Here is a 115,343-nt window from a genome sequence, read left to right as displayed (position 1 = left end):
TAACTGGCCACGGGTAGAGGCCTTGCTGGCGCAAGGTGTGATCAGCCGGGATGATATTGAAGCAATAGCGGTCGATGAAGACGATACCCAGCTTGGCGTGCGCCAGTTGTGGCAGTTGGGCTATTTAAGTGAGCCGCATGCTGCTGTTGCCTACAAGGCATTGAAACGCAGTCTGGCAGCTGATGAGTTTGGTATTTTCTTTGCTACCGCTCATCCGGCAAAGTTTAAAGAACAGGTCGAGAATATTCTCGGTAGCCCGATTGCGTTGCCACCGGCACTGGCCGCTTGTGCCGCAGAGTCTGGACTTAGCATCGATATTGCGGCAGACTTTGCAGCCCTTGAACAGGTGATCAGGACCTTAAAACGCGCATGACCGACTGGCAACAACTATTAGGTGAGCAAAAGCAGCAGCCGTATTTCAGCAAGTTGCTGGCTGAAGTTACGGCCGCGCGCAGCGCCGGTACGGTAATCTATCCGCCACAGGCCGATGTCTTTAATGCGTTTAAGCTTACCGGGCTATCGGAATTAAAAGTGGTGATATTAGGCCAGGATCCATATCATGGCCCGAACCAGGCTCATGGTCTGGCTTTTTCAGTGCGGGATGGGGTAAAGGTACCGCCGTCGCTGGTGAATATCTACAAAGAGCTGGCGCTGGAATACCCTGATTTTCGCCCACCTGGCCATGGCAATTTACAAAGCTGGGCCGGGCAGGGGGTATTATTGCTTAATACCGTACTGACAGTGATTGCCAATCAGCCCAACTCGCATCGCAAGTTGGGTTGGGAGCAGTTTACCGATCAGGTGATAACGGCAGTAAGCCAGCACTGCGAAGGCATTGTGTTTTTGCTGTGGGGCAGCCATGCCCAGAAGAAGGCTCGGCTGATTGACGGTGATCGCCACCACATTCTGACAGCACCCCACCCGTCGCCATTATCGGCGCATCGGGGCTTTCTAGGCTGCGGCCACTTTTTGCAAACCAATAGCCTGTTACAGGATAGCAACCGTAGCGCCATTAACTGGCACTCGGTTTGCTGCTAGCTTAGCAAAGTAGGCCTGATAAACCGGTAGCTGCAGTTAAAACAACAACGCCCAATCATTGATTGGGCGTTAGCGTTATAACTCTATATCAGCCAGCTCTGGTTCTATGGTCCAGTCTATGTCGCATAGCTCTTTTTTCAGGCGGTGACGCTCTTTTAACTCTTCTATTTCGCGCCATTTACGCTTAACAGCTTTAGGTTTTGCTGCCGGGCGTTCCAACATGTTCAGTAATTCTTCGAAGCTTTCCATAATACGGCCTCTGCTGATGTTGTTGTAATTTTCAACGAAAGTTCTACCACACTTTGTTGTAAAATAAAATAGTTAAGTGACAACAGCGTTACAGCCATGGTAAAAATTTAAAATAAAGCTCATTTGGCTTATGATGCTTGCAGGTGAGTTCAACAGGAGCAGGCATGAAAAAAGTCGCTATTGTGACCGGCGGTAGCCACGGTATTGGTTATGCCATCGTTGAAAAGTTATTAAATGAGCAATATCAGGTATTTAATCTGGATATTGTGCCAGGCGAACTGGGGGAATACCGTGAATGCGATGTCAGCCGGGTCGCGACAGTCAAAAGTGTTATTCAGACTATTTTAAGCACTACCGGTCGCATTGATTTACTGGTGTCTAATGCCGGCCGTCATCTTAGTGCCGATATTGAAGCGACTGATGAAACTACCCTCGATGCCTTGTTTGCCCTTAATGTTAAAGGCGCTTACGCGGCGCTGCAGGCGGTGCTGCCACAGATGCGGGCGCAACATAGCGGTGCCATTGTGTTAGTAGCGTCAGATCAGGCCTTAATCGCCAAGAAAAACTCTTTTGCCTATAACCTGACCAAGCACGCGCTGGCCTCAATGGCTAAAACCACAGCGCTGGATTATGCCCGTTTTACTATCCGGGTTAACGCCGTGTGCCCGGGTACCATTGAAACGCCGTTATTTCATCAGGCGATTGACCGCTACTGTGCCAACAGTGGTGCGGACAAAGCCGCAGTAGTGGCGGATGAAGCAGCAGAGCAGCCGCTGGGTCGCTTAGGCCAGCCGGAGGAAGTGGCGGCACTGGTCGCCTTTTTAGCCAGCGACAATGCCCGCTTTATCACCGGTAGCCTGCAGTTAATTGATGGTGGCTATACGTGTCAATGAGCGCTGCCAAATGACGCGGCCGGAGCTGCTGCAGATTATCGACCCGCATTTACACCTGTGGCAACTCAGTGCCGGCCAGTATCATTGGTTGCAGAGCAAAAATCCGCCTGCCTGGCCGGATAAGGCCTTATTGCAGCAAGATTACTCAGCGGCAAAGCTTGCGCTGACAACACCCTTTAAACTGGCCGCTCTGGTGCACATTGAAGCCGGCTTTGATAACAGCGCACCCGAGTGCGAGCTGGCCTGGCTGGCCGGGCAGCAGCTTAGCTTGCCTCATAAAGCAGTCGCCTTTTTAGATTGCAGCCTGCCGTTTGAGCAGATACTTTCGAATTTGCAGGCGTTGTTGCCTTATCAGCCAGCCGGGGTGCGGCATATTTTTGAAGGTGACGATGAGCGCTGGCTGCATGCGCCGCAACTGGAGCAAATCGCCGGTATGTTGGCACAGCATAAGCTGGTGCTGGAACTGCAGTGCAGCCTGGCCAACCCAAAAAACCTGGCCAGAATTCAGCAGCTGGCACAGCAGTTTCCGGATTTAACGCTGGTGCTGAATCATGCCGGTTTGGTGCAGCCGGAGCATTTTCAACCGTGGCAGCAGGCGATTCAGCTGCTGGCTTCCTCGGCCAATGTAGCAATGAAGTTGTCTGGCTGGGAGCTGATAAATGCCGGCCGTTACAGTAGCGCAGACCCCGCCTGGCAGCAGCAGGTCTTCGCTGCCGTGCTCAGCGAGTGGCCGCTCGAGCGGCTGATGCTGGCCAGTAATTTTCCGTTATGTTTATGGCAGGGCAGTTATCAGCAATTGTGGCAGCGTTATTACCAGTTACTGACCAGTCTGGGGCTTAGCAGCACTGGCTGGCAGCAATTAAGTGCCGGCACAGCCAGAGCCTGGTATGGGCTTACAAACGACTAAACAGCTGGTACAGGTTATTTAATCTCAACCCGTTGTGAGCGCATGACTATTTCATCGTTAAGCTCAATACCAATACCGGGTGCTTCTGATACTTCAAAAAAGCCGTTTACCGGTTGTGGATCCTGAATACACAGTTCGCGGTTCCACTTTTTAATGGCGTAGGTATGGTGCTCGTGAATTAAAAAGTTAGGAATAGCCGTTTCCAGATGCAGCGAGGCAGCCGTTGCTACCGGGCCGCCACAAACATGAGCCTGAATACGGACATCAAAAATATCGGCGTAGTCACAGACTTTTTTGGTTTCAGTAAAGCCACCACACAGGCCAATATCCGGCTGCAGCACGTCGATGCTCTGATCTTCCAGATAAGGCCGTACGCCCCAGCGGTTATACAGCCGCTCGCCGCCGGCAATAGGCACGGCCACTTTGTCGGCAACCTTGGCGTGCAAAGAATGGTTCAGGTAATTGACCGGCTCTTCAAAAAACATACAGTCGAATTCTTTGGCTATTTCACCAATCTGAATAGCCGAGGTGGCACCGGGCAGGCTGTGGCATTCAAAAATAATGTCTACTTCGTCACCGACAGCATCACGAATGGCCTGCATCCGGGCGCGGTACAGTTTCATTTCGGTGCGGGAGATAATATTGGTGCGATCGTAATAGGTATTGCCGTCTTTATCGTACTGAATAGGGTCAACCTTTACCGCGTCGTAACCTTCGGCCATAGCTTTTAACGCGGCTTCAGCATACTGCTCGGGGTGCACCAGCGCTTTAAACTCCGGGCCCCAGTCAAACTGCAACTGTGAGGCATAAGTACGCAGCTTGTCGTTCACCTTGCCGCCCAGCAACTGATACACCGGTAAGCCCAGGGCTTTACCTTTAATATCCCACAGCGCCGTATCAATCGCGCTCATTGCTGAGTATATAACCGGGCCGCCGCCCAGGCCCCAGAAGCTTTCACGCAGCATCCGCGACCAGAGCTTTTCGGTTTGAAACGGGTCGTGGCCAATTAAAAAGGCTTCGGCCATTTCTTTAATCATCGCCGCCGCTGCACTATGGCCTAAATCATAGGCCAGGCCGGCTTCACCAACGCCGCTGATGCCTTCATCGGTATGAACTCTGACGAACACCGGAGTCCAGGCCGGACGATCAGGACAGAAAATATCAAACACTTCTACACGGGTAACTTTCATCGTAACTCCTGTTAGGTTTGCAACCTTTACTGAGCAAAACCGGGATCAAGCCGGTAGGCTTTACGCAGCATCGCCGGCCAGGCTAACTGGCCACCGGTACTGCCACTGTGTACAACCTTGGCTTGCTTGCTGATATTATCGACTATCGCCTGCGGTACCGGTATTACCGGCTGGCCGCTGGCCTGCAGTGCCAGCTGAATTTCGCAGGCGCGCTGTAAATCGTAAAAGCGCATAAAGGCATCACCCACCGTCGGGCCTACGGTTAAGCCACCGTGGTTAACCAGCAACATATGGTTATGCTGGCCTAAATCGTTTTGCAAGCGGGCTTTCTCATCCTGGTTAACGGCTAAGCCTTCGTACTGGTGATACGCCAGTGAGCCCAGCGAAAACATCGAGTATTGGCTTAATGGCAATAAGCCCTGTTGCTGGCTGGCCACGGCGATGGTTTCTTTGGTATGCAGGTGAATAACACAATGGGCATCAGGCCGCACTTGATGAATAGCACTGTGAATAGTAAAGCCGGCCGGGTTAATCTGAAACGGCGTGTCATCCAGAATAGTGCCCTGTAAATCAACTTTTACCAGGTTCGAGGCGGTCACTTCATCAAAGGTCAGGCCAAAGGCATTCACTAAATAATGGTCGGTGCCCGGCAGGCGCGCCGATAAGTGGGTATAAATGAGATCACCCCAGCGATGATGCTCGACCAGCCGGTAGCAGGCGGCTAAATCGAGCCGCAACTGCCACTCTTCGGCACTGACTTTGTCACGTAAATTGAGTTTGGCTAAAGGTTGCAACGCGTTACCTCCGGCAAGCGACCAGGTTACTGGCCGGCAAATAGATGTACAGAAGTCTAAGGGACTTAACCAAGGGGATCAATGGCGGCGCTTAAATAAAAAAGCGTAGACATTTACCGGCAACGTCAGACGATTAACCGCGACCAGCGACCATAACTGCTGCTTGCCGGTCCCCGGAAAATGCTGGCAACCATTATCACTGTGGCTGCTGCCAGGGTGGCAATAATACTGAGGGTGCTGGTGGGAATAACGACTGCACAGATCATCAGGGCCAGGGCCAGCAGCAGATTAACAAAGCGCAGCGCCCGGGCTACCTCTGCCAGAGCAATAACTGATAGGGTGATTACCAGCGCCCCCAGCAGGTGATGGGCGTCGGCCATGGCGCCATCCACGCCCAGTAAAACCCGGCTGAACATAAGTAACAGGCCGGTAATGATACACACCATAAGGCCAGGGCAGAAACGGACGCCGCCACTGAATACGTTGCTTATAATTTGCCGTGGCGATTGCTCGAAACTGTTATGGTCGCGGCGGCCATCATCTTCATCGGTATCGCCGGTAAAAAAGACCCGAAGTACTGACTGGCCCTGCTGATGGCGGCGTTTCAGGAACTGGCCGGTGGCAATCAGTTCATCCAGTGAAAACGGGATCTGTAACAGCATAGCCGTTGCTGCTATTAAACAAAGGGTGCACCAGGTACCCAGCACGATCGGCTGAATAATAATAAAGGTAATGGAAACCACGCCCATCGGTACTATCAGAATGCCAAACAGCACCACTAGCCACGGCATGGTCCGCCAGCGCCGGGTTGAGCCGGCAACACCAACCAGAATTTCCAGTAAATATACCAGGGCACCGGCCCCGGCATCTGGCACCGGCCAGGCCTCGGATACTGACGAGGTGATAATTTCGGCGGTACCATTTTTGCCATCGCCGGCAATGGCACCTTGGAAGAATGGCTCCCATATGACATCAATATGGCCCAGCTGATAGGCCGCCATATAGGCTGAAATAAAAAAACCAATAAAAGCCAGCACGATTATTGGTAGGCGTTGCAACCAGGTTGAGGGTGAATACGACCAGCCCACCGGAATGTCAGGGCCTGTCATTACTGCCACCGGTGACACCCCGGGCGCCGGGCGCAATAACACGGAAAAGGCAATCACCAGCGTGCCGATAATCGTACTGTTTAAATAGACTGCTGCTGCTTCGGTCCAGAATAGCAATGGCGCAGTAAGGACCCAGCAGCCGACTGCTGCAGTGGCCCAGCGGACAGCGGGTAGTCGCCACGACAATGCCAGAAATGCCAACAGGACTATTAAAGCACCGGACAGCAGATCACTGTAGATCATGGCCTGCGACTGGTAACCCAGCCGTGGTATTGAGGCCATTAACCAACAGCCAAGGCCGATATTAAACCACGGCCCCCACAAGTTGCGCTGATATTCCTGACGGTACCAGGTTTCATGGCGTTTTCTGAGGGTTTCCGGGTTGCCGCTTAGCTCTTCGGCTTCAACCAGCCAGTCCGGCGGCCGAATACCATTATCCTGATACCAGGCAACCGGGTCTGTTTTCAGCTGGCTCACTATTTGTGGCAACCTGTCGTTTATCTTGTGCTTTGGCTGCCAGTCCAGCAGCTGGCGGGCACGACTGATATCCAGCGCATAATGATCAGATGCCAGCTCAATCAGAAACGGCCGGATAAACGGTTCTTCACCGTGGTCTATCGCATCGGGCACCACAGGCTCAGCTTTCAGCTGCAGCCAGGCCCCTGCTTTAGCGACCGGTTGCGGTAAACTGATGGTGCGCCAGTGGTGTTCGCCGTGAATTAACTTGCCTAATTTATCCTGTAGTTCGCTGTAGCTTAATGTGTCCGGTTCGCCAGCCAGAATAGTGCAGTCCTCTGGCAGGTCATTGCGCCGCTCGATACAACGCTTGAATAACGCCAGCATATCGTCCTGATGAATAAACGACTGACCGGCATCCAGATCACCGGCATATAAGTGAGATTTCAAATCACGCTCGTAAATCCGGGCGATTTGATGGCTTAGCGTGGGCACGGCACTTTGCTCATTGTAAATACCTGCCAGGTGCAGGAAAGTGCAGGGAATACCGTTGCGGTGCTGCCGGATAGTCGCTTCAGTTTCTGCTTTAGACTCGGGATAAGCCCATTTGGGCGATATTGGTGTGGACTCGCTGACCCGCTCGCCGGGCGATACCGGCTGATGGACCAGCATGGTGCCGGAATAAATAAACCGCTCAACCTTAAAATCGGCCAGAGCATTCAACAGTTTCTCTGTACCTTTAACGTTTACTTCGTCATATAACGGCGATTTTTCTCCGGTAAAATCAAAGTAAGCCGCCAAATGAATAACTGTCGCGATATGCCCGCCGTATTGCTGCCGAAAATGATGAAAAGCCAGCGCCAGCGAGTCGGCTGAGGTTAAATCAGCTTGCAGAATACTGTCGGCTTCGTCCTGATCCATGCCCACCACCTGATAATCCTGGCGCAGGCTGTCTGCCAAAGCTGAACCAATATTGCCACCGGCACCGGTTATCAGCACAACTGGTTTAGCGGGTGTCGGTTGGTTTTTTGTATGGTGGTTGTTTTCGTTACTTTCGTTACTTTCGTTACTTTCGTTACTTTCGTTACTTTCGGTATTTCGGCTAGCACGTTGGCTGTTGTTAGCTGGTTGTTGGCTGTTGATAACATGTCCTCCTGTCACTTTGGTGGAGTGGGCATTCGGTGCCGGTTACATCAACATACGGGCAGAGGAAATTTAGTTAATAAAAGGTTAGACGATTTTGCCGGGTTAACCAAACGGTTGGTGCAATAAAAAACACCGCTTTGCCGGAGCAGCAACGGTGCAGTAGAGCGTTGGTTTAGTTAGACGGGTTAGTTCTGCGCAGCCAGAAACTGCTTTATTAACGCGGTGGTAGAGCTATCGAAGCTGTGGCTACTACTACCAGTAAGCGCCTGATAAATCGGGCCGGATAATTGCTTACCAAGCTCTACTCCCCATTGATCAAAGCTGTTGAGTTGCCAGATGGCGCCCTGGCAAAATACTTTGTGCTCATATAGCGCGATTAATGCCCCTAAATAGTAGGGTGATAATTCAGGTAGCAATAAGGTATTGCTGGGTTTATTGCCCGGCGACACTTTATGAGGTGCTAAGGCTTGAGCCTGTTGCTCGCTCATGCCCTGCGCCAGACATTCGGCAGTGGCTTCCTGCAACGTTTTGCCCTGCATCAGTGCCTGAGTCTGGGCAGTGGAGAAAGGGGTCGGAGATAATTAAAGTCGCGCCAGATGAACTCTATGTATTTCAGTGCCTTGCAAAGGTGTGGTGATTATTAGCTCCGCCCCCTTTTTCCCAATAAATCTCAGCTGGAAAATTAGATTTAATGCCCAGGGTTGATGATAAAGGAAAGGGTTAACGGTTTGCAAAGCGGTTAACCCTTTTGTTATAGCCAAAGCGGATCGGCTAGCCAATTGGATTTCAAATTTCGTGTGATGCTTTGATTAAGTGACAGAAATATTTCAAATTAAAATAACAGGATGTCAAAGTCTAGTAAGGCATCCAGGAAGGTGGGTCGATGATGGGGTCTTCAAACTCTTGTCGGTAATATTTATATCCCGTCCACGTACCGAAAATTCTATCCCAAAATGTAATCCACTTCCCACCTGTATCATCATCTTTTTCCCAACGATATTTACAATCAGCGCCTTCGTTTTGGTTAAAGTTTTCGCAAGTACCTTCTGCTTGTTCTTCAGCCCACTCTTCATAATCGGAGTTATCTTCCCATTTAAGGAAGTCTTCATATTCATCGTACCAATCGGATGTTGAGGCTGTTTCAATGCCGGTACTCACGGAGTGAGTTAGCGCTGAAATATATTGCGGTGCTTCGGAAGAAGCTTGCTCATTAACGAGGGAATTATCTGACATTGGAAGAAGGTCTTCAGAATCATTGAGCGAATCGGCTGGTGTGGCTGTTTTAACGCCGGTAATCACAAAGTGAATTAGCGCTGAAATATGTTGCGGTACTTCTGCAGAAGCGCGCTCATTAACGATAAAATTATCCAACTTTGGAAGCAAGGTTTCATGCATGCCTTGAAAAATATTTATGCCAAGGTGATATTGCTTGGTGTTACGTTGTGCCGAAATAGTCAAATCTGAAAAACCTTCGCTCTTTGGCATAACTGTAAGCCAAGCTACCCGGCTAAAGCGTTGGATGAATTCATCTATGAAAATCACTCGTTCCTGATCTGTTTGTAATTTCTCAAACACAAAGCTGTATCGACTTGTAACGTTATTTGCCTGTTCACCGCTGATAAGTTTAGCTGTCTGACCTTTACCTGGACGTTTTGACATAATGCAATAATGTTCCGCATGATAGACGCTATCGCCCCAGCTTGTTTGCGCCGCATGTACTAAAGCGGGTCCGGGAGGACATTTTGTTGACGACTCTGCAGCTTGCACATTGGTAAAAAAACAACCGATGAAAAGAAGACTGGGTATTAGAACGTTATGTTTTTTCAAAGCTAAATGTATCCTTATTCAGTTTCGATTTTATCACCGTGTTAATTGGGGTGATTTACATGATGCTTGCCAGATTATTAAACCTCAAACAGGGAACCTGTTAATTTGACAGAGGGGAAAAAACACCCCCCTGTGAAAAAAGAAGTTGCACCATCAATTTGGCAAGCATCATACGTATGATCTTTAGGAATTGAAGAGGTGCTTCATTCGTGATCTAATTGATTTACCAGAAAAAAAAGATCACCTTTGCAGGCAAAACGAATGAAGCAACAACAAGATATCCGATTTTTGAGCGCTTTTGAACGAATTTTTTCAGTAGCTGAGCTTGATGCACTTGGTAAACAATCAGGTTTTATGAAGCGGCGGTGGCATGTGACGCCACAAAAGTTCTGCATGGCGCTGGTCAGCGAACTTTGGGGTCGCGTCTTGCGTTTTGCTACGTGACCACGTAGGCCGGGCAGAGGTGATTGCTATGTACATTTAGCTGGCAAGTTCAATACTGATTAGGATGTTAAGATCAAAAAAACACCGCTTTTACTGCAGTAAAGCGGTGTTTTTTTATGGTACTTCTAACTAAGTTTTACTTAGCTTTTTACTCAACTTTTTACTTAGCTCTGCGCAGCCAAAAACTGCTGGATTAATGCGGTGGTTGAGCTGTCGAAGCTGTGACTGCTATTGCCAGTAAGGGCCTGATAAATCGGGCCGGATAATTGTTTACCAAGCTCTACTCCCCATTGGTCGAAGCTGTTGAGCTGCCAGATGGCGCCCTGGCAAAATACTTTGTGCTCATATAGCGCGATTAATGCCCCTAAATAGTAGGGTGATAATTCAGGTAGCAATAAGGTATTGCTGGGTTTATTGCCCGGCGACACTTTATGAGGTGCTAAGGCTTGAGCCTGTTGCTCGCTCATGCCCTGGGCCAGACATTCGGCAGTGGCTTCCTGCAACGTTTTACCCTGCATTAATGCCTGAGTCTGGGCAAAGCAATGCGCTGCCAGGCGTCTATGTTGGTCTTTTAACGGGTGCTTGACCTTTAATGGCAGAATAAAGTCGGCCGGCACGGCTAAAGCACTCTGATGCAATAACTGATGGTAAGCATGCTGGCCGTTGGTACCGGCATCACCCCAGATCACTGGTGCGGTAGCGTAAGACAACGTCTTACCATTGCTATCGACACTTTTGCCGTTACTTTCCATATCCAGTTGCTGAACATAAGAAGGCAGTAAGCGTAAATAATGGCTGTACGGTAGCAGCGCCTGCGCCTGACAGTTGTGGCCGTTAATGTACCAGACACCAAGCAATGCCATAATCACCGGCATATTCTCAGCAAAGGGCGCATTGAAAAAATGCTGATCCATGGCCTCAGCGCCGGCTAACAGCTGGTTGAATTGCTGGTTGCCAATCATAAGCGCAATTGGCAGGCCAATAGCGGACCATAACGAGTAGCGACCGCCGACCCAGTCCCACATTGGCAGAATATTTTTCTGTTCAATACCAAACTCGGCGGCAGCGCTGATATTAGACGAGGTCGCCCAGAAGTGATGGGCAATGGCTTTTTTATCAGCACCGTGCTCAGTAAACCACTGGCGGATAGCCAGTGCATTTTGTTTGGTTTCTTCGGTACCAAAGGATTTTGACGCCACTACCACCAGGGTGGTCGCCGGGTTTAACCCGGCCAGAATATCGCTAACCACCGCGCCGTCAATATTCCCGGCAAAATGCAGCTTAACCGGGCTGCAGTGATAAGGCGTTAATGCCTCTACTGCCATTTGCGGCCCCAGTAAAGAGCCGCCGATACCTACCCAAATCAGATCGGTAATGGCATTGCCCTGATATCCGAGATATTGTTGCTGGTGCAGGGTGTCTACCAATGCCGCCATTCTGGCCCGGCACTCGGTTATTTGCTGACCAATGTCTTCACCGTTCAGCATTAAGCCGGTAACGTCTTGCTGGCGCAGCCGGGTATGCCAGACCGCCCGCTGCTCGGTATTATTAATAGCAGCACCCTGCTGCATTTGCTGGCGCAAGCTGCTTATTTTGCTGTCGGCAGCCAGTTGTTGCAATGCCTGCCAGCTGGTGTCATCAATCAGATTCTTGGCGTAATCCAGGGTTATATCGCAGGCAGTTGTGCGGTAGCGCGCTGCCCGGTTAGCATCCTGTTTAAACGCTTCACGCAAATTGCCACTTTGTTTACCAAGTGAGCTCAGCTGATCAATAAAACTGCCCGACATAATGTGCTCCTTTGCTGCTGCCAATCCGTTTATTATCCCGGAGGTTAAAGTTGTCCGGCTATTAACTGCTCCAGCTTACGCTGGTCAACCGCAAACTTGCGGATACCTTCAGCCAGCTTTTCGGTCGCCATTGCGTCTTCATTCAGCTGCCAACGGAACTCACCTTCACTTAATGCTGTGGGTTTAGCGGTTTTAGCGCCACCATCGACCAGTTTTACATCGAGCGTGCCGGTTTGTTTACTTAATTCATCCAGTAAACCCGGGCTGATAGTCAGCCGGTCGCAGCCTGCCAATGCCAGTACTTCGCCGGTATTACGGAAACTGGCGCCCATTACCACAGTGGGATAACCATGCTCTTTGTAAAAATGGTAAATATCCCGTACCGACAACACGCCCGGATCGGTTTCAGCGCTGTAGTCCTGCTTAGTATTGGCTTTATACCAATCAAGAATACGGCCGACAAAAGGCGATATAAGGTAGGCACCCGCTTCAGCACATGCCCGGGCCTGGGCCATATGAAATAACAAGGTAAGGTTACACTGAATGCCTTGCTGCTCTAACTGACGGGCCGCCTGAATACCTTCCCAGGTCGACGCCACTTTAATCAGAATGCGCTCTGTGCCAACACCGTTTTGCTGGTACAGCTCTACCAGTTGCAACGCTTTAGCGACAGTCGCTTCAGTATCAAATGACAGACGGGCATCCACTTCTGTTGATACCCGGCCTGGCACCAGTTTGCTGATAGCCGTGCCAACATCAACCGCGAACTTATCGCAAGCCAGCTCAAGTATGGCCGACTTGCCACTGGCGTGCGCTTTGGCATAGCTAATGGCTGCGCTCAACATAGGCCTGGCAAAATCAAGCTGACTGGCGTTAAGTAATAATGAAGGGTTAGTGGTGGCATCCACGGGCCGGAACTGTTCAATTGCACCCAAATCACCACTGTCTACGACCACGGTGGTGACGGCTTTAAGTTGACTTAATAAATCACTCATATTGTTTAATTACCGTTTTTTTAAAGTATTCTAGGGTTTTTCACGATTTCAGGCAACAAATGTAGGAATATTACTACAAAATGCAAGGGTGTTAGCCAGACTGCTGAAAAAGCATTGCACCATTATCGCTAAATTACTATATTGCCATGGCGTTAAGATGCGCCATTTATGCCCAGCATCGCAGTTTATTGATCACCTTAGCACAGGATGCAAATGATCTTACAAAGCCGGTTCTATAAAACTAAAAAATTGTTGTTGGTTGAAGACTGTGAACCCGTTCGGGCATCCGTTAAAGGCATGTTACAGCAAATAGGTTTCGAACAGATTACCGCTGTCGCTGATGCCAGTGCCGGTTTATTGCAGGCACAAAAGCAACAGTTTGATTTTATTTTAGCGGATTTTCAGCTGGGTGACGGTAAAGATGGTAGTCAGTTTTTTACTGAATTAAAATTACAAGGTTGGCTGAAACCCGGTGCCTGCTATGCCATTATGTCGGCCGAGCCAGTACGCCAACCGGTGCATGGGGTGTTGGCCGGGCAGCCAGATTGCTACTTACTTAAACCCTTTAGTTACGTCGAGCTGGAAAAGAAGCTGGCGAAAGCGTTTCAAACATCTGTTGCTCTACGCAAAATTTACCAGGCCGCCGCAGCCAGTGATTACGAGGCTGCCTTAGCGCATGCTGATGAGGTTGTAAAACAATACCCGGCCCTGACATTACAAACGCTACGTTTAAAAGCAGAAGTAATGCTGGCCGCTGGTGATAGCCCAGCAGCGTTGACATTGTATCAGTATGTCTGCCAGCAACGTGATTTCAGCTGGGCCCGCTTAGGTCAGGCAATTGCGTTGTTGCAGCTGGCACGTTTTGATGAGGCGTTTACTCAGTTGCAAGCGTTGGTTAAGCATGAAGAAGTAAGGCCTGAAGCGCTGGCTTATCTGGTGGAACTGGCTTTGGTGCAGGGGGAGCTGGCTGAGGCGAAAGACTGGGTATTGGAGTTGTTACGCTACAATGCTACTGATAATGTTTATCAGCAATATTACGGCAATTTATTGCATTTAATAGCCGACGATGCGGCTGCAACAGCCTACTGGCAGAAATTGCTGCAACAATACCGGTTTTCTGCTTTTGACCATATTGAACCGTACCTGGCGTTAAGCCGCAGTCAGTTGCGGGCAGCTCAAGGTGCTGATCTGGCCGGGTATAAGCAACTGTTAAAACAATTTTTTGATACCCTGCAATCGGTGCCATTAAAATTACTTAACGCTCAGGGTGCGCAGCAGCAAAATATCTTGCTGGCGCATGGCTATTTACTGCAGGGCGATGGCGCAAAAAGTGAGGCACTGCTGGCTGAAGTGAGTGCGGCAGACACCGGCTTACCGATTAACAGTATGCTGGATTTGGTCTGGTATCACTTTGCTTGTAATGAAACTAAAACCGCCACTGAATTATTGCAGCGGGCGAATACCGTCGCTGATGAACTTAGCCAGAGCGGGCAGGGACTGGCGCGCTTGCTTGTGAAACAGTTTACGAAAATACTTAGTGACAGCAATCAGCAACTGCGGCAATGGCAGCAACAGGGTGAGCAGCAGCTACAGGCGAATAAACCCAAGGCTGCTTTGCAGGCGTTGCGCAGTGCTTTTCTGCTGTGTCCCGGCCACGGTGCAACTGCGCTTAACCTGGTCCAGGTACTGGCTATGTTGCCTGGTCATAAAGCGTTAAAACCGTTAGCCAGTGCGGTATTGCAATTGCTTAACAGCAAGGCATTAACCAGTAAAGAGCGGAGCAGGTTAGCAACCTTAACCGATAGTTTACCTGAGCTATATCTGGACTAAATCCGGCGCGGACAATGAACTAACGCTGGCCCGACAACGTATGGCCTTGCAGCCTATTTACACTTTATTTAAACGAATTCGCAATACAGGTAATGTTTTTATGTTAATGGTGGTATCCCCGGCAAAAGATCTTGATCCAAACCCCGTTTCACTGCAGCTTGACTCTACGATGCCAGCACTGTTGCCGCAGGCCAGCGAGTTGGCAGATATATGTAAAAAACTCAGCCCGGCTGAGCTGGGCTCGTTAATGCATATCAGTGATAAACTGGCCGGTTTAAATGCCGCCCGTTTCTGCCAGTGGCAAGCAGATTACAGTGTCCCTGATGCCAAAGCGGCGCTATTTATGTTTAACGGCGATGTTTATCAGGGGCTGGATGCGGCAAGTCTCAACACAAAACAGCTGCAGTATGCTCAGCAACATCTGCGCATTTTAAGCGGTTTATATGGCGTGCTGCGACCGCTGGATTTAATGCTGCCGTACCGGTTGGAAATGGGTACCAAGTTAGCGAATCAGGCCGGCAAAGATTTATATGCGTTCTGGCAGCAGCAAATTACCGATAATCTGAATAAGCAGCTGGCTGAGCTGAAGTCAGACGTATTACTGAATCTGGCATCACAGGAGTATTTCAAGGCGGTAAAACCCAGAGCGCTGCAGGCCAGAATCATTACCCCGGTATTCAAAGACTTTAAAAACGGCCAGTACAAAATAATCAGTTTTTTTGCCAAAAAAGCCCGCGGCCTAATGGCGCGTTATGTTATTCAGCAGCAAGTTACTGATCCTAAGACTATTAACAAATTTAATTTGGCGGGTTATCAGTACAGCAAGGATGATTCAACCGCCGATAAACCGGTGTTTTTACGCCGGCAACCAGAGTAAATCAGTAATAATTAAGCAAAGGCGCAATAAGGCGCTTAGGCTTTGCTGACATTTTTGCTAAAATAGCTGCTTGTTTGTTGTTGAGCCTTTAGCATGAAATTTCCCGGCCTGCGTAAAATTAAGCATTATTTTCCTGTATCTCAGCCAAAGCCGCAATTGCCCAGCTTTGAAGTTCGACCTGAGCTGGATACTTATATTGTGGGCCTGGACCAAACTATCGTCGATGTAGTGGCAAGCGTAACGGATGATTTTCTGGTTCGTTACGATATTCAGAAAGGCTTATCCAATCTGGTTGAACATGCCAAAGCTAACGCTATTTATCAGGAACTGGTGGCCAAGCAGGCGATATCAGACCATTTTGCCGGTGGCACCATTGGCAACACCATTCACAATTACTCGGTGTTAGCTGATGATAAATCGGTATTGCTAGGCGTGATGTCGGCCAATATTGCGTTGGGCTCTCCGGCCTATCATTATGTCTGCCATACCAGTTCGAAAGTGGATATGAACCATTTGCAGGGCGTGGCGGGCGATATTGGCCGGGGTATTACGATGATTACCCCGGACGGCGAACGGACTTTTGTCATCGACCCGAGCGACATGGATCAGCTGGAGCCCGATTATATTCCAACCGATATTATTGCCGCAGCGTCGGCTTTTGTGGTCAGTGCTTACCCGCTGCGGGCCATTGGCCAGCCGATACAGCGGGCGATGCACAAAGCGCTGGAAGATGCGAAAGCCCATGATGTGCCGGTGGTCATGAGCCTGGGCACCCGCCATCTGGTAGAAGAGAACCGCGAGCAAATCATCAGTACCATCAAAAACTACGTTAACGTGCTGGCGATGAACGAACTGGAAGCCGAAGCGCTGACCGGTTTTGCCGACCCGTTAAAAGCGGCGGAAGCTATTCTGGACCATACTGATATGGTGTTGATAACCGCCGGGCCGGAGGGCTTGTATTTATGTGGCCATACCGATGACAGCGTGAAGCGGGAAAGCAGTAACCCGATTAAATCAGCCAGCCTGGCTGATTTTAACCAGTATGAGTTCAGCCGGCCGATGCTACGCCAGTACTGCGAGCAGCCATTAAAGGTGTATTCGCATATTGACCCGTACCTTGGCGGGCCGGAGCGGATTAAAAATACCAATGGTGCCGGTGATGGTGCCTTGTCGGCTATTTTGCACGATATGGCGGCGAATCATTTCCATAAGCAGGTACAGCCATTGTCGGGTAAGCATGAAATGCCTTACCTGGCGTATTCCAGCTTCGCCCAGATTTGTAAGTACGCGAATCGGGTAAGCTATGAAATTCTGGTACAGAATGCACCGCGCTTATCAAAAGGCCTGCCCGAGCGCGAAGATAGTTTGGAAGAAGCGTACTGGGAACGGTAAATCGCTTCACGGATAAATTTAGCGTACTGAGCTGGTGTCCCGATGCACAGCCACAGAGTGTCTGAGCAAGCCAGGGATGGCTTGCGAGTTGCTGTGGCGAGCACAGCGGGATTTCCAGCTTAGTCGCTTGAACCCGGGAGCGTACCCATTACTCACGACGACACGCCGTAAATACATCCCTGTAGGCTCGTTTCCGCCCGTCCAGGGCTTCAACGGTCGTCTTAGAGTAATCCGCACTCTCCCTCAGAAAGGCTTAGCTCTGAAACACACCTTGTAACATCCTGAACGTGCCGGCGTCAGCATCCATTTCTACAGTGGCGCCGTGCGGCACAATAAACTGTTTGCTTAAATGGCCAATCATCGCGCCGCGATACGCCGGAATATTCAATGGCTTAATATGATCATCAAAAATCTGATCCATCGTTAACCAGCCAAAACCGCCACCTGGCCGGCAGGCTGTGCATTCACCAAAAATAAAGCCGGCAATTTTATCCAGCGCGCCCATCAGCTTTAAGGTGCTGAGCATCCGATCTACCCGGTAGGGGGCTTCTTCGACATCTTCCAGGAATAAAATTTTACCGGTGAAGTCAGGCAAGTAGGGCGAGCCTGCTAATGCCGTTAATACGGTCAGGTTGCCACCCACCAGCTGGCCCTGTACCTTGCCACCAGTAATGGTTTGAATACGGTTTTGCCGCGGCACTAACTCGTCTTTGGCATTTAACTCATTCTGATACTGCATCAACTCACGCTGGAAAAATACCCGCTGAAACTGGTCAGCATTAAAGCTGTTCCAGCTGCCGGTGCCATTGGGGCCATGAAAGGTAACCAGTCCGGTCTGGGCATTAATAGCATTGTGCAGTGCAGTAATATCGGAGTAGCCCAGCAACACTTTCGGGTTACGTTTAATCAGCGGGTAGTCGAGTAGCGGCAATAGCCGGGCAGCACCCGAGCCGCCACGCAGGCAAATAATCGCATTTACCTCTGGATCAGCAAACATGGCATTAATATCGCTGGCCCGTTCAAGATCGGTGCCTGCCAGATGGCCGCGGCGCCCCTGCAGATGCTGGCCTGTTTTCACTTTAAAGCCTAAAGCCTGCATCACTTCAGTGGCAATTTGGATATCCAGCCGCTCGTCGGTAGCTTTAGACGGGCTAACCAGCGCTACAGTATCACCCGGGTTGAGCATTTTAGGCAGAATGGCGTTGCTGTTAGCGGCACCAGGTCGGTTACTAACGGCAGCACAACTACTAAGAGGGAGCAGCCCCAGCGGTAATACACTTAGCGCCAGTGCGCTGGACTGTAAAAATTGGCGTTTATTCATGACTTGATGCCTCTTAGTAATAAATTATTCCTAATTTATCGCTATTGATAGCATGCTTTTATTGAAAATGCAGCAGCACTGGCGCAAAAAAACGCCAGTTTGCTGCAATAGCGCGCTGAGACAGGATTATTTTTTAGGGGCTTTTTTGGCCAGCTTTTTGGCTGCCAGCTTACCGGGTTTTTTCTTCTTCTTGCCTATTTTCGCTTCTTTATGCTTTGGTCGCAGACTGTCAATCACACGCCGTTTCAGCTTTTGCTCGGTGTAGCGATCTATTTTGGCCACCATCGCCATATCGTGCGCTTCTACCAGCGAAATAGCCGTGCCTTTTTTGCCGGCGCGGCCGGTCCGGCCAATCCGGTGGACATAAGTGTCGGCACTGCGTGGCATATCGTAATTGATAACATGGCTGATATCGTCAATATCCAGACCGCGGGCGGCAATGTCAGTGGCAATCAGCACCGGCACCTGGCCCTGGCTGAAACGCTGTACGGCCTGCAAGCGTTTATCCTGCGGCATCTCGCCCTGTAACCAGCAGCATTTGATACCAGCGCTTTCCAGCTGACCGGTTAAGCTGGCCAGCCGCTCCCGGGTTTTCACAAAAACGATGGCTTTGGTGACATCTTCCTGCTTCAGAATGTGAGTGAGCAGCGCCAACTTATGAACATTGTCATCGGCCAGATGCAGCCACTGCAAAATTTTGGCTTTTTCTTTGCGTGACGGTACTGCTTCAATTTGCTCTGGTTCTTTTAACGCCCGCGCGGCAAAACGCTCTAAATTTAAACCTTCCAGGGTGGCTGAGAATAAAAACGTCTGGCGGCGTCGCCTTGCCTCCAGCACTATCCGGTTCATTTCACCAATAAAGCCCATATCGAGCATCCGGTCGGCTTCATCCAGAATAAGCACTTCCACTTCGTCAGCCTGAAAGCTTTCTTCATCCAGATACTCGGTTAAACGCCCCGGGGTGGCAACCAGAATATCGTTGTTTTTTTCGAGGGTATCTTTATGGCTGCCGTAATTAATACCGCCGGTTATTACCCCAACGTTAAGCTTGGTGTATTGCGCCAGTTGCTTGAATTCCTCATAAACCTGAAATGCCAGCTCGCGGGTAGGGGTCATGACCAACACCCGGCAAAAACCAGGGTCGCGCCGCGGGAAATCCAGTAAATACTGAATAGCCGGCAACACAAAGGCCAGGGTTTTACCGGTACCGGTCGGGGCGCTGGCCAGCACATCGCGGCCGTCCAGTGCCGGTGGAATAGCCAACTGCTGAATTAAGGTCGGCTCGGTAAAGCCGGCTTCTTCCAGTGCCTGGTTAATTGAGTCGTCGAATTGGAAATCGGCAAAGCTCATAAAAGGTGTTCCTCAGGGTCGACAGTATTCAGATGACAAACCTGCCTGGCAGCCAGTAAACTATCGGCAGAGGTGAAGATGTCAGCTGGTTTTAAGTGTAAACAATTTTTCGTGGGCCATGATCAGTGCGCGATGAAAGTCGGGACTGATGGTTTATTGCTGGGGGCCTGGGCCAGCTTGCCAACTTATGTCAGCTTAAACGGCTGCGCTGTCACCAAAGATAGCGCGGCTTATTTAGATATTGGCAGCGGCAGTGGCTTAATCAGCCTGATGCTGGCGCAGCGTGCGCCACAAGCCACTATCCGCGCAATTGAACTTGACAGCGATGCCGCCCGCCAGGCTGAGCACAATTTCCGGCAAAGCTCCTTTGCCAGTCGCCTGCAACTGCTAAAGGGCGATATTCTAACCTATCAGCCAGCCGAGCGTTACGCTTTAATTGTCTCTAACCCACCTTTTTTCGACAATGCCCTGTTAGGTAGCAATGGCAAGCGTAACCAGGCCAGGCATACTGCCAGTTTACCGCTGCCATTGTTACTGGCAAAAGCGGCAGAGCTGTTAGCGCCAGGCGGCAGTTTGGCGTTGGTGTTACCAGAGCCAGCCGCCGAGGCATTCAGCCAGCTGGCAGGCGCACAGGGCTGGTTTGCGATGGCCAGCTGCCAGGTGTTTAGCCGGGCAGATAAGGCACCACTTCGCCGACTGATGCAGTGGCAGCGGGTCCCTTGCCAACCCCGGCAGCAACAGTTATTAATCCATAATGACGATGGTAGTTACAGCGAGCAATACCGTCATTTACTCAGGGATTTTTATCTGAAGTTTTAAAGCCGCTCAGCGATTTCAGTCAGAATTTGGCTGACCCAGCTATTTAAACGCTCATCGGTTTGCTCGTACTGGTTTTCATCGTCCAGGGCCAGGCCATAAAACAGCTCGCCGTCAGTGGTCAGGGCTTTGGAGGCAATAAAGTCATAGCCGCTGGTTGGCCAGAAACCTATGCGATCCGGGCTTTGTGGGGCAATGGCATCATGCAGCATGCCAACCGCATCGATAAACCACTCGGCATAACCGAGCTGATCGCCCATGCCATATATAGCAATAGTTTTACCGCGTAAATCAACGCTACTGATCTCGTCCCAATGCGCTTCCCAGTCTTCCTGAATTTCGCCAAAATCCCAGGTTGATAAACCCAGGATCAACAACTGGTAGTCAGCCATTCTCGCCAGAGGCACGGTTTTAATATTGTGTAAGTCGACCACATCGGCACCAATCAATGCCTGAATTTTTTCTGCCACCATTTCGGTATAGCAGGTGGTTGAACCGTAAAATAAGCCTATTTTCATCTGATTTCCGCCAGCAAGTTCTGCCGCGCATTGTAGCAGATTGCCGCTATGTTACCCAACGGATAGCAGGGATCTCAGGCATAGATGTTTGGCAGCAATTGTCTCCTGGCAATCTCACATCAGTCAATTGGTAGCCTTTACTATTAATGACCGGCATAAAACTTTATCTGGTAAGTCTAGTGGTTAAGGCATATGGTGCTGAGGTAACGTTTTATTCTTAAGCATGTAGGTTTTGGTGTTTAAATAATGTTGCCTAAAAAGCGTTTTAAGTCGCTTTGCGACTTAACGCCTTAAAGCTAAAAAACATTCTAGAGTAGGGGGAAAGGAAAATAGGGTAATGGTAATAAGCAGTAAGATTTTTGTCCTTGCCTAACTCTGGCATGGGCTTCGCTAGTTAATAAGCTAGTACCACCGGAGTTCGTCCCATGCCCCTGTTAAATCAATTATTTAAATACCTTAGTCTGGTATGTTTTGTGTTTTTTATGGCGCAAGCGCAAGCCAATTATCTGGTCAGTGATGCCGGCGAGGCCGATGCCAATGGGATTTATCTGGAATACGCTACCCAAGATGGGGTGCCGGCTTATCGTAAAGAAGAAGGTGCGCAGACCTGGTATTTGTATCGTTGTGGCGGGATGTGGGTTATTGAACCTTACGATTTCTGCATGCGTATGTATTATTACAGTTATAATAACCCTGATACCCCACCAGCCACTGGCTGGAATGGCGGGCCTGGACCTGTGCCAACCGTAGGCCCGGCGGGTCCTTTGATCGGCTTTAGCAGCAAAACCCTGTTTGAGAGCCTCAGCAATGATGGCCGTTTCCCGGACACGTTAACCCTAACGCACAACTTGCTGGATGGTGATAGTTTTAGCGGCTCGGTGGGTGAAAACCTGCTGGCAACCGGCAAGGCAGCGCTTAGCAATTTACCGGCCGGCTTAAGCGCCACCCTTAATTTTGTTAGCAGCAGTGAGTTGGAGCTGGTGTTAAGTGGTGCTGCGCTGGACAGCTCCCAGGCGGACAACGTCAGCAACCTTACGCTGCAATTTAGCAACAGCGCCTTTCTCAGCGGTGATGCCAGTGCCAATATCAATGCTGAAACCTCTGACTTAAGGCTGCAATTTCGTGATCTGCACACGGTCGGGACAAGCGGTCTTTATGCCAGCATTGCAGCTGCCGTTGTTGCAGCTTCGCCATACGATATTCTGCAACTGGCAGCAGAAACCTTCACTGAAAAAAATATCAATCTTACTAAAGCCTTGGTAATTGTTGGAGCCGGGGCTGAGCAAACCATCATTCAAGCGATGGCAACGCCACAGTCAGAGCAAGGCCGTATTTTTTATATTGGCACTGGCTTGCCCGAAACCATTATTGAAGGTGTTACGCTTCGTAATGGTTATTTGACGGGACAATGGGGCGGTGCGATTGAAGCGCAATCACCATTGCAAATCAATAACAGTCGTTTAACCAACAACAGAGTTGAGAGCAATTCAATGTTTGCCGGTGGTGCCATATTCATGCGTTCTACGTTGACCATGAAAAATACTCTGGTTGATGGTAATTCCGGTCATCTACCAAGCAGCGATCGCGTTTTTGGTGGTGCCTTAGTCCTTAATTCCAGTGCGACAGCCATTTTGATTAATACCACTTTTACTGGCAACTCGATAACAGCTGGAGTCTCTGGTACTGACACCCTGGGCGGGGCTATTGGTTTATATGTCACTTCGTCACTAACACTCATTAACTCTACCGTTACCGGTAATTCATCGGCCGGTAATGGTGGCGGCATTGGACAGTTTGGGGCAGGTGGCTCGGTTAGCCTGGTAAATAGTATAGTTTCCGGCAATAACGCGGCGTTATCACCTGCGACAGCCGACCTGCATATAGCGGCGCCAACCGCTTTAACGATAAGTCACTCTATTATTGGCTTTCGTACTGAAAGCAATGATGAGAGCATTGATAATCTAATCACCGGTGATCCACTGCTGGCAGCGCTGGCCGACAATGGTGGTGCAAGCCAAACATATGCGCTGTTACCGGGTAGCCCCGCCATCGGTGCAGGCAGTAGTGATGCAGATGTGCCCGCGAATGATCAGCGCGGCTATTGGCGGCTTGGCGCTGTGGATATGGGGGCCTATCAGGCCAATGGCTTTGTATTAACCTTCGATGGCAATGGTGCTGACCTAGGTACGCCGCCCTTGTATCAGGGCGCAGCCATTTATCCAGCCGAAAATACCTTAACCAAAGCAGAGCATAGCTTTAACGGCTGGAACACGGTAGTCGATGGCAGTGGTATCGCTTATGCGGCTGGAGCTGCGATTGCGCCCCAGGCTGGCACTTTTACTTTGTATGCCCAGTGGGTAACAAGTGGCTATACAGTGACCTTTCAGGATTGGAATGGCACTCTTCTTAAAACTGAAACGGTCCCGGATGGCGATAGCGCAACAGCTCCAGCCGAACCTGGTCGTGTCGGGCACAGCTTCACTGGTTGGAGCCCGGCCAATTTTAGCAGTATCACCGCCGATACTGTGGTGACGGCGCAATACAGTATCAAGAGCTATACCGTTTCATTTGTTGATTGGAATAGCACGGTTTTAAAAACCGAAACGGTGAATCATGGTAGTGGTGCCACGCCACCAGCCAATCCAAGTCGCACAGGCCATAGCTTCACTAATTGGGATAGAGACTTTAACACAATCACCGCTAATACCACCGTCACAGCGCAGTACAGTGTAAATAGTTTCACGCTTAGCTTTGATAGCGCTGGTGGTTCTGCCATAGCGGCGATCACGGCCAACTTTGGCACTAACATTACCGCACCGGCTACGCCCACGCGTGAAGGTTATACCTTTGCGGGTTGGACACCAGCGTTGCCAGCAACTATGCCGGCGAGCAATGTTAATGTCACTGCACAGTGGACCGTCAATGTGTATACCGTTAGCTTTGATAGCGCTGGTGGTTCTGCCGTAGCGGCGATCACGGCCAACTTTGGCACTAACATTACCGCACCGGCTACGCCCACGCGTGAAGGTTATACCTTTGCGGGTTGGACACCAGCGTTGCCAGTAACCATGCCGGCGAGCAATGTTAATGTCACTGCACAGTGGAGCCAGAACAATTTCACGGTGACGGCCACCTTAACCGGTGAAGGCAATGTTACTCCGGCCAGCCAGCAGGTCAACTTTGGCAATAATGCCAGCTTTGCACTTAGCGTAGCCGAGGATACCTTTGTGCAGATAGAGAGCAACTGTGCGGCCAGTCGTTCAGGTAATCAGGTTATCACCGCAGTTATCCAGAAAGATTGTGCCATTAGCCTGATGGTATTTGCAGCCGTTGAGCTTGAGATTGAAGACAGCAGTCCTGCAGGCAGCGCAGAAGCACGAAGATTCAGGTTGAGTGAAGGCGCTGGCGAGCAAGTGCTGACAGCCTTGCAGCAAACCCGCAGCGGTACAACCGAGTGGCGCGATATCAGCGATGCTGACACCTTGTTAACTCTGCAGGATGATGGCAGCTATTTGTTTAGCACGGAGCGTACTGGCCGTTATACGTTTGACTTCAAAGATAATATCTCGGGTGAGCAAGTCAGTGTTACCTTCGATGTACTGCCATACATTGCCTTTACCACCAGCAGTCAGCCGGTGCAGCAGGATACGCCAGCCCTGGCTCGTGTCTGGCTGAGCGATGAGCCGATTGACTACCCGGTGCGGGTTGAGATAAAGGGCGAGCAGGTCATACTTGATAACAGCCTCCTTGAATTGAACGCTGAAGATATGCGACGTCAGGCATTTATGTTAACCGCAACGGCTGCCAGCGATAGTGAGCTAACTTTGCTAAACGATGGCCTGGAGCAAGCCTTGCTGGGATCGCCGCATCGTCAGCGCCTGGCAATAAAGACAGAGCAGTTGCCTCTGGTGTTAAAGACAAGTGTTACCCAGGATGCAGCATCAGGTTTCGTCATCGAGCAAAGTGGTGGTCTGGTTGAACTGATTGCAACTGAGCTAAATGGTGTACCAGCTGAGTTTAGCTGGCAAGCTACTGAGCTTGAGCTGAGCGCAAGTGGCGCTTCGGCAAGCTTTAACCCGGAAGGCCTTGCCTCAGGGCGCTACTACGTGAAACTGACGGCAGAAGCCGGAGCGCAGCAAGGCCAGTTGGAGTTGGCCTTGAATGTGGTGGCCGACTGTCCGGTAGCTGATTGCAGCAATAGCGGAGTCAGCGGTATCCCTGCAAGCCAGAATCCACAAGCAGGCGTGCCTAATCGTCTGCCATTGTGTCCGCAAGGCGATGGCAGTAGCCGGGTGGCTCAATGTCTGGGACAATCGGGTCTTTATATTGAAGTGCCTAATCAATATCAGCTGACGCTGGGTTTATTCAGTGAGCAGCAGTCCTGGCAAAGTGGTCAGTTTGGCGTTGCACTAACTGAAGGCAGCCTGCTGGATACCGGATACCAGCATCTGGGCTTCCTGGTGAATATGGACATCATTGGTCTGGAAAGCCCCGGGGAGTCAGTGTCTGTGGCGATTCCATTGCCTGCAGGGCAGAGCACTCCAACTGGAGCCTTATGGCGTAAGCTGGTGAACTTAGTCTGGCAGGATTTTGTTGAAGATGGCAATAACCACATTGAAAGTGCATCACGTAATGCACTTGGCAATTGCCCCGGAGTATCGTCCGATAGCTGGCGCTCAGGTTTGAACGAAGGCGATGCTTGTATTCGTCTCACCATTGAAGATGGTGGTCCGAATGATGACGATGCTAAGGCTAATGGTGTCATTCGTGACCCTGGTGTGTTGGCGGTGCGCAATAGCTATACCTTAACCTTTGACGCTAATGGCGGTAGTACTGTAGCTGCAGTTACACAGTTATATGGTTCTGAGCTTGATATTGCTCCACCTGTGCGGGAAGGCCATAGCTTCTTAGGTTGGTCACCGGCACTGCCAGCAACCATGCCTGAACAAGACATAACATTCGTGGCGCAGTGGCAAATTAATCAGTATCAAATCCGGTTTGATACTGTCGGTGGCCAGGCGCTCGCCCCCCTTTCTCTGAACTTTGGCAGTGGGATAAACGCCCCTACGCCAGTGCGTCAGGGTTATAGCTTTAAAGGTTGGAACCCAATATTACCTCAATCCATGCCAGCGCAGGACCTTCAGGTCACTGCACAGTGGTATAAAAGCACTGTGGTGGTTAAATCCAGCGGAGGCTCAATGCAGCTGCTCTGGTTGTGCGGCTTGCTGATATTAACTGTTAGGCGTTATGTGGCTCGATTGCCAGATTTAACTGGCAGTTGAGTGCTGCGCATGGTTTTGGGGCCTGAGTTCGGGTAACATGGTGCCATGTTTTACTTCGCTGCCCAACATGACTGCTGACCACTACGACGCTCATTTTGCCACGGTTTTTGCTGCCGACGCTGAACTGATTAGCCAGTTTTTAGATCAGCTTTGGCTGGAAAAAGACGTTAGCCCGCATACCCTCAGTGCCTATGGTAGCGATTTAACCCTGTTTGCCCGTTTTCTGGCCACTGAGCAGCAGCAATTATTGAACGCCGATAGCCAGTTGATTAACCAGTTTCTGGCTAAGCGCTATCAGCAGCAAGTCAGCCCCCGCAGCAGTTCGCGCATGTTAAGCAGTTTACGCCGCTTTTACCGGCATTATCATAAAACCGGCCGTTGTGCCACCAACCCGGTAACCGAGCTGGTAAACCCGAAAATCGGCCGTAGTTTGCCTAAAACCCTATCTGAGCAGGATGTAGAAGCGCTGCTGCAGGCGCCTGATTGCAATGAGCTGATCCAGTTCCGGGACAAAGCGATGCTGGAACTGCTGTATGCCTGTGGCTTGCGGGTAACTGAGCTGATTAGCCTGACCCTGCAGCAAGTGAGTATTAACCAGGGCGTGCTTAGAGTGCTGGGTAAAGGCAGTAAAGAGCGACTGGTACCAATGGGGGAAGATGCCCAGGATTGGCTCAGCCGTTATTTGCGTCAGGCCCGGGCAGATATTGTTAAAGGGGACAGTAATTTAGTGTTTGCCAGTAGCCGCGGCAGCCAGATGACCCGGCAAACCTTCTGGCACCGGATTAAGTTTTATGCGAAAGTAGCGGGCATTCAGGCCGAGCTGTCGCCGCACACCCTGCGTCATGCGTTTGCCACTCATTTACTGAACCATGGCGCTGATTTGCGGGTAGTACAAATGTTGCTGGGACACAGTGATTTATCAACAACCCAAATTTATACCCATGTAGCTCAGGCACGTTTGCAACGGCTGCATCAACAACATCATCCGCGTGGCTAATGATTATCAGCTACGCCAATTAGGAAAGTGTATGAAAAACTGGTTATCAGGCGCCCTTACTCTGGGCATTTTAAGCTTTAGTGTTGGTTTTAGTTCCGCTGTGATGGCGCAGCAACAAGGCGACGCGCCAGAGCTGTCAGAAATTTCACAAAGCCTGGCACCGCTTGGTTTGCAGGTCAATGCCGTTGCCAACAGTCCAATGCCCGGTTTATTGCAGGTTTTTACCCAGCGCGGTTTATTTTTCACCAGCACTGATGGCCGGTTTTTTATTGAAGGCAATATTTACGATTTACAGCAGCAAGAGCTGGTCAATGATGTGCAGATGCGCAACTATGTCAGTGAGCAACTGCCTGGGGTAGCCGACAGCTATATTGAATACAAGGCTAAAGACGAAAAGCATATTGTGTACGCTTTTACCGACCCGACCTGTGGCTATTGTCAGAAATTGCATAGTGAAATGAAAGACTACAATAATGCCGGCGTAACAATCCGTTATCTGGCGTTTCCACGGGGTGGCTTAAACAGTAAAACTGCCCTGGAAATGCAGCACCTGTGGTGTTCACGTAATCAGCAAAAAGCGATGGACCTGGCCAAAGACGGCAAACGCAACCCACCGACCATGTGCGACAACCCGGTTAAACAGCACTATGAACTGGGTCAGTCATTTGGCATTAATGGTACGCCAGCGCTAATCCTGGCAAGTGGCCGGATTATTCCTGGTTACCAACCTGTTGCAGGCTTGCTGCAGCAGTTAGAGGCAAAATAATATTGCTGCTTTTGTCATTGCTTCAGCGTAAAACTAAAACAAACGACGTTATATTTAAAATAGAACCATAAAGCAGGTATCAGGTGTGCAGTTAAAACAAATCAGCCGGCGCGAGCCGGTATCCGGTGAGGTTATCGCGCAGAACCTGCATCCGGTGCTGCGCCGGTTATATCAGAATCGCGGGATTAGCAGTAGCTCAGAGCTTGAGCGGGGCGCAGCCGGCTTACTTCCCTTCAGTGCGTTGAAAGGTATTGATGCGGCGGTGCAACTGTTAACCAATGCCTTGCAACAACAGCAACATATCGTGATTGTCGGTGATTTTGATGCCGACGGCGCAACCAGTACTGCCGTGCTGATGGCCGGCTTAAAAGCCTTTGGTTTTAAATACCTGGAATATATGGTGCCTAACCGGTTTGAGTACGGTTATGGCCTTACACCGGAACTGGCTGAATTAGTGGTGGCGCAGGGCGCTGAACTGATTATTACCGTCGATAACGGTATTTCGGCGGTAGAAGGGGTGGCGCTGGCAAAAAAAGCCGGAGTAAAGGTGTTGGTTACCGATCATCACCTTGCTGGTAATACTCTGCCTAATGCCGATGCTATCGTTAACCCGAACCAACCCGGTTGTACTTTCCCCAGTAAAGCGCTGGCCGGGGTAGGGGTAGCGTTTTATCTGTTAATGGCCTTACGGGCAGGCTTACGCGCAAATAAGTACTTTACTGACAAAGGCCTGAACGAGCCCAATATTGCTGAACTGCTTGATCTGGTTGCGCTGGGTACCGTAGCTGATGTGGTGCCGCTGGATACCAATAACCGAATTCTGGTGCATCAGGGGTTAATGCGGATTCGCAATGGCAAATGCCGGCCCGGTATTCAGGCATTAATTGATGTTGCCAATCGCCGCGCTGAAAAACTGACCGCCAGCGACTTTGGCTTCTCGCTGGCACCCAGGTTAAATGCAGCCGGCCGGCTGGACGATATGGCGCTTGGCATAAGCTGTCTGCTGGCACCTGAGCTGGGTTTAGCCCGTCAGTATGCGGCCGAGCTGGATGCGCTGAATGTTGAGCGACGGGCGATAGAGCAAAGTATGCAGCTGGAAGCCCAGGCGTTTTTAAGCAAGCTGTCGTTTGATGGTAGCAGCCTGCCCGAATGTCTGTGTTTGTATCGCAATGATTGGCATCAGGGTGTTATTGGTATTTTAGCCGGCCGGATAAAAGAGCAGTTTCACCGGCCGACTATCGTGTTTGCCGAGGGTGACAACGGCGAGCTGAAAGGCTCGGCTCGTTCTATTCCCGGTTTACATATCCGCGACTTGCTGGAAGAAATTGCCAGTCAGTATCCCGGGCTGATTAAGAAATTTGGCGGCCATGCCATGGCGGCGGGGTTAACCATTGCCGCTGAGCGGCTGGAGACTTTTCAGCTGGCGCTGAGCCTGACCGCTAAAAAGCATTTAACTGCCGAGCAACTGACAGCGGTGATATACAGCGATGGTGAGTTGGAAGCTGATTGTTTTGATATTGGTTTTGCTCAATTGCTGCAAAACGCCGGTCCCTGGGGCCAGGCATTTCCAGAGCCGGTATTTGATGGCGAATTCAGCTTAATCAGCCAGAAGATGCTGGCAGAGCGTCACCTGAAATTGATGTTGCAGGGACCAAATGGCCTGTTAGTGGATGCTATCTGGTTTAATGCCGATAATAAAACCTGGCCTGATGTTAACGTCAAAAAAGTCCGGCTGGCCTATCAGCTGGATATTAATGAATACCGCGAGCAGCAAAATCTGCAACTTATTGTTCGCTATATGACAGCACTAAGTTAACTCTGCCGGTTTTGCTACCAGGCAAGGCCGGCAAGCTGCTTAAGAAAAACATCAATAGATGGCTGCACTGCCAGCCATATCTTTGCTATAATCCGCAACAATTTTTTCGACCGTTTTAAGGCCTGAGATAATCCATGTTTGAAGTGAATCCGGTGAACAATAGCATTAAAGATCTGACTGAGCGCACTAACGTGCTTCGGGGGTATCTTTGACTATGATGGCAGAAAAGAGCGCTTAGAAGAAGTTTCGCGCGAACTGGAAGACTCCGCCGTCTGGAATAACCCGGAAAAAGCCCAGGCACTGGGCAAAGAGCGTTCAGCGCTGGAGCAGGTGGTGGGGACCATCGACCGGCTGGATCAGGGGCTGGAAGATGTGGCTGGCCTGGTCGAACTGGCGGTAGAAGCGGAAGACGAAGAAACCTTCGAAGAAGCAAAAACAGAATTAGCCGGGCTGGAACAACAGCTGGCCTTGCTGGAGTTCCGGCGGATGTTCTCTGGTAAAAATGATCAGAACGACTGCTATCTGGATATCCAGGCGGGCTCAGGCGGTACTGAAGCGCAGGACTGGGCTAGCATGCTGATGCGTATGTACCTACGCTGGGGTGAAGACAAAGGCTTTAAGCCGGAACTGTATGAAGTCACCGATGGTGATGTCGCCGGTATTAAGGGCTGTACTATTAAGTTTTCCGGCGATTACGCCTATGGTTGGTTACGTACCGAAACCGGCGTGCACCGTTTAGTGCGCAAAAGCCCGTTTGACTCAGGTAACCGTCGCCATACCTCTTTTGCCTCGGTATTTGTGGCGCCGGAAATTGACGACGATATTGAAATCGACATTAACCCGGCAGATTTACGTATCGATACATATCGGGCGTCGGGTGCCGGTGGTCAGCACGTTAACCGGACCGACTCTGCGGTACGAATTACCCACTTACCGACCAATATAGTAGTACAGTGCCAGAACGATCGCTCACAGCACAAAAACCGTGACAATGCTTACAAGCAATTGCGTGCCAAGCTGTATGAGTTTGAGCTGCAAAAGCAGAATGCCGAAAAGCAGGCGCTGGAAGATACCAAATCGGACATCGGCTGGGGCAGTCAAATCCGCTCTTATGTGTTGGACGATTCACGGATTAAAGATTTACGCACCGGTATTGAAACTCGCAATACCCAGGCGGTACTGGACGGCAATCTCGACAAATTTATTGAAGCCAGCTTAAAAGCCGGTTTGTAAGTTAAATAACGCTAATACTCACTTGACTCAGGAATCAAAAATGGCTGAACAGCAGAACCCACATGACGAAATTCAGGACGTTAACAAGCTGATTGCTGAGCGAAAACATAAATTAGCCGGGCTGCGCGCCGACGGCTTTATGTTCCCGAACGATTTTCGTCGTGACAGTATCTCTTCTGAGCTGATAGCCAAATACGATCACTTAACCAAGGAAGAGTTGGAAGCGCAGAAGATTACCGTAAGTTTAGGCGGCCGCATTATGACCCGCCGGATTATGGGCAAAGCCAGCTTTACTACCATTGCTGACATGGGCGGGAAAATTCAGCTGTATGTCGCCCGCGACAGCCTGGCTGAAGGCGTATACAACGAGCAATTTAAAAAGTGGGATTTAGGCGATATTATCGGTGCTACCGGCCACTTATTTAAAACCCAGACTGGCGAGTTAACGGTATGGCTTAGCGATATCCGCTTGCTTACTAAAGCGCTGCGGCCCCTGCCTGATAAATTCCACGGTCTATCCGACAACGAAGCGCGTTACCGCCAGCGTTACCTGGATTTAATTTCCAACGAGCAGTCGCGCCATACTTTTCTGGTGCGCAGCAAAACCGTGGCTTATATCCGGCGCTTTTTTAATGATCACGGCTTTTTAGAAGTGGAAACGCCAATGCTGCAGGCTATTCCGGGTGGCGCCTCAGCCCGGCCGTTTGAAACTCACCATAATGCACTGGATATGCAGATGTTTTTGCGTATTGCGCCTGAGTTGTACTTAAAGCGGTTAGTGGTAGGTGGTTTTGAGAAGGTGTTTGAGCTGAACCGTAACTTTCGCAATGAAGGCGTATCGACCCGGCATAACCCGGAGTTCACCATGCTGGAGTTTTACTGGGCCTATGCCGACTACAATGACCTGATGGATTTAACGGAAAAACTGTTCCGTGGTCTGGCACTTGACGTGCTGGGCAGCACTGAAGTGCCTTATCAGGGCGAAGTGTTCGACTTCGGCAAGCCATTTGCCCGGATGTCAGTGACCGAGTCTATTCTTCATTACAACCCAACCGTGACCAAAGAACAGTTGGCCACGCGCGAAGCGGTGGCAGAGCTGGCAAAAAGCCTGAAAATTGAAGTTAAAGCCAACTATGGCCATGGCCGGATTTTAATGGAAGTGTTTGATGAGCTGGTCGAAACCAAGCTGCGCCACCCGACCTTTATTACCGAATACCCGGCAGAAGTTTCACCGCTGGCCCGGCGCAATGACCATAACCCGGAAATCACCGACCGCTTTGAGTTTTTCATTGGTGGCCGTGAACTCGGCAATGGCTTTAGCGAGTTAAATGATGCTGAAGATCAGGCCGAGCGTTTTCGTGAGCAGGTCGCACAAAAAGATGCCGGTGACGATGAAGCAATGTTTTACGATGAAGACTTTGTTACTGCACTGGAACATGGCTTGCCACCAACCGCAGGTCAGGGTATTGGCATTGACCGGTTAGTGATGCTGTTAGCTGACGCAGCCTCTATCCGCGATGTTATTCTGTTTCCTCATATGCGTTTACAGCACGATAAGTAACTCTTTTCAGACGATAAAAGCCAGACTTCAGTCTGGCTTTTTATTTAACTGATGCCTGTAATGTTTACTGTTATCAGGTAACTTCTACACTATACTGAACTGGTGTTCACAGTCTCTGCACTATGCCTTTACTATAAGCTTATGTTTATATTGGCTTAATTTTTTATTTTTGTTCTGGCACAAGCTTTGCAGCATACCTGGGTAACAATTATTGATACAGCTGTGCCTGAAGCAAAGTGCTCTAGTACAGCGAGTGTCTTCGTTAAACAAGCAGGAGGTTTACAATGGCTACAACTCAAGGTCGTACTGCAACAGCAGGCAATTCAACCAGTAATGCGGCGATTAACTCGCCTGTAACAGAAAAAGCATCGGAAGCCGCTCACCACGCGGTGGATGCAATGGCGGAAAAAGCGGCAACGGCCGAAGATTCTTTACGTAAAACCGCTGCCAGCTCAAAAGCGACCATCGATCAGAAACAGGAAGAGCTGAAAATGCAGATGCAAAGCTCATACGAGCGTAGCAAACAGTTTGCCCATGAGAATCCGTTAGCGGCTGCTGGTATTGCCTTTGCCGCAGGTATGTTGGTTAGCGCCCTGCTACGCCGCGGCAATTAATTATGGCTGAATCTCGGGACACGGAGCCGCAACAAGCGGCCTCTGAGCCATTGCCAGAAAAAGTAATGGCTCAGTTAACTGAGATAGCTGCCTTACTCAGCCTGACTGCCGAGCAGTACAAGCAGCAAACGCAAATTACCAAGCAAACAGCCAGCGCCGAAATGGCGTTATCACGCCGTAGTTTAATGCTGGCGGCGGGTTTGCTGGTAGCCCTTGGTGCAGGAGTAGTAATGTTGTGGGGTTCGGTACTGGTGTTTGCTGGCTATCTGTTGTATCAGGGAACAGCGTCAGTGCCGTTGACTGCACTACTACTATTCGTTGTGCAGGTAGCTATGTTGTATTGGTGTTTGCGGAACATGCGGTATTCTCTGAAACAGGTTGGCTTCAGTAATACTATGGCACAGGTTAAAGGCATACTTAGGTTCACTGCTGAACCTACAGGAGGCAATAGTGCTAATCGATCTGCTGATTAAAAAAGATAAATTGAAACTCCAGCATTGCACGGAACAGTTTCAGCATCACCAGCAATTACGACATGCGTTCTTATTTTTGTCGGGTCAGCGTTGTAAGCAGTTTTTAGGGTCGGCTCCGGGCCTGACTCTGAGCTTTAGTGCCGGTATGCTGATGCAACTGCGGCATAACGCAGTTGTTAAAACGATGCGTGGTCTTGGAGCGCTTCAGTGGCTGCGACGTTTAGTATAGGGTGGTTTCTCTGGAGCTTTGCCATTGAATGAGGCGCCGTTACCTGCCAGGCCAAGTCGTTTAAATGCGGAACTGGCGTTAAAGATACTGGCAGTGCTGGCTGTTATCTATACATTTTACTTTTGCCGCAGTTTATTGCTGCCTATTATTCTGGCAGCCTTTATCGCGCTGTTTGCCAGCCCTGCCGTCAGATTTTTAGCTCGTTTGAAATTTCCTAAGCCTTTGGCTTCATTATTAATCCTTACTCTGATCGTAATGGGTGTCGGCTATGGTATCAGTCTGCTCTACAGTCCGGCATCGGCCTGGTTGGAAAGGTTGCCACTGTTAAGTAGTAAACTTGCACTGCAGGTAGATGATATGGCGGGTTCACTTGACTCGTTGAAATCTTCAATGTTACCAGACAATGAAGATGACAAAAGTCCGTTCGACTCAGCATTAGGCTCTGGCTTCCTGCCTTTGATATCGATGCTGGCACAAACGACAGCTATGATGCTGTTTCAACTGGCGACAGTAATCATTCTCACCTACTTATTTCTGGTATTTGGCGGCACGTTGCTGCGAAATATTGTTCGTGGCGCATCAACATTGCATGAAAAGAAAAACCTGGTGAAAATGTATCAGACTATAGAGCACGATATTAGCCGCTATGTGCTGGTAATTGCAGTGATTAACACCATGCTGGGCGTCGCAACATTTGCTGTGCTGAGTATGTTAGGTGTGGCCGATCCGCTGTTATGGGGGGTGTTAGCTACGGTGTTAAATTTTGCCCCTTATCTCGGGCCTTTTATACTAACCGTATTACTGACTGCAGTGGGTTTTGTCGAGTTTCAAAGTCCCGGCCAGGCGTTGTTAGTTCCCACAGCCTTTTTGATATTAAACGTTATAGAGTCGCAGCTGGTGACGCCGATGGCGTTAGGTAAGCGTTTTAATATGAACCCGCTGTTGGTAGTTATCTGGATGTTTGTCTGGGGCTGGATTTGGGGAGCCGTGGGGGTGCTAATCGCGATTCCTTTGCTGGTATGTCTGAAAATTATTGCCTCGCATTTTGAATTATTACCTTACTGGAGAATATTACTCAGCGCAGACAGTGAAGCGCAGCATAATAAATAATTGTCAGGAAAAAGTTACCTGACGGTAAGTAATTATTTCTAACTTTTCATAATACCTTTCGCTCTTGCTCATTTGTAATCGCTATAAATCTTTAAAATCAATGACTTGTTTTTTTATGCGTTGTTGGCACGCCATTCGCATTAAGTAAAGGGAATATTTCAGGCAAAGTGCGAATCATGCACTAAGGAGCAAAGATGTTAGGATGGGCATTAACCTTTTTAGTTATCGCGTTAATTGCAGGCGTACTGGGTTTTGGCGGTGTCGCCGGGGCTGCAGCAGGTATTGCTAAAATTATTTTCTTTATTTTTATTGTGTTGCTGGTTATATCACTATTGGCAGGTGCATTAAGAGGCCGAACGCCTAAGATGTAGTACTAGCTCTAACAGAAAAAAAGCCACTGCAGTACTGCAGTGGCTTTTTTGTTTTTTTATTACGACTAGTGAAGTCTGAACCGCAATATCACCGCTCGAGCTGGTATTTTTCCAGTTTGTTATACAAGGTTTTCACGCTAACGCCCAGTTGCTGAGCAGTGTCGGTTTTATTGCCGCCATTTTTGGCCAGAGTGCGTAATATTGCTGCTTTTTCTAGTTCATCTAAGCGCACCCCGGTTGGGATAGCATCTGCTACCGAGTCATCATTGGCATCAATATGTGGTTCATCCAGCAATAAATGTTCTGGTTCAATAGTGTTGTCAGCCAGAATATAGGCCCGTTCAACCGCATGTTTTAATTCCCTGACATTGCCAGGCCAGCTATGAGTGGCAATCAGGGTTTGCGCTTCTGCTGAAAACTGTTTGCTTTGTTGTTCCTGCACGTTGCGGTAAGCCAGAAAATGTTGAGCAAGGCCAATAATATCTTCATCCCGATCACGCAGTGATGGCACAGCAACAGGGAATTGAGCCAACCGGAAATAGAGATCTTCCCGCAGCATGTCTTCGGCGATAGCGTGCATCGGATCACGGTTAGTTGCGGCGGCTATCCGTACGTTGGCGGTAAAGGTTTTATCACTGCCAACCGGCCGGTATTCACCATTTTCCAGCACCCGCAACAATTTTACCTGTTGCTCAATTGGCATTTCAGTAATTTCGTCCAGAAACAGGGTGCCGCCTTCTGCCTGGGCAAATACACCCTGATGATCACGATGGGCACCGGTAAATGCCCCTTTAATATGACCAAACAACTCACTGTCAATCAGCTCGGGGCTGAGTGCACCACAGTTAATAGCAACAAAAGGTTTATCGGCCCGTAAACTGGCCAGGTGCAGCGTGTTGGCAACCAGTTCTTTGCCGGCACCACTTTCACCGACAATCAACACGTTAGCTTCAGTAATCGCAACTTTTCGGATGGTTCGGTACAGTTTCAGCATCGGTTTAGAAGACCCGACCAGCATGCCAAATTGATCAAGTTCACTGGACGTGGCTTTAACCTGTTTGCGTTCAGTGCTGAGTTGCTGATAGAAATCCTGCAGGGTGTCAATAACTGAGCCGAAATCGAGTGGCGCCCGGAAATGGTAGCCAGCCCCGCGTCGCATTAAGGTATCAAGCAGTTCATTTGGCGTGCCGCTACTGATAAAAATAAAATCAATTTCGGTTAAAATTTTACTTACCAGCAGACGCTGATAATCATCATTGTCGCATTCGTCAGACTCTATAACAGCCAGATCGCATTCTTGTTGCTGAAGTTGCTCAGACCAGGCTGAACTATCGCTGCTTTTAATAATAACAAACTGTCTTACTGCCGGTGATTGCAATAACTTTTCAGCGAGTTCCGGGTCACGCAGATGAATAAATAACCTGGGTTTGCTCATGGCGTCACTCCCTGTAGTGGTGCACTACTCTAATCCAGCAATGTAAAATTAACAATGGCCATCAGTAAAATTTACTGAAATATACTTTGAAGTGAAATGCAGTGTAATAATATCATTTGAAATCATAAGTTTAAACTTGGTATATGAATTGAATATGAACTAATGGGAATTGATGTTTAAGGAGGCGGAATTGTGCTGGCATATGACCCAAAAACAGTAAAGCACAGTACAGGTGATCAGGCCATTTTGAGCTTGGTGCTGGCAGTAAGTGAACAGGCCCGGTTGTTCTATCAACGCACGGCGCCTTTAGTAAGCGACACGAACATTCGTCGTTATTTTATTGAGTTGGAATTATTGCATCAGCAGGCAGCAACATTTACTGCTGCTGACAATGTTAAAGTTACTACTGACCAGAATGTCAATGCAATCTGCCAATGGTACCGCAGCTATTCTGCTGAGCCTGGTAATGAAAAGCAAAGCTGGCTGGCGGAATTGCCACAACAACTTCGCTGGCAACTAGATACTTTTAAGCGGTTGAACCGCGGTCTGACTCAGGCTGGCAATGCCAAAGCACTGGCGAACTTAACGGCGGGTCTGCAAATTGTGACTGATCAACTTTGCCCGTTGCTGTTAAACAGTAAAATATGAAATATTTACCGGTAAGCTGGTTAAAAATACAATCAAAAAATTAACACTAAATGAATGAGAAAGTTACGTATTTTGATAAAACAATAACTTAGAGGTTTCCTGGAAGTTGGCATTAAACTGGCAATGGTATTTATGTCTCACAACAAAGGAGTGAATATATGAAACGTACTACTTTAGCAGTAATGATGACCGTAGCGCTGGCAGGTACGTCAGTTGCAGCAAACGCTAATGATTGGAAAGATGGTGCCAAAGACGCATGGATAGATGGTAAAGCTGAAACAACTTTATTGTTAAACGGCAACCTTAATTCTTTTGACATCAACACTGATGTTAAAAACGGTAAAGTAACATTAACCGGTAAGGTGGACAGAGAAGTTGATAAAGCGCTTGCTGCCGAATTGGTTGAAAATCTGGATGGTGTTTCATCTGTCGACAATAAGCTAACGGTATCAAATGAAAAGCATATGCGGAATAAGAAAGACCACGACGATGACGGTAGTGGTTTAACCGATGCAAAAGTAGCGACGGTTGTTAAAACCCGCTTATTGTTTGAGTCTGAAACCAGTGGTACCGGTATTGATGTTGAAGTCGAAAACGGTGTGGTAATGCTTAAAGGCGAAGTTGATTCAGATGCTGAGAAAGATTTGGCAGAAGCTATCGCCAAAAAGACCAATGATGTAAAACGCGTTGACAATCAACTGACTGTAGCGAAGAAAAACTACTAAGCTGATACCGGGAATGCAAAGAGCATTCTGAATACATCACATTTAACAAAACGGCCTGATAACAGGCCGTTTTTTTTGGTTACAAATTGCTGATCAATATAAGGCCCCGGCGCTGGCACTTCTGGCGGCAGATAGCACAGCTGTCACCAAAAGAGAATAAGGTATTTATGGAGAAGTCGGCCAGGGGTTACTGTGATCCCGATTGGCAATGAACTGCGAGTCAGTCAGACTGTGCAAAAATGCCAGTACGGCGGCGCGTTCGCTGATGGTAAGTGCAAAGCCAGTGACAAACTGACTTTTGGCGGGATGGTGTCTGCCATCACCCGCATCATGGCCGTCAGTGATCTGCCGGCCACCGGCAGCATAGAAATCGATTACCTGCTCCAGCGTAGCCAGGCTGCCATCATGCATGTAAGGTGCGGTCAGCGCGATATTACGTAAAGTAGGCGCCCGAAAGCGACCATCGTCTGCCGGGTTCATGGTTATCTCTGCCAGGCCACGGTCATGTTGCGGGTAGCCCGCTGTGTGGTCATCGTCGGACTGGGTAAAGTACAGGCCGGTATTGTGAAAGGGCCGTAAATCCAGAGGTTGCTTACTGTGGCTGGTAGCCTGAGTGAAATTAAAACCACCATGGCAGTGATGGCACTCCAGCCGTTCAGAAAAAAATAAATTCATTCCTTCGATTTGCAGCGGGTTGAGCGCAGCATCATCGTTATAGTAGGCATAGCGGTCAAAGTCAGACTGAAACGACAGTAAACTTCTGACAAAGCTGGCCAGCGCCAGCACGACGTGCTGCATGTCGGGTTTCGTCTCGCCAAAAGCCTGCTGAAACAATTGTGGATAAGGCGCCCGCGTTAAACGTTGCAATACCTCGGCTTCTTTACCGCTGATGCCAAGTTCAACCGGGTTATCACTGAACATGGGGATCAGAAGCTGTTGTTCAATATCAGTCAGGCCATCGTGGGCCCAGGTCAGGGTATTGTTATAAGCGACATTCACCAACGCCAGAGCATTGCGCCGATGCTGCTGGCCGGTGCTGCCGACCGACTGTGTCCGGGGCTCAGCAAAAGCAAATTGTTGCTGATGACAACTGGCACAACTTTGCTTGCCGTTAACTGATAACTGAGTGTCATAGAATAAATAACGCCCTAATTCTACTTTGGTTGCCGTCATCGGGTTTTCAGTGGGCACCTGTGGCAGCGGCATATCGGGCGGCAACGGCCATTGCCATTGACCGGCAGGCTCAGCGGGTTTACTGCAGCTGCCAAGTATAACGATACCGAGCAAAATACTTATGGCCATCACGACCCGGCAAGGCATATTAGTGTGCATTGGGAGTGTGTTCATCAGGGCTAACCATACGCCACAAATTTGGCTGAGCTAAATTACCAAATAGCATCTGACAACTGGCTTGCTGGCCGTCAGACATGCAGCTGTTGTCAGCTAACAGCGCAACTTTATCCAGTAACATTGCCAGTTCCAACTGCAGGCGCTGGCCGCGCTGGTAATCCAGCGTTACCTTAACCGTATTTGCCGCCCGGCATGGTTGGGTGGGCGGCCGAAGTACACTGGATGACTGACAACCGGTAGAGCCCAGATGAAATGCCCAGCCATGTTCAGGGCCTTGCAAATCAAGACGCAGGAACTTGTAACCAAGCTGCCAGCTCCAGAACAGCTCACTATGATTAAGCGGGGCGTTGGCCGTAAGCGGGTTCTGATGATTAACAGTAAAGGGTAAGCCAAGCGTAAAGCTTAACTGGCCTTCAGGTATCGGTTTGGCAAAGTGTAATTGCCAGTTGCTGTTGCCCTGACAATCAGTGCCGAGTAAGGCCAGCCGCGGTTGCTGCCATTGGTTGGTTGTCAGTGCCAGCGGTTGTTGGTTCAGGCTGAAATCGCTTAAATAAAATCGCAGGTGCTGCAGCTGCCAATGCTGCTCAGCAACAGTGATAAATTGCTGACAACTGGCTGGCTGCTGATACCCGCTAAGCTGCACCGCAAGTTGGCTTGCACTGCTTGACCTGGTATCAGGCTGGCAGCCGCCAAGCATACTAAGGCAGGACACCAGCAAACTGTTAAAAACTATCTTTGAAACTGAATTCATAATCGGGTTGTATTTAGTAAAGCTGCGGTTAACAATACTCTAAACTAAAGTGAAAATCGAATATGACTGCGCCGGCATGTTGTCATTAAATATGTCAGGAGCTGCACTACACAGGCACTGTTTATGAACACTTGTTACTTTTGGCAAATTAAGACAGCAGGTAAGTTAACGACCATGGCATTAATTTGCATTAGCTGGCTTAGTGCCGATGTGCAGGCCCATGCCGAACACGATAAAGCACGCTTTGTCGCCGAGTCCGGCCGCGATAATGGCCGATGTGCCGATGTGTTGCGGCCGTGCCGGACCATAGGTTATGCCTTAACTCAGGCCGGCAAAGGCGATAAGGTGCTGGTGGCATCGGGCCAGTATCAACTTGCTACGGCTGACGATGCCGTGTTGTTGTTAAGCGAAATTGTGCCGGTACTGGGTGGCTACAACCGATTTGATCATTTTCTACAACAAGCGCCACAGCTGAATAAGACGGTGCTAACCGGTGTGCCTGCCGAGTTTGTCGAGCGGCTGCACCAACGTGGTTTTCAGATTATTAATGACGGCCCCGGCCGCTTTGGTACTGAAATCAGCCAGCAACTGGCGGCGCATAGTGCGCTGCAACACAGCCAGCAAGGTGCCGACTGTGTTGCCGGTGAGGCTGGAGTATATCGCTGCGAAAATATCGATTTGGTCGCCCATCTGGCGCTGGCCGACTTTAGCTCCACGCCCTCTTCAGCCAACGATATCTGGGGCCATACTGATCTCAATACGGGTATTGAGTATGGCTTAGTTGGCCTGAACAATGGTACTGCAGTGATAAGCCTGGTCGATCCGGCTAACCCGCTAGAAGTGGGGACCATAGCGGGCAGCAATACCACCTGGCGTGATATTAAAGTGCTGCAGTTTTTCGATGATAGCCTCGGCCGCTGGCAGGCTTATGCATATGTGTCGTCGGAGGCAAATAACGGTATTCAGATAATCGATTTAAATGACTTGCCAAGCAGCGTGCGACTGGCGGCCACTGACCGCTCGGCCAACTCCGCGCATAACTTGTATATCAGCAATGTTGATTACACGACCAATACGGCGTTAACCGGCCAGCAACCGGCGCTGCACCTTGCCGGCCAGCCTGAGCAGGGCGGGGCAGTGGCCAGTTACAGCCTGGCGGATCCGTTGCAGTTAAACGCCAACTGGCTGCAAACAGGTGCCAGTCGCAGCAATTACAGCCATGATGTCGCCTCTATGCTGGTCACTGACCAACGAGCCAGCAATCAGTGTGACCGGTCAGAGTGTCAGGTGTTATTTGATTTTAATGAGCAGAATATCAAGCTGTGGGATATCAGTGGCGCCAGCAATCTGGAGTTGGCCGACTTTACCTATAGCCTGGCCAGCTATGTTCATTCAGGGTGGTGGACTGAAGATCAGCAATATTTACTGGTGCATGATGAACTGGACGAAACGAATCATGGCCTGAACACCACGGTGCGGGTGTTTGAATTAACCGATTTAACGGCGCCGGTATTAGCAGCCACGTATACCGGGCCTACCAAAGCGATTGATCATAACGGCTTTATCCGCGGTAATCGCTACTATATGTCGAATTATCAACGTGGATTAACCATCCTCGATATCACCAACCCGGCAGCGCCGGTGCAGGCTGGTTTTTTTGATACCTTTCCGGCATCTGACAGTGCTGCGTTTAATGGCCTGTGGGGGGTATATCCGTATTTACCGTCGGGATTTATTCTGGGTAGCGATATCAATAGTGGGTTTTATGTCTTTCGGGATAACACCGTTAATACTGAGGCCGGGGCGTTGTCATTCAGCCAGCACGAACTGCGGGTGAGTCCTGGCGACGTCGCAGAGCTACAGGTAGTGCGTGCAGGCGGCAGTGCTGCAGTCAGTGTCGGCTATGAAATTCTGGCCGGCCGGGCTGAACCAGAGCTGGATTACCAGGTAAGTTCCGGCCGGTTAAACTGGGCGGCTGGCGATAACAGCAATAAAACGCTCAGTATCAGCACGCTTGACCGCGGTCTGGACGCCGAACGTGAGCTGTTTGTCCGGTTATTTGACCCGGCAAACGGCGCCAGTTTGAACAGCCCGTCTTATCTGCGGCTGCGTTTTGGCGAGGACCCACCCCGCGCTGGTTTGGTAAGTCTGGTAGAGTCTGCAGTCTCTGTGGTAGAAGCCGATACCTCTGTTAATGTTACCGTGCGCCGGCTGGGTGGCAGTGACGGTGCTATCCGGGCGGGGTACCAGCTGCAAAGCGGCACGGCTGCCGTGGGTGAGGACATTGTGGCAGCCAGTGGCGAGCTAAGCTGGCAAGACGGTGATAGCAGCGAGCGGCTAATTGTGCTGCAAATTATTGACGATGAACTGCTGGAGGAAGATGAAACCGCCATATTAAGGCTATCCGGTATTGCTGGCAGTGAGTTAGGCGAGATAACCGAACTTACCCTGGCAATTCTGGACAACGACTCGAATACTCCACCCACCGTCAGTATTGGCGAAAACCGCCAGGTCAATGCAGGGCAAAGTGTCACCTTAACGGCAGTGGCAACGGATCCGGAAGGCGACTCTATCAGCTACCAATGGCAACAGCAAAGCGGTCCCAGCGTTAGTCTGCAAAGTGCAGCCAGTAGCACGGTCAGCTTTATTGCGCCAGCCAGTGCCAGCCAGTTAGTACTAAGTGTTACCGCTACTGATGGCAGAGGGGCAGCTGCCAGTGCCAGTATTACCATAACGGTGGTGGCCAGCCCACCACCACCACCACCGGCCGCAGTAGCAGAATCCTCTGGTGGCAGCATGCCGGTAAGTTGGCTTCTGTTGGGTTGTGGACTATTGTGCTGGCGCAGAGCGGCAAAACGCTAATACTGCAATTTAAACAATAACTCCGCCAGCTCGGGTTGCCACAAGTCAGCTTTGGCTACCCGATTCTGGCGCAGCATGACACCTTCTGCCAGTAGCAACTGGCGTTGCTCCAGTGCCGTCGCGCTACCTGGTGCAAACGCCAGGCTGCGGTCGCTGCGCAGTACCCGGTACCAGGGCACAGCCAGTTCTGGCGGTGCGTAGCCCAAGGCTTTACCAACTAAACGGGCGCGGCCGGGCAGGCCGGCCAAATCAGCAATCTGGCCATAACTGGCCACCTTGCCGCTGGGGATTAGTAATACCGTTTGCCAGATCCGCTGGTAATTGTCTGCTGCCATTATGAGTTCCTATCCTGCTTTGAGCCTTTCCTTGCTTCTAAAATCATACGCTTAATATTGTTGATACTCATTTAATAATCAGGTGTTTAGCCTTTGGATAGCAATATAGCAAAAGTTTAGCAGGGGTTTAATTCTCAGGTTTTTTAATTTTTAACTTGCACTGTGTATATCTGTATATATACTGTGCATATCAAATATACACGGTTGGTGTGCATGCGGGATCTTCTATGACGGATGGCTTGTTTCTGTCGGCAACAGACAAAAAGCCAATGTATGAACAAATTGTCGAGCAAATTACCAGCAAAGTGTTGCTGGGCGATTGGCCGGCTGATATGCCATTGCCATCTATTCGCGAACTGGCGGCACAGACTCAGGTAAGTGTGATCACTGTAAAACGTGCCTATGCTGAGCTGGAGCTCGCAGGCGTGATTGTAACCCAGCCCGGTCGCGGCTCGTTTGTGTCGGCGCATCCGGATTTGCAGCAGCAGCTAAAGCAACAGCAGCTGGCGCAACAGTTAGATCAGCTGGTGGAATTAGCCCGGCAACTGCAACTGACAGACAAACAACTGTTGGCACAGTTGCAACAGAAACTGGGTTTGCAGCGTTAGCTCGCGGCGACTAAGAGGATAACAGCAATGCAGCAATATGCTTTTGACATGCGCAACATCAGTATCAGGTATCCGCATTTTGCAATGGAAAACCTCAACTTGTCCTTAGCCAAAGGTCAGGTGCTGGGACTGGTAGGGGTAAATGGCGCCGGAAAATCTACTACCATCCGCATTTTAATGGGGCTGGTGAAGGCTGATGCCGGTCAGGTCGACGTGCTGGGTTATCAATTGCCGGCACAGCAGGTAAAGGCCAAATACGATATTGGTTTTGCCTCGGATGATATGCGTTTGTATAAAAATCAGACGTTGCAGTGGCATATGGATTTTATTCACAGTATTTTTCCGAATTTTGACCACGCCTATGCCAAGGACTTATTGCAGCGCTTTGAGCTGATTGCTGATCAGAAAATGAAAGGCCTGTCACATGGCCAGAGAGTCAAAGCCTGTTTATTACTGGTGCTGGCCAGACGGCCGAAGTTACTGGTGCTGGATGAGCCTACTACCGGGCTGGATCCGGTTGCCCGTGACGAGGTAATTACTGAGCTGGCTGATATTTTACGTGATGAGGAACGCAGCGTGTTGTTCTCATCGCACAACACCCATGACATCGAAAAACTGTCTGACCAAATTGCCTTTTTAGATAAAGGCAAACTCTTGGCGCTGCAGGATAAAGAAAGCTTCGTGCAAAGTTGGGGGCGCTTTCGCTGTCAGTTGCAACCGCAGGCGCAGGACAGCGTGCCGGGCGCGGTCAGTATCCGGCGCAGCGGTCAGTTGGCCGAGGTGATCACCGATCAATGCAGTAGCGAGTTTGCGGTCGCGCTGCAGCAGGCCGGGTTTAAGGTGATCGAGCAACATCGGATGTCGCTTGAGGAAATTTTTGTCGCCAATGTCAAACGTAACAGATAGGAGCAGGCAAGATGCTTAATGCGCTGAATAACACCCTGATGATTAAACTTTTGATCGTCAAAGACTGGCAATTGATGAAAAAATCGTTAGCGGCTTATATGGTCGGTGGCGTGGTGATTATTGGCATGATGGGCATGGCAACGCCGCTGATGTTTAATAGTGGCGCCATTATGATGATCACGCTGATGATTGTTATTGGTTCCCGCTCGGCTGTTGAGCTGGTAGTGAACGAGAAGAAAGACCAAACCTTAGCTTTTATGATGAGTTTGCCGGTTACCTCACAGGATTATGCACTGGCCAAGCTTGGCGCTAATCTGGCGTTGTATCTGGTGCCATGGCTGCTGTTGGTATTCGGTATGCTACTGGTGATTGTCAGCACTCCAGTGACTAACGGCGTTATCCCGCTGGTGGTGTTGGTAAGCCTGTTTATTCTGCTGTCTTACTGCTGCTATCTGGCCACGGCGCTGCTGACCTATTCAGAAGGTTACACCATAACTGTAATGATCATTACCAACCTGCTACTGAATGGCTTTATTTTGTGGATTATCCGGATGCCGGCAGTCCATCAAACGCTGGAAGCGCCAACTGCCAGCTGGAATAGCACAACGCTTGGTTTGCTGGCCGTTGGTACCGTTTTAGTTGTTTGTGTGCTCTTGCTAACTGCCTACTTTCAAAAGCGGAAAACCAGCTTTTTATAACCCCAGATTTTTATAAAACCAGCCTGGCAACTGTTGCCAGAAGGAGCCAGCGCTATGTCGGATGGTATGGGATCCGCACGCCTGTTTTACCTGGATAATCTGCGAGCGTTGGCGATGCTGGCCGGGGTGTTTTTTCACGCGGCCCTGGCGTACAGCCCTATGGCACAGCCGTTCTGGCCCAGTGCCGATGTACTTAATCATCCGCTGTTTGATGTCTTTGCCTGGGCCAGTCATCTGTTTCGGATGCCGCTGTTTTTTCTGCTGGCGGGCTTTTTTGCCGCCATGTTACTGCACAAATATGGTGATGGTGGGTTTTGGCAAAACCGGCTGCGCCGCGTCGGCTTACCCTTGTTGCTGTTTTTACCGCTGCTGACGCTGGCTGTTGGTGCTGTAATGCAGTTTGGCCTGGCGCATGTGCAGCAGCAACCACCGTTTTTGGCTTTTATCCAGTCGATGCTGAATCAGGCCGAGCCGCCGGCAATGCCACTGAGCACCATGCACTTATGGTTTTTATATCATTTATTGTTTTTGTATCTGCTGACCTGGTGTGGCCGGATTCTGCTAAACCGTCAGCTAGCGCACTGGGTTAGCGAACGCAAGCCCTATCAGTTAGTGCTGCTGTTAGTCCTGGCCTGTGTGCCAGCGTTGTACAGCGTGTCGGTGCCATTTCAGGCGCCGGAGTGGATTTTTCCGGCCTTGTGGGCATTGTGGTTTTATGGCGTTTTTTTCAGCCTGGGCTATGCCTGTTTCGTGCTACCGACGTTGCTGGCCCGCTTTGATCCGCAGCGGCATTATTATTTGCTGCTGGGCGCTGTCAGCTATGCATTTTACTATACGTTACTGCCCGCGACTTTATTGCCACAAAGCCAGCCGCAAGGCTTGCTGAAACTGGCTGTCACCTTGTTTGAAAGCAGTACTGCTGTGTTATGGACGCTGTGCACAGTGTTGTATGCCAGACGCTGGCTGGACTGGAATAGCAGCTGGTTGGCGTATATGTCAAAGGTCAGCTTTTGGGTGTATATCGTGCATTTGCCACTGCTGTTTTTTATCCAATTTCTATTGATTGATTTGCCGCTGGCGGTGTGGGCCAAATTTATCCTCAGCAGTGGCGCTACCCTGGCTATCAGCCTGCTCGGGTTCCATAGTCTGGTCGCACCGACCTGGCTGGCAAGCATCCTGGCTGGAAACCAAACACGCTAGAACTTACCGGCACAGGTATCATTCTGCGCCACACTATTGGCTGATATGATTGGTTGATATGCAAACATTTTGATTGTTCAGATGGCACTGCGGGCCACCACGGTCTTGCCAATCGGCGCCAGGCTTAGCATCGCCAGTTTTAAATGCTGAATCCCAAATGGTATGCCGATGATGCTGATAAAACAGACTATAGCATGGCCTAAATGGCCCAGCGCCAGCCAGAAGCCGAACAATAAAAACCAGATAATATTACCCAGAGTGCCCAAAGTACCGGTGCCAATATCATCATAACGGTTAATGTAACGCCGGTTTACCGCGTCCTGGCCAAAGGGCCAGAACGCCATTTCGCCAATCACAAAACAACTGCGGCCAAACGGAATGCCGACAATACTGATAAAGCACAGCAAGCCCACCAGCCACCACAGCAAACCCATCACAAAGCCACCCAGCACAAACCACAGGATATTAAATATTATTCTGAATACACTCATCTGCTGCTCTTTCCATGTTGAAAAATATTATTATGCAAAGCAATAAGCAGAAAATAGGCCAATATTATTGTAAATTAAATCAATCTATTACGTCTGGGTGGTCAGTGTTCAGATCGCAAAGATGCCAAGTTTTAGCAAAACTCACTATTCAGCACTTGCTTTTATACTGTGTGGCGCCTAGTATAATTACTATGTGGTGCACAGTATGCGTCGCACAGTATAGTTCGCTCAGTGCACTTCGCTTGGTAAAAGAAGGATAGCTTATGACAACGGCTCAATTAGACAAAATGCGGCTGGAGTTGCGGCGCGGCGTATTAGTGCTGGCAGTACTTGCCGCTTTGCGCGAGCGCCACTATGGCTACTCGCTGCGCCGGCACTTGCAGGACGCGGGCATTGATATTGACGAAGGTACCTTGTACCCGCTGGTGCGACGCCTGGCCGAGCAGGGGTTGCTGGACAGCGAATGGCAACAGGGTGAGGGGCGGGAGCGGCGCTATTACCTGTTATCTGAGCTGGGTGCAGAATTGCTGCAGCAACTTACCCACGAATGGACCACCTTAAACAATGCGCTGGGGCCACTGTTGCAGCCAGAGCAGACAATGTCAGCTAAGCAAGCAGAGGAGCAAGGCTAATGGAATTAGTTAAACGTTATGTCGCCGCAGTGCAGCGCGAACTACCTGAACAAAAACGCCAGGAAATAGGCCGTGAGCTGCAGGCAAATATTATGGACCAGCTCGATGCTCTGGCTGAACAACAGGGCACCGCACTTTCTGAGCAGCAGGTGGCTGATGTATTGAAAAAAATGGGCCCGCCGCAACATGTAGCCCGTCAGTTCTCTCCGATCCAGCCACTTATCCCGGCACACCTGATGCCGCTGTATAAATATACGATGTATATGGTGCTGGGGGTATTGTTCGTGCTGCAGATAGTATTTATGACCAGCCACTGGTTAACCGGCAGCGATTTCGGACCAATCTCGTTCGTGCTGGGAATTGCCTCAGGCTTTATTGAAGATGCGATATTTGGTTTTACCGCTATTACCCTGGGGTTTGCCCTGATGCCGGCGAACACCCGGTCAGGCCAGCGTAAAAGTGCTAACCAGTGGCAACCAGCAGATCTGCCGCCTGTCGGCGCGGGCTGGCAGCATATCAGCTTAAGTGATGTTTTTACCGATTTAGCCACTTATACCTTTTTGTTGCTAATAATCTGGTTTCCGCTGTGGCAGCAATTGTTTGCCGGGGGCGAGCCGGTCAGTTCAGTATTCACTCAGCAGTCATTGCAGTTACTGATATGGTTTAGCCCTTTTATTGTGCTGGGCGTGCTGAGCAGTTTGTGGCAGTTGCAACGCCGACTCTGGAGTCGCCCAATGCTATCGCTTAACCTGATTGTGAATCTTGCTTTTGTGATTATCCTGGTGTTATTGGCAACTCTGGGGCCGGTATTGCAGCTTGATACTGCTAACTGGAGCGGATACTTCAGTCCGGAAGCCGTGCAACAAGCAGTAAAACGCGGCTTACTGATCACCAGTCTTATTCCTGGCTACGAGGTGATTCGCGATATACTACGCCTGCGCAAACTGAATAAGTAACCGCGCAAGTCAGTAAAAAAGTCCTGTCTGGCAAGTACCAGGCAGGGCCTTTTTGTAGCAGCGGTAGCTCTAACAGTTGCTTAGTACTGCTGTGGTTTACGTTTATCCCGCACCAGCCACCAGACCAGCCAGACAAAAATCAGCAGCGGTGCCAGGGTAACAAATGCAGTAAGACCAATAGCAAATACCGCGGCCACCAGGCCAATCAGAACAGCAAACACTGAGCCAATAATAGCCAGAATAGTTGGCAAACAGTAAATACCTAACGCGACAGCTATAATAATGACGATAGTTTTGTTCATGACATATTTCCTTTTTGATGTATTAGTTAAAAGGTATCAAGAGCTATGCCATATTTTAAAAGTGATTATTAACAGTGGTTTACTTGAATATATCAGACGCGGGCTCAAGCAGCTTCAATTTATTTTGGTGGTTTTAACCAAATAGTGGTGAAACTGATATTGCCGATAAGCCAATAAAAAAAGCTGCCAGGAACGGTGGCAGCTTTTAATAACAGCGAGACTGTCGTTACAGTTTGTTGATTTGATCTTTCAGCTGATAAGATTTGTCAGTAACAATGCTTTCCAGGGTGCTTACCCGCTCTTTCAGCCGCTGTAATTCAGCTTGCAATCCTTCCAACTCGCCTTTGCCGGCCTTGCTTTTGGTTTTCATATAAACTTCGTAGCCTGCATAGACAAAACCACCAACAATGGCGATAGCGGCAATTTCAAATGGTCCCATGATATTCTCCCTTTTTATTAGTGTCTGTTGAAAAGCAAGGCTGATGCCATTGTTTTAATTTTTATGTTAATCAATGCTTTGCATTATTGTCGCTGTTACGGCCGTGGTATGAAAGTCAAAAGTTTAGTCAATATCACCAGATAGTAGTGGTAAACTTGGCTGAGGTGTCTGAAAAAATTGTAAGAGTTTATGACCGATCATCAATGGATGGCTAAAGCGCTGCAACTGGCAGCCAAAGCAGAGGAAGCTGGCGAGGTGCCGGTTGGTGCGGTAATTGTTAAAGATAATCTGCTGATTGGCGAAGGTTACAACCAGATGATTAGCTTAAACGATCCTTCCGCTCATGCTGAAATGCAGGCTGTACGTCAGGCCGGGCAACAGTTGCAAAACTACCGTCTGACGGACTGCACCCTTTATGTCACGCTGGAACCGTGCAGTATGTGTGCTGGCATGTTAGTACACAGCAGGCTGGCCCGTCTGGTATTTGGTGCCAGCGACTATAAAACCGGGGCAGCCGGATCGGTAATGAATTTAGTGCAGCACCCGCAGCTTAATCACCAGCTTGAGGTAACCGGCGGCGTGCTGGCGGAAGAGTGTGCAGCCAGACTATCAGCTTTTTTTCAGCGGCGGCGCCAGGAAAAAAAAGCGGCAAAACTTGCTGCCGTTAAGGTTGAACCTGACTTGAAGGGTCCTGCAGACCCGGATGATCCTGCATAATGGTCTGATAATTACGCCGTCTGCGGTGTAATTTTAATAATTCGGTATTTCGTTTTACCCGGCGCCGGCTTGACGTAATGGCAAAGGCACTGAGTTGACGGCGCTTTAAAGCCGGTTTTTTTCGTTTTAGCATAATTTACCTGAGTTTTTTTCTGACACTACCAATGCAATGTTAATACGCGGATACTATAGGGCCAGCCAAGCAGGACAACAAGAGCTGGAGCAATAAAGTCAGCGAATCAGCGTTCAATTTCCTGCGGTGGTTCCGGTTGTGGCTCTGGTTGCGCTTCAGAGCCAGTCGCCGTAGTGTCGGGTACCAGCAGTTCAGTTAACCGTAAGCGTTGCTGCTCGAGCCGCTGTTCCGCCTGTTGCTTTTCATCAGTCCATACCAGCGTGTCGTAATAACGGCGGATATTCTCTACATAGGTGACGGCCTCATCGCCTCTGGCATAACCATAACGGGTATGCTGATAAACCGCTTTTTGCCGCAGCAGTGGCAAGCGCTGTTTTACTTCCAGCCATTTGTCCGGATCGGCGCCTTGTTGCTGAGTCAGGATACGCGCATCTTCAACATGGCCCCAACCGACATTATACGATGCCAGGGCAAACCAGAGCCGGTCAGGCATAGCAATACGCTCCGGGATCCGGCTGACCAGACGATGCAAATAACGGCTACCGCCTCTGATGCTTTGCTCCGGATCCAGCCTGCTACTAACACCCATTTGTTTAGCCGTTGGCAGGGTCAGCATCATCAGGCCCCGCACCCCGGTTGGGCTGCGGGCTTTAGGATCCCAGTGCGACTCCTGATATGACAATGCAGCCAACAAGCGCCAGTCGAGTTCACCGGCGTACTGCATAAACAGGCCTTGGTAATCGGGCAGGGTCTGGCTGATGGCATCAATATATTGCAGGGTGTCGACATAGTCGAACTGACTGACATGGCCAAAATAGCGGTCTTCCAGGGTGATCAGTTCACCACTTTGATAAATGTTGCCAAAAAACTCAATCAGCACCGTCAGCAGCGAGTCGTCATTATTATCTGCCAGCAACCAGGCAACCGGCAGATTATCGTTGACCGTAAAACCAATACTTAAATTGGGATAAAAGCGGCGGTTAATAGCCAGTTGGTTCGAGTCGGTAATGGTATAAGGGATTCTGCCATCAACCACCAGTTGCAGCACATCGTCGGCGTCGAGATCTTTTTGCTCCAGCCATTGCAGGTTAGGGTGGTCGTTGCTTAGCCTGTCCAGGGTCTGAGCATGGCTGCTGTCTTTTATTACGACTATTGGTTCGGTAATATCAGCAAGCGAACGCGGCCAGTCATTACCCTGCCGAAATACCAGTAACTCGCTAATCCAACGATAGGCCGGTGCGGCCCGGTACCGACTGAGCCGCTGGGGCGTAAGGGTTAGGCCACCGGCAATAAAATCAACCTGGCCGGTATCCAGTTTTTGTAATAGTTCATCCAGGTGATAGCTGGGAAATAGCTCTAGTTCAACATCTAACCGATGTGCCAGGGTCTGGGCCAGTTCGTATTCAAAGCCGGCTGGGCCGTCAACCCCAATAAAATAGCTGGTTGGGCCATGCAATAAGCCAACCCGCAAACTGTTGCGCTGATAAATTGTGTCAAGCTGTGATGTCTGTTCTGCCATCGGCGCACATGCGCTAAGCAGGCAAACTACCAGCCAGAAAAGCACCCTTAGTTGCATGCCGAACCTGAAATTTACTACCGTGACGCCTGTTATATCAAACTTAAGCGGGGCAGTCAGTTTTTTCACATACCACTTAGCGCTAAATTTCTTTATAATGGCGCGCTTAAATCAGCTTCCATCGACGCTCAACCAACGGAAACCTAGCCTATGTTGATCCTGCGTGGTGCACCTGCACTGTCCGAATTCCGAATAGCCAAGTTACTTGACCAATTTGCTGAGCGCACTTTGCCGGTAATCACCATTTACGCCGAGTATATGCACTTTGCCGAAAACAGCGCTGCCCTGAGTAGTGACGAGCAAAGCACCCTGGATAAACTGTTAACTTACGGCCCGGCTATTGCCAGTCATGAGCCAGTTGGCAAGCTATTATTGGTTACCCCACGTCCCGGTACTATTTCGCCTTGGTCGTCCAAAGCCAGTGATATTGCCCATAATTGTGGTCTTAGTAAAATCAGGCGGTTAGAGCGTGGTATTGCTTACTATATTGAAAGCAGCCGCAACTTAACTGATAGTGAACTTCATACTGTCAGTGGTTTGCTGCATGACCGGATGATGGAAGTGGTCTTCACCGAGTTCGACCAGGCCGTGGCATTATTTCAGCACGCAGCGCCTGCGGGTTTAAGCTCGGTAGATATCATAAAGGGTGGCCGTCAGGCGCTCTCAGTGGCCAATATGGCAATGGGCCTGGCACTGGCTGATGATGAAATTGACTATCTGGTCAGTAATTTTCAGCAGCTGGGCCGTAACCCGAACGATATCGAGCTCTATATGTTTGCCCAGGCTAACTCTGAACACTGCCGGCATAAAATCTTTAACGCCGACTGGACCATTGACGGCGTTGTTCAGCCTAAATCCTTGTTCAAAATGATTAAAAATACCTTTGAGCAGACCCCGGATTACGTGTTGTCAGCCTATAAAGATAATGCCGCGGTAATGACCGGCTCGGCTGCCGGCCGCTTTTTCCCGGTGCCGGACACTGGCGAATACAATTACCACCATGAAGATATTCATATTCTGATGAAGGTGGAAACCCATAACCATCCAACGGCGATTTCGCCATACCCGGGTGCCGCGACGGGCTCTGGTGGTGAAATTCGCGATGAAGGTGCTACCGGTATTGGCTCTAAGCCAAAAGCCGGCCTGGTTGGTTTTTCGGTATCAAACCTACGGATCCCAGGTTTTCAGCAACCGTGGGAAACAGATTTTGGTAAACCAGAGCGGATTGTCAGCGCACTGGATATTATGCTGGAGGGCCCGTTAGGTGGTGCGGCCTTCAACAATGAATTTGGCCGGCCTGCCATTAACGGTTACTTCCGTACCTATGAAGAAAAGGTAACCAGCCACAATGGTGAAGAAGTACGCGGTTACCATAAACCTATTATGATTGCCGGTGGCCTCGGTAATATCCGTGCTGATCACGTCCAAAAAGGCGTGTTACCGCCGGGTGCTAAGCTGGTGGTGCTGGGTGGCCCTGCCATGAACATTGGTTTAGGCGGTGGTGCGGCTTCGTCAATGGCTTCAGGCCAGTCGGCAGAAGATCTCGACTTCGCCTCAGTACAACGGGAAAACCCGGAAATCGAGCGGCGCTGTCAGGAAGTAATCGACTGCTGCTGGCAGTTGGGGGACGATAACCCCATTTGCTTTATTCACGATGTTGGCGCCGGTGGTTTATCGAATGCCTTCCCTGAGCTGGTGAACGATGGCGGCGTTGGTGGTAAGTTTGAGCTACGCAACGTACCCAATGATGAGCCTGGCATGTCGCCGTTGCAGATATGGTGTAACGAGTCGCAGGAACGCTACGTTATGGCCATTCCACCGGAAAAAATGGCGGTGTTTGAACAAATTTGTCAGCGTGAGCGCGCACCTTATGCGGTAGTGGGCGAGGCAACCAGTGAGCAACACCTTACCTTAACTGATAAACATTTTGGTAATACACCTATAGACTTACCGCTGAGCGTATTGCTGGGCAAAGCACCGAAAATGCACCGTGATGTGCAAAGTGCCAAAGCCGTTGGTAAGCCGTTAAACCGAGACGGTATCACTATTGCCAATGCGGCTGAGCGCTTGTTGCGCCTGCCGGCTATTGCTGAGAAAACCTTTCTGGTGACCATTGGCGATCGCACGGTAACCGGCCTGGTGGCGCGCGATCAGATGGTTGGCCCCTGGCAGGTGCCGGTAGCCAACTGTGGTATCACTGCAGCCAGCTACGATACTTATCATGGTGAAGCCATGGCGATGGGCGAGCGCACGCCGGTGGCGTTGCTGGATTTTGCAGCGTCAGCCCGGCTGGCGGTGGCCGAAGCCATAACTAATATTGCCTGTAGCGATATTGGCGATTTAAAACGAATTAAATTGTCAGCCAACTGGATGTCTGCTGCCGGTCACCCGGGCGAAGACGCTGGCTTATATGCCGCAGTAAAAGCCATTGGCGAAGAGTTATGTCCGGCGCTTGAAGTCACCATTCCGGTGGGTAAAGACTCAATGTCGATGAAAACCAAATGGCAGCAAAATGGCGCAGAGCAGGCGGTTACCTCACCGATGTCATTAGTGATTACCGCCTTTGGCCGGGTAGAAGATATCCGTAAGACGGTAACGCCACAGCTTCGCACCGACAAAGGTGACAGCAGCCTGCTGCTGATTGATTTAGGCCAGGGCGCCAATCGGTTAGGAGGCTCTTGTTTAACGCAGGTTTATAAACAACTGGGCGATACTCCGGCCGACTTAGACAGCCCGGAGTTGTTACTTAATTTCTTTGCTGCGGTGCAGCAATTGTTACGCGAGCAGAAACTGCTGGCCTATCACGACCGTTCAGACGGTGGTTTGCTGGTAACCCTGGCTGAAATGGCTTTTGCCGGTAAAGCCGGTTTTAACGCTGATATTGCCAGCCTGGGCGAAGACGATTTGGCTATTCTGTTCAGCGAGGAGCCGGGAGCGGTGATTCAGGTTGCTGATAGCGATCTGACTTATGTGCAGCAGGTGTTGGCACAACACAAACTGGCGGCATGCAGCCATACCCTTGGTCCGGTCACAGCCAGCGACAGTCTGCGGTTCAGCCGTGGTGACGACGAGCTCTTCAGTGATAGCCGGACCCGCTTACGTTGTATCTGGGCCGAAACCACTTATCGGATGCAGGCGTTACGGGATAACCCGGCAGGTGCCTTGCAGGAGTTCACAAGCAAAGCCGATGACACTGATCCGGGTCTTAATGTCAAACTCAGCTTCGATCTAAATGAAGATGTTGCAGCGCCTGTTATTTTAAAAGGGGCTGCGCCGAGAGTGGCAATATTACGCGAACAAGGCGTTAACTCGCACCTGGAAATGGCTGCCGCCTTTAACCGGGCAGGTTTTAGCGCAGTTGATGTCCATATGAGTGATATTCTCGCTGGCCGGGTAAAACTCAGTGACTTTAACGGCTTAGCTGCCTGTGGTGGTTTCTCCTATGGTGACGTATTGGGTGCCGGTGAAGGCTGGGCGAAATCTGTGTTGTTTAATGACATTGCCCGGGCCCAGTTTGCGGCGTTTTTTGAGCGGCCAACGACCTTCTCGCTGGGGGTGTGTAATGGTTGTCAGATGATGTCGAATTTGAAAAGCCTGATCCCGGGTGCCGAGTTGTGGCCGCACTTTGTGCGTAACAAGTCAGAGCGGTTTGAAGCCCGCTTCAGCCTGGTCGAAATTCAGCAAAGCCCGTCGCTGTTTTTCAGTGGCATGGCGGGCTCACGGATGCCAATTGCGGTCTCCCATGGTGAAGGTCATGCCGAGTTTGCCAGCAGCGAGGCCTTTGCTAAGGCCAACCACAGCGGCACCGTGGCGATGCGTTTTGTCGACAACTTTGGCAAGGTTACCGAACAGTACCCGGCTAACCCGAATGGCTCGCCAGCGGGTATTACCGCACTGACCACCACCGATGGCCGGGTCAGCATTATGATGCCGCACCCGGAGCGGGTATTCCGCACCGTAGCCAACTCCTGGCACCCGGATGAGTGGCAGGAAGACAGCCCGTGGATGCGGATGTTCCGCAACGCCCGGGTCTGGCTGGGGTAATACCTCTTTTACAGTAACGAAAAACCCTGCATTTGCAGGGTTTTTTTATCGCTGAATTTAACTGTCAATACTGCTTCGAGGTGGATTACAGCGTCCAGCGCAGGCCAATCATCGCCACGTAAGGGTCGATATTGATATTAACGCTTTGCACTGTGGTGCCGTTTACCTGCACCCGGCCGGTGGTATCAATGTCCATTTTGCTGACCATCATATGGACACCCAGGGTGTCGCTGAGTTTAATATTTACCCCGGCTTGCAGTGCTAAGCCAAACGAGCTTTTGGCTTTTAAGGTAACACTGTCATCCGCACTGGTAACGTTCAGTGCCTGCAGCGTATCTTTTAACTGGTTATCAATCTGTTCATCAAAGAAGATAGTGTAGTTAAGACCTACGCCGACGAAGGGGTCAAAAGTCTGATGCTCTGGCATAAAGTGATACTGTGCCAGCAGGGTAGGTGGCAGGTGTTTGGTTTTGCCTACCTTCAGGCCGTCGATGGCTGAACCTTTAACGGTGATGTCATGACTGAACGGGGTGGCTGCAATTAACTGCACTGCCCAGTTAGGTTTTATCCGGTAATCAAATGTCAGGCCTAACTGGGTGTTGCTGTCGACAGCCAGCGCAGTTGAGCCATTCGGTAAGCCAGCAACTTGCTCAATGACATTTAAGCTGGTGCTACTGTCATCCGGCGATACATTAATGGCGCCGATATTGACAGAAAAATCAGCAAAAGCAGGGGCGGCAGCTAACAGAGAGATAACAGGAATAGCGAGTAATGAGGTTTTCATAAAGTGCTCCACAGTTGAGTTCTGGAGCAATTGTGCGCGTTGGCCAAAACAGAATATTGGTCTGGATCAATAAAAAACCGGCATTATCGATATTCAGCCGGTAACTTTGTTCTGCATCAATAAAAATCAGGCTAAGCGCCTGGTTTATCAGGCTGGATATTGCTTACATCAGCCCTTTTAAGAAGGCCACAACACTGCGGCCAAGCGCACTTAACGCATAACCGCCTTCCAGCATCGCCACTACCCGGCCCTGGCAGTGTTTATTCGCCAGGCTTTTCAGCTCGGTTGCCAGCCAGTGATAGTCGTCTTCGCGCAACATAAAGTGCGCCATATCATCTTCGGCATGGCCATCAAAACCGGCGGAAACCAGGATAAGCTCCGGGGCAAAGGCATCCAGTGCCGGCAGCCATTCGCTGCTGACTGCTGCCCGCCACTGACTGGCTTTGCAGCCACCCGGTAGCGGCAGGTTAATGATATGGTCTGACACGGTATCTGCGCCGGTATGTGGATACAGCGGATATTCAAAAGACGAGCAAAAAAGTACCCGGGGCTCGTTTTTAAAAATATCTTCGGTACCGTTACCGTGGTGCACGTCAAAATCGACAATAGCCACCCGCTTAAGCGAATACTGGTTCAGCGCATATTCGGCCGCAATGGCGATATTATTAAAAAAGCAAAAGCCCATTGCCTGGTCATGGGTAGCGTGGTGTCCGGGCGGGCGAATGGCACAAAATGCCTGCTTATCGCTGGCCTGCATCACTTCGTCTACGGCATTAATGCCGCTGCCGGCAGCGTACAGCGCCGCCTGCAGGGTTTTGTTCATCATCTGAGTATCAGGATCAAGCCAGATATGGCCATCTGCCGGTGCTTTGGCATACAGTTCGCTGACGTACAGCGTACTATGAGCCCGGCATAAGTCGGTTTTGCTGGCCGGGCTGGCATCTTTTTGCTGCAAAATATAATCGAGACCGGAGCGGATCAGCTGGTCGTTTATCGCATCCAGCCGCGCCGGGCATTCCGGGTGATCGTCGCCAGCAACATGCTGACGGCAAATAGCATGACTAAACACAGTAATGGCCATCAGTTGGCTCCTTTGGCTGGCACAGCTGCTAAATCAAGTTCCAGAAAAACTTCGCTTGGGTCGTCATAACCTTTACGTTTAAAACCGGCTTTGGTAAAAACGCTGAGCATCGGTTTATTTTCAGCCCGGACATAGGCGAACATTTTGCTTAGTTTCCGGCTGCCGGCAATATCAATCATTTCCTGCAACAGCGTTTTTGCCATGCCTTTGCCCTGATGTTTTTCCCGGGTAACAAAGGCGACTTCGCAGCTATTATTGTCTTTAATCAGGTAGTAGCGACCAATGGCCTGAATTTCTACCACCGAGCCTTTTTGCTTCACAATGCACAGGGCTAAGTCTTGCGTTTGATCAACACTGACCAGGGTGCAGGATTTCTCCCGGCTCATCTGGGTAGGTACCGTGTTGTAGCGCATTTGCAGGGTTTCTTTGGTGTGGGAGTAGAAAAACTCCTGCAACCGGCGTTCATCAGAGGGGTTTAAGGGGCGTAAATCAAAGCTTTCACCGTTAATCTGTAGCTCTTTAAAACCAACAGCCCCAAGTTCGGCAACCTCAACCGGGGTCTGGATCTGGTAATGCGGCACCCAGTAAAATTTGCGTACTTCGGCCAGCAACTGGCTGCGAAACTTCGGGTGGGCTACTCTGATCAGCTCCAGTGCCCGCTCACGGACACTTTTACCGCGCAATGACGCCACGCCAAATTCGGTGACCACATAATGAACATGGCCACGACTGGTGACCACCCCGGCGCCTTGCCGGATATGCGGAACTATCCTGGAGATAGTGCCATTTTTGGCGGTAGAGGGCAGGGCAATAATCGGTTTGCCGCCGTTGCTCATCGATGCGCCGCGGCTAAAGTCGACCTGGCCGCCAATACCGCTGTAAAAATGGTGACCAATCGAATCTGATACCACCTGACCGGTCAGGTCGACCTCGATGGCACTGTTAATCGCGACCATTTTATCGTTGCGGGCAATATTGGCCGGAGAGTTGACATATTCGCTGGGGTAAAAGCCGATATGCGGATTCTGATCGACAAACTGATACAACGCCTTACTGCCAATGCAGAAACTGACCACACTTTTACCAGGGTGGAAGGTTTTGCGCCGGTTGTTAATCACGCCTTTTTTAATCAGTTCCAGTACGCCGTCAGTGATCATTTCACTGTGCAGGCCTAAATCTTTATGGTTACTCAGGTAACGTGTGACCGCAGCACAAATGCGACCGACCCCCAGCTGCACGGTGGCGCCATCTTCCACCAGTAGTGACACATACTGGCCAATTCGCTCGGTACGCGCATCCAGCTCCGGCATTGCCGCTTCTGGCAGCGCCTGATCAGCATAGTAAAAGGTGTCGATATCATCCCGATGGATAAACGACTGACCATAGGTAATCGGCATTTGCGGGTTAACCTGAGCAATAACAGTTTTTGCCGCTTTAGCAGCTGCTGCGACCACATCTACCGATACCCCGAGCGAATGATAACCATGTTCGTCTGCCGGGCTTACCATAATAAGTGCGGCGTCTAACGGCAGCACGCCATCGGTAAATAGTGCTGGTATATCGGTCATAAAGCAGGGGGTATAGTCAGCGCGGCCTTCGGCAACAGCCTGACGGATTTTTTCGCCACCAATAAAGAAGGTGTTTACCTTAAATAAATGCTGATATTGCGGCTCGGCCCATTTGTTATCGGCCAGGGTGACCAGCTGGACAATTTCAATATCATGCAGACTATTGGCATGATTGATTAAATCATCGATAAGAGCTGTCGGCACGGCAGCATGTGAGCCAATAAAGATGCGGTTGCCTGACTTAAGCAGCTGCTGCCAGTTGAGCGAAGCGGTGGCCATAGATGCTTTACCTGATTTAGTTGCTTTATTTGCAGATCAACAGTAAGTAATACTGTAAAGCACTGCCGAACACAGTGCCAGCCCCAACTTTAGTCGCAATAAAAAAGCCAGGGTTTATTACCCTGGCTAAATAACCGACTAATGCCAACTACTGAATACTGCGGGCGTCGCGGCTGCTGCGTACTTCACGACTGACGCTGGGAGTCGGTCGTTGCACCTGGCGTTGTGGCTGCACCTGACGTTGCGGTTGCACCTGACGTTGCGGTTGTACCTGGCGTTGTGGTTGCACCTGACGTTGCGGCTGGCTGCGCTGAACCTGTGGCTCCGGCCGGGTTACCGGGGTTGTCCGCTGCTCCGGCCGTGCTTGCGGCTGGCGCACCAACTGCTGCCGTTCAGCATGCTTCGCGGCGCTGCTTTCCATTGGCCGGGTTACCGTCGTCCTTACTTGCTGCTGCCGGTTTGCCTGTTGTTCGCGGCTGTTAAACTGCGGCCGCTCTGCACGCTCACTCCGTTCAGCCCGCTGCTGGTTGTTTAGTTGGCGGCTGGCGGTCGCTGCAGGAGCCTGCCGTAAATTCACCTGTTCAGCGGTACGCCTCTGCATAGCAGGACGCTGCGTACCGGTATGTTCACGACTTTGCTGGTTAGTATTGTACTGGTTGCGATGTTGCTGCTCCCGACGCTTGCCTGTTTCTGCCCGGTATTCTTTGCTGACCTGGCGGGCATAGCCAAAGTTATGCTGCCGGTTTAACACTTCGTGCCGGTAATGCACGCCGCGTCTGTGGTAGCTGTCGTGCTGCCAGCGCCGGGCATCAGTATAATGCTTGTTACGACGCGGGTAATAACGCGGCGGTTTATGATAATAGTGATGATTAACTACGATATGGCGGTGATGCCAGTCAAAAATACTAAAGTAAAACGATGGCCGTACCGTAAAGCTGGGGCCCCAGTAAAAATGGCTACTGACATGAAAGCCCCGGGGCGCATGCCAATATACCGGAGGATACGATGACCACCACCAGTTACCATATACTACCCGGGTGTCATAATAAGGCACGTAAATCACTTCGGGCCGGCGCGGTTCAATAACAATTACCTCGCGCTCGCGCTGCACTGTTAGGTGCTTCATTTTATCTAACGAACCTTGCTGATAAGCACGTTCCCGCAGTTGTTGAATACTGGCCAGTACTGCTGCCTCGTCGGTTAAAAACATTTCACCGAGTTGCTGAGTCCAGTCCAAATCGTCACTGAGTCGCTGCAGCAAATCAGGAAAAGCAACCAGCGCTTTCACACTGGGTTCCCAGTCCTCGGCGGCAACGGCCTGCACAGCAGCATCACCGCTCAGGTCGGGGTTGCGCTCTGACCAGCGGGCAGCCTGTACCACTTCCAACGGGTAGGTGGCCGCGATCAGCACATGGGTCAGGACGGTATCCGGATACAAGGCGACCGGTGCAAGTATCTGGTCCAGTTCTGCCTGCGACAGAGACTCACTGGCTTTAGCATTGAAGCTGAAGGCCAGCAACACACTCAGTAACAGGGCTTTTAAGCTTAAACTGGTGCTATACATAGTGGTTTCCTCCACAGTGGGCGGTATTGGCGCCAATAAAATTGACGACACATTACACAAGTATAGAGGTTATAGGCAGCTGAGACTTAATGCTAACTGAACTTCGTTCGATCTTTACACAGCCTTTACGTTGCGCATTGTTGCCACTAACTCAGATATCTCGCTTGTTTGGCTGGCTTAAGTTGCTGCAGGTCTACCAGTACCAGACCATCTACACAGTCGGCAAAGGCCGGATCGGTACTGAACGATAAGAAGCTGACACCGCCTGGCTGACACAGTTCGCTGTATTGTTTGTATAAGGTTGGCACGTTCAGCCCCATGTTGGCTAACAAGTGCTTTAACTGGCTAAAGTCGGCACTGTAATCATTACCACAAAAGTGTTGCTGCAGGCTTTGTTGTTGCTCCGGAGATAACAGGTAAGGCTGATTAGCCAGAGCCGGCGAGTTCTTTACGCCAAAATACAGGGTGTAAAAATAGACCAGTAAGTCGCGGCCAGTTTGCGGATAACTGGCCGAAATACTCACCGCACCAAACAAATAACGGATTTGTGGGTTGTGTTGTAAATAGGCGCCAATCCCATACCACAGGTAATCGAGGCTGCGTTTTCCCCAATAGCGTGGCTGAATGAAGCTGCGGCCAAGTTCGAGCCCCTGCTCTAAATAAGGTTGCATGGCCTGGTTATAGTGAAACAAGCTGGCAGTGTATAAGCCATCCACCCCTGCGTTAGCAATAACCTCTGCACTGGGTGCCAGCCGGTACGCACCAACCATTTCCAGCTCTGTCGGGTCCCACAGGATCAGGTGGTGATAGTAGCTGTCGTATTTATCAATGTCGCGCTTATTACCGGTACCTTCACCCACTGCCCGGAAGGCCTGTTCACGTAACCGGCCAATTTCCCGCATCAGCGCCGAGCTTTGCTGATGATGGTACAGATAAATTAGTTTACCATCGCTGGTTGTGCCTAATGGCTGGCACTTTGCCAGGTCTGCTTTTAATTCGCTACGTAGTTCCGGGTGGGCAATAGTACTTTGGGTACGTAACAACGGTGCTTTGTCTTTCGCCAGCCGGTACAGGTGTTTCTTAAATAGTTTAAGCTGCTCTTTAGTGGATAGCGGTAGTTGACCATAACTGTCGAACGGGATCTGCTCGCCAATTCGCATGGTGATGTTTTTGCGTTGTTGCTTAAACATCTCCTGCACCAACAGCATCGTTGCCAGAGGTTTATATAGCATCGAGGCGCCATAAAACAGCGCTGAATTTCTGCCATCAATATAAATCGGTAATATCGGGGCTTTAGCACTGCTGGCAAAACGCAGAAAACCGTTGTGCCATTTACCATCGCGCACACCGTTTGGTTTCAGGCGTGACACTTCCCCCGCCGGAAATAACACCAGCGCACCGTCCTGCTGCAAATGCTTCCTGATCTCACTTAAGCGGCCGCGCTCAGTGCCGCCTTCCATGTTATTGACGGGTAACAGCAGGCTGTGCAGGGCAGTTACTGACATTAATAGCTGGTTGGCAATGATCTTGACATCGGGTCTGATATCGCTGATCAGTTTGATCAGCGCCAGGCCATCTAACGAACCAATAGGGTGGTTGGCAATAATCACCACTTTGCCACTGGCGGGGATCCGGGCAATTTCAGTGTCGCGGGCACTGTAACTGAAGTTAAAGTACTCCAGCACCTGCTCGACAAAATCAAGGCCCTGCAGATGAGGATATTGCTGGCTGAACGCCGCAAACTCCTGTTCATGCAGCAAATAACTTAAGGCACCTTTAACCGGTTTATACAGCCAGGGTTTACCAGTGATCCCGGGCATTTGTTGCTGAATAACCTGCTCGACATTAAACATAAAACCTCCCGCATAATACCGATGTAACGGCCAGTGCTTGCAGGCTAACCCTGCAATATGACAACGGCGCGACAGTTTTATGGCAATTTACGGAAGTTTGCTGTTGTCGCTAGCAATGGGGTTTTTGCGCTAGAATCAGCTATGACTTTATTTCAGCGTTAATTAAGTGAAATTGGCTATGAGCATTGCTTTAATCATTCCTGACCGAAAACTGGATGACTTACAACAACGGCTGCAGCAAGCACTGCCGGAGACCCGGATTGAAATCTGGCCTGAACTGGAGGACCCGGCAGAAGTGGAGTTTGCTGTGGTATGGAAACAGCCACCTGGTTGTCTGAACGGTCTGGTGAACTTAAAAGCCATTCAGTGTTTTGGTGCCGGAGTCGATTCAATCCTCGCTGACCCGACCTTACCAGAACTGCCAATCAGCAGAATTGTTGACCCGGCACTAACCGACGCAATGGTCGGGTATCTTGACGGTATTGTCAGCTATTACCGGCTACAGCTTGATGTATTCAGTCGCCAGCAGCAACAATCGGTGTGGCGGCCGAAAAGCCCGCGCAAACTTAACCATATTACCGTGCTGGGTCTGGGCGAACTGGGTGGGGCGGTCGCAGATCATTTTTGCCAGGCAGGGTACCAGGTATCCGGCTGGGCTCGCAGTGGTAAAAGCCTGAAAAATATTCAAAGCTTTGCCGGGGCTGAGCAGCTGCATCATGCTGTCGCAGCGGCAGATGTGGTTATTTGTCTGCTACCACTAACGTCAGTAACAGAGAACCTGCTGAACCAAGCGTTTTTTCAGGCGTTAAAACCCGGTGCCATTTTTATTAATGTCGCCAGGGGAGCTATCGTTGATGAAACGGCGCTACTGGCTGCACTGGATCATGGTCCACTGGTGGCGGCCTGCCTGGATGTATTCCGCCAGGAACCGCTACCGTCGGCCAGCCCACTGTGGCAGCATCCGGCGCTGCTGATAACGCCGCATGTGTCAGCGGTAACAAATGTCAGCACGGTCGTCAGCCAGATTGCCGATAATTATCGCCGCGCTCAGCAAGGTAGCAGCCTACTTAACCCGGTAGATTTGGTCAGAGGCTACTAACTGGTTAAAAACACAGTTATTGTAAATTTGTAACAAGTTAACTACACTCAGCAACGGTTTGGGGTAACTTAAACTGAAATTCCAATAAAAAGAATAAAATGCGTCACTGAGGTATGTTATGAGTAAAGCGTCCAGTCGTGGTTTTGGCTTTACTGCAATCGCCGTTGTTGTGTGTCTTATGGCACTGTCGGCGTTTCTGACCAAAGCCGAAGCGGCCTGGTTGTTAATCTGAACGGTTAATCAGACTTAAGGCTGCAGGAAAAGATTCGGTCAAGTGGAATGACCAAATATCAAGGGGTTAGGGTTGTTGTCAGCGTTGGCTGACAAATAACGCTGGCCCCTTGATGCTTTCAGCCTGTTGCTTTTGAGCAATACCTTAATCTGTTAATTTAATTCTTGGTATGTCGCTCACGGTTCTGGCGTTTTTGCTCCGCATTCTTTTGTAGCAGCACATAGGTGGCGCTATAGCCACCATGTTGGCGTTGTGCGGTATGTGCGGCCAGTACAGCCGGTAACTGGGGTAGCCATTTAAACACATAGCTGCGCAGTATTGCCGGATGAGGTTTGCTGTTGCGGCCCATGCCATGATGGATCAGTAAGGTGCGGATGCCACGTTTATGACAATCGTCAATAAAATGGATTAGCTGGCTGCGGGCTTCTGTCAGGGTTTTACCCAGCAGATTAAGCGTGGCGTCAAGTTGGTATTTGCCGAGCCGTAAGTTTCGATATACACCTTGCTGGACGCCATCTTTACAAAATGCGAATGGATCGTCCGGTTTGACTAAATCAACATATTCCATGCTCAGATAGTTGGGATCGTACTCCATTTCCTGTTCTGCCGCTTTGCGCCGGGCTTGCTGAGCTAGCGTTGGGCTGAATTCAGTTTGCTGGCGCACTTCATCTTGCGACAAAGGTTTAACATCAGTCATTTCCTGCAGAAACAGGTCAAGTTCATTATCTTGCATGTGCCGGCTCCAACTGCTTTAAGCGGCTAAGTATAGCCTGTCACCCGGCCTGAAAAAAGCCCGGGTAAGCTACCATGAGCATTACCTAGTTTTCCGTTGTTAAAGCGGTAGAGGCCGGGACAGCTAATTTACTGGCATTCAATGCTTTTCTGCGGGCACTGGCAAAACGTACTAAATAATAGGCATTAATTAATAGCACCAACAGGTTTGAAATAACGCCCTGAGGGATTGCAATATGGCTGTAGTAGACAAATAACAGGCTGCAACCTATTAATGTGGCTAATCTAAGCCAGAACACATCTTTTATAAAAAATGCCCCGATACAGATGGTTAAACCAACCCAGCTGATAATGTCATACACCATGCTTTCCATACCGTACCGCCGCAATGCCTACCAAAGTGGCGCGCATTATCCATATTGGCTAACTTTTCATCAACTGAGTAATTTTACCTCTTTCGCATTATATTATTTAATGCATTAGAGGTCGTCATGATGGGGGCCGCAGGCTAACAAGATGATTTATAGGGTTTAGTGCTTTAATCGCCTTTAAAAAAGCTAATCTAATAAACAGACTGACTGTACGGTTGTATAAAAAACAAGCAAAACACTGTCAGGCTTCTATACTTATAACGTTGTTATGGTTGATATAGGAGGGTGACGCTGTGCTACCAACTACAATATATGAACCTTTACCTTACAGTTACATGGTTGCTGGTTTAGTCGGTATGATGGTATTGCCATCAGCGCTTGGCGTGGCATCAGGTGCGTTATTATTCCTGGCTGGTGCGTTGGTATGGATTGTACGTTCAGAACACAGGCGGGAAGATGACGTTTTTGCGGATCGGAAAAACGGCCCGGTGCCATTTTGGGGTTATGAATTGCTACCTTTTGCCTGTCTGTTATTAGCGTTGACTATTTTTGTGCTGCCGCTCAGTCAGCTTTTTTATCCGTCGGCAGCCATTCTGCTGATAGTAGGGATGCAGTTGTGGATTACCCGCAATATGCAGCGCCGGCATCGCCCGGCGCTGACAAATTAACTGCGAAATGTGCCGACTGTAGCGTTACTTTCTTAAATCGACATTACTGTTGGCAATGATCCGGGTCATAATCAACCAGGCTTGTAAATTCTGTTGTAGTGCAGCCGGGTCTATTTTATCCAATGTATCGTTTGGTGTGTGGTGGAAATCAAAGTAATCGGTGCCATCCTGTTGTAACGAGGCGACCGGCACTCCCATGGCTTTTAATACTGATACATCTGGCCCGCCTGAAGCGGTATTAGTGCCCGCTTCAATGCCCAGGTACTTAAGTTGCTGCTGAAGGTCTGAACCAAAGGCCAACGCCTGTTCACCAAAGCCGGTATCAAAACGCCAAATCCGGCCAGCGCCAAAGTCTGACTCTGAGGCAAATACATGGTTTTTTAATTCAGCAGCGTGGCGGGCAGCATAAGCACGTGCACCAATCAGACCACCTTCTTCGTTGCCAAATAATACTACCCGGATAGTGCGCTCTGGTTTATGTTGTTTTAACAGGGCTGCGGTTGCCATTACCAGGCCTACACCAGCACCATCATCCAGTGCACCGGTGCCTTCGTCCCAGGAGTCAATATGAGCACTGATTAATACTATCTCTTTCGGGCGTTTGCTGCCGGTAATTTCGGCAATAACATTGTGGCTGGTCACTTCACCCGGCAGGTTGTTTTTCATATTCAGACTTAAACTGGTTTCAGGGTGTATTGCCAGCATTTTACTAAGCTGTTGGGCATCCGGTACTGAAATAGCCGCAGCCGGGATCCTTGGTACATCCTCCGAGTAACGCATAATGCCGGTATGGGCAAAGCGGTTATTACTGGTACCAACCGAACGGATAATTATCGCTTTGGCCCCCAGCTTGGCTGCTTCAACCGCGCCCTGGGCCCGGGCACCAACAACCTGACCGTAAAAGCTGCCACGAATATCTTTGCGTAAAGCCTGGTTGATAAAAACGATTTTATCTTTTACGTTAGCCGGGTCGGCTTGCTGCAGCTGCTGCAGGTTGTCAAACATAACTACCTGACTGCTAATGCCATCAAAAGGGGTACCGATTGAACCACCCAGTGCGGTTAACACCAGCGCCTGGTTAAAGGGGGCTTCAACCCGCAGGCTGGCATTACCCCGCTCCCAGTACTGCATGGTAAAAGGTTCGGTCCAGACTTTGTCAAAACCTAACTGGTTAAACTTTTGCTCTGCCCAGGCGACTGCCCGGGCGTCAGCTTCACTGCCTGCCAGTCGCGGGCCGACTTCAACTGTAAGTGATTCTACCAATTTGTAGGCCAGATCATTATTCAGTTCCAGCTGATTTGCTGTAGCACTGCCGCTGATAGCAAAGCTTGTTGCCGCAATTATTGTTGTTAACCACAATTTCATCTTTTCATTCTGCCTTAGTGTTGTTACATTATCGGGACTTTAGCATGCTTTTTATGCCGGCCCTAGCAGGGGGCGGTGAAATGCATTGTGCTCAGGATAAGGCTTCCGGGCAAAAGTTTTTTTCGGAATTTTGGCAACGAGGCTTCAGGGATGCAAGCTCAACAATCTTATACGTCAGCACTATTGGTAGACGATACCAGTACCGTTCGCGAGTACTTGCGCCAGATCCTGGGGCAGCTTGGTATAACCACAATATATGAAGCGGCGGATGGTGCCAGTGCCGATCAGTTATTTGCTACCTATCACCCTCAGTTAGTTTTTCTTGATATTCAGCTGCCAGACATCAACGGCAAGGTATTATTAAGGCGTTTCAAACAACTGGATAATCAGGCTCAGATATTTATGGTGTCTGCATACTCCAGTGTGGAAAATCTTAAGGATGCGATTGCCGGTGGCGCTAACGCCTTTGTAGTGAAACCGTTCTCGGCTAAACGAATATGCAATTTGGTACAGTCACTTCAGCATTAATGCTGAATACTGCATTTTGCTTAATTAATATTCGTTTAATGTTTAATATTGTTAAACAAGAATGATTATCTTGTCGCATTCTGGTCTAATCGGTAATAATCAGCCAAATTCAGAAAGCCAGAGAAATGAAAATGAACTTGAATGACATGCTGGAAAATTCAGCGCAAGCAGTGAAACTGTTAAAAGCTGTGTCGAATGAGCGACGTTTAATAATCCTATGTCACCTGCTGGAAGGCGAAATGTCAGTTGGTGATATTAATGACAAACTCGATTTAAGCCAGTCTGCGCTGTCCCAGCATCTGGCTTTACTACGTCGGCACAAGTTGGTTAAAACCCGCAAAGTCGCACAGACGGTGTATTATCGGTTGAGCAGTGATGAAGCAGAGCAACTTATTGCGTTAATGCATAAATTGTATTGCAGCTGACATACTGGCAACACCAACAAAAAAGCCAGCTTGCGCTGGCTTTTTTGTTGGTCGCTATCAATTAAGCAGCTTTTAATGCCTTAACATGCGCATTTAAACGAGCTTTATGACGTGCTGCTTTGTTCTTATGGATCAGGCCTTTAGCCGCCATACGATCAATTACAGGTACCATGTTGTTGAACGCTTCAGTTGAAGCGGTTACGTCAGCAGTTAATACCGCTGCGTAGGTTTTCTTGATGAAAGTACGCATCATAGAACGTTGACTGGCGTTTTGCTGACGACGTTTTTCTGATTGAATTGCGCGCTTCTTAGCAGACTTAATGTTAGCCAAGGTAACACTCCTAAAAACTAAAACCGGACTCTTTAAAGGCCGCATAATATGCCTATTTAATGGCCCGTTGTCAAATGCTTTAACGTGAAAGTGCAGGAATTAAATTGTTACAGCTACTGGTAATCGGTAGTGATAACGGGCCAAAATAGCCCAGGCGCGATTAAAGGAGTAGCGGGTGTCGGGAAAACTATTGAAATCTGGCTTAATTGTCAGTGCTATGACACTGATTTCACGGGTTTTAGGCTTAATTCGTGATGTGGTAGTAGCAAATTTTGTCGGCGCAGGTGCGGCGGCCGATGTGTTCTTTTTTGCCAACCGGATCCCTAACTTTTTACGACGTTTATTTGCCGAGGGCGCTTTTTCGCAGGCCTTTGTTCCGGTATTAAGTGAAGTAAAAGCCCAGCATGGCGATGATGCCGTACGGGAGTTAATTGCCAAAGTGGCCGGTACGCTGGGGGTAATAGTTACCCTGGTCACCTTACTTGGGGTAGTGGCCTCGCCCGTTATTGCCTTGTTATTTGGTATGGGCTGGTTTATCGAATGGTTGAATGACGGGCCCGAGGCGCATAAGTTTGAGCTGGCCAGTCTGATGCTGAAAATTACCTTTCCTTATTTGTGGTTTATCAGCCTGGTGGCCCTTAGCGGCGCAGTACTTAATACCTACAACCGCTTTGCCGTGGCGGCGTTTACCCCGGTATTTTTAAATATTGCTATTATTGGCTCGGCTTTGTACCTGGCACCAGAGCTTGATGAACCGGCAATGGCGCTGGCCTGGGGGGTATTTATTGGCGGCCTGGTACAATTGTTATTTCAGCTGCCGTTTCTGGCCAAGGCCGGCTTGCTGGTGATGCCAAAATGGGGCTGGCGCGACCCGAACGTTAAAAAAATTCGAACCCTGATGCTACCCGCCTTGTTCGGGGTTTCGGTTAGCCAGATTAATTTATTGCTCGATACCGTGATTGCTTCATTTTTACTGACCGGCGCTGTTAGCTGGTTGTATTATTCTGACCGGCTTATCGAGTTTCCGTTAGGGTTATTTGGTATTGCCATTGCTACGGTAATATTACCTAATTTGTCCAGACATCACGCTACCGCCAGCGGGGCAAAGTTTAGGCACACCCTGGACTGGGCTATTCGTTTTGTGGCGATGTTTGGCTTACCGGCAATGGCAGCACTTATTGTGCTGGCTAAGCCGATCATCATGTTGCTGTTTATGCGTGGTGAATTCAGCCAGCACGATGTAGAAATGGTGTCATACAGTCTGATGGCCTATGCCACTGGTTTACTGAGTTTTATGTTGATTAAAGTGTTAGCCCCTGGTTTTTATGCCCGCCAGGATATAAAAACCCCGGTGCGGATTGGTATTATTGCCATGGTGGCTAATATGGTGTTTAACCTGATGCTGGCGCCCTGGCTCAGTTATGTCGGCCTGGCGTTAGCCACGGCCATGTCAGCCAGTTTAAATGCTTTTTTACTGTACCGTGGCCTGGCGCTGGCAGGGGTATTTAATTTCAGTAAAAGCAGCTGGCTCTTCCTGGCAAAAATAGCTGTGGCCAGTTGTTTGATGGCGGGCGGATTATATTGGTTAAGCCCGGCTTTTACGGTGTGGCTGGCGCTGGACTTCTGGGCACAGGCGGGCCGCCTGGCTTTATTATGCGTGCTGGGTATTGTCGGCTATTTTGCCATGTTATGGTTACTGGGGGTGCGGTTATCCCATTTCCGAGTGCAAACTATTGCTGAAAGCAATTAAGTTAGTGGTTATAATGCCGCGTTTATAAGCAGTAGCGGCAACCTTAAGGCAGGCATGGAGTTAATTCGCGGCTTACATAATATTCAACCTCAGCATCATGGCTGCGTGTTGACCATAGGTAATTTTGATGGTGTTCATCTGGGGCATCAGGCTGTGCTGCAAAAAGTGCAGGCTATTGCCGCCCGGTTAAATTTACCGTCTTGTGTGATGGTGTTTGAGCCGCAACCACTGGAGCTTTTTGCCGGTAGTGCTGCGCCAGCCCGCTTAAGTCGTTTTAGGGAAAAATATACCCAGTTGGCGCAGCTGGGTATTGACCGTTTAATCTGTGTTGATTTTAATCCGCGGTTTGCTGCCATTCAGCCTGAGGCGTTTATCGAGCAGCTGTTGCTAAAACAACTCGGCGCTCAGCAACTGATCGTTGGAGATGATTTCAGGTTTGGTAATAACCGCGCCGGTGACTTTGCCATGCTGGCACTGGCTGCTGAACGTTATCAGTTCGGTTTAACCAGTACATCCAGCTTAAAGCTTGGCCAGCAACGGGTCAGTAGTACCCTGATCCGCCAGGCACTGCAACATGACGATTTAGCAGCAGCTGAGGCAATGCTCGGCCGGCCATTCAGTTTAACCGGCAGGGTGCGCCATGGCCGTAAGCTGGGGCGGGATTTAGGGTTTCCAACGGCCAACGTCTGGTTATACCGGCGCAAGCTGCCGGTTCGCGGGGTTTACGCCATTACTGCTGACACTAAATATGGCAGTTTTCAAGGCGTGGCAAATATTGGCAACCGGCCAACTGTACAGGGCCAGCGTGAGCAACTTGAAGCGCACCTTTTTGATTTTAAAGCCGATTTATACGGCAGCCAGATAGCAGTAACCCTGCGCCATAAACTGCGAAGCGAACAGCGCTTTGCCGATTTAGCCGCGTTACAGCAACAAATTACGGCAGATATGCATGCTGCTAAAACTTATTTTAGTCGCCTGGCCACAACTGCCAGCAGCGTAAGCTAACTTTTAAAACGGAATAAAACGGATGAGCGATTATAAGCATACCCTTAACCTGCCTGAAACAGCCTTTGCCATGCGTGGTAATCTGGCTCAGCGCGAGCCGCAAATGCTGGCAGAGTGGACGGCAGATGGCCTGTATCAGCAGATCCGTGCGGCTAAAAAAGGTAAGAAAAACTTTATTCTGCATGACGGCCCTCCCTATGCCAACGGCAATATTCATATTGGTCATGCTGTTAACAAAATTCTGAAAGACATCATCGTTAAGGCGAAAACACTGTCTGATTTTGACGCGCCTTACGTGCCGGGTTGGGATTGTCATGGCCTGCCGATTGAACTGGTAGTGGAAAAGAAACACGGCAAGCCCGGGGTTAAATTATCGGTTGCGGAGTTCCGTCAGCACTGTCGTGACTATGCACAGAGCCAGATTGAAGCGCAGAAAACTGACTTTGTCCGCCTGGGCGTGTTAGGTGACTGGGATAATCCGTACCGGACCATGGATTTCAGCTCTGAAGCTAACATCATCCGGGTACTGGGAAAGATTATCGACAATGGCCACTTGCAACAAGGCTTTAAGCCGGTGCATTGGTGTACCGACTGCGGCTCAGCGTTGGCGGAAGCGGAAGTAGAATATCAGGACAAAGTATCGCCGGCGATTGATGTACGGTTTGCGCTGGTGGATGAGCAGCTGGTGGATAAATTTGACCACCCGGAGCAACATCGTGGCCAGGGCCCGGTATCGGTCGTGATCTGGACCACCACACCCTGGACTATTCCGGCTAACCGGGCGGTAGCCGTGCATGCCAAGCTGGATTATAGTTTGGTGCAGGTTGAACAGGGCCCGAATGGCCCGGAGCGGTTAATTATCGCCACCGATCTGGTTACTGACGTGATGGCCAGAGCTAATATTGAGCACTACCATGCCCTCGGCTTCTGTAAAGGTGAGGCGTTGGAGCTGGCTCAGCTGCGCCACCCGCTTTATGACTTTAATGTGCCGGTTATTCTGGGTGAGCATGTTACTACTGAATCAGGTACCGGCTGTGTCCATACCGCACCTGGCCATGGTCAGGAAGATTTTGTCGTCGGCAAGCAATATGGTCTGGAAGTGGCGAACCCGGTGGGGGCTAATGGTGTTTACCTGCCAGATACCCCGTTATTTGCCGGCCAGCATGTGTTTAAAGCCAACGACAGCGTAGTTGAGGCGTTAAAAGCCGCCGGTGCCTTACTGGTCCATAAAGCCTACAAACACAGCTACCCGCATTGCTGGCGCCATAAGACGCCGATTATTTTCCGGGCGACGCCACAGTGGTTTATCAGTATGGATAAACAAGGTTTACGGCAGAAATCGCTGGCTGAAATCAGCAACACCCGCTGGATCCCGGACTGGGGTCAGCAACGAATTGAAAAAATGGTGGCCGGCCGACCTGACTGGTGTATTTCGCGCCAGCGTACCTGGGGCGTGCCTATCGCGCTGTTTGTTGATAAAGATACCGGTGCCTTACACCCGGATACCCAGGCATTACTGGAGCAAGTCGCTAAAAAAGTAGAGCAGGGCGGTATTCAGGCCTGGTTTGACTTAGAAGCCAGCGAGTTGTTGGGTGACGGCGCAGCACAGTACGTTAAAGTAAGTGATACCCTGGATGTCTGGTTTGATTCCGGTGTAACCCATGCTTTTGTGGTGGACCAGCGCCCGGAATTTAATCATGCCAAGCAGGCCGATTTATATCTGGAAGGGTCGGATCAACACCGGGGCTGGTTTATGTCATCGTTAATGACCGGCGTGGCCAGTAAAGCGCATGCACCGTACCGTCAGGTACTGACGCATGGTTTTACCGTAGACGGTGAAGGCCGCAAGATGTCTAAGTCGCTAGGTAATGTGGTATCGCCGCAGGACGTCATGAACAAACTGGGCGCGGATATTTTGCGGTTATGGGTGGCTACGGCCGACTATACCTCTGAGATGACAGTATCAGATGAAATTCTGAACCGGGCGGCGGACAAGTACCGGCGTATTCGCAATACCGCACGCTTTTTGCTGGCAAACCTGAATGGCTTTAACCCGGCAACCGATCTGGTGCCGTTTAATGAAATGGTTGAGCTGGATTTGTGGATGGTCAGCCGCGCTGCCAAATTGCAGCAGGAAATTGTTGAGGCTTATGACAATTACCAGTTTCACCAGGTCAGCCAGAAACTGATGAACTTCTGTACTATTGAGCTGGGTAGCTTTTACCTGGATGTGATTAAAGACCGCCAGTACACCGCGCACCAGACCGGCCTGGCCCGTAAGTCATGTCAAACTGCTTTGTATCATATTGCTGAGGCGATGGTGCGCTGGATGGCACCGATTATGAGCTTTACCGCCCAGGAAATCTGGCAGGCCTTGCCAGGCGAGCGCAGTAAATATGTGTTTACAGATGTCTGGTATGACGTGCTTGCTACTGTTCCGGCTGGTCAGTTTGACGATAAATACTGGCAGCAGGTACTGCAGGTACGGGATGAAGTAAATAAAGTGCTGGAAGCGGCGCGGCGCGAGGACAAAATCGGTGCCTCATTGCAGGCTGAAGTAACATTGTATGCTGGCGCTGAACTGGCTGCTGCTTTAGGCAAACTGGGTGATGAATTACGCTTTGCGTTAATTACCTCAACGGCACAGGTCAGCAGCGAACCGGCACCGGAGCAAGCTGTTGCCACTGATATCGCGGGCTTAAAAGTACTGGTAACCGCGTCAGCTGCCGCTAAATGCGAGCGTTGCTGGCATCACCGGCATGATGTCGGTGCTGATCCGGCGCATCCGGGTATCTGTTTACGTTGTGTCAGTAATGTCGCCGGTAGCGGCGAGCAAAGGAAGTTTGCCTGATGCGGTTGCTGCGGTTGCTCAAAGAAACCGGCTGGCGCTGGTGGTGGCTTATTCTGCTATTTATTGTGTTGGATCAGGCCTCAAAGCAGTGGGTATTACATGCCATTCCGTATCAGGGAAGCATTCCATTGTTACCCGTTTTTGAGCTGGCACACGTTTACAACAGAGGCGCGGCTTTCTCTTTTTTAAGTGATGCCGGCGGCTGGCAACGCTGGTTCTTTACCGGTATCGCGGTGGTGATTAGCATTGTTATCGCCGTCTGGCTGAGCCGGGTAGGACGGGCGCAGTTGAAGCTGAGCCTGGCGCTGTCGCTGGTATTGGCTGGCGCTATCGGCAATTTAATTGACCGGGCCATATACGGTTATGTCATTGATATGCTCCATGTCTTTTATAAGAGTTGGAGTTATCCGGTATTTAATCTGGCCGACTCTGTTATTTTTATTGGCGCAGTATTGTTAATTTGGGATAGTTTTAGCAGTAAACCCGAGGTTAAAGCATGACGCAGGCACAAATTGGTGCGAACAGTACCGTTATATTCCATTTTGACATTACCTTAACCGATGGCAGTGCGGCAGAAAGTACCCGGGTCCATAATAAACCGGCTAAGCTACAAATGGGCGATCATAGTATTTCGCCAGCTTTTGAAGCCCATCTGATGGGTATGGTGGAGGGTGACAAGAAAACCTTTACCCTGGACCCGCAGGATGCCTATGGTATGCCTAACCCGGATAACATTTATTACGTTGATCGCAGTAAGTTTTCCAGCGATGCGCCAGCAAAAGTAGGCAGTATTATTGGCTTTGCTATGCCTGATGGCTCAGAACTGCCTGGTTTAGTGCGCGATGTGGTAGGGGATTCCGTCACGGTAGATTTCAATCATCCATTGGCCGGACAAACCCTGACGTTTAATATTGAAATTGTAAAAGTGAGCTGAACAGATGGACATTTTGTTAGCCAACCCACGTGGTTTCTGTGCCGGAGTCGACCGCGCTATCAGTATTGTTGAACGGGCACTGGAATTATACGAGCATCCTATTTATGTACGGCATGAAGTTGTCCACAATAAGTTTGTGGTAGATGGCTTGCGTCGCAGTGGGGCGGTATTTGTTGATGAGCTGAATGAAGTGCCTGATGGCAATATTGTGATCTTCAGCGCACACGGGGTGTCGCAAGCCGTGCGGGAGAATGCGAAGCAACGCGGATTAAAAGTCTTTGATGCGACTTGCCCATTAGTAACCAAAGTGCATATGGAAGTGACCCGGGCCAGCCGTAAAGGGATTGAATGTATTTTAATTGGTCATGCCGGCCATCCGGAAGTTGAAGGCACCATGGGCCAGTATGATAACCCGGCTGGGGGCATTTATCTGGTCGAGTCGGTGGAAGACGTGACAAGGTTACAGGTTAAAAACCCGGCACAGTTATGCTATTCCAGCCAGACTACCTTATCAGTAGATGATACTGCGGATGTGATTGCAGCGCTGCGTGAGCGTTTTCCGGATATTGACGGACCCCGCAAAGACGACATTTGCTATGCCACCCAAAACCGGCAGGACGCCGTGCGTGATTTAGCATCAAAAGCCGATTTATTATTGGTAGTTGGCGCTAAAAACAGCAGTAACTCAAACCGCTTACGCGAGCTGGCAGAGAAAATGGGCTGTACAGCCTATTTAATTGATACTGCCAATGATATTCAGCAAAGTTGGCTTGAAAATATTAAAGCAGTAGGTGTTACTGCCGGGGCATCAGCGCCGGAGGTGTTAGTGCAGCAAGTTGTGGCCCAGCTGAAAATGTGGGGCGGCCATACGGTGAATGAAAACCCGGGCCGGCCAGAGAATGTGGTGTTCGCCATTCCGGCAGAGCTGCGCTAGACAGGATACAGGAGCTAAGGTGAATAAAGCAGCAACTGCAACACCTTACCCAATTTTCCCACTACCCGATTTATGTCATGGCCGGATGGTGCTCAGAGTGCTGGTATTGGCACAGGCAGTCGCCATTATGCTGGCTTTTGCGCCCGGCACACTGGAAAGCCCGTGGCAGCGTTTAGGCCTGATCAGCTTGTTCGTATACTGGATAGCCCTGTTATCCGGCTATGCCTATTGCAAACTTCGGCCAGCCCTTAGCCGGCAGCGGCCTCTGACCATTGCAGCGAGTTGCCTGCTGCTGCTTTTTTTAACCACGGCGCTTATCAGCGGTCTGGCCTGGCTCTGGCTGCACGATGCCGGGGTTTTGCTGTCTCAGAGCTTTCTGCATTTTATTCTGGCTAATCTGATGATTGCGCTGGTTGTCGGGCTGATGGCGATTCAACTGGGCCTGATGCATGCCGAGCGCAACCAGCAACTTGCTGCGCAAAGCCGGGCGGAATTAGGCGCATTGCAAGCACGGATCCAGCCTCATTTTCTGTTCAATAGTTTAAACACTGCAGCGGAGCTAACGCAGCAAGACAGTCAGGCTGCCGAGCAGGCATTGCTTGATCTGGCAGATTTGTTCCGGGCCGCGATGCATGCCGGTGAGCAAATCAGTCTGGCAGACGAATTGACGCTGGCCCGGCAATATTTATCATTAGAGCAATGGCGAGTTGGCGGGCGGATGCAGCAACACTGGCAACTGCCGGCCAGTATTCCCAAGTTGCAGGTGCCGGCGCTGACCATTCAACCGCTACTGGAAAATGCGGTCCGTCATGGCATTGAAAGTTGCCAGCAGGGCGGCAGCATTGATATTGAACTGATTAACAGTAGCCAGTCGGTAACCATTCTTATCAGTAATCCGTTCGTGCCGGCCCTGGATAAAAGTCGCAGTAATGGCGTGGCACTTGCCAATATAAGACAGCGATTGCAGCTATATTTTGGCGACAGTGCCAGCTTAAACCACAGTATTGTCGATGATAAGTTTCGGGTTAAACTGGTGTTACCTAAAAATCAGTCTGGCGCCAACAGATGAAAGTATTAATCGTAGATGATGAGCCGCTGGCCCGCGCCCGGTTGCAACGTTTACTGGGTTCTGTAGCGGGTTTTAGTTGTGTCGGTGAGGCGCAAAACAGCCAGCAGGCGTTGCAACTGTGCCAGCAGCTGCAGCCTGATGTATTGTTACTGGACATAGCAATGCCCGGCGGCGATGGTTTGCAACTTGCCGCAACGCTGGCCAGCCAGCCATTGCCACCGGCGATAATTTTCGTGACCGCCCACCCGCAACACGCGCTGGATGCCTACCAGGTATGTCCGGCAGATTACATTTTAAAGCCGGTTTCAGCTGAGCGGTTAAGTGCCGCGCTGGCCCGGCTTGGTAATCGCACCAGGGCCCATCTGGAACGAACTCCGGCAAAAGATGAGCTAATCAGCTATCAGCTAGGTTCAGCGACACGGCAAATTAATCTGAGTAAAGTGCTGTATTTCAGTGCGGACAGTAAGTACGTCCGGATGGTATTTGCTGAGGGCGAGGCATTGCTGGAGCAAACCTTAAGTCAGTTGCAGCAACGTTATCCGCAGCAACTGGTGCGCATTCATCGAAGTACGCTAATCAACAGAGATTATTTTAGTGCACTGCGCGCTGCGCCGGACGGTAAACACTATATTGAATTAGCAGGGCTGGACGACAGGCTGGAAGTCAGCCGCAGAGCGCTTAGTCAGGTTAAGCAGGCACTAAAGCTTAATCTGAGTTAGCATCGATTGCTAATTTTATGGCTATGCCGTTTATCGGCTGAAAAAGCCTTTAGTCGGTGTTCGCGTAGGAATAGTCATGTTGTTTTGCTAGGGTAACGCTAACAAAAAAGTTTTTACTTATTTAATAAAACTAAAAATGGAAATCACTATGGCATTAGTGCTTGCAGATAACAGGCAAAAACCACGTCCAGCGGTCCGCTGGATACGTGGTTTTACCGTAATTGAGCTAATGGTGACAGTCGCCGTGTTAGCTATTGTCCTGACGGTGGCAGTACCGAGTTTCGCTAATCTGGTAAATGGTAATCGCTTAAATGCTCAGGCAAATCTGCTGTTGGCTGCAATTGAATACGCTAAAACTGAAGCAGTGAAAAGCAATGCAACGGTAGCGTTCTGTCACTCTGCAGATAACAGCAGTTGCAGCGCTGCGCCAGCCGCTGGCTGGCAAGGCTGGATAGTCGGGCTGGCAGCCGATCCAGCTGGAATTGAACCGGGTAGCGTACTGCGGGCAGGTACTATGGAATCATCTCAGTTAGTCGTTCTGGCCAGTGAGTCGTTATCAGACGCTAGCGACCAGATTAGAATAACGCCGCAAGGATTACTCAGAACAGGTAATCGTTTGCCACTGCAGGCAACCTTAAGGGTTTGTCATCCAACGGCGTCAATCAACCCGAATAGTCGAAATGTAAGAATCCGTTCAGGCGGCCAATTAGCGGTGATCAGCGAGCAAAATGCTGGCTGTCCAGCTCCGTAGGAAGATGAAAATGAATAAAGTCAGTGGATTTAACAAACAGCAAGGTACAAGTTTACTTGAAGTGTTAATTGCCGTTCTGGTTTTGGCGATTGGTATTTTAGGGGTGGTGGGCTTGCAGTCAGTTAGTCTTAGAAGCACTAATACCGCGCACGAGCGGGCGATGGCTGTAATCTTAACAGAAACATTATTTGAAGTAATGCGCACCACCGGTCCGGTTTCGAGAACTAATGCCTTTGAAATGAGTACTTGTGATGGTGTCGGCGGAATTCCGGTAACCAGAGACTGGCAGGAAGATGTAAAACAAGTAACTGCTGAATGCGCCTTGGTTGAATGGGCTGATGGCGTTTATACCGTCACTATTGACTGGTCTGATCAACGCCTGAATGCTAATTCTGTGGTAGTGATGGAGGTAAGGCCATGAGGCAGTGCAGAGCGAGTCAGGGCTTTACACTGGTCGAGCTGATGATTGCTTTGGTACTGGGATTAGTGCTGTTGGGCGGTGTTATTGGCGTGTTTTTGTCAAATCAGACCACGAACCGCGTCAATAATGAGCTGGCATCGTTGCAAAGCAGTGCCCGCTTAGCGTTTCAGCTAATGTCACAGGATATTCGCAGTGCTGGTTTTGCCGGTTGCAACAACTCAACTCGTTTTGTCAGCGTTATTGGCGGTGCGCCGCCGTGGTCGCAATGGCAAGGTGGCCTGCAAGGTTTTGGGGCAGGTACCAACGGCGTGAGTCAGTCAATACGGTTAATGTATGGGGCCGGCGCTAGTGCATCCGTTAGCAGCCATGTACCACCGGTGTTAAATCTTAATGAAGCGACTCCGCTGCAGGCTGGTGAAATTGCCATGTTATGCGACGATACCCTGGCGGCAATTTTTCAGGTATCAGCTACAGCAGCAAATACGGTTAGCCATGCTGTTGGAGCGCCACTGAATTGTTCTGAAGATTTAGGTTATCAATCGCCATTTGTCTGCGCTGATGCACGGCCGCGCGTCTTTCTGGGGGGAGCCATGTTAATGCGCTTTGAGTCTGCCTTATGGTTAGTCGCCCCCAGTACCGACGATCCGGCGATTAATTCGTTGTATCGGGAAATTATTATTGGCGGCAATCTGGTACGTGAGGAAGTATTGTTTGGTGTGACCAGTCTGAATCTGGCATATCAGGACGGCAACCAGCCATTCGGGCCAGCCCCATTCTCGGCAGCTGTTGATATGGGGAACGTAACTGGGGTTCAGGTTTCTTTAGTAATGGACCCGGATGCGTTTACAAACGCCGATCTGCCTATAGAAATGCGGACTATTGAATTTTTTGCTGCTGTACGCAACAGGTTATGAGGTAATAAAATGAGAACCTATTATCGTCAAAATGGTGCTGTTCTGGTCGTAGCCTTGTTATTGCTGTTGGTAATAACACTGGTATCAGTAGCCAGTATGCAACGTTCGGTAATGCAGGAGCGGATGACCGCAAATTTATACGAAAGACAACTGGCGGTGCAGCAAGTTGAAGCGGCATTACGTTCAGCTGAAGACTGGATTGCGGGGCAAATGCCAGATCCCAGGACTCAGATTGCAGCCAATGGTTGGTTTTATAACGTGCCTGTGTTAACCGACCTTGACCGTTGGCAGGACCCGTTAACAGAATGGCGTGCTGCCCCGGTTATAAATGCTGATATGGCCAGTTCAGCCCAGTACTTTATCGAATATCTCGGAGAATGGCCTTCACCGCTCAGACCTGATTGCGCAAGTAACACAACTATTAGCAATGATTGTTTGTCGCCTACCTTCCGGGTTACGGCCAGAAATATAGTTACACCCGGTACGCCGGAAGTGTTAATGCAAACCATTTGGCGTTTGTAAGGTTATGAGGAACTCTAAAATGAGTAAATTTAGTACCATCTCAAAAAATGCCTGGATTATGTTTAGCATGGGTATGCTAGTAGGTGTATCAAGCGCTCATGCGGCAACAACACTTGCTATTCCTCAGGTACCATTACAAACAGGTAGTGACGTACCGCCCAATATCCTGTTTATGCTGGATGACTCTGGCTCTATGGCCTGGTCATATATGCCAGATAGTATCAGTGGTCTTTGCAGGAATGATACAAGTGTGACTAACAGAGCACGAGGCAGATCACCTAATATCAATAAAGCCTATTTTGATCCGGAAATAACCTATAATCCGCCACTCCAGGCAAATGGTACTCCTTTCCCTGATGCATCTTTCACGGCTGCTAAATTTAATGGATATAGCAGCAGCTCCGCTACGGTCAATCTGAATACTAATTTCAGGGCAACCTGGCAATATCAGGATGGTGGCGGGGATGCATATTGTGGTAACTCAGGTACTGCGGATTACTACTTATATGACACAGATTTATGTGAAGATCCAAGTAGTAATAGTTGTTACAGACGCTATATTGTAGCTGATCAGGATAGTGAAACTATTCAGAATTTTGCCAACTGGTATTCTTACTACCGTAGCCGGTTAATGTTATCTAAAGCCGGTATCGGCACAGCGTTCCAAACCTTACCAGAAAGAATAAGGGTTGGTTATGGCAGGTTAAACCGCAACCCAGAAGTGGAAAGGGGGGTCAGAGCATTTGAAGGCACGGGTAAAAATCAGTTTTATAACTGGCTTTATGGCCGGCCTGATACCACATCCGGAACTCCGTTAAAATCTACTTTACAGGCTGCCGGAGATTATTTTAAAACTAACGAGCCTTACCGGGCTGAACCGGAAAATACCAGTAGCGGCCTGGTATCATGCCGGCAGAATTTTACCGTGTTGATGACCGACGGTTTTTATACCAATCAGAGCCGCGGCTTTAGCGACTCAGATGGTGATGGTAACGCTGATACCCTGGCGGATATTGCCCATTATTACTGGAAAACTGATTTGCGGCCAGATTTAGATAATAATGTACCCAGTGGTTCCTTGGATCCTGCTGACTGGCAACATATGGTAACCTACGGAGTAGGGTTGGGGGTTGATGGTTCTATAACAAATGTCGAAGATGCTAAAAAATGGCCAATAGATGACAGCCGCTGGCCAAAACCCGATAGTAATCCTCGAAAAATAGATGATTTGCTCCATGCTGGTGTAAACAGTCGCGGAGGATTTTTTAGTGCAAGAGATCCGGAAACATTTAATACCGAACTGACTAACACCTTGCGAAATATTGTTAACCGGGTGGCGTCTGCGTCAAATCTGGCTTCGACCACTACCACTTTGCAAGAAGATAACAGCGTTTTCCAGGCTTCATTTAATACCTCAAGCTGGAGTGGTGATTTAGTCAGCCGTGATGTTGAAACGACGAATGTGCAGTGGTCTGCAAATTTCCCTGAGTTGAGCGCGCGGAATATTCAGACCAGCCGGGGGGCAGGAGCGAATCCAGCTAGTTTTGCTTTTGAGTGGGCTAATCTATCTACTACAGAAAAATCAGCACTGAACAACGAAGACACCGTTAATTACTTGCGTGGCAGCAGAGCTAAAGAAAAATCAGGCTCAAATCCAACAGGTATTTTCCGGGAAAGGTCGTCATTGCTGGGCGATATTGCGCACTCGTCACCGGTTTATGTCGGTCAATCACAAAACCGAAATTATCAGCGCTACACTGGCTGGGGTGAAGCGTCAAGCTATCAGACGTATCTGACATCGACCAAATCCAGAGCGCCACGGGTATTTGTTGGTGCCAACGACGGGATGTTACATGCGTTTAATGCAGATGCTTCGTCGGCTACTGCAGGTATTGAAACCTTTGCCTATCTGCCACAGGCGATGCTTACCCCTGCTGCCAGACTGGTTGATTTTGCCAATCAGGATTATGAGCACCGGTTCTATATTGATGGCTCGCCGACAGTGGCGGATGTTTTCATTAATGGCAGCTGGCGGACTGTATTGGTAAGCACACTGGGCCGCGGTGGTGACTGGATGTTTGCACTGGATATCACTGACCCGACCACAGTGAAAGTGTTATGGGATATTCAGATCCCGGAGTTGGGTTTGATGCCACACAAGCCCGTGATCACCCGGTTGAATAATGGTCGTTGGTCTGTAGTCGCGGGCTATGGTTATAACAATACGGCCGGAAAATCCGGGCTGTTGGTGGTAGATGTGGAAAAAGGCGCCGATATGCCAGTTATTAAACTGCAGACATCGGCGACTGACTCCTATGGTCTGGGGCAGGTTGAAGGCTGGGATCAGAACAAAGATGGTAACACAGACTGGATATTTGCCGGTGATAATAACGGCAACGTCTGGAAGTTTGATTTAAGCTCTGCCTCTGCCAGCTCGTGGAATGTTGCTTACGGCGGCTCACCCTTGTTTGTCGCCAAAGATAACGCGGGTAAGCGCCAACCTATTACTGGTGGTGTTACGCTGGAAAGCCACCCTGAAACAGCTGAGCTATGGGTATTCTTTGGGACAGGCAAATTTATTGAAACTGGCGATAGCGTTAATGCAGATCAGCAAAGCTGGTATGGCCTGAAGGATGGTGCAGAAATATCAAACCGTAGCCAGCTGGTATCCCGTACCATGACAAATGTTGATTATGCTAATCCTGACACGGGTGAGGCCCGTAGCGGTCGCAGTTTACCGTATGTCGCAGGAAATGATATGGATGGTAAGCGCGGCTGGGTAATGGACTTAGTAGATACCCGTGAGCGGATAACCTCAAAACCACAAATTATCGGCGGAAGTTTAGTGATGAATTCAATTATCCCAGACACTGATTTATGTAATCCGCAGGGAGACGGCTGGATTATGGCGGTGGATCCTTTTAAAGGTACCCGTTTAAACTACCATTTCTTTGATTTGTCACGGGATGATAAATTTTTAGACTCAGATGGTTTAGTTAATGGGGACGCAGCCAGTGGTGTTAAATTTGATGGTATGCCCGGAGAACCAGTATTCTTTACTGAGGGTGACAAAACGACAGCGATTACACCTGATTCTAACGTCGGTTTAAACATGGTTCCGGTGAATGTCGGCACTCGACGTGGACGTTTATCATGGCGGGAGTTGATTAACTAATGACTATATACAGAGCTAACCAGAAAGGTATGACCCTGATTGAAATAATGATAGTGGTAGCAATTGTTGGCATTCTGGCAGCAGTTGCTTACCCATCGTATCAAAATCACGTTATGCGCAGCCACAGAGCAGCTGCGACCAGTTGTTTGATGGAGTTGTCACAGTTTATGGAGCGGAACTATACCCAGAATATGCGCTATGATTCGGTAGGTTTCGTGCTGCCAAACTTGCAATGTATGACAGAGTCGGCCAACAGATATGAGTACAGCAGTGTTCAGGCACAGCGTACTTATACGGTAACCGCAACGGCCAGAGGACCGCAGGTAAAAGACACCAACTGTATATCGCTTGGTATCAACCAGGCGGGAACTAAGTTGGTAGATAACGCCGATACCGCTGCGGCTGTTGCAGAGTGTTGGTAATTACATTGATTAAAATTTGATCTTTTGAAATATTGTTGTAACTTTATAGTTAAGTAAATTAGCTATGGCATACGGATATGCAGTTACAACGCGGCTTTAGTCTGCTGGAAGTTTTAATCACTTTACTGATTTTAAAGCTGGGTTTGCTTGGCGTACTGGCCGGGCAAACCCTTGCTTTACAATATGTGATTGATGCCACTCAAAGAACCACAGCGGTAGCCCTCAGCGCTACTCTGGTGCAGGAACTTAGCGCCACTATTTCCGACAATCCCGCTTTTACCCTTGAACTTACCCCGGACAGCCCGTTAGTGCTGCCACCTTGCTCGGCAGATTTTCGTTGTACTGAGGCAGAATTACGTGACTATCAGCTTGGGCGCTGGCAACAGTTGTGGCAGAGCAGTTTGGAGACAGGTGCGACCGCACCCTTGTTTGCGCCACAGTTTTGTTTACAGTTTGCCGATAACAGCCTGAGATTGCAGGCCAGCTGGCAGCAACGTGCCAATGCAGACACCAAAGCGACAATAAGCTGTGAACCCGGGGATGGTCGCTCTGGCCTGGCATTGACAGCGCGGATCCCCTGATTATGATTATTCGCGGCTTCTCGCTGGTAGAACTGCTAATTGCCATGTTGCTCGGTCTGCTGCTGCTTGGTTTTACTGTGCAGATTTTTGCCAGCCTGACCGCATCGTCAAGGCAAAGCCAGCAGTTGGCACAGTTACAGCAAAATGGTCAGCTGGCGCTAAACCTGTTGCATAACGAATTACAAAATACCGGATTCTGGGGAGGGATCAGCCTTAATGACGTTAGCGTTGCCTCGGTTGATATGGCACCACCGGCACCTGACTGCGTCGAGGATGACATTGATAGTGGCAGTTTTCCGGCTGCCGGTGCCACGTTTACCAGCTTGTATGCCAAGCTTGCAGCACCCGGCCGGCAGCTGAATTGTCTGACATCACTGGCGCCAGACAGTGAAATACTGCAGTTGAAACGGGCAATAGGCCTGGCAGTGAGTCGGGATGAACTGCGGCCAAATCGTTTCTACATTGTGCCACACTGGCAACAAAGCCGCCTAATCAGCCAGGACAGTGCCAGCCTCGCTGCTGACAGTGTGTTTTATCCTTATCAGCATTTAGTTTTTTATATCCAGAATCAGCGGGTAGATGGCCAGACTATACCAGTGCTGATGCGCAAGAGACTGGTGCGCTCGGTAAGCGGCGCAGCCAGGATAGCGACTGACTCTGTGATTGATGGGGTTGAACGGCTGCATTTTGAATTCGGCATCGATGCCAATCTTGATGGCCGGTTAAATTATATGCTGCCCACCGCGTTAATGAGTAACGAACACTGGCAGCAGCAATCAGGCCGGATTGTTAGTATCCGGTTTTATGTATTGCTGCGAAGCACCGTGCCGGATCCCCGATATGTCAATCAACAAACTTATCAGATGGGTGCCAGCCGGTTTGAGGCACCCGACGATCACTACCGGCGCTTGTTGCTGGCTGGCAGTGTGTATTTTAATAACGCGAACTTTTAGCCATAGCGTAATCCGGAACATTTTTACCATAGCAAACGAAATGCAGTTACCTAATCAACATATGAATAGTACCTGATACAGGGAGGTTGTATGCGACAGAGCGGTATGGCGTTGATAAGCGCCTTAATCTTTCTGCTGGTGATGCTGTTAATTGTCAGTGCAAATTTATTTATCAGCCAAATGAGTATCAAATCCGCGCAGGCTGCGCAGCGACAATTGCTGTTTGAGCAAAGAGCGCTGGCGCTGCATCTGAGTTCGGTCAGTGATGCTACCCTTGCCAGCAGTGAGACTGATTTAATTATCACCAGCCGCTGCCCTGCCAGTTATGCAGTCTGGTCTGACTCACTCATTCAATGCGACTTGTTAACCCTGGCAACCAGTTTGGTGTCTGATGACAGCCGGTTTGCCAGTAGCTACAGCAGTATGTTGTTGCGCCAGCAACTTGTGGCGGGGGAGGTGCTGGATGCTGAGTAACAGAATTAAAAGTGATGTTAAGTCAGAACGCAACGCACCCGGACAGCTTAGCCAGGTTGTTAAGCTTGGGCCCTTATTGGCTATCTTGTTGCTGAGTATGTTGGCCGCTGTGGTGTTTTGTTTCAGTGTATTGGCTGCTACTCCTGAATGCTGGCGCCAGCCGGCAGAGCCACGCGAATTGCAGTTTGCTGGAAGTTCCAGTTCCGGGCCGTTGCAGCGGTTTTTGCATCATGATGATCGTGACGGTGCTGGCCAGCTGGCAATGTATCCACCTGACAGCTCAGTAGCGCTGGACACGTTAAACACCTGGCCATTGCCAGATAGTTCAGGTTTGGCCGCCCCATTCTATGCCAGGCCAGAGCCGATGGACGCCGATTACGACGGCTATGTTGACCAGTTGATCAGCACTGACTTCAGTGGCCGGGTCTGGTTAACCGATGTGGCAGCAAGTGGTTTTGATAGCTCATCACTTTTAGCAGACCTGACCCACAGTGACTGGCGCTTTATCGCAAACGCAGGCATTGTTGACATCAGTTTGCCGTTACCTTTGCGCCCCGACGGTTTGACAAGCCAGCATAAAGTTGTGCTGCTGATTGCCCGCAACATTATCAGTGGCGAGGATGCCCTGGTTGCACTGCGGATCCCGGGCTTTTCAGCTGAGCGTACTTTGCCTGATTTTGCTGCGCTGTATGATCGCACAATATTAACTGAAGAAGAGCGAACTGCGGGTTTAAGCAATGCGCAGTGGTCAGCAATTGTTGATAGTGCCGGTTGGTGGGTTCGGTTATCCGGCCAGCTTACTCAGCCGCCTAAAGTTGTTGCCGGGGTTATTTACAGCGCGGTGGCAACCAGCGATTTTACTGCAACGGCGTGCGCAGACCAAAGTGCGGAACACAGCTTGGTTGCAATGCATTTGCACAGTGCCGGCCTGGTATATAGTCAGCGTCGCTTTCGGTTACTAAATGGTGCAGGTCAGTTAAAACTGCAACAACAAGCTGATGGTTCTGCTGCCCTGGTGTTAGACAATATTGATGAACAACAGTTGGTTCTGGCTGATCTGAAGATGATTTCGCCGGCATGCCCGGATTGTTCTGAACAGTTGCAGCTGGATCAGTTTCCCCGCTGGCGGAAACTGGCAACGTATCGCCAGGAAACAGGAGCACACTGATGTTCCGAAATCTTTATGTCCGCACAGGCTTTAGCTTAATTGAGCTAATGGTCGCCGTGGCAATAGTCGGCATTCTCAGCGCTATTGCTTATCCATCTTATCAGCAATATGTGTTAAAAACCCATCGCGCTGAAGCCAGCCGGTTGTTGTTGAGCGCTGCCAATATGCAGGAGCAGCAACTGGCAGATCATGGTCGTTATACCGATAATCTGGCACTGCTGGGGGTGGCCGCCGATGGCACTAGCGCCAGCGGTCGCTATAAACTGCAGGTTGTGTTGAGTGATACCAGCAGTTTTGAGCTGACGGCATTGGCCCAGGGGCCACAAACAGCGGATCGGGACTGTCTGGTTTATACCCTTGACCATACCGGTAGACGCAATTACAGCCTGCCATCATCGCTATTTTGCTGGGATTAGTCAGGGCAGGGAGCGTAATGAAAGGTCAGACGATTGCGACCGGCCTGGTTTAGTACCAGTTTGTAATGCCAGTTAAACGATGGCTGCGGGCAATAATAAAAGGTGCCATTTTCCAGTGCATTTAAGCTGCCATCGCGACGGAACTGTAACTGACGGCGGTTATATTTTAACTGGTGCTGGCTGAATACCGGCGGTATTTGCCGCAGCATAAATTCAGTATCATTGTGTGGGTTTATTAAGCTCAGCACCAACGGATAAGTGCGCCAGTCACTCTGGCATTCAGTGCCTGACAGCGGGCACAGCCTTACCGGTTGCTGACTGTTTGCGGCCTGGATCCTGGCATAACCGAGATGACGGCTAAACTTTTGCATATAGCTACCGGCCCGTTGCTTGTTGATAAGCTCTGCCATTGCCGGCAAGGCAATTTGCAGCAAAATAGCCATAATTGCTAACCCCAATACTAATTCGAGTAAGGTAAGTCCCAGCTGGGTCTGATACCGCTGCATCACTGCACTCCTTGCAATTCTTGTAAAGTAACTAAAGTGTAGCAAGTATATTTATAAATTGTATTTTTGAAGGGTGTTTGTTGGAGTGGCGCCAGCATAAGCTGGCGTCATATTTTACGGTACATCAAAAAGTGGCTGAAGGTGCTAATCGTAGATAGTGGGTATGGGATCACGTTTATGCTGGGTTTTCAGATAGATACTGATTAAGCGCTCTGCAACCTCAGCTGGCACTGGTTTGCCTTCCAAAAAATCATCAATCTGATCATACGTTAAGCCCAGTGCAGCCTCATCCGCTTTTTGCGGACTCAGGCATTCCAAATCGGCGGTTGGTGTTTTGGCAACCAATAGTTGTGGTGCGCCAAGTTTGGCGGCAATAGCCCGTACCTGCCGTTTACTTAAACCAAATAACGGCGCTAAATCGCAGGCGCCATCACCCCATTTAGTGTAAAAACCGGTAATATTTTCTGCCGAGTGATCAGTACCCAGCACCAGGGCATTGTTCAGCGCGGCAATATGGTATTGCGCCATCATTCGGCAGCGGGCCTTGACATTACCTTTAGCAAAATCGGCTTTTGCCTCACTGATTGTGTTCTGATCGCCAAGCGCCAGCATGGTGCTTTGATGCAATGCATCAGCTGCACCCTTAATATTGACACTGACAGCTTTGCCCGGTTTGATAAAGCTGATAGCAAGCTGTGCTTCATCTTCATCACTCTGGGTCCCGTACGGCAAACGCACCGCAATAAATTGATAACCACCGCCGTGTTCCGCATTTAGCTCGTCCACCGCTATCTGGGCCAGCCGGCCACAGGTGGTAGAGTCGACACCGCCGCTTATTCCCAGCACCAGACGGGTCATGCCGGCGTTCCGCAATTGTTTTTTGATAAAGCTAACCCGGCGGCTGATTTCAAAGCCGGTATCAATTTCCGGTAATACCCGCATTTGGGCAATAATGTGTTCTGCCTGCATTCTGCTCAGCCCTCTGTTGAAAGTGCACAATATCTTAACGTATCTGAATGAAATAGGATCAACTAATTGCGGCTAAAAAGCTGATGCTGGCGAGCGCTTGTATTATACTGGCGCTATCTTCTGGCCGTAGCTTTGGAAACCGCGATGAAAAAAATTGAAGCCATAATTAAGCCTTTTAAACTGGATGATGTGCGTGAGGCACTGGCCGATATCAGTATAACGGGTATGACAGTGACTGAGGTAAAAGGCTTTGGCCGGCAAAAAGGCCACACCGAACTCTACCGTGGCGCCGAATACATGGTGGATTTTCTGCCTAAGGTTAAGCTGGAAATTGTGGTGGGTGACGAGTTAGTAGAACGTTGTGTTGAAGCCATAATGAAAACCGCTCAGACCGGTAGAATAGGTGATGGCAAAATCTTCGTGTTTGAAGTTGAGCGGGTGATCAGGATTCGGACTGGCGAAGAAGATGAAGAAGCCATTTAATACTGCGGAAATGCCAGCCTACCAATCAAAACTGAGCTGATCTCTGCTTTTCGCCGCTTTACGTGCTGCCGGCCTTTTACGACTGGCATGGCGTGCCACCACTGCTTTTTTCTGTTGTTGCCAGCTGGCTGCAGGCTGGCTGTGTAACCAGTTACGTAGTTTTGCTCTGGCCTGTTGCAGGGCGTGTTGCAAATCGACTATTGGCGCAGGATAGTCGCGGCCTAATACGCAGTCGTATTGCTGTTGTAAGGCTACAGGCATCAGCCAGGGACTGTGCAGCCAGCTGGTCGGTAGCTGGCGCAGCTCCGGCAACCATTGGCGGATAAACTGGCCGTCCGGATCTTTCAATTGGCTTTGCTTTAATGGATTGTACATCCGGTTCGGATTAATGCCTGTCGTGCCGGCCTGCATTTGGATTTGTGGATAATGAATACCCGGTTCGTAGTCGACAAAGCATTGCGCTAAGTGCAGCGCGACCGGCCGCCAGTGCAGCCATAAATGATATGTGGCAAATGCCACCAGCATCGCTCTGCCACGAAAGTGCAGCCAGCCTGTTGCCAGCAGGCAACGCATGGCCGCATCAATTAGTGGAAAACCGGTATAACCGGTGCGCCACGCAGCAAAGTGTGCGGGGTTAAAATCAGCTTCGCGCATGCCATCAAAGCCACGGTGCATATTACAAAACTCAATAGCCGGTTCATCTTCCAGTTTCTGGATAAAGTGGCAATGCCAGCGTAAACGGCTGAAAAATGCCTGTAGTCCTTGTTTATGCCAGACGTTACTTTGCTGTTTTAACGCCAGCAAGCTTTGCTGTTGTAACTGGCGCAGACTTAGCTGGCCATAACTAATGCAGGGGCTTAACCTGGAGCAGCTGCTAGCGGCTTTGGCGGGTAAAGATATATGTTGCCGGTAATTGCGACTGCGTTTGTCAATAAACTCATTGAAGATATCCGCAGGTTGTACGCCCTGTTGCAGCCTGATTACCGGTGGCAGGTCGTGACCGCGCCGGGGCGCCAGTAGCGCCAGGTTTTCCGGCGTTAAGCCTTCTGGCATTAAGCTATCTGGTGTTGCGGTTAGTCTGGGCAACGATGCAGGGGTTGGACATACTGGTGATTTAAGCCAGCTATCTGCCCGTTCAAACCAGTTATCCCGGTTAGCTAATTTACGAAATACCGCGAATTGGCGGTATTGCTGCCAGGGTATTTGCAGGCTTTGCAGTAAGCGGCCAACGGCAAGATCGCGCTGATAGGTCCAGAGGTTGCCGGTTTCTTCATGGCTGTATACCCCACTTACTGCGTATTGCCGGCAAAGTTGGCGCAACACTGCGGTAGCCGCACCTTTTACCACCAGTAACGGCTGGCCCAGGGCGCTCAGTTGCTGGTTAAGCTGTTGCAGCGCCGGAGCCAGATATTGCCAGTGGCGCAGCGACACATCAGGCTGCTGCCAGTAATCGGGTTCAATAATATATACCGGCAGCACCGGGCCTTGTTTGGCCGCATGCCATAACGGCTGGTGATCCTGCAGCCGCAAATCGCGCTTAAACCATACCAGGCTGGTCATCTGTGGTTACAGCTTTTTTTCAGTCAGTTTTGCCAGCCAGTTTCGCCAGTGCTCAGGTACCTTAACCTCAGCTGCGGGCTGGTGAATTAAACTGCCTTTTGCCGTCAGTTCTGGCAACATGGCGCGGACAAAGTCACCCTCCGGATCATAGCTCAGTGCTTGCTTAATCACGTTAAACTGGCGCTCGCCACTGTTGCCACTGCCAGCAATATACGCCCAGTTACCCCAGTTACTGGCAACATCGTAATCCAGCAGGCGCTGCTCAAAATAGGCGGCACCAAGGCGCCAGTCGACGCCTAAATCATGAATAAGAAAGCTGGCAACATTCTGCCTGCCCCGATTACTCATCAGGCCGGTGCTGTTAAGCAGGCGCATATTGGCATCAATAAAAGGCACGCCGGTTGTTCCGGCACACCAGTTATTAAAGTGTTCTTGCCGGGCTTTAGTCAGAGTCGGCGGACTAAAATCCAGCGGACCTTTTATAGCATGCTTACTAAACCAGGCATTGGTATATTTACGAAATTGCCAGCGGAAAAATTCCCGCCATAGCAGTTCAAACTTCAGCCAGTAGGTAGATTCATTTGCTTCTATCTGCTGCTCGTACTGCAAAATTTGTTGCCAGCAATAGCGGGCCGACAGACAACCTGTTGCCAGAGGTGCTGAAAACTTACTGGCATAATAGTCACCACTTAAACCATTGCGGCTGCTTTTGTAATGGCTGATAGCGTGTTGCTGCCAGATATAGTCGTCCAGCCGCTGCAATGCGTGTTGCTCGTCGCTACCTGGTGGCAGCGATGGTTGGCTGAAAGCCGCTAACTGATGAAAATTCTCATAGAACACGCTGCTTTGCTCAGGTGTCAGCCACTGCTGAGCAGGCTGGGGTTGATACGTTGCAACAGCCGGCGCTACCTGCAATAACGGTTCCCGTTGCTTCCGAAAAGCACTGAAGCTGTCAGGCAAGCGGCTAAGTTCAGGTGTTAACGCCGCTGTGCCTAATAAGCTGTTAACATCAATGGTTGTGACCTGATAGCGGTCGCTGAGCTTTGCGAGGGTTTGCTGTTCCCGATAGCCGGTTGGGCTGGCTGCAACAATCTGGCTGGCTTGTAGTTGCATCGCTAAGCGGCTTATTTCCGCTGCGGGTTCCCCAAACAAGGTAACCAGACCAATATTGAACCGGGCGAGGGCTTGTTTGGTGCCGGAAATTAGTTGCAGCTGCTGTTGCAGCCGCAGTAAACTGGCCCGGGCCAATCCATATTGCTTAGAGAAAAAAGCAGACTTATCCAGGCAAACGACCGCGACTAATCGCTGCTCACCTGCTGTGCCGTCAGCTCGGGCACCATACCAGAGCAAGGGGTTGTCATGCAGGCGTAACGCCTGGTCAAGTAACACCAGGCTGGTCATAGTTGCTCCAGCTTTATCAGGTAGTCGGCTGCTTTATCACGAAGTGCCTGCTGTTGTTCCGGCGCTTTATTGTGCCAGTTTTTATAAGCCAGCTGCATCCTGGCATTGCTTCCCAGTTTTTGCTCATTGCGCGCTAAAAAGTCCCAGTACAATACGTTAAACGGGCAGGCGTCATCACCGGTACTGTCTTTAACCTTGTAATGGCAATGCTGGCAGTAATTACTCATCCGGTTAATATAAGCGCCGCTGGCAGCATAAGGTTTAGAGGCGAGTACACCATCATCGGCAAACAGCGCCATGCCAAGGGTATTAGGCAGTTCTACCCATTCGTAAGCATCAGCATATACAGCCAGATACCAGTCGGTGACTTCAGTGACATCCAGCCCGGCTAACAAGGCGAAATTACCGGTTATCATCAGCCGCTGAATGTGGTGAGAATAAGCGTGGGTCATGGTATGGCTGATGGCTTGTTGCATACAGCGCATTTTGGTGTCGCCATGCCAGTAAAAGCCCGGTAATGGTCTGTTGGCATTCAGAAAGTTGCGGTTTTTATAGTCGGGCATCAACAGCCAGTACAAGCCCCTGACATACTCGCGCCAGCCGATAAGTTGGCGAATAAAGCCCTCAGCGGCATTAATAGCAACCTTGTCCTGCTTGTAGGCTGCTTCCACTTTCTGACACATCCAGCGTACATCCAGCAAGCCGCAGTTAAGATAGATGGAACAAATGCTGTGAAACAGGAAGGGTTGGTCAAGTACCATCGCATCCTGATAGTCGCCAAACCTGGCCAGTTGTTCGCTGACAAAGTGATTAAATGCCTGGCGTGCCTGCTTACCTGTTACCGCATAACAAAAATTGTCAGCCGAGCCCGGATTACCGGCAAAGTGTTCAGTAACCAGTTTCATTACCTCAAGTGTAATGTCATCGGGTTTAAACTGCAGTGGTGCGATGGCCTGCAGATCAGCCGGCGGGCTTTTGCGGTTGGCTTTATCAAAATTCCATTGGCCGCCAAGCGGTTGTTTTTTGCTATCAAGCAGTAACCCGGTGTAGCGGCGCATCTCGCGGTAAAAATATTCCATCCGCAGCTGTTTGCGGCCATCAGCCCATTGGGCAAACATTGCCGCATTGCACAAAAAGCGGTCATCTTCCAGTATCTCCACCGGTAAACCGAAGGTGTGCTGCCAGCTGTTTATTTCCTGCTGTAAGCGATACTCACCACACTGAGTCAGCATAATGCCGTCTAACTGCGGATGTTGTTGCAGGCTTTGTTCAACCGCGGCGGTAAGTGAAGCATGGCCTTGATGATAGTCCAGATAGGTCACCTGATAATTCTGCTGACGTAGCACGTCAGCAAAATGGCGCATCGCACTGAACAACAGAATAATCTTATGCTTGTGGTGCTTAACGTAGGTGGCTTCCTGCTGCACTTCAGCCAGTAAAATAACGTCGTCACTTTTTGCTTCACGAAGCGCGGGTAGCGCCGGGCTAAGCTGGTCTCCTAAAATTACGATAAGCTTGGCCATAAATCCTGACTCAAATTAACAATAGTCAGTGGTACGCTTAGCTGTAGCACGCAGATCAACGATTTAACTCGATGTCTGCTTTTGGCGCTGCCACATATTGCGCTGGTTTAACAAGCAGGTATGATAACGCCTATAGCAAAGTACAAGGACCCTGAAGATGGCGAAGTTTCGGTTTGGCGCGGCTGTTGGCTGCTGGTTAAGTGCGGTGACAGCTGGCGCGCTATTGTTAACTGCTAACAATGTTGTTGCCCAGCAGCATGATCACAAACACGCTGAACAGCATGAGCATGAGCATGAGCATGAGCATGAGCATGAGCATGCAGAAGATGAGTTCAGTAGCCCGGGCACGCATGTCCATGGTGAGGCTATGTTAACGGTGATACTTGAAGGTAACGAGGCAATGGTGGCGTTGCAATCGGCCGCTTACAATATTGTCGGCTTTGAACATGCCCCGAAAACCAGCGAGCAACGCCAGGAAATAGCCTCGGCATTGGCTGTACTGCGTCAGGGCTCATGGTTTGAAATTAATCCGCAAGCCGGATGTGACCTTACAGAAGCTGATGCCAATACCGATTTAACAGCTGAAGTTAGTAGTACACATAGCGACTTTTACGCCAATATCAGTTTAATTTGTCAGCAACCGGCGCGGTTAAATGAAATGACGGTAAGTTTATTTAACCTGGTACCAAGTGTGCAGAAAATTACTGTGCAATGGGTAATAAATGGCCAGCAAGGCGCAACAGAACTGAGTTTGGCCAGTAACACTGTCAGTTTTTAACACTGCCTAGGCATTTTATAAAGCAAAAAGCCCCCCGCTATTAATTGGATAGCCGGGGGCTTTTGTTTACTGTTAAGCTTAAATCAGTAGGTGTACTCTTCAACCAAATCCGCTTTCAGACTGTAAGCCGCATTCGCTAAATCGTGGCTCATAGGTTGGGTGGTGATGGTGCCGCTAATCCAGAACGGTGAGTAAATCATATCAGCTTTCAGATTTTTGGCACCACTGACAAAAATAATCTGATTAGGTGGCGGCGGCGGTACATGAATACAGGCGCCAAAGTAAGGTACCAGAAAAAAGCTGGTCACGTTTTGTTCGTCATCAAACTCCAGTGGCACAATAAAACCGGGGATCCGCACCTTGGTATTATTAAATTCTTCTTTTACTTTGGCCGACTGTAAAATCTGCTCCCACTGTCCGGCGGCGGGATCGTCACCGTTATAATTATCATCAAAGGGCGAGGGTTGACTGTAATCATGCTGTACTTCCGGCATGGCTTGTAATGCAGCCAGATCTTCTGCCGGCATTAAATCAGTCCATTCGATGGTTTTAACTTCGCTGGCATTTAGTAACATACTAAAGCTTGCGACCAATAGCATAGATAACGTAACGGATAACTTGTTAAGCATTGGAGCTTACCCTCTTAATTTTGCATAATAGACGCCAATTAATGGAGCAATCATAACATGACCGGGATTAAACCTGTGACCGACAAGCCGAAAATTCCTGCCATTGAGCTCAAAAATGTGCTGTTCTTTTATCAGACCGCAGCCTGGCAACTTAGTTTACCTGAGCTGACCCTGCAGCAAGGTCAGCATCTGTTTATTAAAGGTGCCTCGGGTAGCGGCAAAACCACGCTGCTTAATTTGCTGGCCGGTATCATTACGCCTAAACAGGGCGAGATAAAACTAGGTGGTGAAGTATTCAGCAGCCTGTCGCCGGCAAAACGCGATACCGTGCGGGCCCGGAATATTGGTGTTGTGTTTCAGCAGCTTAACCTGATTTCCTATTTATCGGTGCTGGATAACGTGTTGTTAAGCAGCCATTTTGCCGGTCACGATAAAAAAGCCAGCGAGCAACGTGCCAGAGAACTGTTAGATAGCCTGGGCCTGGCGGGGGAGCTAATTGAGCAGCAGGCCGCGGCATTAAGCGTTGGCCAGCAACAGCGGGTAGCTATTGCCCGCGCTCTGTTAACCCGGCCGGCCTTACTTATTGCCGATGAACCCACCTCGGCGTTGGATGCCGATAACAGGGACAGTTTTATGCAGGTACTGCTGGAGCAGGCCAATGCCTGCCAGACCACCGTTATTTTTGTCAGCCACGATGCTGGTTTACGGCGCTATTTCAGCCTGCAGCTGGATATGCAGAATTTGGCACAAGGAGTACAGCCATGTTGTTAAAACTTGCCAGGCAGAGCCTCTGGAATCGTCGTGGTACCGCGCTGATGACATTACTGTCGTTGACTATAAGTCTGGTGTTGCTATTTGGTATTGACCATTTACGCAAAGAAGCCCGCCAGAGTTTTACCAGTACTATTGCCGGCACCGATTTAATTGTCGGCGCCCGGTCTGGCCAGCTGAACTTATTATTGTACTCAGTATTCCGGATTGGTAATGCCACCGCAAATGTCAGTTGGGCGACGTATCAGCGCATTAGCAAGCATCCGCAAATAAGCTGGACTATTCCAATGTCGCTGGGCGATTCTCACCGTGGCTATCGGGTGCTTGGCACCAACAGTGACTATTTTAGCCATTACCGCTATGCCAATCAGCAGGCATTACAGTTTAGCGAAGGTCAGCCGTTTAATGAGGTCTACGATACGGTACTGGGCGCGGAGGTGGCAACCAAACTGGGCTACAAACTGGGTGACCAGATCACCCTGGCGCATGGTGTCGGGGCGGTTAGCTTCAGTGAACATAAAGACAAACCCTTTACGGTAACCGGTATTCTGGCGCCGACCGGCACCCCGTTAGATCAAACCGTGCATGTCAGCCTGGAAGGTATTGAAGCTATTCATCTTGACTGGCAGCAGGGTGCACCGATGCCAGGACGTAAAATCAGTGCTGAACAGGCATTGCAACAGGATCTGACCCCCAAAGCTATCACCGCTTTTATGGTAGGGCTTGACTCCAGAATGGCAACTTTTGTGGTGCAGCGGCAAATTAATGAGTTTAAAGGAGAAGCTTTGTCAGCGATTTTACCGGGCGTTGCGCTGGCTGAACTATGGCAAATGCTCAGTATGGTTGAAAACCTGTTACTGCTGATTACCTTGCTGGTGCTGGTCGCGGGTCTTGTTGGCATGATGACGACCTTGCTGGCATCGATGAAAGAGCGGCAGCGGGAGATGGCTATTCTGCGAGCGGTAGGGGCGCATCCGTGGTATTTGTTTGTATTAATTCAGCTGGAAGTGCTGTTACTCACGGTAATGGCGCTACTGGCTGCTGCAGTGACGCTGGTAGTAACCTTGTGGGCGTTGCAAGAGATGCTGGCCAGCAGTTACGGCCTGTTTATCAATATCAACCCATTCAGCCTGCAAAGTTTGTACTGGGCCGGGGCAGTATTGCTGATTAGCGCATTGCTGGCCTGTATCCCGGCGTTTACCGCATACCGGCGTGCGCTGAGCGACGGGCTGGCAATCAGGCTTTAATCATGGTAGCAAAGTAGTTACCAGCGCTCTGGTAACTACTCACTCGCGACCAGTTGTTGTTGGATCCAGCGAACGGTGGTGCCCATATCATAAGCTCTGGGCAGCGCCTGGGCCGGGGTGGCGGTATCTGGGGTCACCAGAAAGTTAAAGGCATAATTCTGGCGCAAGCCCATCCGCAAATCAGTTAGTATAAGTTTATCATCCTGCTGCTGTAAACTGTAAAAACCGTGGCTGAAGGCGGCAATTCGGGCAATGTCAGGGTGCGCTTTATATTGCTGCTTTAAGCGGGCATTTTGTGGGAAAAACTGGTAGTCAATTGCGGCGCTGCGGTCCAATACACTATAAAACCCCTCGTAATAGCCCTGTTCGGTCATAATCAACACCCGCCACAATATGGTATTAAATGGCGTAGGGGTAACCAATACAGCATCTGCTGCTGGCACTGGCAATTCAGCTTCTACTATTGAGGTTATCGATTGCTGGGCACTGAAACTCCAGATGAGATAAACCGATGATAAACCTAAACCACTGGCTGCAGCCCCGGTACACCACTTTGGCTTTAGCAGCGCTATAATCAGCGCAAACAACAGCGGCAGGGTATATAAGGGATCAATAATGAAAATACTGCCAACGCCAAACGGCGTATCGGTAAAGGGTAAGCCGAGGCGGGTACCATAAATTGTCATTACATCCAGCAAGGGGTGGGTAATCAGCACCAGGCCAATGGCCAGCCACCAGTGAAGGAACAGGGCAGTCTGGCGCTGAAGCGCCGATATTAACCAGGCAAGCAGTGGGCTGACTAACGCCAGATAAAACAACGCGTGAGAATGGGCCCGGTGGCTAACCATATTGGCGATGGCATCGCCAGCGTCAAACAACACATCTAAATCGGGTAAGGTGCCAGCTACCGCCCCCCATAATACGGCTTGTTTAACCGGAACCTTGCGGCCGATAACCAGCGTGGCAACGCCAGCCCCAAGACATATCTGACTTAATGAATCCATAGTTGCTATCTGTTAATCAATAATAATTCAGATACGCAACTTATCAGGCTATAGCCCATTGTAAATCAGTATTTGTGGTCATTTGCCGGCTTGATGCAACTAACTCTGGTTCCGTTAACAGCTGACCACTTAATCGCTGCATTAAATCGCGGTATTCTGGCAGCAGATTGGCAACCACTTCCCGGGCATCTAAATAGTAGGGCGCCCGTTTACCGTTAAAATCGATTGCTTCACCAATCTGGTTAAAGTTAATACCAATACGTTGCAGTATTCTGGCCAGGCTGGGTTCAATAGTAACAAAGCCATGATAGTAGCCTTTTTCCAGACACATCGCGGTCGCCATCAGATACAGGCCAATGGCAATAAAACGGTTAAAAGGTCGGGAGGAGCTGCTTAACGCCGGTAAATCCTTGGCTGCAGTATCTTTTATTCTGCGCCGGAATTGCGCGGCTACTGCTAACCGTGAGATTTCGCAAACATGCTGCCGCGGAAAGCACGCCGGAGACAAGTGTGGTGCAGTAAAGCGACCGGCAAAATACTTTTCAATAGGCAAGGGGCCCGGTTCCTGTTCGCAGTGAATTAACCGCACAGTACCTGCGATTTCACCAGATTGGGCATCAGCCAGGCTGCAGTGTAAAGCGCGCCGGTCAAAATCGTCCTGTTCAAGCCCCGATGGCCGTGGCGGCTCGAAGTTCAATTCTTCGCAATAGACTTTATGGCGAAGTCTGAATACTTTATTCTTTTCGTGATGGCTAATGGCCTGAGAGGCCTGAAAATATGCACTGAAATCGGATAGATTAAGTTCGTTAGCTGGCTTTTCTGCGGATATTGCCGGCACAAAAGCATTTTGCTCCGGCTGTCGCAATGTCGGATTCAACAGTGTCATCGTTATGCCCTAAAGATGATAGTACTGACTTACCTATCGAAAAAAAATTACGGTTTATGTTTTTTTATGCTTAGCCTGATAAGACATAACCGTCCATGCTAAAGTAAGGGCGCACTTCATTGTGCTAAGGATGCTAAGGGTACTCAGGCGCATTTACTATGCAGATCAGAATGCAATGGGTCAAACCTGAAATAAGCTGTTTTGTTTCGATAAAAGATAATAGTCGAGTAATGACTTGATTTTACAGTTGTTAATTTTTTAAACTTTTTTATCACCAGTTAGTCGATAAATTAAGCATAAGTTCATAAAACGGCAATTTAAGCTAAAAATGGCAGGAAATGTGTGGCAATTACAATATCAGGCAGTGTAAGTATCGATGACAGCGAGCTGGAATGGCAATTTATCCGCGCCTCAGGCGCAGGTGGCCAGCATGTTAATAAAGTGGCCACCGCAGTGCAAATTATTTTCGACATTACCGCCTCTTCACTACCAGACTTCTACAAGCAACGGCTGCTTAACCGCAGTGATCACCGCATCACCAAAAGCGGTAAAGTGATTATTAAGTGTCAGCAAAGCCGCAGCCAGGAGATGAACCGCGAACTCGCCCTGGCCCAGTTTATCGAATTAGTGCAGTCAGTCGCCAAGGTACAGAAAAAACGCATTGCCACTAAACCCACTTACGGCAGCAAGCAACGGCGGCTTGAAGGCAAAAAGCAACGCAGCAAAACCAAAGCCCTGCGCCAGGGCAAGCCTGAGCACTGAATTCCTGAGCATCAGATAAACAGAGGCCACCTTGCGGTGGCCTTTTAGTTTGTATTAAAACATGCATTTAGTTACCTTGATGCACCCGTGGCATATCAGTAAAGGGTTTAATCCCAAACTGCGGATAGACCTGAGAGGGGAAATAAATCTGACCATCTTTCGCTACCATGGCTATTTTTTTAATGGCCCGTAAGTCGTCAAGCGGATTACCCGGCACCAGAAAAAAATCGGCCAGTTTGCCGGCTTCTATACTGCCTAATTGCTCACCCTGCGCTAAATAGTTGGCCATGTCGTAAGAGGCCCGGCGTAAAACCTGCGCATTAGACATGCCAAGCTTTGAAAATAGCTCTAACTCACGGTGCAGCTCAAATGCGCCGCCCAGGTCTGTGCCGGGAACAATAAAAATGCCGCGCTGATGCATCAGACTTAATGTGGCCAGAATTTTATCAAAAGCGGCTTTATAGGCTTTATCTTCTGCCTCATCTGCTACGTTCAACAACGCTTGTTTGGCTGAGCGCTGCACACCGATAGGCATATTATCAACATAATCGACCATGCCAATTCTGGTTTCGCCGTTGCGGCCGGTGAGCCCGAATTCGTGAATTACCATGGTTGGGTCAATGGCGATATTTTTATCGACCATAATATCCAGTGAGGTTTGAACCGCTTCACTATCCAGATCGAGATCAGCAAAACGCTTCATACCGGTGATCCGGAATAAGGTCCGGGTGTCTTCTTCTCTGTCCAGCACCCAGCTCAACATCAGCTGATTTATATGGGTTACTTCGTCATAGCCGCTTTGCATCATTTCATCAACTTTGGAAAACGCCGGAATATGACCTGCCACCCGCATGCCGTGCTTTTTAGCTTCCGCCACCATAGCGGGTACCCATTCACCTTTAATAGAACTGTATATTTTAATCTGATGATAGCCGCCGCGTTCAGCATACATTTTGACTAAATCTACCGCTTCTTGTTCGCTTGCTGCTAGTTCACCGGTTGCGGCTGAAAATGGACTCTTACCTTCAATAAATGCACTTTTGCTAATGCGGGGGCCAATTAAAACATTGCGTTCAATTTTATCTTCCAGGGCTTCCAGTACATCCATTTCATTGCCCATATCGCGGACAGAAGTCACGCCAGCCATCACATTTAATAAGGCGTCATCGTCACTCATATGAGCGTGCATTTCATATAAGCCTGGAATAAGGGTGCCACCGTTGCCTTCTATGACGACCTCGTCGGCAGAAGGTGTTTGCACAATCGGCTCAATTGCCGCAATTTTATTTTTGTTCAGCAGTACAGATTTTGGCTCAGAAAGCGATAGCGTCTGCGGTTCAAAAATCCGCACATTATTAATGCGCACAGGTTTATCAAATTTGTTAGTGGCACGCTTGGCAATATCTTCAAAGCGAGAGGCATTCAGCTCTGCTGCCAGTTGCCGTAGTTGCTGATCTTCTGCTACTACGTCTTGTCGAAGCAGGGTGAAGCGCGGCGTCAGATATGCCAGCATTTGCCGCTCATTACTAAGGGCAATATAACTGGGGTCTAAACTGATACCTGATATGGCATAAATGCTTGCTGCCACAGGCTGGTCAGTCTGGGCGCTTTGCAACGAAATGGTATCAAGCTTTTCTATTCGCAGCTGGCCACCAGGCAGAGCTGGCAAAGTATTGTCATCATTATTCAGCAGCGCCCTGGCATAAATGTAAAGTGCATAAGGGCTGGCGTTTTGGGCGACATAAACCGAGTCCCCAGAGAAAGTTGCCTTACCGCCGCCTGCGGCATCCTGCCAGGTTGCGCTACCGTCGTCGGTAGTAAAGCTTTCGTCGACACTATTGCCAAACACGGTCTTGCCGGAAATCTGCCATGCTAATGGCAAGCCTGTAGCAGATAGCTCCAGGGTTTCTTCGCTACTGGCACCACGGCCGTTATTGCTATAGCCATAATCAATACTCAGCGTATTGTTCAGCCTCTCTACTTTAAGCTCACCGACATTACTGCCACCAAACAGCACAGCAAAGTGTTCACTGCTTTGCTCTGCGACGGCAGCTGTCGCTTGTTCCATCGGTTTATCGGAAGGTGAGCAGCCAAACAAGCTAAGACACAATATGCCTGGCGCCAGGTACTTAAACATAAGAACAGCCTGTGGTGGGGTATATGAGGATTTAGTATTACACAGGGTTTAAAAAAGAAAACAATCATTGGGGTAAACGGCAAAATTTAAGCGATTCAATGCGTAAGCTATTCGTATTTGTCATTTTACAGTGGCAAGTAGTGGAGCTGGAAAGTTCACGTGCCCTCTAAATCCTGCTGTGTGGCACGTTCTGAAATAAAGTCGTCGCTGGCACCACAGCTTTGCAGAAAAAACGAATCCCAGCTATTTTCCACCGGCGTTAAGATCCGATCTTTACCTACCACCCTTACCGTAACTTTTTTCACAGAATCAGGAAAGTGAGCTTCAACCAGTAGCTGCACCGCCTGAGAATCGTTGATTGTAAATACTATTCCTTGCCTCATCCAATAACTCCCAACACATATAGCTAAAATATATACGAATCAATTGTCGATACCAGATATATTTACTCGTATGCCTTTCAAGTGTGGGGAATTGCACAGAAGCTGATAAATTGAAAAATCATTAGCCCCATCAGACACAGTATTAATAGAAGTTTTAACTTGCATTTGCCAGTAATGTTTTCACTTTTTCGATGCCGAGTTTAGTTAACGAATAGCGGTACCTACCATCAGCATCTTTCTCATGCTTAAGAATGTTTTTTGACGCAAGCCTATTTAGCATAGAGCCTGTCTCACTCTTACCCGCTTTTGAAATACTATATACCTCTTCCTTGGACATTGTCTCTCCATTCAATAGGTTCGATATAATTAGAAAAGCTAAGTCTCTTTCGGTATTTGATCGTGGAGTTCCAATAAGCTCATAAAGACTATTTACATTTAATGAGTTAGATGCATGTGTAATCGCAGACTTAATTGCCTGTCTGGCTCTCTCACTATTTCTATCATCGCTAACATTAGAGAGCTGTTCTCGCAACATAGCGAGATTCTTTTCAGCGTTAATTTTTGTAGCTTCCGATCCTTCAGCTGTATCCTTAAGTACTTTTAATGCAGCCTTCAACTCTGTGTTTTCTTGATTTACGTCTGAAAGGTTCTTTTGCATGACTTCTAAACGGCCATTTGTTTCAGTTGTCAGTGTTTCTATTTGTTCTTGAAAAGCTTTAATTTCTGATTTATGTCTGGTTTCTAGTTCTTCTTTTTCAGTTTCGAGCGTATTAATCTTGCGTTGAATTTCGCGTGCTTTTTTATTAGAAACCAGCACCTCACCCTCTGCAATGTTTTTTATGTTTTTTAATTCAGTCGATCTCTGATAGTGGAATTTAATTACATACTTTGCTAGGAACGGGAAAAAGAAGATGTATGTAAGGGCTGTGGTAAGTGGATAGATTAATCCAATAGTCCACTTTTTTGGTATTGCCAAGTGCGAAGGTGAGTCATAGATTTCAGATAGAAAGTGGAATTTACCAATAATGTCCTCACCTGAAAAAAACACTAATATGAATTGATAGTTAAATACGAGCCAAGAAAAGCAGAAAGCAGTAACAAGAGGGTTACTGACGCGTTCATAGAAAAATAGTTTAATAGAGTTTAATAAGTCGTTCATATTTTTAATTTTTCTTCGATTATATGCCTTGCGCCTGACTTTGCAAACTAATTGGGCGCCATCAGCTACCTCGCGTGTTAGGCGGGGTTCCCCGATGGCGCGCTTTATCGGCTTTGCGAGGCAAAAATAATCATGTTTCTTGTGTTAAACACGACGTTGAAGATAAATATGTTTGGATATTTATTCAGCCAAGCCGAGCTGTATAATTCTGCTTTCATTATTTTTATTGGATAAAAATAATCTGAAATCTTCGGGATCACAGATTAACTCAAAGTGGTCGATATCTATAGATTTTATGACCTTAGTTCTAAACAATCTAATTAACCTTGGATATTGATACTTCTTTTTACCAAGCGGTTGTTCTAAACATACTCCTAAAATTGGCCACAGTGTTGAGGCATATCCAATTGGTGACTCGTCACCAATTATTTCTAAAGTATGACTTGATGCTATAACGCCGCAAATATTACCTTGAGAATCAGTTATTGGGCCACCGGACATTCCCCCCAACAATAGTGCATCCACTTGGTAGCATGGAAATTTTAGTAAGATTTTATCTCTGTGTGTCTCATGAACTTCATTCACTGTACCTGCGCTTAAATGAGTCCATACATGGAATCCTTTTCTACCATCAGCTTCTATTTCAACTGAGCTATTAGGAAAACCATAGGCATAAATAGATTCATTTACATGTGGAGGATTAAGTCTCAGAGTTGGATAAGGTGCGAGAATACTCCAATCGAATCCTTCTTGAGCGATAATCTCTAAAACTGAAATATCGCCTTTCAAATGAAATTGTATTCTCTCAATTGAAAAGTGGACGCTATCACCGCTTGGTAAATCAATTCTTAACATCAACATAAAATTAAGTTTTGCACCAGGTTTTAGTGTCTCGTGTAATTTTCGTTTTTCAATTATTTTTAGATAATCTTCCCATACATGAGTTGCTGTAAGTGCATATCCTGGAGCAATAATAAAAGCAGTGCCATGTATAAATTCACACTCATCGGGTTTTACCGCGAAAAGAGGTCCCGTAAACATTTCAATTGGATGGGCTACTGTATGAGGTTGAGGCGGTCGAGTATGGTTTGAGCTTTTATCTGATTTGACTATTAACTTCATACTAAAATTTACCCAGACATTTAAACCTCTGAATATCAAAGCATACTAGTACTAGTCATTGTCTGCATTGTTTTATAGCAGAAAAGCAAAAGGCCACCTTGCGGTGGCCTTTTGCTTTGTGTGGTGGAGCTGGGGGGAGTTGAACCCCCGTCCGAAAAACCTACATCTTCGGTACTACATGCTTAGCACATTCATTTAGTTAACCCTATGAGCGCCGAATGGCAGGCTATCGTCGGGCGAGCCTGATTGGTTTTAACGTGTTGTCTCCAGGCGAAGACGCGACGCGATTCTGTTAGGGGTGATCTTCCAGAGTCTCAGCTTACAGACATGCGTGAGGGGAAGAGCTCTCTACTGCCTATTAAGCAGCGAGTGCGTAGTTTTCGTCGTTTGCGACTAGTTTTTTGCGGTTTTTTTACGAGGCCTACCGCACCTCGGCATGCACCTAGGAGTTCGTGAATCCCGTCGAATCCAGTATCAGCCCCGAATTCTTTGGTTTAACACTAACACTCTCAGTGTTTGGCTATTGTACGCCTGCTATCTGCTTATAACAAGGAGCAAAATGTTGCAGAGCATTCAATCGCCGGTCTTACTTTCTAACTGTCACACCCATTAGATGGTGACACACCCTGATAGTTTCAAGGCCAGCCAAAAAAATTAGCGTTTGCTGTGTTTCATCATCCGTTCTTTTTCACGCGACCAGTCTCTGTCTTTAATATCATCACGCTTGTCATGCTGTTTTTTACCCTTGGCCAGGTGAAATTCAACTTTTACCCAGCAGGCTTTCCAGTACATGGCAGTGGCGATAAGCGTATAACCATCGCGCTCTTTCAAGCCGATTAGCTTCATTAACTCGCGTTTATTTAACAGCAGTTTACGGCTGCGGTCCGGATCGCAGATAACATGGCTGGAGGCACTTTTTAACGCCTGAATTTGCGCGCCAAACAGATAAGCTTCGCCGTCTTTCAGAATGACATAGGCGTCAGACAGGTTAACTTTGCCTTCGCGAATACTCTTAACTTCCCAGCCCTGCAAACTGATGCCGGCCTCGTATCTGTCTTCCAGAAAATATTCGTGGCGGGCTTTTTTATTGGTTGCGATAGTGCCGTTGGTATTTTTACTTGGTTTTTTTTTGCTCATAATTCGCTATTTTTTGCTAACGCGCTGACCGGGTACGCTGCTCTGGATCCCGATGGGGCCGTGCTATGCCGGCCTTGTTGCCCCGCGTTATTCTGTTACAATCAGCAGCGAGTTTTAAGGGGAGTGAGTATGCCACAAATTGAGCGCAGTGCCTTGGTTTTTTACAGTGCGCAACAAATGTTTGACCTGGTGAATGCCGTACCAGATTACCCACAATTTCTGCCTGGCTGTACCTCTGCGGACATTTTAAGCCAGACTGAGAATGAGATGGTGGCGAAGTTACAGGTTTCCAAGGCGGGTATCGGCCAATCTTTTACCACCCGTAATATTTTGTACCCGTTTGAACGGATTGATATGCAATTAGTAGACGGGCCTTTTAAACGATTACAGGGCGGCTGGCACTTTACGCCGCTGGACGAACGCTCCTGCAAAGTAGTGCTACGGCTTGAATTTGAGTTCTCCAGCAGGCTGGTACAGTTTGCTTTTGGTAAAGTGTTTTCCGAACTTACTGCCGCTATGGTTAACGCTTTTACCCAAAGAGCCAAAGTGGTTTATGGAGTAAATAATGGCTGAGCAATTAACGGTAGAAGTGGCTTATGCGCTACCTCATCAGCAAAGCTTGCTGACGTTATCGGTATTACCTGGAAGTACTGTGCTGCAGGTTATTGAGCAGTCGGGCATTTTACAGCAATATCCGGATATCGATTTAGGCCAGCAGAAAGTTGGTGTCTGGAGCCGGCCGGTTAAACCGGACGAGTTGGTGAAAGAGGGGGACAGAATTGAAATTTACCGGCCACTGATCGCCGATCCTAAAGACTTACGCCGGCGTCGGGCCGAGAAAGCCAAAGAAGAAGGGCGGGCAGATAAAGTTACCGGTGGGCGAAAGCAGGAACATTAATAGCAGTGGCTACCGAACCAGTTCACCCACAACGACACGTCGTAAACCCATCCATGGGGCCTCGTTTCCGCCCGTCCAGGGCTTCAACGGTCGTTTTAGGGTAAACCGATTCTTGCGTAAAAATTGTTATGGTGATTTATCAGATATCCAGCGGGGTATTAAAATCTTCAGATTTCTCAAAGTCGCCTGAAATATCCTGTAATTTATCGTCTTTGAATTCAACAATCAGTTGTTTTTCAAAGTTATTACCACGGCCACCTTTTAATGAATAAAAATAATGCCAGGTGTCGTTGTCAAAAGCGTTTTCTGCTACCGGGCTGCCCAGCACAAATTTCACCTGCTCTTTGGTCATTGCCACCCGCAGTTTATTGATGTCTTTTTGCTCCAGGTAATTACCCTGTGGCACGTCAATCCGGTATATCACGTTAGAGCAGGCGCTTAAGCTGGCCAGCAGGCCAATTACTACTAAAATTTGTACAACTGTTTTCATCATTTTCGTCTGTTAAGTCCGGTTGCGGCTATCATACCCTATGACAGCCTTGCTGAAAAATCTTCTTTCAGACTGCCGGGGCACACAAAAGTTCGCGGGCATTGGCCAGTGCACTGGCACTGATATTCTCCCCTGCCAGCAAGCGGGCTATTTCGCCGATCCGTTGCTCATCGCTTAACAGCCGCATCCGGGTTTCTGTTGCCTGACCATCGGTATATTTTTCAACAAACAGTTGTTGATGGCCCTGGCTGGCAACCTGGGGTAAATGGGTGACACAGATAATCTGAGTGGTTTCGCCCAGCTGGCGTAACAGCTTGCCGACACCGGCCGCGACCGGACCGCTGATCCCGACATCGACTTCATCAAAAATAAGGGTAGGGGTGGTAATTTTATCGGCCAGAATAACCTGCACTGCCAAACTAATCCGCGATAACTCACCGCCCGAGGCCACTTTTGCCAGTGGTTGTAAAGGCTGACCCGGGTTGGTCGACACGGTAAAGCTGATTTGGTCCCAGCCATGGCTGCTGGCTTGCTCTAAGCTCAGGGCCTGGACGCTAATCTCAAAGCGTGAATTCGCCATGCTGAGTTCGTGCATACTGTCAGCGATCATTGTGCTTAGCTTACCAGCAGCCTGTTGCCGTTGCTGGTGCAGTTCGCCTGCCAGTTGCTGATAGTGCTGCTCCGCTTCGGTCAGCTCGGCTTCGAGCTGGACTAAACGTTGGTCATCGCCGGTCAGTTCGGCTAATTGCCCGGCCAGTTGTTGGTGAAACTCAGGTAGTTGTTCAAAGGTAACCTGATGTTTGCGGCTTAAATTCAGCCACTGGCCCATTCGCTCATCAACTTCTTGCAGCCGCTCAGGGTCCAGTTCAACTTTGTCGGCATAGCGGCGCAACTCGCGGCTGGCCTCTTCGGTTTGCATCAGCGCATCAGCCAGCATTTGCTGAAGCGGGTTTAAACTGTTATCAAGCTGACACAATTGCTCCAGTTGCTGGTTAACTACAGAAAGCGCCTGATAAATCGAGCCCTCGTCGCTGTCATACAACTGTTCAATACATTGCTGGCTTTGGCTTAACAAGGTCTGGCCATGGCTAAGCCGGCTTTGCTCGGCTTCCAGCTGGGCAAACTCGTCGCTTACCGGCGCAAATTGATCCAGCTCAGCCACCTGATATTCCAGCAACTGGCGCTGGGCATCACGTTGCTGCTGGCTTTGCTGCAGTTGCTGGTACTCCTGTTTCAGGGTTTGCCACTGCTGATAGCATTGTTTCAACTTAGTACGCAGAGGCGCATTATTGGCAAAAGCATCTAATAACTGGCGTTGATAATCAGGTTTTAACAGTTGCTGGTGAGCATGCTGACCATGAATGCTCAGTAAGTACTGGCCAAGGGCTTTAAGTTGCTGGGCAGGCACCTGCACGCCGTTAATGTAACCACGGGAGCGGCCTTCATTGTTAATGACCCGTCGGACGATACACTCGCTGCCCATTGCCAGGTCCTGCTGTTCCAGCCAGTGCTGTGCCTGGGGTAATGTTGCAATGTCGAAGGTAGCAACAATATCAGCTTTATCGGCACCGGGGCGCACGACAGTGGCGTCGGCCCGCTCGCCTAAACACAGTGACAGCGCATCAATGGCAATAGATTTACCGGCACCGGTTTCGCCGGTGATGGTCGACATACCGGCCTGCCAGTCTATTTCCAGTGCCCGGACGATAGCAAAATTACTAATATGAAGGTGGCTTAGCATGCTGAGACTCCCGTCAGGAATAATTACTGTTTAATACTGCGTTATAACTGTATTTAGATACAGTGTAAATTTATACAGTAATTGGCAATTATGCAAGCCTGATTTTTAAACAGGTGACCCAGCCTAATAAAGTTTAGCGCCCCAACCAAGCTTATTGCGTAACACATGGTAGTAGCTATAGCCAGGTGGATGCACCAGCCGCAGTGGGGTTGGGTGCTTGCGGATATAAATTTCATCGCCGGGCATCACCGCCAGAATAACATGGCTGTCGCAACTGATTTGCAGATGGGCGTCGTTGCTGTCGGCTACTTTTAAGCATATTTCACTGTTACCCGATACCACCAATGGCCGGCTGCTTAAGGTATGCGGAAACATCGGCACCAGGCACATCGCATCTAAATCCGGGGTAAGGATCGGCCCGCCACCTGATAACGAATAGGCAGTAGAGCCGGTTGGCGTGCTGACGATTAAGCCATCTGAGCGTTGGCTGTAGACAAACTCATTATTAATATAAGCTTCAAACTCAATCATGTGCGCGACTTTGTCAGCATGCAAAACTGCTTCATTCACCGCGCTGTTGCTGCTTTTTATGCTGCCATGGCGATGCACGGATATTTCCAGTAAGTTTCTTTTTTCAGTAACAAAGTTACCGTCCAGTACATCAGACAGGGGTTGTTCGAAGAATTCCGGCGCCAAATCGGTTAAAAAGCCCAAATTACCACGGTTAACGCCAAGCACCGCGACATCAAACCGTGCCAGTACCCGCGCTGCGCCAAGCATGTTGCCATCACCGCCGACCACTATGGCTAAGTCGCAAGTTTTACCAAGGTCGACCAAATCGAGAATTTTGGCATCAGCCAGCGCTAAAGACTGGGCAACCCGCTCTTCAACGAATACCTCAAGGCCTTTGGCGCAAAGGAAATGATACAGGCTGACCAGGGTATGGTTAGCACCCTGATGATTGGGTTTTCCAATCAGACCGATTTTGGTAAAAGCATGACTCATATTAGGGTTCCCGGCTGGCATTTTGCCAGTATAGCGGTCACATTGGCCCGCGACCAGCCTCTGCGCACTTTTAGTGATTTATCAACTTGATATTGCCAATTCAGCCCCCAGATCAATACCAACACTGAATAAGGTATTACGTAGTATGGCGGTGGCGCTAAGCAGGGCAGAGCTGATTTTAAAGCTGATTGTTGAGCAATATCTGGCAGACGGCTTGCCGGTATCGAGCAAGCTTATCGCAGAAAATCAGGCGTTAGATGTCAGTTCCGCAACGGTGCGCAATACCATGGTGCAACTGGAGCAACAGGGGTTTATCCGCTCTCCTCATACTTCTGCCGGCCGGGTACCCACTACCACTGGCATCCGATTGTTTATCGATAAGATGTTGACCATGCAACCCCTCAGTGGCCGCTGGCAGGCAGAGATTCAACGGCGGCTGGTACCCACCCTGCCGGTATCGTTATTGTGTCAGCAAGCAGGCCAGTTGCTGACTAACCTGACAGGTTGTGTCGCTATCATCAGTGCACCGAAAGCCAGTGGCCGCGAAGTCAGGCAAATAGATTTGGTTCGACTGGCCAGTGATCGCTTGTTGCTGGTCGTTATTGATGAAGATGGCGATATTTTACACCGGGTACTGGATTGCGCCCAGAGTATCGACAGCGCCACCCTGGGAAAAGTGCTATGTTTGCTTAATGCCGCGCTGGCCAACGGCCAGTGGCAGGATGGCATCGCCCGGCTTGCCAGCATCGCCAAAAGCGAAAGTGGCTGCAGCCAACTGTTAATAAATAATGTGCTGGGGCAACTTAGTCTGGATGAGTTTCTGCAGCATCAGCCGATGATTTTTGGTCAGCACCAGTTGTTATTAAGCCCTGAATATCAGCACAATCCGGCATTACAGCAGGTATTTCAGATGCTGGAGCAACCCGCCGGATTAATTAATTTATTGCAAAAAATTACCACAGATGAACATCCGAAGCTGATCCTGGGTAAAGAGTCCGGTTTTGTCGAGTTAGCACCGGTAAGTGTGATTAGTCAGCGCTATCAAGCGCAGCCTCATCGCTATATTGCTTTACTTGGCCCACGACGGATGAATTACGCCAGACTGGTCCCCTTAGTGGAAGCCTGTGCCCATCGCTTAAATTTAAACTTGAATCGACAGAATCCATCCCCATAATAGACCTACTTTCATTTGGAGTAGTTAGCATGACAGAGCAAGCAAAGCCGAACGAGCAGGCTGAAGAAAGCAAACAGGACAACCCGGCGCAGGAAAATTCGGCCAATGACCAGGCTGATACCGTTGAATTGTCCGGTGAGCAGGCGGTAATTTCTAAACTGGAAACTGAGCTGGCTGAAGCAAAAGCTAAACTGGCTGATCAACAGGATTTAATGCTGCGAATTAAAGCAGATGCGGAAAATGCCCGCCGTCGTGCCAGCCAGGACGTTGAAAAAGCGCATAAATTTGCTCTGGAAAAATTTGCCGGTGATCTATTACCGGTAGTGGATAATCTGGAGCGGGCACTGGCTTTTATTAACCGTGAAGATGAAGCCTTCACCGGTATTGTGGAAGGCGTAGAGCTGACCATGAAGAGCTTCCTGGATACGGTTGCCAAATATGGTGTGCAGCAAATTGATCCGCAAGGCCAGCCGTTTAATCCGGATTTACATCAGGCGATGACCATTCAGCCTTCAGCTGACGTTGCGCCTAATACCGTGACCTTTGTAATGCAAAAAGGCTATGAATTAAATGGTCGTTTATTGCGCCCGGCGATGGTCGGTGTGTCAAAGGCACCAGAGTAATCTGATCTAGTTAATAAAAAACCGGCTTTCGCCGGTTTTTTATTAACTACAACAATTCCCGATAAACATAAGCGGCTAACGGGTGCTGCTGCGCCTTTAAATCCCGTACAAAAAACTGCGCCATTTTGCTGGCACCTTGTAAGGTCAGGTGAGTATTGTCGCTGGTGCCGTCGGGAAACTTAGCGTATAAATCGGCTGGTACCTGAATAAAATAAGGCTGAGCTGCTGCCTTACCCAGTTGTTGCCACAAGCCACAGCTATGCTGCTGTAAATCAAAAAAACTCACTTCAGACCCGGCAGCAACTTTCGCTGCAGCGTAGGCGTAATCGGCCAGGTCGCGTTTTAAGCTGCCATCCCCGGCAAAGTTGCGCCGGCAAATTGAGCTGGCCAGCATGGGGGTTGCTCCCCGTTCGCGCACATCTGCAATAAACTGCAGCAAAAAACGCTGGTAATCAGTGTCCGCGGCGGCATAGCGGGCGGGATCAGATTGTTTGGAATCATTGTGGCCAAACTGGATCAGCACATAATCACCCTTACCAAGCTCACTCAATAGCAACTGCCAGCGGCCTTCGTTTAAAAAACGGCGGGTGCTGCGGCCATTAGCGGCATGATTAACGACAGTAAGTTGCGGCGTTACAAATTGCGGCAACAATTGGCCCCAGCCGCGCTCCGGGTAAGCCAGGTTCGGTTTATCCGACATGGTCGAGTCACCGACCAAATGCAGTTTTACAGGTTTAAGTTCAGTGGCCTGCAGCGGTAGCAGCAGGCCGAAGCTCAGGCAAAAGCTGACAAAACATTTCATCGGTTATTCCTTAGCGCTGTTCAGTAGTTTGGCTATTTGTACCCCGGCCATAATAAAGGGGCCATTAGCCTTAGCATCGTTTCTGAACAGTGGTTCGCTCATATAATAGTCATAACTGCCATCACGGCCAAAACCCAGGCCCGCGACCTGCACGGTATTAACCAGGCTGACGCTGTCATCCGGGTGTACCAGAATAAACTCATCGACCAGACCTTTGAAAGCCTTCACCGCCGTCTCCTTATAACGGGCATCGAGATAGCCATTGTTAACACCTTTAGCAAAAAAATAGGTAAACATGCTGCTGGCAGATGACTCTAAATAGTTGCCTGGCGCGTCTGGCTTATCGAGGATCTGATACCAGGTGCCGCTTGCCGGATCCTGCACCTTTACCAGTGCTTCGGCTAACTCCGCTGCCATATCTAACAGCGGTTGTCGCAGTTCAGTTTCCTGCTCTGGAATAATCTCCAGCACATCTACCAGTGCCATGGCCAGCCAGCCTAAGCCCCGGCCCCAGAATTGACTGGCCAGGCCGGTTTCTTTATCTGCCCAATTTTGCTCTTTTGCTTCATCCCAGGCGTGATAATACAGGCCGGTAGTGGGGTCACGCAGCTTGTCACGGCTGATGGTGAATTCTTTTACTACTTCGTCGAAAGCATGGCCCTGCTCAAATGCTTTGCTGTAACTGGCCAGAAAGGGCATCCCCATATAAACGCCATCCAGCCACAGCTGATGTGGGTATATTTTTTTATGCCAGAACGCGCCTTCGCTGGTACGCGGGTGCTCCGCAAGCTGTTGCCGTAATAAATCCAGGGCCTGCTTGTATTGAGGCTTGGGGTCGCGCTGATATTTACGCAACAACATATTGCCGGTGTTTAAACTGTCGATATTGTAATTGCTGACTTTATAGGTGCGGATATCGCCATCTTCCGTAACAAATGAGTCGATAACGTCAGTCAGAACCTGCTGCCACTCCGGGTTTGGCCTTAGTTTCAGTAAGTCGTCATAGGCTTGCAGTTGCAGACCAGTGGTATATTCCCATTTGCTCGGGCGTTTGCGCTCGTAATCCCAGCCACCATAGGCATAAAAGGGGGTTTGCCGGGTCATTTCGCTTTGCGCTAACCGCTCACTCCAGTTTAGCGCCACTTCAGCGGTCAGCGGGCCGGCTTTCTGAGTTGCGCCCAAGGTAGTTTTCAGGGTTTGTCTTGGGGTTAACGTTAGCATTTCAGCTTGTTGCTCCAGGTATTGGACAAACTCTGCTTCGCTGCTAATTCCAGCGGGTTCACCGTCCCAGGCGGCCAGAAAGTAATATTCCAGTTCGGTACCTGCCGGACGCATTACTGCCACATGGCTGTTATTGTCTTCAGTCTGGTTTAGCAACTGGCCGCGTTTAAACAGCAGCGCCATACCCAGCTTGCTGTCGGGTGCCGACAGGCTCTGGTTACCCCAGGTGGCAATATAGGTCCAGGCATGGCCGGTAATATTAACAGTACCTTGCAGTAGTTTGGTGTCAGGTAGTTTGACCAGGCCGATGGCAATATTTTCAAGCGGCTCAGATAAATTAAGCCGGGTGTTGACCAGGCGGGAGCCGGCGGTCATGCTTAAATCGGCCGTGAGATCGACAGTTTTACCGGCAATCTGCCAGTCTTTGTAGTGAATTTGCAACGCGGAGTATAAAGGGCCATTTTCAATGACTTTAGCCGTGTGCTGGCCGACTTCAGAGACCAGCTGTACCTGCTCACCATCCCAGTAACCATAGCCACCGGCGCCCAGCGATTTACCCACTTTTAAAATATCCATGCCCCAGTCGGCCAACTCGTGGTAAGACTGATAACCATCCTGGCCGACATCTTGCAGCACCAGCTCAGACGTCTTTTTACCAAAAATATCAAAGCCATTGCGCCAGTCCAGGTAAATCCGGTAACCGACTTTATCTGACTCAATACCCGGGCCTTCATAGCGGATCCATTCTGAATGATCGGTATACTGAGCAGGCGGTGTCAGCTCGCTAACATTCT

The 115,343-nt window shown here is 49.5% G+C and carries 107 protein-coding genes, 1 other RNA gene and 2 pseudogenes (2 of these 110 cut by a window edge); 63 read left to right on the top strand and 47 right to left on the bottom strand.

Translation table 11 applies throughout. The features are described 5' to 3' along the window. Together thrC and ung are read left to right on the top strand one after the other, a co-directional pair. On the top strand, window positions 1-373 hold the end of the coding sequence (gene thrC / locus CRO03_RS12465; RefSeq protein WP_097111947.1) for a threonine synthase. Its footprint begins 908 nt before the window's first position; only the last 373 of its 1,281 coding nucleotides appear in the window; the start codon falls outside the window, past its left edge; its stop codon occupies window positions 371-373. After that, the gene (gene ung, locus CRO03_RS12460) at window positions 370-1,038 is read left to right on the top strand and encodes a uracil-DNA glycosylase (RefSeq protein ID WP_097111946.1); all 669 of its coding nucleotides are present in this window, start codon (window positions 370-372) and stop codon (window positions 1,036-1,038) included. Before thrC ends, ung begins: the two co-directional genes overlap by 4 nt. A gap of 75 nt (window positions 1,039-1,113) precedes the next feature. On the opposite strand, the gene CRO03_RS12455 is transcribed toward ung, so the two are convergent. Further along, on the bottom strand, window positions 1,114-1,287 hold the full coding sequence (locus tag CRO03_RS12455) for a DUF3545 family protein (protein WP_019675643.1): 174 nt from the start codon (window positions 1,285-1,287) through the stop codon (window positions 1,114-1,116). A 164-nt stretch (window positions 1,288-1,451) separates the two neighbouring features. Here CRO03_RS12455 and CRO03_RS12450 point away from each other — a divergent pair, with 164 nt between their 5' ends. After that, on the top strand, window positions 1,452-2,180 hold the full coding sequence (locus CRO03_RS12450) for an SDR family NAD(P)-dependent oxidoreductase (RefSeq protein WP_097111945.1): 729 nt from the start codon (window positions 1,452-1,454) through the stop codon (window positions 2,178-2,180). 10 nt (window positions 2,181-2,190) lie between these two features. After that, complete coding sequence (locus CRO03_RS12445) at window positions 2,191-3,087, top strand: amidohydrolase family protein (RefSeq protein ID WP_170949011.1); 897 nt, start codon at window positions 2,191-2,193, stop codon at window positions 3,085-3,087. Between the two features lie 14 nt (window positions 3,088-3,101). Here the strand turns inward: CRO03_RS12445 and CRO03_RS12440 are convergent, their stop codons facing one another. The 5 genes and pseudogenes from CRO03_RS12440 to CRO03_RS12420 form a co-directional block, all read right to left on the bottom strand. Continuing rightward, a complete protein-coding gene (locus tag CRO03_RS12440) occupies window positions 3,102-4,277 on the bottom strand; it encodes a mandelate racemase/muconate lactonizing enzyme family protein (protein WP_097111943.1) in 1,176 nt (391 codons plus the stop codon). 26 nt (window positions 4,278-4,303) lie between these two features. Beyond that, on the bottom strand, window positions 4,304-5,071 hold the full coding sequence (locus CRO03_RS12435) for a class II aldolase/adducin family protein (protein WP_097111942.1): 768 nt from the start codon (window positions 5,069-5,071) through the stop codon (window positions 4,304-4,306). A gap of 125 nt (window positions 5,072-5,196) precedes the next feature. Then, on the bottom strand, window positions 5,197-7,797 hold the full coding sequence (locus tag CRO03_RS12430) for a vitamin K epoxide reductase family protein (RefSeq protein ID WP_245861644.1): 2,601 nt from the start codon (window positions 7,795-7,797) through the stop codon (window positions 5,197-5,199). Between the two features lie 170 nt (window positions 7,798-7,967). Next, window positions 7,968-8,327 (bottom strand): annotated as a pseudogene (locus CRO03_RS12425) (glucose-6-phosphate isomerase); the annotation flags it as partial. A 310-nt stretch (window positions 8,328-8,637) separates the two neighbouring features. Beyond that, window positions 8,638-9,609, bottom strand: a complete 972-nt coding sequence (locus CRO03_RS12420) for a hypothetical protein (protein ID WP_141397748.1) — start codon at window positions 9,607-9,609, stop codon at window positions 8,638-8,640. A 261-nt stretch (window positions 9,610-9,870) separates the two neighbouring features. On the opposite strand from CRO03_RS12420, the pseudogene CRO03_RS12415 reads away from it, so the two are divergent. Beyond that, window positions 9,871-10,023 (top strand): annotated as a pseudogene (locus CRO03_RS12415) (IS4 family transposase); the annotation flags it as partial. Between the two features lie 194 nt (window positions 10,024-10,217). On the opposite strand, the gene pgi reads toward CRO03_RS12415, so the two are convergent. Together pgi and tal are read right to left on the bottom strand one after the other, a co-directional pair. Next, window positions 10,218-11,840: a glucose-6-phosphate isomerase gene (pgi, locus tag CRO03_RS12410; RefSeq protein ID WP_097111940.1), complete on the bottom strand. Its 1,623-nt coding sequence runs from the start codon at window positions 11,838-11,840 to the stop codon at window positions 10,218-10,220. A gap of 44 nt (window positions 11,841-11,884) precedes the next feature. Beyond that, entirely contained in the window at window positions 11,885-12,835 is a 951-nt protein-coding gene (gene tal, locus CRO03_RS12405; RefSeq protein ID WP_097111939.1) for a transaldolase, read from the bottom strand. Window positions 12,836-13,048: 213 nt separating this feature from the next. On the opposite strand from tal, the gene CRO03_RS12400 reads away from it, so the two are divergent. The 3 genes from CRO03_RS12400 (at window position 13,049) to CRO03_RS12390 (ending at window position 16,934) form a co-directional block, all read left to right on the top strand. Next, the gene (locus tag CRO03_RS12400) at window positions 13,049-14,665 is read left to right on the top strand and encodes a response regulator (protein WP_170949010.1); all 1,617 of its coding nucleotides are present in this window, start codon (window positions 13,049-13,051) and stop codon (window positions 14,663-14,665) included. Window positions 14,666-14,765: 100 nt separating this feature from the next. Then, the gene (gene yaaA, locus CRO03_RS12395) at window positions 14,766-15,542 is read left to right on the top strand and encodes a peroxide stress protein YaaA (protein ID WP_097111990.1); all 777 of its coding nucleotides are present in this window, start codon (window positions 14,766-14,768) and stop codon (window positions 15,540-15,542) included. 93 nt (window positions 15,543-15,635) lie between these two features. Next, complete coding sequence (locus tag CRO03_RS12390) at window positions 15,636-16,934, top strand: inosine/guanosine kinase (protein WP_097111937.1); 1,299 nt, start codon at window positions 15,636-15,638, stop codon at window positions 16,932-16,934. A gap of 253 nt (window positions 16,935-17,187) precedes the next feature. On the opposite strand, the gene CRO03_RS12385 is transcribed toward CRO03_RS12390, so the two are convergent. Then, the gene (locus CRO03_RS12385; RefSeq protein WP_097111936.1) at window positions 17,188-18,255 is read right to left on the bottom strand and encodes a S66 peptidase family protein; all 1,068 of its coding nucleotides are present in this window, start codon (window positions 18,253-18,255) and stop codon (window positions 17,188-17,190) included. A gap of 126 nt (window positions 18,256-18,381) precedes the next feature. Continuing rightward, window positions 18,382-19,605 carry an ATP-dependent RNA helicase SrmB gene (gene srmB / locus CRO03_RS12380; RefSeq protein WP_097111935.1) on the bottom strand — a complete coding sequence of 408 codons (1,224 nt, stop codon included), beginning with the start codon at window positions 19,603-19,605 and terminating at the stop codon, window positions 18,382-18,384. A 132-nt stretch (window positions 19,606-19,737) separates the two neighbouring features. Here srmB and CRO03_RS12375 point away from each other — a divergent pair, with 132 nt between their 5' ends. After that, the gene (locus tag CRO03_RS12375) at window positions 19,738-20,424 is read left to right on the top strand and encodes a tRNA1(Val) (adenine(37)-N6)-methyltransferase (RefSeq protein WP_245861640.1); all 687 of its coding nucleotides are present in this window, start codon (window positions 19,738-19,740) and stop codon (window positions 20,422-20,424) included. Here the strand turns inward: CRO03_RS12375 and fldB are convergent. After that, the gene (fldB, locus tag CRO03_RS12370) at window positions 20,421-20,939 is read right to left on the bottom strand and encodes a flavodoxin FldB (RefSeq protein ID WP_097111933.1); all 519 of its coding nucleotides are present in this window, start codon (window positions 20,937-20,939) and stop codon (window positions 20,421-20,423) included. The two genes, CRO03_RS12375 and fldB, sit on opposite strands and share 4 nt — an antisense overlap. Before the next feature lie 425 nt (window positions 20,940-21,364). On the opposite strand from fldB, the gene CRO03_RS12365 reads away from it, so the two are divergent. The 11 genes from CRO03_RS12365 (at window position 21,365) to CRO03_RS12315 (ending at window position 35,391) form a co-directional block, all read left to right on the top strand. Further along, window positions 21,365-26,221, top strand: a complete 4,857-nt coding sequence (locus tag CRO03_RS12365; protein WP_097111932.1) for an InlB B-repeat-containing protein — start codon at window positions 21,365-21,367, stop codon at window positions 26,219-26,221. Window positions 26,222-26,288: 67 nt separating this feature from the next. Continuing rightward, window positions 26,289-27,218, top strand: coding sequence for a site-specific tyrosine recombinase XerD (xerD, locus tag CRO03_RS12360; RefSeq protein WP_097111931.1), 930 nt, complete (start codon window positions 26,289-26,291; stop codon window positions 27,216-27,218). Between the two features lie 31 nt (window positions 27,219-27,249). Next, complete coding sequence (dsbC, locus tag CRO03_RS12355; protein WP_097111930.1) at window positions 27,250-27,984, top strand: bifunctional protein-disulfide isomerase/oxidoreductase DsbC; 735 nt, start codon at window positions 27,250-27,252, stop codon at window positions 27,982-27,984. Window positions 27,985-28,069: 85 nt separating this feature from the next. Further along, on the top strand, window positions 28,070-29,800 hold the full coding sequence (gene recJ, locus CRO03_RS12350) for a single-stranded-DNA-specific exonuclease RecJ (protein ID WP_097111929.1): 1,731 nt from the start codon (window positions 28,070-28,072) through the stop codon (window positions 29,798-29,800). Window positions 29,801-29,934: 134 nt separating this feature from the next. Further along, window positions 29,935-31,033 (top strand): peptide chain release factor 2 gene (prfB, locus tag CRO03_RS12345; protein ID WP_097111928.1). Its coding sequence is split into 2 segments (ribosomal slippage): window positions 29,935-30,009 and window positions 30,011-31,033, totalling 1,098 coding nucleotides; the frame shifts between segments, so codons are not numbered across the junction. A gap of 40 nt (window positions 31,034-31,073) precedes the next feature. Next, a complete protein-coding gene (gene lysS, locus CRO03_RS12340; RefSeq protein ID WP_097111927.1) occupies window positions 31,074-32,594 on the top strand; it encodes a lysine--tRNA ligase in 1,521 nt (506 codons plus the stop codon). Between the two features lie 284 nt (window positions 32,595-32,878). Then, window positions 32,879-33,208, top strand: a complete 330-nt coding sequence (locus CRO03_RS12335; protein ID WP_097111926.1) for a DUF883 family protein — start codon at window positions 32,879-32,881, stop codon at window positions 33,206-33,208. 2 nt (window positions 33,209-33,210) lie between these two features. Next, complete coding sequence (locus CRO03_RS12330) at window positions 33,211-33,681, top strand: hypothetical protein (RefSeq protein WP_097111925.1); 471 nt, start codon at window positions 33,211-33,213, stop codon at window positions 33,679-33,681. Continuing rightward, window positions 33,659-33,910 (top strand): hypothetical protein, encoded by a 252-nt coding sequence (locus tag CRO03_RS12325; RefSeq protein WP_097111924.1) that lies wholly within the window; start codon window positions 33,659-33,661, stop codon window positions 33,908-33,910. Before CRO03_RS12330 ends, CRO03_RS12325 begins: the two co-directional genes overlap by 23 nt. A gap of 24 nt (window positions 33,911-33,934) precedes the next feature. After that, a complete protein-coding gene (locus CRO03_RS12320; protein WP_170949009.1) occupies window positions 33,935-35,020 on the top strand; it encodes an AI-2E family transporter in 1,086 nt (361 codons plus the stop codon). 194 nt (window positions 35,021-35,214) lie between these two features. After that, a complete protein-coding gene (locus tag CRO03_RS12315; RefSeq protein WP_097111922.1) occupies window positions 35,215-35,391 on the top strand; it encodes a DUF1328 family protein in 177 nt (58 codons plus the stop codon). Between the two features lie 88 nt (window positions 35,392-35,479). Here CRO03_RS12315 and CRO03_RS12310 read toward each other — a convergent pair whose 3' ends face one another. Next, entirely contained in the window at window positions 35,480-36,826 is a 1,347-nt protein-coding gene (locus tag CRO03_RS12310; RefSeq protein ID WP_097111921.1) for a sigma-54 interaction domain-containing protein, read from the bottom strand. 192 nt (window positions 36,827-37,018) lie between these two features. Here CRO03_RS12310 and CRO03_RS12305 point away from each other — a divergent pair, with 192 nt between their 5' ends. Together CRO03_RS12305 and CRO03_RS12300 are read left to right on the top strand one after the other, a co-directional pair. Beyond that, complete coding sequence (locus CRO03_RS12305) at window positions 37,019-37,474, top strand: hypothetical protein (protein ID WP_097111920.1); 456 nt, start codon at window positions 37,019-37,021, stop codon at window positions 37,472-37,474. A gap of 158 nt (window positions 37,475-37,632) precedes the next feature. Then, window positions 37,633-38,199, top strand: a complete 567-nt coding sequence (locus CRO03_RS12300; RefSeq protein ID WP_097111919.1) for a BON domain-containing protein — start codon at window positions 37,633-37,635, stop codon at window positions 38,197-38,199. Window positions 38,200-38,364: 165 nt separating this feature from the next. Here the strand turns inward: CRO03_RS12300 and CRO03_RS12295 are convergent, their stop codons facing one another. Together CRO03_RS12295 and CRO03_RS12290 are read right to left on the bottom strand one after the other, a co-directional pair. Next, window positions 38,365-39,546 (bottom strand): MbnH family di-heme enzyme, encoded by a 1,182-nt coding sequence (locus CRO03_RS12295; protein ID WP_245861639.1) that lies wholly within the window; start codon window positions 39,544-39,546, stop codon window positions 38,365-38,367. Further along, on the bottom strand, window positions 39,521-40,300 hold the full coding sequence (locus tag CRO03_RS12290) for an MbnP family copper-binding protein (protein WP_212682413.1): 780 nt from the start codon (window positions 40,298-40,300) through the stop codon (window positions 39,521-39,523). The genes CRO03_RS12295 and CRO03_RS12290 overlap by 26 nt, the downstream gene beginning before the upstream one ends. 123 nt (window positions 40,301-40,423) lie before the next feature. On the opposite strand from CRO03_RS12290, the gene CRO03_RS12285 reads away from it, so the two are divergent. Next, window positions 40,424-43,162, top strand: coding sequence for a choice-of-anchor B family protein (locus CRO03_RS12285; protein ID WP_097111917.1), 2,739 nt, complete (start codon window positions 40,424-40,426; stop codon window positions 43,160-43,162). On the opposite strand, the gene CRO03_RS12280 is transcribed toward CRO03_RS12285, so the two are convergent. Next, entirely contained in the window at window positions 43,159-43,497 is a 339-nt protein-coding gene (locus tag CRO03_RS12280; protein ID WP_097111916.1) for an MGMT family protein, read from the bottom strand. The genes CRO03_RS12285 and CRO03_RS12280 overlap by 4 nt on opposite strands. Before the next feature lie 227 nt (window positions 43,498-43,724). Here CRO03_RS12280 and CRO03_RS12275 point away from each other — a divergent pair, with 227 nt between their 5' ends. From CRO03_RS12275 to CRO03_RS12260, 4 genes are read left to right on the top strand one after another with little or no spacing between them, the layout of a single operon-like run. Next, on the top strand, window positions 43,725-44,105 hold the full coding sequence (locus CRO03_RS12275; RefSeq protein ID WP_212682412.1) for a GntR family transcriptional regulator: 381 nt from the start codon (window positions 43,725-43,727) through the stop codon (window positions 44,103-44,105). A 27-nt stretch (window positions 44,106-44,132) separates the two neighbouring features. Then, on the top strand, window positions 44,133-45,011 hold the full coding sequence (locus CRO03_RS12270) for an ABC transporter ATP-binding protein (RefSeq protein ID WP_212682411.1): 879 nt from the start codon (window positions 44,133-44,135) through the stop codon (window positions 45,009-45,011). 11 nt (window positions 45,012-45,022) lie between these two features. Beyond that, window positions 45,023-45,709 (top strand): ABC-2 transporter permease, encoded by a 687-nt coding sequence (locus CRO03_RS12265; protein ID WP_097111915.1) that lies wholly within the window; start codon window positions 45,023-45,025, stop codon window positions 45,707-45,709. Window positions 45,710-45,763: 54 nt separating this feature from the next. After that, on the top strand, window positions 45,764-46,909 hold the full coding sequence (locus tag CRO03_RS12260; protein ID WP_097111914.1) for an acyltransferase family protein: 1,146 nt from the start codon (window positions 45,764-45,766) through the stop codon (window positions 46,907-46,909). Window positions 46,910-46,986: 77 nt separating this feature from the next. Here the strand turns inward: CRO03_RS12260 and CRO03_RS12255 are convergent, their stop codons facing one another. Beyond that, window positions 46,987-47,400: a YccF domain-containing protein gene (locus CRO03_RS12255; RefSeq protein WP_097111913.1), complete on the bottom strand. Its 414-nt coding sequence runs from the start codon at window positions 47,398-47,400 to the stop codon at window positions 46,987-46,989. 263 nt (window positions 47,401-47,663) lie between these two features. On the opposite strand from CRO03_RS12255, the gene CRO03_RS12250 reads away from it, so the two are divergent. Together CRO03_RS12250 and CRO03_RS12245 are read left to right on the top strand one after the other, a co-directional pair. Further along, entirely contained in the window at window positions 47,664-48,032 is a 369-nt protein-coding gene (locus CRO03_RS12250) for a PadR family transcriptional regulator (RefSeq protein ID WP_097111912.1), read from the top strand. Beyond that, the gene (locus CRO03_RS12245) at window positions 48,032-48,988 is read left to right on the top strand and encodes an HAAS signaling domain-containing protein (RefSeq protein ID WP_097111911.1); all 957 of its coding nucleotides are present in this window, start codon (window positions 48,032-48,034) and stop codon (window positions 48,986-48,988) included. The genes CRO03_RS12250 and CRO03_RS12245 overlap by 1 nt, the downstream gene beginning before the upstream one ends. An 80-nt stretch (window positions 48,989-49,068) precedes the next feature. Here the strand turns inward: CRO03_RS12245 and CRO03_RS12240 are convergent, their stop codons facing one another. Next, window positions 49,069-49,290 carry a hypothetical protein gene (locus CRO03_RS12240; RefSeq protein WP_097111910.1) on the bottom strand — a complete coding sequence of 74 codons (222 nt, stop codon included), beginning with the start codon at window positions 49,288-49,290 and terminating at the stop codon, window positions 49,069-49,071. Window positions 49,291-49,516: 226 nt separating this feature from the next. Continuing rightward, window positions 49,517-49,729: a hypothetical protein gene (locus tag CRO03_RS12235; RefSeq protein WP_097111909.1), complete on the bottom strand. Its 213-nt coding sequence runs from the start codon at window positions 49,727-49,729 to the stop codon at window positions 49,517-49,519. 189 nt (window positions 49,730-49,918) lie between these two features. On the opposite strand from CRO03_RS12235, the gene tadA reads away from it, so the two are divergent. Continuing rightward, a complete protein-coding gene (gene tadA / locus CRO03_RS12230; RefSeq protein WP_097111908.1) occupies window positions 49,919-50,446 on the top strand; it encodes a tRNA adenosine(34) deaminase TadA in 528 nt (175 codons plus the stop codon). 239 nt (window positions 50,447-50,685) lie between these two features. On the opposite strand, the gene mltF is transcribed toward tadA, so the two are convergent. Continuing rightward, on the bottom strand, window positions 50,686-52,155 hold the full coding sequence (gene mltF / locus CRO03_RS12220) for a membrane-bound lytic murein transglycosylase MltF (RefSeq protein ID WP_097111906.1): 1,470 nt from the start codon (window positions 52,153-52,155) through the stop codon (window positions 50,686-50,688). Between the two features lie 150 nt (window positions 52,156-52,305). On the opposite strand from mltF, the gene purL reads away from it, so the two are divergent. Further along, complete coding sequence (gene purL, locus CRO03_RS12215; RefSeq protein WP_097111905.1) at window positions 52,306-56,199, top strand: phosphoribosylformylglycinamidine synthase; 3,894 nt, start codon at window positions 52,306-52,308, stop codon at window positions 56,197-56,199. 85 nt (window positions 56,200-56,284) lie between these two features. Here the strand turns inward: purL and CRO03_RS12210 are convergent, their stop codons facing one another. The 5 genes from CRO03_RS12210 to olsF form a co-directional block, all read right to left on the bottom strand. Continuing rightward, the gene (locus CRO03_RS12210) at window positions 56,285-56,983 is read right to left on the bottom strand and encodes an OmpW/AlkL family protein (RefSeq protein WP_097111904.1); all 699 of its coding nucleotides are present in this window, start codon (window positions 56,981-56,983) and stop codon (window positions 56,285-56,287) included. Between the two features lie 163 nt (window positions 56,984-57,146). Further along, the gene (locus tag CRO03_RS12205; RefSeq protein WP_097111903.1) at window positions 57,147-58,064 is read right to left on the bottom strand and encodes a histone deacetylase family protein; all 918 of its coding nucleotides are present in this window, start codon (window positions 58,062-58,064) and stop codon (window positions 57,147-57,149) included. Continuing rightward, the gene (locus tag CRO03_RS12200; RefSeq protein WP_097111902.1) at window positions 58,064-59,911 is read right to left on the bottom strand and encodes a bifunctional acetyl-CoA hydrolase/transferase family protein/GNAT family N-acetyltransferase; all 1,848 of its coding nucleotides are present in this window, start codon (window positions 59,909-59,911) and stop codon (window positions 58,064-58,066) included. Before CRO03_RS12200 ends, CRO03_RS12205 begins: the two co-directional genes overlap by 1 nt. A gap of 148 nt (window positions 59,912-60,059) precedes the next feature. Continuing rightward, a complete protein-coding gene (locus CRO03_RS12195) occupies window positions 60,060-61,475 on the bottom strand; it encodes a DUF3300 domain-containing protein (RefSeq protein WP_097111901.1) in 1,416 nt (471 codons plus the stop codon). A gap of 146 nt (window positions 61,476-61,621) precedes the next feature. Next, on the bottom strand, window positions 61,622-63,328 hold the full coding sequence (olsF, locus tag CRO03_RS12190) for a bifunctional ornithine lipid synthase OlsF (RefSeq protein ID WP_097111900.1): 1,707 nt from the start codon (window positions 63,326-63,328) through the stop codon (window positions 61,622-61,624). Between the two features lie 178 nt (window positions 63,329-63,506). Between olsF and CRO03_RS12185 the strand changes: the two genes are divergently transcribed. After that, window positions 63,507-64,427, top strand: coding sequence for a 2-hydroxyacid dehydrogenase (locus CRO03_RS12185; protein WP_097111899.1), 921 nt, complete (start codon window positions 63,507-63,509; stop codon window positions 64,425-64,427). Window positions 64,428-64,816: 389 nt separating this feature from the next. On the opposite strand, the gene smrA is transcribed toward CRO03_RS12185, so the two are convergent. Next, entirely contained in the window at window positions 64,817-65,392 is a 576-nt protein-coding gene (smrA, locus tag CRO03_RS12180; protein WP_097111898.1) for a DNA endonuclease SmrA, read from the bottom strand. A gap of 85 nt (window positions 65,393-65,477) precedes the next feature. Continuing rightward, a complete protein-coding gene (locus CRO03_RS12175) occupies window positions 65,478-65,765 on the bottom strand; it encodes a hypothetical protein (RefSeq protein ID WP_097111897.1) in 288 nt (95 codons plus the stop codon). Window positions 65,766-66,055: 290 nt separating this feature from the next. On the opposite strand from CRO03_RS12175, the gene CRO03_RS12170 reads away from it, so the two are divergent. Next, complete coding sequence (locus CRO03_RS12170) at window positions 66,056-66,430, top strand: hypothetical protein (protein WP_097111896.1); 375 nt, start codon at window positions 66,056-66,058, stop codon at window positions 66,428-66,430. 24 nt (window positions 66,431-66,454) lie between these two features. Here CRO03_RS12170 and CRO03_RS12165 read toward each other — a convergent pair whose 3' ends face one another. Beyond that, on the bottom strand, window positions 66,455-67,795 hold the full coding sequence (locus CRO03_RS12165) for a M20/M25/M40 family metallo-hydrolase (RefSeq protein WP_097111895.1): 1,341 nt from the start codon (window positions 67,793-67,795) through the stop codon (window positions 66,455-66,457). Window positions 67,796-67,945: 150 nt separating this feature from the next. Here CRO03_RS12165 and CRO03_RS12160 point away from each other — a divergent pair, with 150 nt between their 5' ends. Further along, on the top strand, window positions 67,946-68,323 hold the full coding sequence (locus tag CRO03_RS12160; RefSeq protein WP_097111894.1) for a response regulator transcription factor: 378 nt from the start codon (window positions 67,946-67,948) through the stop codon (window positions 68,321-68,323). A gap of 125 nt (window positions 68,324-68,448) precedes the next feature. Next, entirely contained in the window at window positions 68,449-68,748 is a 300-nt protein-coding gene (locus tag CRO03_RS12155; RefSeq protein ID WP_212682410.1) for an ArsR/SmtB family transcription factor, read from the top strand. Window positions 68,749-68,809: 61 nt separating this feature from the next. Here CRO03_RS12155 and rpsT read toward each other — a convergent pair whose 3' ends face one another. Next, the gene (rpsT, locus tag CRO03_RS12150) at window positions 68,810-69,079 is read right to left on the bottom strand and encodes a 30S ribosomal protein S20 (protein ID WP_097111893.1); all 270 of its coding nucleotides are present in this window, start codon (window positions 69,077-69,079) and stop codon (window positions 68,810-68,812) included. A 175-nt stretch (window positions 69,080-69,254) separates the two neighbouring features. Between rpsT and murJ the strand changes: the two genes are divergently transcribed. From murJ to CRO03_RS12055, 19 genes are all read left to right on the top strand, one after another. Beyond that, window positions 69,255-70,829, top strand: coding sequence for a murein biosynthesis integral membrane protein MurJ (gene murJ / locus CRO03_RS12145; RefSeq protein ID WP_097111892.1), 1,575 nt, complete (start codon window positions 69,255-69,257; stop codon window positions 70,827-70,829). 54 nt (window positions 70,830-70,883) lie between these two features. Beyond that, window positions 70,884-71,834 (top strand): bifunctional riboflavin kinase/FAD synthetase, encoded by a 951-nt coding sequence (gene ribF / locus CRO03_RS12140; protein WP_097111891.1) that lies wholly within the window; start codon window positions 70,884-70,886, stop codon window positions 71,832-71,834. Window positions 71,835-71,856: 22 nt separating this feature from the next. Beyond that, entirely contained in the window at window positions 71,857-74,685 is a 2,829-nt protein-coding gene (gene ileS / locus CRO03_RS12135; protein ID WP_097111890.1) for an isoleucine--tRNA ligase, read from the top strand. After that, window positions 74,685-75,185 carry a signal peptidase II gene (gene lspA / locus CRO03_RS12130; RefSeq protein ID WP_245861636.1) on the top strand — a complete coding sequence of 167 codons (501 nt, stop codon included), beginning with the start codon at window positions 74,685-74,687 and terminating at the stop codon, window positions 75,183-75,185. The genes ileS and lspA overlap by 1 nt, the downstream gene beginning before the upstream one ends. Then, window positions 75,182-75,619: an FKBP-type peptidyl-prolyl cis-trans isomerase gene (fkpB, locus tag CRO03_RS12125; RefSeq protein ID WP_097111889.1), complete on the top strand. Its 438-nt coding sequence runs from the start codon at window positions 75,182-75,184 to the stop codon at window positions 75,617-75,619. The genes lspA and fkpB overlap by 4 nt, the downstream gene beginning before the upstream one ends. Before the next feature lie 4 nt (window positions 75,620-75,623). Then, window positions 75,624-76,553, top strand: coding sequence for a 4-hydroxy-3-methylbut-2-enyl diphosphate reductase (gene ispH / locus CRO03_RS12120; RefSeq protein ID WP_097111888.1), 930 nt, complete (start codon window positions 75,624-75,626; stop codon window positions 76,551-76,553). 19 nt (window positions 76,554-76,572) lie between these two features. Beyond that, window positions 76,573-77,622: a sensor histidine kinase gene (locus CRO03_RS12115; protein WP_097111887.1), complete on the top strand. Its 1,050-nt coding sequence runs from the start codon at window positions 76,573-76,575 to the stop codon at window positions 77,620-77,622. After that, window positions 77,619-78,341: a LytR/AlgR family response regulator transcription factor gene (locus tag CRO03_RS12110; RefSeq protein ID WP_097111886.1), complete on the top strand. Its 723-nt coding sequence runs from the start codon at window positions 77,619-77,621 to the stop codon at window positions 78,339-78,341. The genes CRO03_RS12115 and CRO03_RS12110 overlap by 4 nt, the downstream gene beginning before the upstream one ends. A gap of 148 nt (window positions 78,342-78,489) precedes the next feature. Continuing rightward, window positions 78,490-79,092, top strand: a complete 603-nt coding sequence (locus CRO03_RS12105; protein WP_170949008.1) for a GspH/FimT family pseudopilin — start codon at window positions 78,490-78,492, stop codon at window positions 79,090-79,092. A 10-nt stretch (window positions 79,093-79,102) separates the two neighbouring features. Next, window positions 79,103-79,513, top strand: a complete 411-nt coding sequence (gene pilV, locus CRO03_RS12100) for a type IV pilus modification protein PilV (RefSeq protein WP_170949007.1) — start codon at window positions 79,103-79,105, stop codon at window positions 79,511-79,513. Beyond that, window positions 79,510-80,427, top strand: a complete 918-nt coding sequence (locus CRO03_RS12095) for a PilW family protein (protein WP_097111883.1) — start codon at window positions 79,510-79,512, stop codon at window positions 80,425-80,427. The genes pilV and CRO03_RS12095 overlap by 4 nt, the downstream gene beginning before the upstream one ends. Before the next feature lie 9 nt (window positions 80,428-80,436). After that, window positions 80,437-80,949, top strand: coding sequence for a pilus assembly PilX family protein (locus tag CRO03_RS12090; RefSeq protein WP_097111882.1), 513 nt, complete (start codon window positions 80,437-80,439; stop codon window positions 80,947-80,949). Window positions 80,950-80,968: 19 nt separating this feature from the next. Then, on the top strand, window positions 80,969-84,124 hold the full coding sequence (locus tag CRO03_RS12085; RefSeq protein ID WP_170949006.1) for a pilus assembly protein: 3,156 nt from the start codon (window positions 80,969-80,971) through the stop codon (window positions 84,122-84,124). Continuing rightward, window positions 84,124-84,546 carry a type IV pilin protein gene (locus CRO03_RS12080; protein ID WP_097111880.1) on the top strand — a complete coding sequence of 141 codons (423 nt, stop codon included), beginning with the start codon at window positions 84,124-84,126 and terminating at the stop codon, window positions 84,544-84,546. The genes CRO03_RS12085 and CRO03_RS12080 overlap by 1 nt, the downstream gene beginning before the upstream one ends. Before the next feature lie 77 nt (window positions 84,547-84,623). Continuing rightward, a complete protein-coding gene (locus tag CRO03_RS12075; RefSeq protein WP_097111879.1) occupies window positions 84,624-85,127 on the top strand; it encodes a prepilin-type N-terminal cleavage/methylation domain-containing protein in 504 nt (167 codons plus the stop codon). A 2-nt stretch (window positions 85,128-85,129) separates the two neighbouring features. Next, window positions 85,130-86,080 carry a PilW family protein gene (locus tag CRO03_RS12070; RefSeq protein WP_097111878.1) on the top strand — a complete coding sequence of 317 codons (951 nt, stop codon included), beginning with the start codon at window positions 85,130-85,132 and terminating at the stop codon, window positions 86,078-86,080. Window positions 86,081-86,170: 90 nt separating this feature from the next. Continuing rightward, a complete protein-coding gene (locus CRO03_RS12065; RefSeq protein WP_097111877.1) occupies window positions 86,171-86,554 on the top strand; it encodes a hypothetical protein in 384 nt (127 codons plus the stop codon). Beyond that, the gene (locus CRO03_RS12060) at window positions 86,544-87,722 is read left to right on the top strand and encodes a hypothetical protein (RefSeq protein ID WP_097111876.1); all 1,179 of its coding nucleotides are present in this window, start codon (window positions 86,544-86,546) and stop codon (window positions 87,720-87,722) included. The genes CRO03_RS12065 and CRO03_RS12060 overlap by 11 nt, the downstream gene beginning before the upstream one ends. Further along, window positions 87,722-88,138: a type IV pilin protein gene (locus CRO03_RS12055; RefSeq protein ID WP_097111875.1), complete on the top strand. Its 417-nt coding sequence runs from the start codon at window positions 87,722-87,724 to the stop codon at window positions 88,136-88,138. The genes CRO03_RS12060 and CRO03_RS12055 overlap by 1 nt, the downstream gene beginning before the upstream one ends. Here CRO03_RS12055 and CRO03_RS12050 read toward each other — a convergent pair. Together CRO03_RS12050 and nadE are read right to left on the bottom strand one after the other, a co-directional pair. Next, window positions 88,135-88,644 (bottom strand): GspH/FimT family pseudopilin, encoded by a 510-nt coding sequence (locus tag CRO03_RS12050; RefSeq protein WP_097111874.1) that lies wholly within the window; start codon window positions 88,642-88,644, stop codon window positions 88,135-88,137. The two genes, CRO03_RS12055 and CRO03_RS12050, sit on opposite strands and share 4 nt — an antisense overlap. Before the next feature lie 144 nt (window positions 88,645-88,788). Beyond that, window positions 88,789-89,613 (bottom strand): ammonia-dependent NAD(+) synthetase, encoded by an 825-nt coding sequence (gene nadE, locus CRO03_RS12045; RefSeq protein WP_097111873.1) that lies wholly within the window; start codon window positions 89,611-89,613, stop codon window positions 88,789-88,791. A 144-nt stretch (window positions 89,614-89,757) separates the two neighbouring features. On the opposite strand from nadE, the gene glnB reads away from it, so the two are divergent. Continuing rightward, entirely contained in the window at window positions 89,758-90,096 is a 339-nt protein-coding gene (gene glnB, locus CRO03_RS12040; protein ID WP_097111872.1) for a nitrogen regulatory protein P-II, read from the top strand. 18 nt (window positions 90,097-90,114) lie between these two features. Here glnB and CRO03_RS12035 read toward each other — a convergent pair whose 3' ends face one another. The 3 genes from CRO03_RS12035 to CRO03_RS12025 are packed head-to-tail and all read right to left on the bottom strand — an operon-like array spanning window position 90,115 to window position 94,580. Next, window positions 90,115-91,656 carry an FAD-binding domain-containing protein gene (locus tag CRO03_RS12035; RefSeq protein ID WP_097111871.1) on the bottom strand — a complete coding sequence of 514 codons (1,542 nt, stop codon included), beginning with the start codon at window positions 91,654-91,656 and terminating at the stop codon, window positions 90,115-90,117. A gap of 6 nt (window positions 91,657-91,662) precedes the next feature. Continuing rightward, the gene (locus tag CRO03_RS12030) at window positions 91,663-93,057 is read right to left on the bottom strand and encodes a DASH family cryptochrome (protein WP_097111870.1); all 1,395 of its coding nucleotides are present in this window, start codon (window positions 93,055-93,057) and stop codon (window positions 91,663-91,665) included. Beyond that, the gene (locus tag CRO03_RS12025; RefSeq protein WP_097111869.1) at window positions 93,054-94,580 is read right to left on the bottom strand and encodes a cryptochrome/photolyase family protein; all 1,527 of its coding nucleotides are present in this window, start codon (window positions 94,578-94,580) and stop codon (window positions 93,054-93,056) included. Before CRO03_RS12025 ends, CRO03_RS12030 begins: the two co-directional genes overlap by 4 nt. Window positions 94,581-94,737: 157 nt before the next feature. Here CRO03_RS12025 and CRO03_RS12020 point away from each other — a divergent pair, with 157 nt between their 5' ends. Further along, window positions 94,738-95,358, top strand: a complete 621-nt coding sequence (locus CRO03_RS12020; RefSeq protein ID WP_097111868.1) for a DUF2796 domain-containing protein — start codon at window positions 94,738-94,740, stop codon at window positions 95,356-95,358. 83 nt (window positions 95,359-95,441) lie between these two features. On the opposite strand, the gene CRO03_RS12015 is transcribed toward CRO03_RS12020, so the two are convergent. Further along, entirely contained in the window at window positions 95,442-95,987 is a 546-nt protein-coding gene (locus CRO03_RS12015; RefSeq protein ID WP_097111867.1) for a DUF3299 domain-containing protein, read from the bottom strand. 57 nt (window positions 95,988-96,044) lie between these two features. On the opposite strand from CRO03_RS12015, the gene CRO03_RS12010 reads away from it, so the two are divergent. After that, window positions 96,045-96,758 (top strand): ABC transporter ATP-binding protein, encoded by a 714-nt coding sequence (locus CRO03_RS12010; RefSeq protein ID WP_170949005.1) that lies wholly within the window; start codon window positions 96,045-96,047, stop codon window positions 96,756-96,758. Continuing rightward, complete coding sequence (locus CRO03_RS12005; RefSeq protein WP_097111866.1) at window positions 96,749-98,005, top strand: ABC transporter permease; 1,257 nt, start codon at window positions 96,749-96,751, stop codon at window positions 98,003-98,005. The genes CRO03_RS12010 and CRO03_RS12005 overlap by 10 nt, the downstream gene beginning before the upstream one ends. Before the next feature lie 35 nt (window positions 98,006-98,040). Here CRO03_RS12005 and CRO03_RS12000 read toward each other — a convergent pair whose 3' ends face one another. After that, complete coding sequence (locus CRO03_RS12000; RefSeq protein ID WP_097111865.1) at window positions 98,041-99,009, bottom strand: metal-dependent hydrolase; 969 nt, start codon at window positions 99,007-99,009, stop codon at window positions 98,041-98,043. Between the two features lie 43 nt (window positions 99,010-99,052). Further along, on the bottom strand, window positions 99,053-99,895 hold the full coding sequence (locus CRO03_RS11995) for a PEP-CTERM/exosortase system-associated acyltransferase (protein WP_097111864.1): 843 nt from the start codon (window positions 99,893-99,895) through the stop codon (window positions 99,053-99,055). A gap of 342 nt (window positions 99,896-100,237) precedes the next feature. Here CRO03_RS11995 and arfB point away from each other — a divergent pair, with 342 nt between their 5' ends. Beyond that, window positions 100,238-100,657, top strand: coding sequence for an alternative ribosome rescue aminoacyl-tRNA hydrolase ArfB (gene arfB / locus CRO03_RS11990; RefSeq protein ID WP_097111863.1), 420 nt, complete (start codon window positions 100,238-100,240; stop codon window positions 100,655-100,657). A gap of 67 nt (window positions 100,658-100,724) precedes the next feature. On the opposite strand, the gene CRO03_RS11985 is transcribed toward arfB, so the two are convergent. The 6 genes from CRO03_RS11985 to smpB form a co-directional block, all read right to left on the bottom strand. Beyond that, window positions 100,725-102,794: an amidohydrolase family protein gene (locus CRO03_RS11985; protein WP_097111862.1), complete on the bottom strand. Its 2,070-nt coding sequence runs from the start codon at window positions 102,792-102,794 to the stop codon at window positions 100,725-100,727. A 155-nt stretch (window positions 102,795-102,949) separates the two neighbouring features. After that, on the bottom strand, window positions 102,950-103,177 hold the full coding sequence (gene vapB / locus CRO03_RS11980) for a type II toxin-antitoxin system VapB family antitoxin (protein ID WP_097111861.1): 228 nt from the start codon (window positions 103,175-103,177) through the stop codon (window positions 102,950-102,952). A gap of 154 nt (window positions 103,178-103,331) precedes the next feature. Next, window positions 103,332-104,336, bottom strand: a complete 1,005-nt coding sequence (locus tag CRO03_RS11975; RefSeq protein ID WP_097111860.1) for a hypothetical protein — start codon at window positions 104,334-104,336, stop codon at window positions 103,332-103,334. A gap of 180 nt (window positions 104,337-104,516) precedes the next feature. Further along, window positions 104,517-105,458, bottom strand: coding sequence for a S1 family peptidase (locus tag CRO03_RS11970; RefSeq protein ID WP_097111859.1), 942 nt, complete (start codon window positions 105,456-105,458; stop codon window positions 104,517-104,519). A gap of 121 nt (window positions 105,459-105,579) precedes the next feature. Further along, window positions 105,580-105,940: a transfer-messenger RNA gene (gene ssrA / locus CRO03_RS11965) on the bottom strand. Window positions 105,941-106,112: 172 nt separating this feature from the next. Continuing rightward, window positions 106,113-106,595 (bottom strand): SsrA-binding protein SmpB, encoded by a 483-nt coding sequence (smpB, locus tag CRO03_RS11960; protein WP_097111858.1) that lies wholly within the window; start codon window positions 106,593-106,595, stop codon window positions 106,113-106,115. Between the two features lie 129 nt (window positions 106,596-106,724). Here smpB and CRO03_RS11955 point away from each other — a divergent pair, with 129 nt between their 5' ends. Both CRO03_RS11955 and CRO03_RS11950 read left to right on the top strand, forming a co-directional pair. Continuing rightward, window positions 106,725-107,168, top strand: coding sequence for a type II toxin-antitoxin system RatA family toxin (locus CRO03_RS11955; protein WP_097111857.1), 444 nt, complete (start codon window positions 106,725-106,727; stop codon window positions 107,166-107,168). Further along, window positions 107,161-107,493, top strand: a complete 333-nt coding sequence (locus CRO03_RS11950; protein WP_097111856.1) for an RnfH family protein — start codon at window positions 107,161-107,163, stop codon at window positions 107,491-107,493. The genes CRO03_RS11955 and CRO03_RS11950 overlap by 8 nt, the downstream gene beginning before the upstream one ends. Before the next feature lie 139 nt (window positions 107,494-107,632). On the opposite strand, the gene CRO03_RS11945 is transcribed toward CRO03_RS11950, so the two are convergent. The 3 genes from CRO03_RS11945 to nadK form a co-directional block, all read right to left on the bottom strand. After that, window positions 107,633-107,986, bottom strand: a complete 354-nt coding sequence (locus CRO03_RS11945; RefSeq protein ID WP_245861635.1) for an outer membrane protein assembly factor BamE — start codon at window positions 107,984-107,986, stop codon at window positions 107,633-107,635. A 64-nt stretch (window positions 107,987-108,050) separates the two neighbouring features. Further along, window positions 108,051-109,724, bottom strand: a complete 1,674-nt coding sequence (recN, locus tag CRO03_RS11940; protein ID WP_097111854.1) for a DNA repair protein RecN — start codon at window positions 109,722-109,724, stop codon at window positions 108,051-108,053. Between the two features lie 123 nt (window positions 109,725-109,847). After that, complete coding sequence (nadK, locus tag CRO03_RS11935; RefSeq protein WP_097111853.1) at window positions 109,848-110,729, bottom strand: NAD(+) kinase; 882 nt, start codon at window positions 110,727-110,729, stop codon at window positions 109,848-109,850. 73 nt (window positions 110,730-110,802) lie between these two features. Between nadK and hrcA the strand changes: the two genes are divergently transcribed. Continuing rightward, complete coding sequence (gene hrcA, locus CRO03_RS11930) at window positions 110,803-111,903, top strand: heat-inducible transcriptional repressor HrcA (RefSeq protein WP_245861634.1); 1,101 nt, start codon at window positions 110,803-110,805, stop codon at window positions 111,901-111,903. Between the two features lie 29 nt (window positions 111,904-111,932). Continuing rightward, a complete protein-coding gene (gene grpE, locus CRO03_RS11925; RefSeq protein ID WP_097111851.1) occupies window positions 111,933-112,526 on the top strand; it encodes a nucleotide exchange factor GrpE in 594 nt (197 codons plus the stop codon). A gap of 46 nt (window positions 112,527-112,572) precedes the next feature. Here grpE and CRO03_RS11920 read toward each other — a convergent pair whose 3' ends face one another. Both CRO03_RS11920 and CRO03_RS11915 read right to left on the bottom strand, forming a co-directional pair. Next, window positions 112,573-113,328: a rhamnogalacturonan acetylesterase gene (locus CRO03_RS11920; RefSeq protein ID WP_097111850.1), complete on the bottom strand. Its 756-nt coding sequence runs from the start codon at window positions 113,326-113,328 to the stop codon at window positions 112,573-112,575. A gap of 3 nt (window positions 113,329-113,331) precedes the next feature. Then, window positions 113,332-115,343: the 3' portion of a glycoside hydrolase family 88 protein gene (locus tag CRO03_RS11915; protein WP_097111849.1), read on the bottom strand. It continues 475 nt past the right edge of the window; the window shows 2,012 of its 2,487 coding nt (coding positions 476-2,487); its start codon lies beyond the right edge, outside the window; it ends in the stop codon at window positions 113,332-113,334.

The sequence above is a fragment of the Arsukibacterium tuosuense genome, assembly GCF_900215315.1.
GTDB lineage: Bacteria > Pseudomonadota > Gammaproteobacteria > Enterobacterales > Alteromonadaceae > Alishewanella > Alishewanella tuosuense.
Note: the sequence above shows the minus strand (reverse complement) of the source record. Positions and strands in the feature narration are given on the sequence as shown.

Bases quoted from the DNA above. Each gene is read 5' to 3' on its own strand.
- ung (WP_097111946.1), top strand. From the start codon at position 370: ATGACCGACTGGCAACAACTATTAGGTGAGCAAAAGCAGCAGCCGTAT.
- CRO03_RS12455 (WP_019675643.1), bottom strand. From the start codon at position 1,287: ATGGAAAGCTTCGAAGAATTACTGAACATGTTGGAACGCCCGGCAGCA.
- CRO03_RS12450 (WP_097111945.1), top strand. From the start codon at position 1,452: ATGAAAAAAGTCGCTATTGTGACCGGCGGTAGCCACGGTATTGGTTAT.
- CRO03_RS12445 (WP_170949011.1), top strand. From the start codon at position 2,191: ATGACGCGGCCGGAGCTGCTGCAGATTATCGACCCGCATTTACACCTG.
- CRO03_RS12440 (WP_097111943.1), bottom strand. From the start codon at position 4,277: ATGAAAGTTACCCGTGTAGAAGTGTTTGATATTTTCTGTCCTGATCGT.
- pgi (WP_097111940.1), bottom strand. From the start codon at position 11,840: ATGTCGGGCAGTTTTATTGATCAGCTGAGCTCACTTGGTAAACAAAGT.
- tal (WP_097111939.1), bottom strand. From the start codon at position 12,835: ATGAGTGATTTATTAAGTCAACTTAAAGCCGTCACCACCGTGGTCGTA.
- CRO03_RS12400 (WP_170949010.1), top strand. From the start codon at position 13,049: ATGATCTTACAAAGCCGGTTCTATAAAACTAAAAAATTGTTGTTGGTT.
- yaaA (WP_097111990.1), top strand. From the start codon at position 14,766: ATGTTAATGGTGGTATCCCCGGCAAAAGATCTTGATCCAAACCCCGTT.
- CRO03_RS12390 (WP_097111937.1), top strand. From the start codon at position 15,636: ATGAAATTTCCCGGCCTGCGTAAAATTAAGCATTATTTTCCTGTATCT.
- CRO03_RS12385 (WP_097111936.1), bottom strand. From the start codon at position 18,255: ATGAATAAACGCCAATTTTTACAGTCCAGCGCACTGGCGCTAAGTGTA.
- srmB (WP_097111935.1), bottom strand. From the start codon at position 19,605: ATGAGCTTTGCCGATTTCCAATTCGACGACTCAATTAACCAGGCACTG.
- CRO03_RS12375 (WP_245861640.1), top strand. From the start codon at position 19,738: ATGAAAGTCGGGACTGATGGTTTATTGCTGGGGGCCTGGGCCAGCTTG.
- fldB (WP_097111933.1), bottom strand. From the start codon at position 20,939: ATGAAAATAGGCTTATTTTACGGTTCAACCACCTGCTATACCGAAATG.
- CRO03_RS12365 (WP_097111932.1), top strand. From the start codon at position 21,365: ATGCCCCTGTTAAATCAATTATTTAAATACCTTAGTCTGGTATGTTTT.
- xerD (WP_097111931.1), top strand. From the start codon at position 26,289: ATGACTGCTGACCACTACGACGCTCATTTTGCCACGGTTTTTGCTGCC.
- dsbC (WP_097111930.1), top strand. From the start codon at position 27,250: ATGAAAAACTGGTTATCAGGCGCCCTTACTCTGGGCATTTTAAGCTTT.
- lysS (WP_097111927.1), top strand. From the start codon at position 31,074: ATGGCTGAACAGCAGAACCCACATGACGAAATTCAGGACGTTAACAAG.
- CRO03_RS12335 (WP_097111926.1), top strand. From the start codon at position 32,879: ATGGCTACAACTCAAGGTCGTACTGCAACAGCAGGCAATTCAACCAGT.
- CRO03_RS12330 (WP_097111925.1), top strand. From the start codon at position 33,211: ATGGCTGAATCTCGGGACACGGAGCCGCAACAAGCGGCCTCTGAGCCA.
- CRO03_RS12315 (WP_097111922.1), top strand. From the start codon at position 35,215: ATGTTAGGATGGGCATTAACCTTTTTAGTTATCGCGTTAATTGCAGGC.
- CRO03_RS12310 (WP_097111921.1), bottom strand. From the start codon at position 36,826: ATGAGCAAACCCAGGTTATTTATTCATCTGCGTGACCCGGAACTCGCT.
- CRO03_RS12300 (WP_097111919.1), top strand. From the start codon at position 37,633: ATGAAACGTACTACTTTAGCAGTAATGATGACCGTAGCGCTGGCAGGT.
- CRO03_RS12295 (WP_245861639.1), bottom strand. From the start codon at position 39,546: ATGAACACACTCCCAATGCACACTAATATGCCTTGCCGGGTCGTGATG.
- CRO03_RS12290 (WP_212682413.1), bottom strand. From the start codon at position 40,300: ATGAATTCAGTTTCAAAGATAGTTTTTAACAGTTTGCTGGTGTCCTGC.
- CRO03_RS12285 (WP_097111917.1), top strand. From the start codon at position 40,424: ATGAACACTTGTTACTTTTGGCAAATTAAGACAGCAGGTAAGTTAACG.
- CRO03_RS12280 (WP_097111916.1), bottom strand. From the start codon at position 43,497: ATGGCAGCAGACAATTACCAGCGGATCTGGCAAACGGTATTACTAATC.
- CRO03_RS12275 (WP_212682412.1), top strand. From the start codon at position 43,725: ATGACGGATGGCTTGTTTCTGTCGGCAACAGACAAAAAGCCAATGTAT.
- CRO03_RS12270 (WP_212682411.1), top strand. From the start codon at position 44,133: ATGCAGCAATATGCTTTTGACATGCGCAACATCAGTATCAGGTATCCG.
- CRO03_RS12265 (WP_097111915.1), top strand. From the start codon at position 45,023: ATGCTTAATGCGCTGAATAACACCCTGATGATTAAACTTTTGATCGTC.
- CRO03_RS12260 (WP_097111914.1), top strand. From the start codon at position 45,764: ATGTCGGATGGTATGGGATCCGCACGCCTGTTTTACCTGGATAATCTG.
- CRO03_RS12255 (WP_097111913.1), bottom strand. From the start codon at position 47,400: ATGAGTGTATTCAGAATAATATTTAATATCCTGTGGTTTGTGCTGGGT.
- CRO03_RS12250 (WP_097111912.1), top strand. From the start codon at position 47,664: ATGACAACGGCTCAATTAGACAAAATGCGGCTGGAGTTGCGGCGCGGC.
- CRO03_RS12245 (WP_097111911.1), top strand. From the start codon at position 48,032: ATGGAATTAGTTAAACGTTATGTCGCCGCAGTGCAGCGCGAACTACCT.
- CRO03_RS12240 (WP_097111910.1), bottom strand. From the start codon at position 49,290: ATGAACAAAACTATCGTCATTATTATAGCTGTCGCGTTAGGTATTTAC.
- CRO03_RS12235 (WP_097111909.1), bottom strand. From the start codon at position 49,729: ATGGGACCATTTGAAATTGCCGCTATCGCCATTGTTGGTGGTTTTGTC.
- tadA (WP_097111908.1), top strand. From the start codon at position 49,919: ATGACCGATCATCAATGGATGGCTAAAGCGCTGCAACTGGCAGCCAAA.
- mltF (WP_097111906.1), bottom strand. From the start codon at position 52,155: ATGCAACTAAGGGTGCTTTTCTGGCTGGTAGTTTGCCTGCTTAGCGCA.
- purL (WP_097111905.1), top strand. From the start codon at position 52,306: ATGTTGATCCTGCGTGGTGCACCTGCACTGTCCGAATTCCGAATAGCC.
- CRO03_RS12210 (WP_097111904.1), bottom strand. From the start codon at position 56,983: ATGAAAACCTCATTACTCGCTATTCCTGTTATCTCTCTGTTAGCTGCC.
- CRO03_RS12205 (WP_097111903.1), bottom strand. From the start codon at position 58,064: ATGGCCATTACTGTGTTTAGTCATGCTATTTGCCGTCAGCATGTTGCT.
- CRO03_RS12200 (WP_097111902.1), bottom strand. From the start codon at position 59,911: ATGGCCACCGCTTCGCTCAACTGGCAGCAGCTGCTTAAGTCAGGCAAC.
- CRO03_RS12195 (WP_097111901.1), bottom strand. From the start codon at position 61,475: ATGTATAGCACCAGTTTAAGCTTAAAAGCCCTGTTACTGAGTGTGTTG.
- olsF (WP_097111900.1), bottom strand. From the start codon at position 63,328: ATGTTTAATGTCGAGCAGGTTATTCAGCAACAAATGCCCGGGATCACT.
- CRO03_RS12185 (WP_097111899.1), top strand. From the start codon at position 63,507: ATGAGCATTGCTTTAATCATTCCTGACCGAAAACTGGATGACTTACAA.
- smrA (WP_097111898.1), bottom strand. From the start codon at position 65,392: ATGCAAGATAATGAACTTGACCTGTTTCTGCAGGAAATGACTGATGTT.
- CRO03_RS12175 (WP_097111897.1), bottom strand. From the start codon at position 65,765: ATGGAAAGCATGGTGTATGACATTATCAGCTGGGTTGGTTTAACCATC.
- CRO03_RS12165 (WP_097111895.1), bottom strand. From the start codon at position 67,795: ATGAAATTGTGGTTAACAACAATAATTGCGGCAACAAGCTTTGCTATC.
- CRO03_RS12160 (WP_097111894.1), top strand. From the start codon at position 67,946: ATGCAAGCTCAACAATCTTATACGTCAGCACTATTGGTAGACGATACC.
- CRO03_RS12155 (WP_212682410.1), top strand. From the start codon at position 68,449: ATGAAAATGAACTTGAATGACATGCTGGAAAATTCAGCGCAAGCAGTG.
- ribF (WP_097111891.1), top strand. From the start codon at position 70,884: ATGGAGTTAATTCGCGGCTTACATAATATTCAACCTCAGCATCATGGC.
- ileS (WP_097111890.1), top strand. From the start codon at position 71,857: ATGAGCGATTATAAGCATACCCTTAACCTGCCTGAAACAGCCTTTGCC.
- lspA (WP_245861636.1), top strand. From the start codon at position 74,685: ATGCGGTTGCTGCGGTTGCTCAAAGAAACCGGCTGGCGCTGGTGGTGG.
- fkpB (WP_097111889.1), top strand. From the start codon at position 75,182: ATGACGCAGGCACAAATTGGTGCGAACAGTACCGTTATATTCCATTTT.
- ispH (WP_097111888.1), top strand. From the start codon at position 75,624: ATGGACATTTTGTTAGCCAACCCACGTGGTTTCTGTGCCGGAGTCGAC.
- CRO03_RS12110 (WP_097111886.1), top strand. From the start codon at position 77,619: ATGAAAGTATTAATCGTAGATGATGAGCCGCTGGCCCGCGCCCGGTTG.
- CRO03_RS12105 (WP_170949008.1), top strand. From the start codon at position 78,490: ATGGCATTAGTGCTTGCAGATAACAGGCAAAAACCACGTCCAGCGGTC.
- pilV (WP_170949007.1), top strand. From the start codon at position 79,103: ATGAATAAAGTCAGTGGATTTAACAAACAGCAAGGTACAAGTTTACTT.
- CRO03_RS12095 (WP_097111883.1), top strand. From the start codon at position 79,510: ATGAGGCAGTGCAGAGCGAGTCAGGGCTTTACACTGGTCGAGCTGATG.
- CRO03_RS12090 (WP_097111882.1), top strand. From the start codon at position 80,437: ATGAGAACCTATTATCGTCAAAATGGTGCTGTTCTGGTCGTAGCCTTG.
- CRO03_RS12085 (WP_170949006.1), top strand. From the start codon at position 80,969: ATGAGTAAATTTAGTACCATCTCAAAAAATGCCTGGATTATGTTTAGC.
- CRO03_RS12080 (WP_097111880.1), top strand. From the start codon at position 84,124: ATGACTATATACAGAGCTAACCAGAAAGGTATGACCCTGATTGAAATA.
- CRO03_RS12075 (WP_097111879.1), top strand. From the start codon at position 84,624: ATGCAGTTACAACGCGGCTTTAGTCTGCTGGAAGTTTTAATCACTTTA.
- CRO03_RS12070 (WP_097111878.1), top strand. From the start codon at position 85,130: ATGATTATTCGCGGCTTCTCGCTGGTAGAACTGCTAATTGCCATGTTG.
- CRO03_RS12065 (WP_097111877.1), top strand. From the start codon at position 86,171: ATGCGACAGAGCGGTATGGCGTTGATAAGCGCCTTAATCTTTCTGCTG.
- CRO03_RS12060 (WP_097111876.1), top strand. From the start codon at position 86,544: ATGCTGAGTAACAGAATTAAAAGTGATGTTAAGTCAGAACGCAACGCA.
- CRO03_RS12055 (WP_097111875.1), top strand. From the start codon at position 87,722: ATGTTCCGAAATCTTTATGTCCGCACAGGCTTTAGCTTAATTGAGCTA.
- CRO03_RS12050 (WP_097111874.1), bottom strand. From the start codon at position 88,644: ATGCAGCGGTATCAGACCCAGCTGGGACTTACCTTACTCGAATTAGTA.
- nadE (WP_097111873.1), bottom strand. From the start codon at position 89,613: ATGCAGGCAGAACACATTATTGCCCAAATGCGGGTATTACCGGAAATT.
- glnB (WP_097111872.1), top strand. From the start codon at position 89,758: ATGAAAAAAATTGAAGCCATAATTAAGCCTTTTAAACTGGATGATGTG.
- CRO03_RS12035 (WP_097111871.1), bottom strand. From the start codon at position 91,656: ATGACCAGCCTGGTATGGTTTAAGCGCGATTTGCGGCTGCAGGATCAC.
- CRO03_RS12030 (WP_097111870.1), bottom strand. From the start codon at position 93,057: ATGACCAGCCTGGTGTTACTTGACCAGGCGTTACGCCTGCATGACAAC.
- CRO03_RS12025 (WP_097111869.1), bottom strand. From the start codon at position 94,580: ATGGCCAAGCTTATCGTAATTTTAGGAGACCAGCTTAGCCCGGCGCTA.
- CRO03_RS12020 (WP_097111868.1), top strand. From the start codon at position 94,738: ATGGCGAAGTTTCGGTTTGGCGCGGCTGTTGGCTGCTGGTTAAGTGCG.
- CRO03_RS12015 (WP_097111867.1), bottom strand. From the start codon at position 95,987: ATGCTTAACAAGTTATCCGTTACGTTATCTATGCTATTGGTCGCAAGC.
- CRO03_RS12010 (WP_170949005.1), top strand. From the start codon at position 96,045: ATGACCGGGATTAAACCTGTGACCGACAAGCCGAAAATTCCTGCCATT.
- CRO03_RS12005 (WP_097111866.1), top strand. From the start codon at position 96,749: ATGTTGTTAAAACTTGCCAGGCAGAGCCTCTGGAATCGTCGTGGTACC.
- CRO03_RS12000 (WP_097111865.1), bottom strand. From the start codon at position 99,009: ATGGATTCATTAAGTCAGATATGTCTTGGGGCTGGCGTTGCCACGCTG.
- CRO03_RS11995 (WP_097111864.1), bottom strand. From the start codon at position 99,895: ATGACACTGTTGAATCCGACATTGCGACAGCCGGAGCAAAATGCTTTT.
- CRO03_RS11985 (WP_097111862.1), bottom strand. From the start codon at position 102,794: ATGTTTAAGTACCTGGCGCCAGGCATATTGTGTCTTAGCTTGTTTGGC.
- vapB (WP_097111861.1), bottom strand. From the start codon at position 103,177: ATGAGGCAAGGAATAGTATTTACAATCAACGATTCTCAGGCGGTGCAG.
- CRO03_RS11975 (WP_097111860.1), bottom strand. From the start codon at position 104,336: ATGAACGACTTATTAAACTCTATTAAACTATTTTTCTATGAACGCGTC.
- CRO03_RS11970 (WP_097111859.1), bottom strand. From the start codon at position 105,458: ATGAAGTTAATAGTCAAATCAGATAAAAGCTCAAACCATACTCGACCG.
- smpB (WP_097111858.1), bottom strand. From the start codon at position 106,595: ATGAGCAAAAAAAAACCAAGTAAAAATACCAACGGCACTATCGCAACC.
- CRO03_RS11955 (WP_097111857.1), top strand. From the start codon at position 106,725: ATGCCACAAATTGAGCGCAGTGCCTTGGTTTTTTACAGTGCGCAACAA.
- CRO03_RS11950 (WP_097111856.1), top strand. From the start codon at position 107,161: ATGGCTGAGCAATTAACGGTAGAAGTGGCTTATGCGCTACCTCATCAG.
- CRO03_RS11945 (WP_245861635.1), bottom strand. From the start codon at position 107,986: ATGATGAAAACAGTTGTACAAATTTTAGTAGTAATTGGCCTGCTGGCC.
- recN (WP_097111854.1), bottom strand. From the start codon at position 109,724: ATGCTAAGCCACCTTCATATTAGTAATTTTGCTATCGTCCGGGCACTG.
- nadK (WP_097111853.1), bottom strand. From the start codon at position 110,729: ATGAGTCATGCTTTTACCAAAATCGGTCTGATTGGAAAACCCAATCAT.
- grpE (WP_097111851.1), top strand. From the start codon at position 111,933: ATGACAGAGCAAGCAAAGCCGAACGAGCAGGCTGAAGAAAGCAAACAG.
- CRO03_RS11920 (WP_097111850.1), bottom strand. From the start codon at position 113,328: ATGAAATGTTTTGTCAGCTTTTGCCTGAGCTTCGGCCTGCTGCTACCG.